Source organism: Streptomyces sp. NPDC093071 (assembly GCF_044754545.1).
Classification (GTDB): Bacteria; Actinomycetota; Actinomycetes; order Streptomycetales; family Streptomycetaceae; genus Streptomyces.
In genome coordinates, this window is the sequence record NZ_JBIVPH010000003.1 from 53,792 (window position 1) to 167,270 (window position 113,479).

General features: G+C 73.5%; 96 protein-coding genes, 2 pseudogenes and 1 riboswitch (2 of these 99 cut by a window edge). Of the genes and pseudogenes, 43 read left to right on the plus strand and 55 right to left on the minus strand.

What is annotated here, in order from left to right; translation table 11 throughout:
- A protein-coding gene (locus ACIQD7_RS11595; RefSeq protein WP_402441430.1) for an alpha/beta hydrolase crosses the window boundary here: on the minus strand, positions 1-429 show its 5' end (the start). Its footprint begins 699 nt before the window's first position; the window shows 429 of its 1,128 coding nt (coding positions 1-429); its start codon is at positions 427-429; the stop codon falls past the left edge of the window.
- Between the two features lie 381 nt (positions 430-810).
- Here ACIQD7_RS11595 and ACIQD7_RS11600 point away from each other — a divergent pair, with 381 nt between their 5' ends.
- The 7 genes from ACIQD7_RS11600 to ACIQD7_RS11630 all read left to right on the plus strand — a co-directional run bounded on the left by ACIQD7_RS11600 (position 811) and on the right by ACIQD7_RS11630 (position 9,464).
- Positions 811-2,085: an inorganic phosphate transporter gene (locus ACIQD7_RS11600; protein ID WP_121833703.1), complete on the plus strand. Its 1,275-nt coding sequence runs from the start codon at positions 811-813 to the stop codon at positions 2,083-2,085.
- A 12-nt stretch (positions 2,086-2,097) separates the two neighbouring features.
- Positions 2,098-2,319 (plus strand): hypothetical protein, encoded by a 222-nt coding sequence (locus ACIQD7_RS11605; protein WP_121833702.1) that lies wholly within the window; start codon positions 2,098-2,100, stop codon positions 2,317-2,319.
- Positions 2,320-2,430: 111 nt separating this feature from the next.
- A riboswitch (cobalamin riboswitch) is annotated at positions 2,431-2,572 on the plus strand.
- A gap of 33 nt (positions 2,573-2,605) precedes the next feature.
- Positions 2,606-3,577, plus strand: a complete 972-nt coding sequence (locus tag ACIQD7_RS11610; protein WP_121833701.1) for a cobalamin biosynthesis protein — start codon at positions 2,606-2,608, stop codon at positions 3,575-3,577.
- Positions 3,574-5,130, plus strand: a complete 1,557-nt coding sequence (locus ACIQD7_RS11615) for a cobyric acid synthase (RefSeq protein WP_402441431.1) — start codon at positions 3,574-3,576, stop codon at positions 5,128-5,130. Before ACIQD7_RS11610 ends, ACIQD7_RS11615 begins: the two co-directional genes overlap by 4 nt.
- A gap of 256 nt (positions 5,131-5,386) precedes the next feature.
- Positions 5,387-7,495, plus strand: coding sequence for a putative cobaltochelatase (locus ACIQD7_RS11620; protein WP_402441432.1), 2,109 nt, complete (start codon positions 5,387-5,389; stop codon positions 7,493-7,495).
- Complete coding sequence (cobO, locus tag ACIQD7_RS11625) at positions 7,495-8,103, plus strand: cob(I)yrinic acid a,c-diamide adenosyltransferase (RefSeq protein WP_121833949.1); 609 nt, start codon at positions 7,495-7,497, stop codon at positions 8,101-8,103. The genes ACIQD7_RS11620 and cobO overlap by 1 nt, the downstream gene beginning before the upstream one ends.
- Positions 8,097-9,464 carry a cobyrinate a,c-diamide synthase gene (locus ACIQD7_RS11630; protein ID WP_391167577.1) on the plus strand — a complete coding sequence of 456 codons (1,368 nt, stop codon included), beginning with the start codon at positions 8,097-8,099 and terminating at the stop codon, positions 9,462-9,464. The genes cobO and ACIQD7_RS11630 overlap by 7 nt, the downstream gene beginning before the upstream one ends.
- A gap of 2 nt (positions 9,465-9,466) precedes the next feature.
- On the opposite strand, the gene ACIQD7_RS11635 is transcribed toward ACIQD7_RS11630, so the two are convergent.
- The gene (locus ACIQD7_RS11635) at positions 9,467-10,195 is read right to left on the minus strand and encodes a ZIP family metal transporter (RefSeq protein ID WP_121833951.1); all 729 of its coding nucleotides are present in this window, start codon (positions 10,193-10,195) and stop codon (positions 9,467-9,469) included.
- A gap of 42 nt (positions 10,196-10,237) precedes the next feature.
- On the opposite strand from ACIQD7_RS11635, the gene cobC reads away from it, so the two are divergent.
- Positions 10,238-12,031: an Rv2231c family pyridoxal phosphate-dependent protein CobC gene (gene cobC / locus ACIQD7_RS11640; RefSeq protein WP_402442322.1), complete on the plus strand. Its 1,794-nt coding sequence runs from the start codon at positions 10,238-10,240 to the stop codon at positions 12,029-12,031.
- 172 nt (positions 12,032-12,203) lie between these two features.
- On the opposite strand, the gene ACIQD7_RS11645 is transcribed toward cobC, so the two are convergent.
- Both ACIQD7_RS11645 and ACIQD7_RS11650 read right to left on the minus strand, forming a co-directional pair.
- Positions 12,204-13,211: an SCO1860 family LAETG-anchored protein gene (locus tag ACIQD7_RS11645; protein ID WP_402441433.1), complete on the minus strand. Its 1,008-nt coding sequence runs from the start codon at positions 13,209-13,211 to the stop codon at positions 12,204-12,206.
- 319 nt (positions 13,212-13,530) lie between these two features.
- On the minus strand, positions 13,531-14,250 hold the full coding sequence (locus tag ACIQD7_RS11650; RefSeq protein WP_161372996.1) for a siderophore-interacting protein: 720 nt from the start codon (positions 14,248-14,250) through the stop codon (positions 13,531-13,533).
- Positions 14,251-14,341: 91 nt separating this feature from the next.
- Between ACIQD7_RS11650 and ACIQD7_RS11655 the strand changes: the two genes are divergently transcribed.
- Together ACIQD7_RS11655 and ACIQD7_RS11660 are read left to right on the plus strand one after the other, a co-directional pair.
- Positions 14,342-16,615, plus strand: coding sequence for a penicillin acylase family protein (locus ACIQD7_RS11655; protein ID WP_402441434.1), 2,274 nt, complete (start codon positions 14,342-14,344; stop codon positions 16,613-16,615).
- A complete protein-coding gene (locus ACIQD7_RS11660; RefSeq protein WP_402441435.1) occupies positions 16,612-17,172 on the plus strand; it encodes a GNAT family N-acetyltransferase in 561 nt (186 codons plus the stop codon). Before ACIQD7_RS11655 ends, ACIQD7_RS11660 begins: the two co-directional genes overlap by 4 nt.
- Positions 17,173-17,202: 30 nt before the next feature.
- Here ACIQD7_RS11660 and ACIQD7_RS11665 read toward each other — a convergent pair whose 3' ends face one another.
- Entirely contained in the window at positions 17,203-18,288 is a 1,086-nt protein-coding gene (locus ACIQD7_RS11665) for an amidohydrolase family protein (RefSeq protein ID WP_402441436.1), read from the minus strand.
- A gap of 86 nt (positions 18,289-18,374) precedes the next feature.
- Between ACIQD7_RS11665 and ACIQD7_RS11670 the strand changes: the two genes are divergently transcribed.
- Positions 18,375-19,475 carry a pyridoxal-phosphate-dependent aminotransferase family protein gene (locus ACIQD7_RS11670; protein ID WP_402442324.1) on the plus strand — a complete coding sequence of 367 codons (1,101 nt, stop codon included), beginning with the start codon at positions 18,375-18,377 and terminating at the stop codon, positions 19,473-19,475.
- Positions 19,476-19,554: 79 nt separating this feature from the next.
- On the opposite strand, the gene ACIQD7_RS11675 is transcribed toward ACIQD7_RS11670, so the two are convergent.
- Positions 19,555-20,619, minus strand: a complete 1,065-nt coding sequence (locus ACIQD7_RS11675; RefSeq protein WP_402441437.1) for an alkene reductase — start codon at positions 20,617-20,619, stop codon at positions 19,555-19,557.
- A 141-nt stretch (positions 20,620-20,760) separates the two neighbouring features.
- Between ACIQD7_RS11675 and ACIQD7_RS11680 the strand changes: the two genes are divergently transcribed.
- Complete coding sequence (locus ACIQD7_RS11680; RefSeq protein WP_402441438.1) at positions 20,761-21,270, plus strand: MarR family winged helix-turn-helix transcriptional regulator; 510 nt, start codon at positions 20,761-20,763, stop codon at positions 21,268-21,270.
- Positions 21,271-21,335: 65 nt separating this feature from the next.
- On the opposite strand, the gene ACIQD7_RS11685 is transcribed toward ACIQD7_RS11680, so the two are convergent.
- From ACIQD7_RS11685 to ACIQD7_RS11695, 3 genes are all read right to left on the minus strand, one after another.
- On the minus strand, positions 21,336-22,394 hold the full coding sequence (locus ACIQD7_RS11685; protein ID WP_402441439.1) for an aminotransferase class V-fold PLP-dependent enzyme: 1,059 nt from the start codon (positions 22,392-22,394) through the stop codon (positions 21,336-21,338).
- Between the two features lie 260 nt (positions 22,395-22,654).
- On the minus strand, positions 22,655-23,365 hold the full coding sequence (locus ACIQD7_RS11690; protein ID WP_121832548.1) for a DsbA family oxidoreductase: 711 nt from the start codon (positions 23,363-23,365) through the stop codon (positions 22,655-22,657).
- 73 nt (positions 23,366-23,438) lie between these two features.
- Entirely contained in the window at positions 23,439-24,452 is a 1,014-nt protein-coding gene (locus ACIQD7_RS11695; protein ID WP_121832547.1) for a GlxA family transcriptional regulator, read from the minus strand.
- A gap of 70 nt (positions 24,453-24,522) precedes the next feature.
- On the opposite strand from ACIQD7_RS11695, the gene ACIQD7_RS11700 reads away from it, so the two are divergent.
- Complete coding sequence (locus ACIQD7_RS11700; protein WP_402441440.1) at positions 24,523-25,881, plus strand: MFS transporter; 1,359 nt, start codon at positions 24,523-24,525, stop codon at positions 25,879-25,881.
- A 24-nt stretch (positions 25,882-25,905) separates the two neighbouring features.
- Here ACIQD7_RS11700 and ACIQD7_RS11705 read toward each other — a convergent pair whose 3' ends face one another.
- Complete coding sequence (locus tag ACIQD7_RS11705) at positions 25,906-26,820, minus strand: AraC family transcriptional regulator (protein WP_402441441.1); 915 nt, start codon at positions 26,818-26,820, stop codon at positions 25,906-25,908.
- A 111-nt stretch (positions 26,821-26,931) separates the two neighbouring features.
- Between ACIQD7_RS11705 and ACIQD7_RS11710 the strand changes: the two genes are divergently transcribed.
- Positions 26,932-27,957, plus strand: coding sequence for a zinc-dependent alcohol dehydrogenase family protein (locus ACIQD7_RS11710; RefSeq protein WP_402441442.1), 1,026 nt, complete (start codon positions 26,932-26,934; stop codon positions 27,955-27,957).
- Positions 27,958-28,005: 48 nt separating this feature from the next.
- On the opposite strand, the gene ACIQD7_RS11715 is transcribed toward ACIQD7_RS11710, so the two are convergent.
- Positions 28,006-29,505: an aldehyde dehydrogenase (NADP(+)) gene (locus ACIQD7_RS11715; protein ID WP_402441443.1), complete on the minus strand. Its 1,500-nt coding sequence runs from the start codon at positions 29,503-29,505 to the stop codon at positions 28,006-28,008.
- 125 nt (positions 29,506-29,630) lie between these two features.
- Between ACIQD7_RS11715 and ACIQD7_RS11720 the strand changes: the two genes are divergently transcribed.
- The gene (locus ACIQD7_RS11720; protein ID WP_402441444.1) at positions 29,631-30,401 is read left to right on the plus strand and encodes an IclR family transcriptional regulator; all 771 of its coding nucleotides are present in this window, start codon (positions 29,631-29,633) and stop codon (positions 30,399-30,401) included.
- An 87-nt stretch (positions 30,402-30,488) separates the two neighbouring features.
- A pseudogene (locus ACIQD7_RS11725) lies at positions 30,489-31,016 on the plus strand (LuxR C-terminal-related transcriptional regulator); the annotation flags it as partial.
- Positions 31,017-31,044: 28 nt separating this feature from the next.
- Here the strand turns inward: ACIQD7_RS11725 and ACIQD7_RS11730 are convergent.
- On the minus strand, positions 31,045-32,142 hold the full coding sequence (locus ACIQD7_RS11730; protein WP_402441445.1) for a hypothetical protein: 1,098 nt from the start codon (positions 32,140-32,142) through the stop codon (positions 31,045-31,047).
- A gap of 156 nt (positions 32,143-32,298) precedes the next feature.
- On the opposite strand from ACIQD7_RS11730, the gene ACIQD7_RS11735 reads away from it, so the two are divergent.
- From ACIQD7_RS11735 to ACIQD7_RS11760, 6 genes are all read left to right on the plus strand, one after another.
- Positions 32,299-33,750 (plus strand): peptidoglycan D,D-transpeptidase FtsI family protein, encoded by a 1,452-nt coding sequence (locus ACIQD7_RS11735; RefSeq protein ID WP_402441446.1) that lies wholly within the window; start codon positions 32,299-32,301, stop codon positions 33,748-33,750.
- A gap of 167 nt (positions 33,751-33,917) precedes the next feature.
- On the plus strand, positions 33,918-34,304 hold the full coding sequence (locus tag ACIQD7_RS11740; protein ID WP_402442325.1) for a hypothetical protein: 387 nt from the start codon (positions 33,918-33,920) through the stop codon (positions 34,302-34,304).
- Between the two features lie 127 nt (positions 34,305-34,431).
- A complete protein-coding gene (locus ACIQD7_RS11745; protein WP_402441447.1) occupies positions 34,432-36,498 on the plus strand; it encodes a SpoIIE family protein phosphatase in 2,067 nt (688 codons plus the stop codon).
- Complete coding sequence (locus ACIQD7_RS11750) at positions 36,495-39,311, plus strand: SpoIIE family protein phosphatase (RefSeq protein ID WP_402441448.1); 2,817 nt, start codon at positions 36,495-36,497, stop codon at positions 39,309-39,311. The genes ACIQD7_RS11745 and ACIQD7_RS11750 overlap by 4 nt, the downstream gene beginning before the upstream one ends.
- Positions 39,312-39,371: 60 nt before the next feature.
- Positions 39,372-40,076 carry a hypothetical protein gene (locus ACIQD7_RS11755; protein ID WP_402441449.1) on the plus strand — a complete coding sequence of 235 codons (705 nt, stop codon included), beginning with the start codon at positions 39,372-39,374 and terminating at the stop codon, positions 40,074-40,076.
- A 57-nt stretch (positions 40,077-40,133) separates the two neighbouring features.
- Positions 40,134-40,889: an SDR family oxidoreductase gene (locus ACIQD7_RS11760; protein WP_402441450.1), complete on the plus strand. Its 756-nt coding sequence runs from the start codon at positions 40,134-40,136 to the stop codon at positions 40,887-40,889.
- 326 nt (positions 40,890-41,215) lie between these two features.
- Here the strand turns inward: ACIQD7_RS11760 and ACIQD7_RS11765 are convergent, their stop codons facing one another.
- Positions 41,216-42,241, minus strand: coding sequence for an AraC family transcriptional regulator (locus ACIQD7_RS11765; protein WP_402441451.1), 1,026 nt, complete (start codon positions 42,239-42,241; stop codon positions 41,216-41,218).
- Between the two features lie 55 nt (positions 42,242-42,296).
- Between ACIQD7_RS11765 and ACIQD7_RS11770 the strand changes: the two genes are divergently transcribed.
- Positions 42,297-42,536 (plus strand): hypothetical protein, encoded by a 240-nt coding sequence (locus tag ACIQD7_RS11770; protein WP_121834040.1) that lies wholly within the window; start codon positions 42,297-42,299, stop codon positions 42,534-42,536.
- 36 nt (positions 42,537-42,572) lie between these two features.
- Positions 42,573-43,793 carry a TerD family protein gene (locus tag ACIQD7_RS11775; RefSeq protein ID WP_390755251.1) on the plus strand — a complete coding sequence of 407 codons (1,221 nt, stop codon included), beginning with the start codon at positions 42,573-42,575 and terminating at the stop codon, positions 43,791-43,793.
- Positions 43,794-44,073: 280 nt separating this feature from the next.
- Here the strand turns inward: ACIQD7_RS11775 and ACIQD7_RS11780 are convergent, their stop codons facing one another.
- The gene (locus tag ACIQD7_RS11780) at positions 44,074-45,537 is read right to left on the minus strand and encodes a hypothetical protein (protein ID WP_402441452.1); all 1,464 of its coding nucleotides are present in this window, start codon (positions 45,535-45,537) and stop codon (positions 44,074-44,076) included.
- Positions 45,538-45,829: 292 nt separating this feature from the next.
- Here ACIQD7_RS11780 and ACIQD7_RS11785 point away from each other — a divergent pair, with 292 nt between their 5' ends.
- Both ACIQD7_RS11785 and dapA read left to right on the plus strand, forming a co-directional pair.
- Entirely contained in the window at positions 45,830-47,665 is a 1,836-nt protein-coding gene (locus ACIQD7_RS11785; protein WP_402441453.1) for an endonuclease/exonuclease/phosphatase family protein, read from the plus strand.
- A gap of 133 nt (positions 47,666-47,798) precedes the next feature.
- On the plus strand, positions 47,799-48,692 hold the full coding sequence (gene dapA / locus ACIQD7_RS11790; protein WP_402441454.1) for a 4-hydroxy-tetrahydrodipicolinate synthase: 894 nt from the start codon (positions 47,799-47,801) through the stop codon (positions 48,690-48,692).
- On the opposite strand, the gene ACIQD7_RS11795 is transcribed toward dapA, so the two are convergent.
- On the minus strand, positions 48,671-48,880 hold the full coding sequence (locus tag ACIQD7_RS11795; RefSeq protein ID WP_402441455.1) for a hypothetical protein: 210 nt from the start codon (positions 48,878-48,880) through the stop codon (positions 48,671-48,673). The two genes, dapA and ACIQD7_RS11795, sit on opposite strands and share 22 nt — an antisense overlap.
- A 264-nt stretch (positions 48,881-49,144) precedes the next feature.
- On the opposite strand from ACIQD7_RS11795, the gene ACIQD7_RS11800 reads away from it, so the two are divergent.
- Positions 49,145-50,428: a PQQ-binding-like beta-propeller repeat protein gene (locus ACIQD7_RS11800; protein ID WP_402441456.1), complete on the plus strand. Its 1,284-nt coding sequence runs from the start codon at positions 49,145-49,147 to the stop codon at positions 50,426-50,428.
- 37 nt (positions 50,429-50,465) lie between these two features.
- Here the strand turns inward: ACIQD7_RS11800 and dapD are convergent, their stop codons facing one another.
- From dapD to ACIQD7_RS11815, 3 genes are read right to left on the minus strand one after another with little or no spacing between them, the layout of a single operon-like run.
- Positions 50,466-51,449, minus strand: coding sequence for a 2,3,4,5-tetrahydropyridine-2,6-dicarboxylate N-succinyltransferase (dapD, locus tag ACIQD7_RS11805; RefSeq protein ID WP_121830041.1), 984 nt, complete (start codon positions 51,447-51,449; stop codon positions 50,466-50,468).
- Positions 51,450-51,493: 44 nt separating this feature from the next.
- On the minus strand, positions 51,494-52,111 hold the full coding sequence (locus tag ACIQD7_RS11810) for a TetR/AcrR family transcriptional regulator (protein ID WP_402441457.1): 618 nt from the start codon (positions 52,109-52,111) through the stop codon (positions 51,494-51,496).
- Positions 52,111-52,431 (minus strand): DMT family transporter, encoded by a 321-nt coding sequence (locus ACIQD7_RS11815; protein WP_402441458.1) that lies wholly within the window; start codon positions 52,429-52,431, stop codon positions 52,111-52,113. Before ACIQD7_RS11815 ends, ACIQD7_RS11810 begins: the two co-directional genes overlap by 1 nt.
- Positions 52,432-52,515: 84 nt before the next feature.
- Between ACIQD7_RS11815 and ACIQD7_RS11820 the strand changes: the two genes are divergently transcribed.
- Complete coding sequence (locus ACIQD7_RS11820; protein ID WP_402441459.1) at positions 52,516-53,565, plus strand: oxidoreductase; 1,050 nt, start codon at positions 52,516-52,518, stop codon at positions 53,563-53,565.
- A 22-nt stretch (positions 53,566-53,587) separates the two neighbouring features.
- Here ACIQD7_RS11820 and ACIQD7_RS11825 read toward each other — a convergent pair whose 3' ends face one another.
- The 9 genes from ACIQD7_RS11825 to ACIQD7_RS11865 form a co-directional block, all read right to left on the minus strand.
- Complete coding sequence (locus ACIQD7_RS11825; RefSeq protein WP_121830037.1) at positions 53,588-53,953, minus strand: VOC family protein; 366 nt, start codon at positions 53,951-53,953, stop codon at positions 53,588-53,590.
- Positions 53,954-54,003: 50 nt separating this feature from the next.
- A complete protein-coding gene (locus ACIQD7_RS11830; RefSeq protein ID WP_055644196.1) occupies positions 54,004-54,342 on the minus strand; it encodes a metal-sulfur cluster assembly factor in 339 nt (112 codons plus the stop codon).
- Complete coding sequence (sufU, locus tag ACIQD7_RS11835; protein WP_062756636.1) at positions 54,339-54,812, minus strand: Fe-S cluster assembly sulfur transfer protein SufU; 474 nt, start codon at positions 54,810-54,812, stop codon at positions 54,339-54,341. The genes ACIQD7_RS11830 and sufU overlap by 4 nt, the downstream gene beginning before the upstream one ends.
- Positions 54,813-54,821: 9 nt before the next feature.
- On the minus strand, positions 54,822-56,090 hold the full coding sequence (locus ACIQD7_RS11840) for a cysteine desulfurase (protein WP_121830036.1): 1,269 nt from the start codon (positions 56,088-56,090) through the stop codon (positions 54,822-54,824).
- Positions 56,087-56,851, minus strand: coding sequence for a Fe-S cluster assembly ATPase SufC (gene sufC, locus ACIQD7_RS11845; RefSeq protein ID WP_015032758.1), 765 nt, complete (start codon positions 56,849-56,851; stop codon positions 56,087-56,089). The genes ACIQD7_RS11840 and sufC overlap by 4 nt, the downstream gene beginning before the upstream one ends.
- A 7-nt stretch (positions 56,852-56,858) precedes the next feature.
- Positions 56,859-57,176: a bifunctional 3-phenylpropionate/cinnamic acid dioxygenase ferredoxin subunit gene (locus ACIQD7_RS11850; RefSeq protein ID WP_030205123.1), complete on the minus strand. Its 318-nt coding sequence runs from the start codon at positions 57,174-57,176 to the stop codon at positions 56,859-56,861.
- A complete protein-coding gene (gene sufD / locus ACIQD7_RS11855) occupies positions 57,176-58,357 on the minus strand; it encodes a Fe-S cluster assembly protein SufD (RefSeq protein ID WP_121830035.1) in 1,182 nt (393 codons plus the stop codon). The genes ACIQD7_RS11850 and sufD overlap by 1 nt, the downstream gene beginning before the upstream one ends.
- 61 nt (positions 58,358-58,418) lie before the next feature.
- Positions 58,419-59,834, minus strand: coding sequence for a Fe-S cluster assembly protein SufB (gene sufB, locus ACIQD7_RS11860; protein WP_121830034.1), 1,416 nt, complete (start codon positions 59,832-59,834; stop codon positions 58,419-58,421).
- Entirely contained in the window at positions 59,831-60,556 is a 726-nt protein-coding gene (locus ACIQD7_RS11865; RefSeq protein ID WP_402441460.1) for a helix-turn-helix transcriptional regulator, read from the minus strand. The genes sufB and ACIQD7_RS11865 overlap by 4 nt, the downstream gene beginning before the upstream one ends.
- Before the next feature lie 180 nt (positions 60,557-60,736).
- On the opposite strand from ACIQD7_RS11865, the gene ACIQD7_RS11870 reads away from it, so the two are divergent.
- The 3 genes from ACIQD7_RS11870 (at position 60,737) to ACIQD7_RS11880 (ending at position 63,585) form a co-directional block, all read left to right on the plus strand.
- On the plus strand, positions 60,737-61,675 hold the full coding sequence (locus ACIQD7_RS11870; protein WP_161372172.1) for an ABC transporter ATP-binding protein: 939 nt from the start codon (positions 60,737-60,739) through the stop codon (positions 61,673-61,675).
- An 88-nt stretch (positions 61,676-61,763) separates the two neighbouring features.
- Complete coding sequence (locus tag ACIQD7_RS11875; RefSeq protein ID WP_402441461.1) at positions 61,764-62,552, plus strand: ABC transporter permease; 789 nt, start codon at positions 61,764-61,766, stop codon at positions 62,550-62,552.
- 64 nt (positions 62,553-62,616) lie between these two features.
- Positions 62,617-63,585 (plus strand): heme A synthase, encoded by a 969-nt coding sequence (locus ACIQD7_RS11880; protein WP_402441462.1) that lies wholly within the window; start codon positions 62,617-62,619, stop codon positions 63,583-63,585.
- An 84-nt stretch (positions 63,586-63,669) separates the two neighbouring features.
- On the opposite strand, the gene ACIQD7_RS11885 is transcribed toward ACIQD7_RS11880, so the two are convergent.
- The gene (locus ACIQD7_RS11885) at positions 63,670-64,014 is read right to left on the minus strand and encodes a hypothetical protein (protein ID WP_390755256.1); all 345 of its coding nucleotides are present in this window, start codon (positions 64,012-64,014) and stop codon (positions 63,670-63,672) included.
- Between the two features lie 98 nt (positions 64,015-64,112).
- Complete coding sequence (locus tag ACIQD7_RS11890) at positions 64,113-65,060, minus strand: heme o synthase (protein WP_062757152.1); 948 nt, start codon at positions 65,058-65,060, stop codon at positions 64,113-64,115.
- Positions 65,061-65,371: 311 nt separating this feature from the next.
- On the opposite strand from ACIQD7_RS11890, the gene tkt reads away from it, so the two are divergent.
- From tkt to pgl, 5 genes are read left to right on the plus strand one after another with little or no spacing between them, the layout of a single operon-like run.
- Positions 65,372-67,459, plus strand: coding sequence for a transketolase (gene tkt / locus ACIQD7_RS11895; RefSeq protein WP_402441463.1), 2,088 nt, complete (start codon positions 65,372-65,374; stop codon positions 67,457-67,459).
- A 36-nt stretch (positions 67,460-67,495) separates the two neighbouring features.
- The gene (gene tal / locus ACIQD7_RS11900; RefSeq protein WP_402441464.1) at positions 67,496-68,614 is read left to right on the plus strand and encodes a transaldolase; all 1,119 of its coding nucleotides are present in this window, start codon (positions 67,496-67,498) and stop codon (positions 68,612-68,614) included.
- Positions 68,615-68,618: 4 nt separating this feature from the next.
- On the plus strand, positions 68,619-70,151 hold the full coding sequence (zwf, locus tag ACIQD7_RS11905; RefSeq protein WP_121830026.1) for a glucose-6-phosphate dehydrogenase: 1,533 nt from the start codon (positions 68,619-68,621) through the stop codon (positions 70,149-70,151).
- Positions 70,148-71,218 carry a glucose-6-phosphate dehydrogenase assembly protein OpcA gene (gene opcA, locus ACIQD7_RS11910; protein ID WP_402441465.1) on the plus strand — a complete coding sequence of 357 codons (1,071 nt, stop codon included), beginning with the start codon at positions 70,148-70,150 and terminating at the stop codon, positions 71,216-71,218. The genes zwf and opcA overlap by 4 nt, the downstream gene beginning before the upstream one ends.
- Entirely contained in the window at positions 71,215-71,988 is a 774-nt protein-coding gene (pgl, locus tag ACIQD7_RS11915; RefSeq protein WP_402441466.1) for a 6-phosphogluconolactonase, read from the plus strand. Before opcA ends, pgl begins: the two co-directional genes overlap by 4 nt.
- Positions 71,989-72,028: 40 nt before the next feature.
- On the opposite strand, the gene ACIQD7_RS11920 is transcribed toward pgl, so the two are convergent.
- The 15 genes from ACIQD7_RS11920 to ACIQD7_RS11990 all read right to left on the minus strand — a co-directional run bounded on the left by ACIQD7_RS11920 (position 72,029) and on the right by ACIQD7_RS11990 (position 90,509).
- Positions 72,029-73,540 carry a PH domain-containing protein gene (locus ACIQD7_RS11920; RefSeq protein ID WP_402442327.1) on the minus strand — a complete coding sequence of 504 codons (1,512 nt, stop codon included), beginning with the start codon at positions 73,538-73,540 and terminating at the stop codon, positions 72,029-72,031.
- Positions 73,541-73,872: 332 nt separating this feature from the next.
- Entirely contained in the window at positions 73,873-74,373 is a 501-nt protein-coding gene (locus ACIQD7_RS11925) for a PH domain-containing protein (RefSeq protein ID WP_402441467.1), read from the minus strand.
- A 4-nt stretch (positions 74,374-74,377) separates the two neighbouring features.
- A complete protein-coding gene (gene pgi / locus ACIQD7_RS11930; protein ID WP_402441468.1) occupies positions 74,378-76,039 on the minus strand; it encodes a glucose-6-phosphate isomerase in 1,662 nt (553 codons plus the stop codon).
- A gap of 189 nt (positions 76,040-76,228) precedes the next feature.
- Entirely contained in the window at positions 76,229-76,564 is a 336-nt protein-coding gene (locus ACIQD7_RS11935; RefSeq protein WP_003976875.1) for an RNA polymerase-binding protein RbpA, read from the minus strand.
- A gap of 77 nt (positions 76,565-76,641) precedes the next feature.
- The gene (gene secG, locus ACIQD7_RS11940) at positions 76,642-76,872 is read right to left on the minus strand and encodes a preprotein translocase subunit SecG (RefSeq protein ID WP_030205174.1); all 231 of its coding nucleotides are present in this window, start codon (positions 76,870-76,872) and stop codon (positions 76,642-76,644) included.
- Positions 76,873-76,969: 97 nt separating this feature from the next.
- Entirely contained in the window at positions 76,970-77,746 is a 777-nt protein-coding gene (tpiA, locus tag ACIQD7_RS11945; RefSeq protein WP_121830021.1) for a triose-phosphate isomerase, read from the minus strand.
- 7 nt (positions 77,747-77,753) lie between these two features.
- Entirely contained in the window at positions 77,754-78,965 is a 1,212-nt protein-coding gene (locus ACIQD7_RS11950) for a phosphoglycerate kinase (protein WP_121830020.1), read from the minus strand.
- Between the two features lie 106 nt (positions 78,966-79,071).
- Positions 79,072-80,082, minus strand: coding sequence for a type I glyceraldehyde-3-phosphate dehydrogenase (gene gap, locus ACIQD7_RS11955; protein WP_062756618.1), 1,011 nt, complete (start codon positions 80,080-80,082; stop codon positions 79,072-79,074).
- Between the two features lie 240 nt (positions 80,083-80,322).
- On the minus strand, positions 80,323-83,271 hold the full coding sequence (locus ACIQD7_RS11960; RefSeq protein WP_402441469.1) for a M14 family zinc carboxypeptidase: 2,949 nt from the start codon (positions 83,269-83,271) through the stop codon (positions 80,323-80,325).
- A gap of 208 nt (positions 83,272-83,479) precedes the next feature.
- Positions 83,480-84,469: a DNA-binding protein WhiA gene (gene whiA, locus ACIQD7_RS11965; protein WP_121830017.1), complete on the minus strand. Its 990-nt coding sequence runs from the start codon at positions 84,467-84,469 to the stop codon at positions 83,480-83,482.
- Positions 84,460-85,485, minus strand: coding sequence for a uridine diphosphate-N-acetylglucosamine-binding protein YvcK (gene yvcK, locus ACIQD7_RS11970; RefSeq protein ID WP_121830016.1), 1,026 nt, complete (start codon positions 85,483-85,485; stop codon positions 84,460-84,462). The genes whiA and yvcK overlap by 10 nt, the downstream gene beginning before the upstream one ends.
- Positions 85,482-86,390, minus strand: coding sequence for an RNase adapter RapZ (gene rapZ / locus ACIQD7_RS11975; protein ID WP_402441470.1), 909 nt, complete (start codon positions 86,388-86,390; stop codon positions 85,482-85,484). The genes yvcK and rapZ overlap by 4 nt, the downstream gene beginning before the upstream one ends.
- On the minus strand, positions 86,387-88,573 hold the full coding sequence (uvrC, locus tag ACIQD7_RS11980) for an excinuclease ABC subunit UvrC (RefSeq protein WP_402441471.1): 2,187 nt from the start codon (positions 88,571-88,573) through the stop codon (positions 86,387-86,389). Before uvrC ends, rapZ begins: the two co-directional genes overlap by 4 nt.
- Positions 88,574-89,052: 479 nt before the next feature.
- A complete protein-coding gene (locus tag ACIQD7_RS11985) occupies positions 89,053-89,907 on the minus strand; it encodes a hypothetical protein (protein ID WP_402441472.1) in 855 nt (284 codons plus the stop codon).
- A gap of 14 nt (positions 89,908-89,921) precedes the next feature.
- Entirely contained in the window at positions 89,922-90,509 is a 588-nt protein-coding gene (locus ACIQD7_RS11990; protein ID WP_121833289.1) for a papain-like cysteine protease family protein, read from the minus strand.
- Between the two features lie 225 nt (positions 90,510-90,734).
- Here ACIQD7_RS11990 and ACIQD7_RS11995 point away from each other — a divergent pair, with 225 nt between their 5' ends.
- A complete protein-coding gene (locus ACIQD7_RS11995; protein WP_383402809.1) occupies positions 90,735-91,664 on the plus strand; it encodes a hypothetical protein in 930 nt (309 codons plus the stop codon).
- Positions 91,665-91,702: 38 nt separating this feature from the next.
- Here the strand turns inward: ACIQD7_RS11995 and ACIQD7_RS12000 are convergent, their stop codons facing one another.
- Both ACIQD7_RS12000 and uvrA read right to left on the minus strand, forming a co-directional pair.
- On the minus strand, positions 91,703-92,128 hold the full coding sequence (locus tag ACIQD7_RS12000; RefSeq protein WP_121833291.1) for a Rieske (2Fe-2S) protein: 426 nt from the start codon (positions 92,126-92,128) through the stop codon (positions 91,703-91,705).
- 242 nt (positions 92,129-92,370) lie between these two features.
- Positions 92,371-95,430: an excinuclease ABC subunit UvrA gene (gene uvrA, locus ACIQD7_RS12005; RefSeq protein WP_402441473.1), complete on the minus strand. Its 3,060-nt coding sequence runs from the start codon at positions 95,428-95,430 to the stop codon at positions 92,371-92,373.
- Positions 95,431-95,595: 165 nt separating this feature from the next.
- On the opposite strand from uvrA, the gene ACIQD7_RS12010 reads away from it, so the two are divergent.
- The 3 genes from ACIQD7_RS12010 (at position 95,596) to ACIQD7_RS12020 (ending at position 98,376) form a co-directional block, all read left to right on the plus strand.
- Complete coding sequence (locus tag ACIQD7_RS12010; protein WP_402441474.1) at positions 95,596-96,297, plus strand: maleylpyruvate isomerase family mycothiol-dependent enzyme; 702 nt, start codon at positions 95,596-95,598, stop codon at positions 96,295-96,297.
- A gap of 9 nt (positions 96,298-96,306) precedes the next feature.
- Positions 96,307-96,963, plus strand: coding sequence for an MBL fold metallo-hydrolase (locus tag ACIQD7_RS12015; RefSeq protein ID WP_402441475.1), 657 nt, complete (start codon positions 96,307-96,309; stop codon positions 96,961-96,963).
- A 132-nt stretch (positions 96,964-97,095) separates the two neighbouring features.
- Positions 97,096-98,376, plus strand: coding sequence for an MFS transporter (locus ACIQD7_RS12020; RefSeq protein WP_161371544.1), 1,281 nt, complete (start codon positions 97,096-97,098; stop codon positions 98,374-98,376).
- Between the two features lie 118 nt (positions 98,377-98,494).
- Here ACIQD7_RS12020 and ACIQD7_RS12025 read toward each other — a convergent pair whose 3' ends face one another.
- The 5 genes from ACIQD7_RS12025 to ACIQD7_RS12045 form a co-directional block, all read right to left on the minus strand.
- The gene (locus ACIQD7_RS12025; RefSeq protein ID WP_121833295.1) at positions 98,495-99,502 is read right to left on the minus strand and encodes a TerC/Alx family metal homeostasis membrane protein; all 1,008 of its coding nucleotides are present in this window, start codon (positions 99,500-99,502) and stop codon (positions 98,495-98,497) included.
- A gap of 232 nt (positions 99,503-99,734) precedes the next feature.
- A complete protein-coding gene (locus ACIQD7_RS12030) occupies positions 99,735-101,843 on the minus strand; it encodes a TerD family protein (protein WP_402441476.1) in 2,109 nt (702 codons plus the stop codon).
- A 165-nt stretch (positions 101,844-102,008) separates the two neighbouring features.
- Complete coding sequence (locus ACIQD7_RS12035) at positions 102,009-102,587, minus strand: TerD family protein (RefSeq protein WP_121833958.1); 579 nt, start codon at positions 102,585-102,587, stop codon at positions 102,009-102,011.
- Positions 102,588-102,726: 139 nt separating this feature from the next.
- Entirely contained in the window at positions 102,727-104,856 is a 2,130-nt protein-coding gene (gene uvrB, locus ACIQD7_RS12040) for an excinuclease ABC subunit UvrB (protein WP_121833957.1), read from the minus strand.
- A gap of 71 nt (positions 104,857-104,927) precedes the next feature.
- Positions 104,928-105,824: an MHYT domain-containing protein gene (locus tag ACIQD7_RS12045; RefSeq protein ID WP_402441477.1), complete on the minus strand. Its 897-nt coding sequence runs from the start codon at positions 105,822-105,824 to the stop codon at positions 104,928-104,930.
- Positions 105,825-106,055: 231 nt separating this feature from the next.
- Between ACIQD7_RS12045 and ACIQD7_RS12050 the strand changes: the two genes are divergently transcribed.
- Positions 106,056-106,592, plus strand: coding sequence for a methylated-DNA--[protein]-cysteine S-methyltransferase (locus ACIQD7_RS12050; protein WP_161371945.1), 537 nt, complete (start codon positions 106,056-106,058; stop codon positions 106,590-106,592).
- Between the two features lie 303 nt (positions 106,593-106,895).
- Complete coding sequence (locus tag ACIQD7_RS12055) at positions 106,896-108,194, plus strand: MFS transporter (protein WP_402441478.1); 1,299 nt, start codon at positions 106,896-106,898, stop codon at positions 108,192-108,194.
- A gap of 24 nt (positions 108,195-108,218) precedes the next feature.
- Here ACIQD7_RS12055 and ACIQD7_RS12060 read toward each other — a convergent pair whose 3' ends face one another.
- From ACIQD7_RS12060 to ACIQD7_RS12075, 4 genes are all read right to left on the minus strand, one after another.
- On the minus strand, positions 108,219-109,211 hold the full coding sequence (locus ACIQD7_RS12060) for a hypothetical protein (protein WP_402441479.1): 993 nt from the start codon (positions 109,209-109,211) through the stop codon (positions 108,219-108,221).
- The gene (locus ACIQD7_RS12065; protein WP_402441480.1) at positions 109,208-110,566 is read right to left on the minus strand and encodes an MFS transporter; all 1,359 of its coding nucleotides are present in this window, start codon (positions 110,564-110,566) and stop codon (positions 109,208-109,210) included. The genes ACIQD7_RS12060 and ACIQD7_RS12065 overlap by 4 nt, the downstream gene beginning before the upstream one ends.
- Positions 110,566-111,939 carry a discoidin domain-containing protein gene (locus ACIQD7_RS12070; RefSeq protein WP_402441481.1) on the minus strand — a complete coding sequence of 458 codons (1,374 nt, stop codon included), beginning with the start codon at positions 111,937-111,939 and terminating at the stop codon, positions 110,566-110,568. Before ACIQD7_RS12070 ends, ACIQD7_RS12065 begins: the two co-directional genes overlap by 1 nt.
- A gap of 374 nt (positions 111,940-112,313) precedes the next feature.
- Positions 112,314-112,670, minus strand: a complete 357-nt coding sequence (locus tag ACIQD7_RS12075) for a cupin domain-containing protein (RefSeq protein ID WP_030205248.1) — start codon at positions 112,668-112,670, stop codon at positions 112,314-112,316.
- Positions 112,671-112,934: 264 nt separating this feature from the next.
- Here ACIQD7_RS12075 and ACIQD7_RS12080 point away from each other — a divergent pair.
- Positions 112,935-113,479, plus strand: a pseudogene (locus ACIQD7_RS12080) (pseudouridine-5'-phosphate glycosidase); its annotated part runs 352 nt beyond the window's last position; the annotation flags it as partial.

Below are 113,479 nucleotides of genomic sequence, written 5' to 3' on the forward strand. Positions count from 1 at the left end.
GCCGAGCTCGCCGGGGATCTCGACGTCCTCGTGGTCGAGCCCGAGGGCGCTGGTGGGCGTCCCCCGGTGGAGCTGGGGGGTGAGCCGGACGCGGGCGCCGGGCCCGGGGGTGCCGAGCTCGACCCGCTCCAGGCGCCGGACGGCGGTGTCGGCGGTGTGCGGGGCCCGGTCGAGGACGGGGCCGAGGACGGCGTGCAGGCCGGGGCCCTCCATGCCGTACGTGCCGGGGCGCAGCGAGGCGAGGCTGCGGGTGAGGGTGATCCGGTCGGGGCCCGTGGCGTGCACGGTCAGTCTCGGATCGCCGGGCAGGGGTCGTATCGACGACGCCTTGAGGGCGAGGTCGCTGGCGTACCGGCCGGCCGCGACCGCGGCCGCGCCGACACCGAACAGAGTGGTGACGGCCGCTGCCGTCGCTGTAGCCGGGCGCACACCCCCAGTGTCCGCAGGACGGGGCCCGGATGCCACCGGAAGGAGCGGAGGGGCGCGTTCCGGTGTCCGGGGGCCACCCCGGGAGAGTGACGCGGCTCTCCTCGGCGGGGTCCCCCGGTCGGGTGGTCCGGTCCGGAGGGCGGAACGGGGCGGCGGGGGAGGAACCGGGGCGAGCCGCCGAGGCCTTGCGCGGGCCCGGATTACCCGGGGTCGCAGGGCGCCCGCATCGTGGACACCCCTCCCCCGGACCCCCTCGGGACGACTAAGCGGAATCTCTTGACACCGGATAGGGACACCACGCCGCCCGCCCCAGTTCATCTTCCGTTCACCCAGGTTGCCTACGTTCGACCAGCCACTGACGTCGAACGATTGCCTGGGTAAATGGAACACATCACGCTGCTGCTCGCCATTGTGGTCGTGACAGCTCTCGTGTTCGATTTCACGAACGGTTTCCACGACACCGCCAACGCGATGGCCACGACCATCTCGACCGGTGCGCTCAAGCCCAAGACGGCGGTGGCCATGTCCGCCGTGCTCAACCTCGTCGGCGCGTTCCTGTCCGTGGAGGTCGCCAAGACGATCTCCGGCGGGATCATCAACGAAGAGGGCATCCGGACAGAGGTGATCTTCGCCGCGCTGGTCGGCGCCATCCTGTGGAACCTGCTGACGTGGCTGCTCGGACTCCCGTCCAGCTCCTCCCACGCGCTCTTCGGCGGCCTCATCGGCGCCGCGGTCATGTCGGCCGGCTGGTCGGCCGTGAACGGCTCCACCATCGTCACCAAGGTCCTCATCCCGGCCGTCGCCGCGCCGCTCGTCGCGGGTCTCGCCGCGATGGCCGCGACCAAGCTGACGTACAAGATCAAGGCGAACCCCGAGGCGAAGGCCACGGCCAAGGGCTACCGCGCCGGCCAGATCGCCTCCGCCGGTCTCGTCTCCCTCGCCCACGGCACCAACGACGCCCAGAAGACGATGGGCATCATCACCCTCGCCCTGGTCACCCAGGGCGTCGTCGCCCCCGGCTCGAACCCGCCCCTCTGGGTCGTCGTCTCCGCCGGCGTCGCCATCGCGCTCGGCACCTACCTGGGCGGCTGGCGCATCATCCGCACCATGGGCAAGGGCCTCACCGACCTCCAGCCGCAGCAGGGCTTCGCCGCCCAGACCAGCGCCGCGACGGTCATCCTGGCCTCCTCGCACCTCGGCTTCTCCCTCTCCACCACCCAGTCCTGCTCGGGTGCCGTGATGGGCGCCGGCCTCGGCCGCAAGGGCGGTGTCGTCCGCTGGTCGACCGCGACCCGGATGTTCGTCGCCTGGGGCCTGACCCTGCCCGCCGCGGGCCTGGTCGGCGCCGGCGCCGAGTTCCTCACCAAGCAGGGCCCCTGGGGCATCGCCGCCGTCGCGGTCCTGCTCGTGGCCGGCTCGGCCGTCATCTGGGCGCTCTCCCGCCGCAAGCCGGTCGACCACCACAACGTCACGGCCGACGACCTCGACGCCTCCGACGCCGAGCCCGCGGGCGTGGTGACCACCGCCATCGCGGCCGTCACCCCGCCGCCGGCCGGCTCCGTCGCCGCCGTCACCGACGAGGACCTCAAGGCGACCATCCTCGCCCCGGCCCCCACCGACCCGACCGCTCCCCCGGCCCCGGCCGCGAAGGTCTAAGGAAAGAACCACATGAAGATCGACTGGGCAGCCCTCGGCTCCGTCTTCGGCGTCAGCCTCGTGGCCACCGTCGCCCTGGTGGGCCTCTTCACCCTCGGCATCGTCGGCCTCACCAAGCAGGAGGAGGCCGCCGCCCGGGGAGGCTCCGCCACCCTGGCCCGCACCGGCGCCTACACCTGCTTCGGCCTCTGCCTGGCCGCCGTGGCGTACGGCATCTACCTGATCGTCGCCTGACGGTCCCCGCTCCACCGGCCGGGCGGTCCGCACCTTCGGGTGCGGGCCGCCCGGCCCCTTTTCTGTGGTGCTCCGCACAGTGCGCCGCCGCAGGTCAAGGCTGGGTTGACGCCCGTTCTCGGGGCGTGGTGGACTGCCCGGGCCATTACGGCGGCAGCAGAGGAAGTCCGGTGCGAATCCGGCGCGGTCCCGCCACTGTGACCGGATCCGAGGGTCCGGGAGTCAGGAACTCTCGCCGCCGGTCACGTCGATCCAGGGCGCGGACCCTGAGTGAGGACACAGCGCCATGCCCGGCCGTCCCAGAGCCACCGGTGTCTTCGCGTACGGAGCGGCCGCGGGCCTCGCCCTCGACCTGCTCCTCGGCGACCCCCGCCGGGGGCACCCCGTCGCCGCGTTCGGCCGGACCGCCGCCGCCGTCGAGAAGCGCCTCCACCGCGACCACCGGGGCTGGGGCGCCCTGCACACCGCCGTCTGCGCCGGCTCCACCGTCGCCCTCGGCGCCCTCGCCGCCCGGGCCGTACGGGACCGGCCGGCCGCCGCCGTCGCGCTGACCGCCGCCTCCGTGTGGGCCGTCGTCGGCGGGACGACCCTGGGCCGGGAGGCCCGCGCGATCGGCGGGGCGCTCGCCGCCGGGGACCTGGAGGTGGCCCGGGAGCGGCTTCCCCACCTGTGCGGGCGCGACCCGCAGTCCCTGGACGGTCCGGCGATGGCCCGCGCGGTCGTCGAGTCGGTCGCCGAGAACACCTCGGACGCCGTGGTCGGCGCCCTGTTCTGGGGCGCGGTCGCGGGCGTGCCGGGACTCGTCGGCTTCCGGGCCGTCAACACCCTGGACGCGATGGTCGGCCACAAGTCGCCCCGGTACCGCCGCTTCGGCTGGGCCTCGGCCCGCCTCGACGACCTGGCCGGCTGGCCGGGCGCACGCCTGACGGCCGCGCTCGCCACCGTCGCCGGAGGGGATCCGCGCGGGGCCGTACGGGCCTGGCGGGCGGACGCGCCGAAGCACCCGAGCCCCAACGCGGGCCCGGTCGAGGCCGCCTTCGCGGGCGCGTTGGGCGTACGGCTCGGGGGCACCCTCTCGTACGGCGGGCGCGTCGAGCACCGGCCGGTGCTCAACGGGGAGGGGCGGGCCGTCGAGGTGGCGGACGTCGAACGGGCGGTGGCGCTCTCGCGCCGGGTGACCGCGCTGACCCTGGCCGCCTGCGTGGGCGGCCGTCTGATCGTCGGCGCCGTGCGGCGCGGGAAGCGGAGGAGCGCATGACGGGCGGGAGGGGCGGGGGGCTGCTGGTCGCCGGGACCACGTCCGACGCGGGCAAGAGCGTCGTGACGGCCGGGATCTGCCGGTGGCTGGTCCGCCGGGGCCTGAAGGTGGCGCCGTTCAAGGGGCAGAACATGTCCCTCAACTCCTTCGTCACGCGCGAGGGCGCCGAGATCGGGCGGGCCCAGGCCATGCAGGCGCAGGCCGCCCGGGTCGAGCCGACCGCGCTGATGAACCCGGTGCTGCTCAAGCCGGGCGGCGACCGGTCCAGCCAGGTCGTCCTGATGGGCAAGCCGGTGGGCGAGATGAGCGCCAAGGGGTTCTTCGGGGGGTCCGGGGGGTCGTCCCCCGGGAAGGCACTGCACGGAGGCAGGCAGAAGGAGCTGTTCGAGCCGGTCATGGCGTGCCTGGAGGAGCTGCGGAGCACGTACGACGCGGTGATCTGCGAGGGCGCCGGAAGCCCGGCCGAGATCAACCTGCGGCGCACCGACATCGTGAACATGGGCGTGGCGCGGGCCGCGCGGCTGCCCGTGGTGGTGGTCGGGGACATCGACCGGGGCGGGGTCTTCGCCCAGTTCTTCGGCACGACGGCGCTGCTGTCCCCCGAGGACCAGTCGCTCGTCGCCGGGTACCTGGTGAACAAGTTCCGGGGCGACGTGAGCCTGCTCGAACCCGGGCTCGACATGCTGTACGGCCTGACTGGGCGCCGGACCTTCGGCGTCCTGCCGTACGCGCACGGGCTCGGCATCGACGAGGAGGACGGCCTGCGGGTCTCCCTGCGGGGCACCGTCCGGGAGTCGGTCGTGGCGCCGCCGGTCGGCGCGGACGTGCTGCGGGTCGCCGTGTGCGCCGTCCCCCTGATGTCCAACTTCACGGACGTGGACGCGCTGGCGGCCGAGCCGGGCGTGGTCGTCCGGTTCGTGGACCGGCCCGAGGAGCTGGTCGACGCGGACCTGGTCGTCGTGCCGGGCACGCGCGGCACGGTGAAGGCGCTCGCCTGGCTGCGGGAGCGCGGGCTGGCGGACGCCCTGGCCCGGCGCGCGGCCGAGGGCCGCCCGGTCCTCGGCATCTGCGGCGGCTTCCAGGCCCTGGGCGAGCGGATCGAGGACGAGGTCGAGTCGAAGGCCGGGGTGGTCGACGGGCTCGGACTGCTTCCCGTACGGGTGCGGTTCGGGGTCGAGAAGACCCTGGCCCGGCCGGTGGGCGAGGCGCTCGGCGAGCGGGTCGAGGGGTACGAGATCCACCACGGCGTCGCGGACGTACGGGGCGGGGAAGCGTTCCTGGACGGCTGCCGGGTCGGCTCCGTGTGGGGCACCCACTGGCACGGCTCCCTGGAGAGCGACGGCTTCCGGCGTGCCTTCCTGCGGGAGGTCGCGGCGGCGGCCGGCCGCCGGTTCGTCCCGGCCCCGGACACCTCGTTCGGCGCCCTGCGCGAGGAACAGCTCGACCGGCTCGGCGACCTGATCGAGGAACACGCGGACACGGACGCGCTGCTGCGGCTCATCGAGGAGGGCGCCCCGGCGGGGCTGCCGTTCGTGCCGCCGGGGGCGCCGTGAGCGCGGGCGCGCGGCCCGGGGCCGCCGTGGGCGGGAGTGCCGCGAGGACGTGCGCGGGCCGTGCGCCGGACCCGGGGTGGCACCGGGCGGGCCACGGCCCCGATCCGGGGTGGGACTGTGCAGGCCACAACCCCGACCCGGGACGGGACTACGTACGGGCGGCGCCGGACCCGTGGCAGAGCCGTACGAAGAACGCGTCGGGCCCGTGGCCGGGCCGCCCGCGCCGGCGCGACGAATCCGAGGAGAGGACCACCCGATGAGCACCCGGTATCCGTTCACCGCCGTCGTCGGCATGGACGACCTGCGGCTCGCGCTGCTCCTGAACGCCGTCAGCCCGGCCGTGGGCGGTGTGCTGGTCCGGGGGGAGAAGGGGACCGCGAAGTCCACCGCCGTGCGGGCGCTCGCCGAGCTGCTGCCCGTCGTGCCGGTGGTCGCGGGCTGCCGGTTCAGCTGCGACCCGGCGTCCCCCGATCCGGGCTGCCCGGACGGGCCGCACGAGGCGGGGCCGGGGGCCGAGCGGCCCGCGCGGATGGTCGAACTCCCCGTCGGCGCCTCCGAGGACCGGCTCGTCGGGTCGCTCGACATCGAGAAGGCGCTCGCGGAGGGCGTGAAGGCGTTCGAGCCGGGGCTGCTCGCCGACGCCCACCGGGGCATCCTCTACGTCGACGAGGTCAACCTCCTCCACGACCACCTGATCGACCTGCTGCTCGACGCCGCCGCCATGGGCTTCTCGCACGTCGAGCGCGAGGGCGTCTCCGTGCGGCACGCCGCCCGGTTCCTGCTCGTCGGGACCATGAACCCCGAGGAGGGCGAGCTGCGGCCGCAGCTCCTCGACCGGTTCGGCCTGACCGTGGAGGTCGCCGCCTCCCGCGACCCCGAGCAGCGGGTGGAGGTCGTGCGGCGGCGGCTCGCCTTCGAGGACGACCCGGCCGCGTTCGCCGCGCGCTGGGCCGGCGAGGAGGCCGCGCTGCGCGGGCGGATCGTCGCCGCGCGCGCCCTCCTCCCGCAGGTGGTCCTCGGGGACGCCGAGCTGCTCCAGATCGCCGCGACCTGCGCCGCGTTCGAGGTGGACGGGATGCGAGCCGACATCGTCATGGCCCGCACGGCCACCGCGCTCGCCGCCTGGGCCGGACGGACCGGGGTCACCTCCGAGGACGTGCGGCAGGCCGCGCTCCTGGCCCTCCCCCACCGCCGCCGGCGCTCGCCCTTCGACGCTCCGGGGCTCGACGAGGACAAGCTCGACGAGACCCTCGAACAGTTCAAGGGCGAGGACCCGGAGCCCGACCCGGAGCCGGACGGCCCGGACGACGGCGGGCCGGGGGACGGCGGCCCGGGCGACGGAGGGCCCGGCGGGGGCGGTCCGGACGGCGGCGGGATCCCGCCGCAGGGCGACGGGCCCGCGCCCGAGGACGTACCGGCGCCGGAAGAGGCCCCCGTGCCCGAGCACGCACCGCAGAAGGCCGAAGCGGGTGCCGGTTCCGGCGAGCGGGCCGCCGTCAAGGCCGCCGAGCCCTTCCGTACGAAGGTGCTGAGCGTGCCCGGACTCGGCGAGGGCGCGGCCGGACGCCGCTCCCGGGCCCGCACCGAGCACGGCCGGACGACCGGCTCCGTACGGCCCCGGGGCGCGCTGACCAAGCTGCACCTGGCCGCGACCGTGCAGGCCGCCGCCCCGCACCAGAAGGCGCGCGGGCGGACCGGGCGGGGGCTCGTGGTCCGGCGCGACGACCTGCGGCAGGCGACCCGGGAGGGCCGCGAGGGCAACCTCGTGCTCTTCGCGGTCGACGCCTCGGGCTCGATGGCGGCCCGGCAGCGCATGAGCGCGGTCAAGGGCGCGGTGCTCTCGCTGCTCCTCGACGCCTACCAGCGGCGCGACAAGGTCGGTCTGGTCACCTTCCGGGGCCGGGACGCCGAGGTGGCGCTGCCGCCGACCTCGTCCGTGGACGCGGCGGCCGCCCGGCTCGAACAGCTTCCCACCGGGGGCCGCACTCCCCTGTCCGCCGGGCTGCTCAAGGCCCACGACGTGCTGCGGGTCGAGCGGCTGCGGGACCCCTCGCGCCGCCCCCTGCTCGTCGTCGTGACGGACGGGCGGGCGACCGGCGGGCGGGCGGGCGGGGACCCGGTGGCGCTCGCCGCCCGCGCGGCGCGGCTGCACGCCGCCGAGGGCACGGCGTCGGTCGTCGTGGACTGCGAGACGGGGCCGGTGCGGCTCGGTCTGGCCGGGCAGCTCGCGCGCGAACTCGGGGGCACGGCGGTGACGTTGGACGAGCTGCGCGCCGACTCGATCGCCGGCCTCGTCAGGGACGTACAGGCAGGACAGGCAGGACAGGCAAGGCACGCAGCACAGGCAACCAGGAGGGCCGCTTAATGCCGCAGGGACAGCCGACCGTCGTTCCCGACGACGGTCTGACCACCCGTCAGCGCCGCAACCGCGCGCTGGTGATGGTGCACACGGGCGTCGGCAAGGGGAAGTCGACCGCCGCCTTCGGCATGGCGCTGCGCGCCTGGAACCAGGGCTGGCCGATCGGGGTGTTCCAGTTCGTGAAGTCCGCCAAGTGGAAGGTCGGCGAGGAGAACGCCCTCAAGGCGCTCGGCGAGACCGGCAAGGGCGGCACGGTCACCTGGAACAAGATGGGCGAGGGCTGGTCCTGGATCCAGCGCGAGGTCGCCGAGGGCGAGCAGTCGCACGAGGACAAGGCCCGCGAGGGCTGGGAGCAGGTCAAGCGGGACCTCGCGGAGGAGAAGTACAAGTTCTACGTCCTCGACGAGTTCGCCTACCTCCTGCACTGGGGCTGGATCGACGTGCACGAGGTCGTGGAGGTGCTGCGCGACCGGCCCGGTCACCAGCACGTCGTCATCACCGGCCGCAACGCGCCGCGGGAGCTGGTGGACTTCGCGGACCTCGTCACCGACATGTCCAAGGTCAAGCACCCGATGGACGCCGGTCAGAAGGGCCAGCGGGGCATCGAGTGGTAGCACGTCTCGTCATCGCCGCGCCCTCCTCGGGCGCGGGCAAGACCACGGTCGCGACCGGCCTGATGGCCGCGTTCGCGGGCCGCGGCCTGGCCGTCTCCCCGCACAAGGTCGGTCCGGACTACATCGACCCCGGCTACCACGCGCTCGCGACGGGCCGCCCGGGGCGCAACCTCGACGCGTACATGTGCGGTACGGGGCTGGTGGCGCCGCTCTTCCTGCACGGGTCGCGCGGCTGCGACCTGGCCGTGGTCGAGGGGGTCATGGGCCTGTACGACGGGGCCGCCGACCAGGGCGAGCTGGCGTCCACCGCGCAGGTGGCGAAGCTGCTCAAGGCGCCGGTGGTGCTGGTCGTGGACGCGTCCTCGCAGTCGCGGTCGGTGGCCGCGCTGGTGCACGGGTTCGCGTCCTGGGACCCGGAGGTCCGGATCGGGGGCGTGATCCTCAACAAGGTCGCGACCGACCGGCACGAGCACCTGCTGCGGGAGGCGCTCGGGGAGTCCGGGGTGCCGGTCCTCGGCGTGCTGCGACGGGCGCCCGCCGTGGCGACGCCCTCGCGGCACCTGGGGCTCGTGCCGGTGGCCGAGCGGCAGGCCGCCGCCGTGGAGGCGGTGGCGGCGCAGGCCGAACAGGTTCTGGCCGGGTGCGACATGGAGGCGCTGCTCGCGCTCGCCCGGTCGGCGCCGGAGCTGCGCGCGGAGGCGTGGTCGCCGGAGGCCGTGGGGCCGGCCGTCGCCGGTGCGCGTCCCCGGATCGCGATGGCGGGCGGGGCCGCGTTCACGTTCTCGTACGCCGAGCACACCGAGCTGCTGACCGCCGCCGGGGCCGAGGTCGTCACCTTCGACCCGCTGCGGGACGAGGCGCTGCCCGAGGGGACCTCGGGGCTCGTGATCGGCGGCGGCTTCCCCGAGGTGTACGGGGGCGAGCTGTCCGCCAACGAGCCGCTGCGGAAGGCCGTGGCGGACCTCGCCGCCTCGGGGGCGCCGGTCGCGGCCGAGTGCGCCGGGCTGCTCTACCTGGCGCGGTCGCTGGACGGCGCGCCCATGTGCGGGGTGCTCGACGCGGACGCGCGGATGTCGGAGCGGCTGACGCTGGGGTACCGGGACGCGGTGGCCGTCGGCGACAGCGTCCTCGCGCCCGCCGGGGCGCGGATGCGGGGGCACGAGTTCCACCGCACCGTGATCGAGCCGGGCGCCGGGGAACGGCCCGCGTGGGGGCTGCGGCAGCCGGAGCGGCGCGTGGAGGGCTTCGTACGGGGAGGGGTGCACGCCAGTTACGTGCACACCCACTGGGCGGGCGCTCCCGAGGCGGCGGCGCGGTTCGTGGAGCGCTGCGCGGGCGCCGACGGCGGTCCGGTCGCGTGAGGTCAGCCGCCGGAGGCCCCGACCACCAGCCAGATGAAGCCGACGCCCGCCACCGTGCACAGCAGGGTGGAGCGGGCCGGGTGGTCGTGGTGGGCCTCCGGCAGGATCTCGGCGGCGGCGAGGTAGAGCAGGGCGCCGCCGAAGAAGCCGAGATAGCCGCCGAGAAGTTCCTCCGGAAGGGTGAACAGCAGAGTGGAGGCGGCACCGAGGACCGGGGCGACGGCGTCCGCGACGAGCATCGCGAGGGCCTTGCGGCGCGCGTTCCCGTAGAGGCTCGTGATCGTGTACGTGTTGAAGCCGTCGGCGAAGTCGTGGGTGATGACGGCGAGGGCGACGGTGGCGCCCATGCCGCCGCCGACCTGGAAGGCGGCGCCGAGCGCGATGCCGTCCATGAGGCTGTGGCCGACCATCGCGGCGGCGGCCGTCATGCCGACCTGCGGCACCCTCTCGCCGGCCGAGACCCCGTGCGCGGCCCGGCGTACGGCGAGCAGGCGCTCCACGACGTGGGCGAAGAGGAAGCCGCCGACGAAGAGCAGCAGGGCCTCCGGGACGCCGAACACCTCGTCCCCGGCGGCCTCCAGGGCCTCGGGCAGGAGGTCGAGTCCGACGACGCCGAGCATGAGCCCGCCGGCGAGTCCGAGGACGAGGTGACGCCGGTCGGTGACGCGCCCGGCGACCCATCCTCCGAAGAGCGTCATGAGGAACGCGCCGAGCGCGACGACCACAGCCATGGGGCTTTGCTATCGGATGGGGAGGCGTCCGCGCACCTCGGTGTGGGCGCCCGGTCGGGCGTTCCGGTGGACGAGGTGCTGGCCCTCGTGGACACGGTCCTGGCGGAGGCGGGGCTGGCGCGTACGGCCGTCCGGTCCGTCGCCACGCTGGACGCGCGGGCGGCGGAGCCGGGGATCGCGGGGGTGGCGGCGGTACTCGGCGTGCCGGTGCGGGGTTTCGCGGCCGGGGAGTTGGCGGCCGTGTCCGTACCGCACCCGTCCGCGCGGCCCCTGGCGGCGACGGGCACGGCCTCGGTGGCGGAGGCGGCGGCGCTGCTCGCGGCGGGCGGGGGGACGGGGGCGGGTGCGGGTGGCCGGGCGGGTGCGGGTGGCCGGGCCGGTGTCAGGGCGGGTGCGAGTGCGGGTGCCGGGGCGAGTGCGAGTGCCCGGTCCGGGGCCGGGGCCGGGGTGAGTGCGAGTGCCGAGGCGGATGCCGGGGCCGGGGCCGGGGCCGGTGCCGGGGCGAGTGCGGGCACGGGGGCAGGCGGGGTTGCCGGGGCGGGCGGAGGCGCCGGGGCGGGCGGGGGCGGAGTGGCGGAGGTCGTGGCACGCGCGCGGGGCGTGCTGCTCGTGCCGAAGCGGAAAACCCGGCGCGTAACGTGCGCTCTCGCCGCTTCCGTCCCGGTTCGGCCACGCGAAGACGCCCCGGGCGCGCGGTTGTTGCCCCGAACTCACGGGTACATCGCTGGCGAGCCTGGCTCACCCCCCACCATCCCCACCCCCCACACGACGGCGGCCATGGACATGCACACGCATACCGACGCCCACGACCTTCGCCACCACGGTGACGCCGAGGTCAGGGACGAGAAACTCATCGACCTGGCGGTCAACGTCCGGACGGACACCCCTCCGGACTGGCTGCGCAGACGCATCGCCGACTCCCTGACCGGTCTCGCCGCCTATCCCGACGGCCGGGTCGCGCGGGCGGCGGTCGCCGAGCGGCACGACCTGTCCCCGAACCGGGTGCTGCTCACGGCCGGCGCGGCGGAGGCCTTCGTGCTGCTCGCGCGGGCGCTGCCGGCGCGGCGGCCGGTGGTGGTGCACCCGCAGTTCACCGAGCCGGAGGCGGCGCTGCGCGACGCGGGGCACGCGGTGGACCGGGTGCTGCTGCGCGAGGAGGACGGCTTCCGGCTGGATCCGGCGGCGGTCCCGGAGGACGCGGACCTGGTGGTGATCGGGAACCCCACCAATCCGACCTCCGTGCTGCACCCGGCCGCCTCGATCGCCGCGCTCGCCCGGCCGGGGCGGACCCTGGTGGTGGACGAAGCCTTCATGGACGCGGTGCCGGGCGAGCGGGAGTCGCTCGCCGGGCGGACGGACCTGCCGGGCCTTGTGGTGCTGCGGAGCCTCACCAAGACCTGGGGCCTGGCCGGGCTGCGGATCGGGTACGTGCTCGCCGGGCCCGAGACGGTCGCGGCCCTGGAGCGGGCGCAGCCGCTGTGGCCGGTGTCGACGCCCGCCCTGGTGGCGGCGGAGGCCTGCATGTCGCGGGCGGCGCTCGCGGAGGCCGAGCACGCGGCGCACCGGATCGGGATGGAGCGGGCCCATCTGCTCGCCGGGCTGGCCGAGTTCGACGAGGTGCGGACGGTGGCGGGGGCCGAGGCGCCCTTCGTGCTCGTACGGATCGACGGGGCGGACGCGGTGCGGGAGCGGCTGCGGTCACTGGGCTTCGCGGCCCGCCGGGGCGACACGTTCCCGGGGCTCGACCGGAACTGGCTGCGGCTCGCGGTCCGGGACCGTGCGACGACGAACCGCTTCCTCCAGGCGCTGGACCAGGCGCTGTTGATGGGGGGCTGAGGGGCCCGCTCGCTCCCGGGAACGGGCGGGGGCCTTCAGGGTCGTCCGAGGCATTCGGGTTCTCCCGGGAACGGGCGAAGGCCCGGGGGAGGGCGGTGTCGTCACCGCCGCCCTCCCCGGGCCCCGCCGTTTCCTCTTTTCCCGCGCCCCCCGGCGCCTCCCCCTCGGGCCGTCAGCCGCGCGAGCGGGCCCGTGAGCGGGTCAGCGCGAGCGCGCCGCCGCCCGCCACGACGAGGGCGAGGGCCCCGGCCGCGATGTACGGGGTGCTGGAGCTGCCGCCGGTCTCGGCGAGGTTCTGGGTGGGGGTGGTGCCGTTGTTGGTGGTGAGGCCGCCGTCGTCGCTCGGCTCGGCGGAGGGCGCCTGGGTCGGCTGCTCGGAGGGCCGTTCGGTGGGCCGCTCCGTCGGCTTCGCGGTGGGCTTCTCCGTGGGCTTCGCGGTCGGCTTCTCCGTCGGCTCGGTGCCCTTCGGCGTCTCGCAGGTCGCCTCGGCCAGGGTGACGGTGCCGTCGACCTTGGCGACGCCCAGGTCCAGCGGGTTGACCTTCACCTTGAGTTCGAGGGCGGTCGCCGCGGCGGTGCGGGAGGTCGTGGAGGTGCGGGAGAGGTCGAGGGTGACCTCGCCGACGCCGGGCACGGTGACCTGGGTGCGGCCGCCTGCGGAGAGGGTGGTCTTCTTCCCGAGGACGGTCACGTGGCCGAGGACGTTGGACTCGGCGACCGGCCGCTTCCCCGCCTCGCACAGCGCCTTGGAGGTGACCTTCTCGACCTCGATCAGGGAGAGCAGCGGGAGGCCGGGGACGTGCACGCGCGCCTTGACGAGGTTTACGTGCCCCTCGGCCTTCTCCTCGTCCACCGTGGCCTCGGAGGTGGCGACGTCGGCCTTGAGGATGTCGACCGGCTCGCCGTTCTCGGCCCCCTGCACCTTCACGGAGAGCGCGGTCTCGTTCTCGCTCTGCGGCGCCTTGACCTCGTTGAGGGAGGCGCGGACCGGCACGTTCACGGTCTTGCCGAGGAGGGAGACGTCGAGGCCGGTCCGCAGGACGACGGCGGTGGCGCGTCCTTCGCCGCCCGTGGCGTGCGCCGCGGGGGCCGCGAGGAGCACGGGGCCGACGACCAGGGCGGCGACGGTCGCGGCGGCCGCGGAACGGCGTACGGGCAGGGAGAAGGTGTTGCTGTTCAAGGTGGTGGAACCCCCACAGGAGACATGGCGTCGCCGGCCGCTCACCACGGGGACGGTGGTTCGGCGCGGTCCCGGCGACTTGGGACACCGGAATCTTTACGCACGGAGAGTGAACCAACAGTCACCTGGAGCCAGTTCACTCCAAAGGGGGGTTTCCGTTTTCCTTTTCGATTCTTTTCGCTACAACCGTTCTCGCTCGCCCCACGTGTTTCGCACGAAAGGGCGGGTGCGGGGGCGGGCGAGAACGGCGGGCGGGGTGCGGGCAGGGGTGTGAACGACCGGTTCCGCTCCGGGGTAACGGATCGTCAACCCGGTGCGTTCAGCCCTCTCGCCAGTACCCGAGGGCGTGGACGCGCTCCTTGGGCAGCGCCAGCTCCTTGCGCGCGTATCCGCCGAGGGCGCGGGTGGTCGCGGTGTCGCAGGCGATCCAGACGTACGAGGCGGGGTCGGCGAGCGCGGGCAGCTCGGCCTTCACGCGGGCGACGAGCGCGGCGCCGCCCTTCTCGCGGGGCACCCGGCGCAGGTCGTGCCGCTCGGGGTCGACGCGGAACGGCAGCTCGTCGTCGGAGGCGTGCTGGGTCTCGAACCAGACGGTGGCCGGGAGGTCCGGGAAGGCGTCGAGCAGGGAGTTGACCGCGGGCAGGGAGGCCGCGTCGCCGACCACGAGCAGGCGCCCGGGCAGCGGGTCGGGGGCCTCGAAGCCGGTGCCCTGGAGGGTGGCCTCGACGGTGTCGCCGGCGGCGCAGTCCCGGGCCCAGCGGCTCGCGACCCCGTCGTGGAGCGCGAACTCCAGGCTGAACGTGCCGGCCTCCACGTCCGGGTCGACGAGGGTGTAGGCGCGCTGGTGCGGCTTGCCGCCGTTGTCGAACCAGACGCGGACCCACATCGTCGGGTGGACCCCGGCGGCGGCGAGGAGGCCGCCGTCCGTGAAGTGCACCCGCCGGTAGTCCTCGGTGACCTGCTCGGCGCCCGTCACGGTGAACGTGAAGTCCTTACCGCGCATCAGCTTGAGAACGGCGCCCTGCCAGCCGTGACCCACCGTGATCCCCTCCCCTTTGGTTACTGTAGATTAATTTAGGTCAGCCTAACCTAAGAATTTGCGGAAGAGCAGGGACGGGAGCGGTTTCTCCGTGAGCATCGAGGTCTACCGGGACGCCTGGGGCGTCCCGCATCTGCGGGCCGGGGACCCGGACGAACTCGCCTTCGCCCAGGGGCGGGTCACCGCCCGTGACCGCGCCTGGCAGCTGGAGGTGGAGCGGCACCGGGCCCGGGGGACCTCGGCCGCGTTCCTGGGCGCCGCCGAGCTCGGCTGGGACGTCTTCGCCCGGCGGGTCCGGCTCGCGGACACCGCCCGCCGCTGCTTCGCGCGCCTGGAGCGCACGGACGCGCCGACGGCCGCGTGGGTGCGCGCGTACGTGGACGGGGTCAACGACGGTCTGGCGGAGGGGGCCCGGCGCGCGCCCGAGTTCGCGGAGACCGGTCTCGCGCCTGGCCGCTGGGAGCCGTGGACGCCGCTCGCCGTCTGGCTCTCGACCCACATCCTCTTCGCGGGTTTCCCCACCAAGCTGTGGCGGGAGGAGGTCGCGCGGCGGCTCGGCGAGGAGTGGACGGAGCTGTTCGCGACGGACGGTCCGGGCACCGCGGGCTCCAACGGCTGGGTGGTCGCGGGCGAGCGGACCGCGAGCGGGGCGGCCCTGGTGGCCGGCGACCCGCACCGGTTCATCGAGGCGCCGGGCGTCTACCAGCAGATCCGGCTCGCCTGCCCCGCGTACGACGTGGTCGGCCTCGCCGTGCCGGGCGTCCCCGGCCTCGCCCACTTCGGCCACACCGGGTCGGTGGCCTGGGCCATCACCAACGCGATGGCGGACTACCAGGACGTCTACCGGGAACGGCTGCGACGGCTCCCCGGCGGGGCCGTGGAGGCCCTCGGCCCCGAGGGCTGGCGCCCGGCGACGACCCACACGGAGACGATCGAGGTCGCGGGCGGGGACCTGGTCGCGATCGAGGTGATCGAGACGGACCGGGGCCCGGTGATCGTGGGCGTGGAGGAGGAACCGGAGACGGGCGGCCCCGCCGACGGCACCCCGGAGACCGGAGCTCCGGCGAACGGCGCCCCGGAAGCCGGGACTCCGGTCGGCAACTCCCCGGCCGACGCCCGGACGGCGGGCGACAGCCCGGCGGCGGGTGCGCCGGTGGACGGGACGGGCGGCAGAGTACTGGAGGACGGGCCGGTCGGCAGCGTCCCGGACGGTCACGGCGGCGGTTGGGAGGTGCTCGCGCTGCGCTGTCCGCCCCGGGTCACCGAGGAGCTCGGGTTCGGGGTGTTGCCCGCGCTGCTGCGGGCGCGGACCGTGGGGGACGTGGACGCGGCCCTCGACGGCTGGGTCGAGCCGGTGAACGTGGTCCAGGCCGCCGACACGCGGGGCGGGCTGCTGCACCGGGTCGCCGGCCACGTCCCCGCACGGGACCGGGCCAACTCGCTGCGGATCGTGCCCGCCTGGGATCCGGCGCACGCCTGGGCGGACGCCCCCGCCCCGCTGCCCCGCGCCGAGGTCCGGGGCCACGCCGTGATGGCCAACGCCCGGGGCCTGGCCGCGCCGCTGGGCGTCGAGTTCGCGCCGCCGCACCGGGCGGACCGGATCGACGCGCTGCTCGGCGCCTCGGCCGACTGGACCCCGGAGACGACCACCGCCGTCCACCGGGACACCGACAACCCCTCGGCGGCCCGTCTCCTCGCGGCGGTCGGGCGCGCGGACGGGGACCTCTCCCCCGGCGCCTCGGCCGTACGGGAGCGGCTGCTCGCCTGGGACCGGCGGATGGACGCGGAGAGCACCGGCGCCGGTCTGTACGCGGCCGTCCGGGGCGCGGTCGTCCGCCGCCTCGCCGGGCACGAGGCCTTCGCGGCGCTGCGCGACCCCGCCCCGTACCCCGAACTGTTCCGGCCCTGGCTGGCCCTCGGGCCGCGCGTCGCCTTCGCCCTGGAGACCCTGCTCACGGCCGGTCCCGTGCCCGCCGGGGACGTCGACCGGATCGTGCGCGAAGCGCTGGAGGAGGTCGCGGCCGGGGAGCCGCCCGCCGCCTGGGGCGCCACCCACCGGCTCGCGCCCTGGCAGGCGCTGCCCGACCCCGACGACGACGCGCGGTGGCCGGGGCTCGCCGGGGACCACGACTGCGTGCTCTCCACGTCCAGCGTGCCCGGCTGGACCGACCGGAGCGCGCGCGCCTCGGCCGCCCGCTACGTCTGGGACCTGGCCGACCGCGAGCGCAGCGGCTGGGTCGTCCCGTTCGGCGCGTCCGGCGTGCCGGGCGACCCCCACCACCGGGACCAACTCCCGCTGTGGCTGCGGGGCGAGCTCGCCCCCGTCACCACCGACTGGCAGTACCTCACCAAGGAGCAGGAATGACCACCGCCGTGCACGTCCAGACCGTCGAGGGCTTCGGCACCGTCACCGTCAGGCCCGTCGACCCGGACCGGGACGCCCCGCTCCTGCACGGCTGGGTCAACGCGGAACGGTCCCGCTTCTGGGGCATGAACGGGACCACCGTCGAGCAGGTCCGGGATATCTACGCGCACCTGGACTCGCTCACCACCCACCACGGCTTCCTGGTCAGCAGGGACGACGAGCCCGTCGCCCTCCTCCAGACGTACGACCCCGAGGCCGACCGGGTGAGCGAGTGTTACGAGGTGCGGCCCGGGGACGTCGGCGTGCACTTCCTCATCGCGCCGAACGCGTCCCCGGAGCCCGGCTTCACCGGCGGCCTGATCACGGCGCTCGTCGCGTTCACGCTGAAGGACCGCACGCGGGTCGTGGTCGAGCCGGACGCCGCCAACGAGAAGGCCGTCGCCCGGATGGTGCGGGCCGGTTTCGAGCTGGGTCCGGAGGTCGTGCTGCCGGAGGTGGACCTGCCGGAGGTCTTCCTGCCGGAGAAGCGGGCCCGGCTCGCGTTCCTGTCCCGCTGACCGGACGACGGCCCGAGGGCGGCCGGCCGGTCAGCCCGCGATCCGCCCGTTGACGACGATCCGCCGCGGCGCCGCCAGGACCCGGACGTCCGCGCGCGGGTCCTCGCCGTAGACGACGAGGTCGGCGGGGGCGCCCTCCTCCAGGGCGGGGCGGCCCAGCCAGGCCCTGGCCCCCCAGGTGGTGGCGGAGAGGGCGTCGATCGGCGGGATGCCGGCCCGGGTCAGCTCCTCGACCTCCTCCGCGACCAGGCCGTGGGCGAGGGAGCCGCCCGCGTCGGTGCCGACGAAGACCGGGACGCCCGCGTCGTAGGCGGCGCGGACCGTGTCGTACCGCCGCGCGTGCAGCCGTCGCATGTGGGCCGACCAGCGGGGGAACTTCTCCTGGCCGCCGTCCGCGAGGTGCGGGAAGGTCGCGATGTTGACCAGGGTCGGAACGATGGCGACGCCCCGCTCCGCGAAGAGCGGAATGGTGTCCTCGGTCAGCCCGGTGGCGTGCTCGACGCAGTCGATCCCGGCCTCGACCAGGTCGCGGAGCGAGTCCTCCGCGAAGCAGTGGGCGGTGACCCGGGCGCCGAGCCGGTGCGCCTCCGCGATGGCCGCCGCCACCTCGGGGCGCGGCCAGCAGGCGGTGAGGTCGCCGGCCTCGCGGTCGATCCAGTCGCCGACGAGCTTGACCCAGCCGTCGCCCCTGCGGGCCTCCCGGCCGACGTACGCGACGAGGTCGGCGGGCTCGATCTCGTGGGCGTAGTTGCGGATGTAGCGGCGGGTGCGGGCGATGTGCCGCCCCGCGCGGATGATCTTCGGCAGGTCCTCGCGGTCGTCGATCCAGCGGGTGTCGGAGGGCGAACCCGCGTCGCGGATCAGCAGGGTCCCGGCGTCCCGGTCGGTGAGGGCCTGCTTCTCGGCGGTGTCCGCGTCGACGGGCCCGTGCCGGTCGAGGCCGACGTGGCAGTGGGCGTCGACGAGTCCGGGCAGCACCCAGCCCGTCACCTCCAGGGCCTCCCCCGGGGGCCGTTCGAAGGTGATCTGCCCGTCCACGCACCAGAGTTCGTCCCGTACGTCCTCCGGGCCGACGAGCACCCGCCCCCGGACGTGCAACACCTCGTGATCGCTCATGCCTGCACTGTACGAGGGCGCGCGGGAGGGGTGGGCGTACGCTGGCCACGCCCGTACCGCCGACCCGAGAAGGCACCACCGTGACCGTGACGCACCCGCTCCTGGACCTGGCCCCGCTGACCGCCGCGCACTTCGCGTCGATCGAGCGGCGGGTGGCCGCGCTGCTCTCCACGGAGCAGGACGTGGTGATCACCCAGGGCGAGGCGCTGCTGCCGCTCGAAGGGTGCATCCGGAGCGGGGCGCGGGCCGGTTCGACCGCGCTGAACGTGGTCACCGGCCCGTACGGGCAGACCTTCGGGAACTGGCTGCGGGACTGCGGGGCGACCGTGGTCGACCTGGAGGTTCCCTTCCACACGGCGGTGACGGCGGAGCAGGTGGAGCGGGCGCTCGCCGAGCACCCGGAGATCGACTTCGTGTCCCTGGTGCACGCGGAGGCGGCGACCGGCAACACCAACCCGGTCGCGGAGATCGGCGAGGTCGTACGGGCGCACGGCGCGCTGTTCTACCTGGACGCGGTGGCGTCGATCGGCGCGGAGCCGGTGCTGCCGGACGCGTGGGGCGTGGACATGTGCATCATCGGCGCGCAGAAGGCGATGGGCGGGCCGGCGGGCGTGTCCGCGGTGTCGGTGAGCGCGCGGGCCTGGGAGCGGTTCGCCGCCAACCCGGCCGCGCCGCGCCGCTCGTACCTCTCGCTCCTGGACTGGAAGGAGCGCTGGATCGACGGCGGTCGCAAGACGCTCCTGCACGCCCCGGCGCAACTGGAGATGCTGGCCCTGGAGGCCTGTGTGGAGCGGATCGAGGCGGAGGGCCTGGACGCGCTGATGGCGCGGCACGCCTCGGCGGCGGCCGCGACCCGCGCGGGTGCGCTGGCGCTGGGCGGCGGTCTGGAGCCGTACGTGTACGAGGCGGAGGACGCGGCCCCGGTGGCGACGACGCTGCGCACCCCGGAGGGCGTGAACGCGGCCGAGCTGGTGGCGAAGGCGCTGGCCGCCGATCCGTCGCTGCCGCTGATCGCGGGCGGCGGGGCGCTGTCCGGGGAGATGATCCGGGTGAACCACTACGGGGTGGACGCGACCCCGGGCGCCGTGCAGTCCTCGCTCGCGGCACTGGGCGCGGCGCTCGGGGAGACGGGCCGGGCGGTGGACCTGGAGGGCGCGCGCCGGGCGGTGACGGAGGCCTGGGCGTAACCCGTGGGGGTTGCCGCGCACGGGAGGGGGCGGGGTTCCGGCATCGGAACCCCGCCCCCTTCCCCGTACCCGGTGCGGACTACAGCGCCGGGTAGTCCGTGTAGCCGCGGTGGTCGCCGCCGAAGAAGGTGGCGGGGTCCGGGGTGTTGTACGGGCCGCCGGCCTTCAGGCGGGCGGGCAGGTCGGGGTTGGCGATGAAGAGGGCGCCGTAGGCGACGAGGTCGGCGGTGCCGTCCTCGATCAGGGCGAGGGCCTCGGGGCCGGTCGGGCCCTCGGTGGCCGGGTTGAGGACGAAGGTGCCGGAGAACGCCTTGCGCAGGACGAGGGTCAGCTCGCGGACCTCGGGCTTGGCCTCGGTGACGTGCAGGTACGCGATGCCGACCGGGTCGATCGCGGCGACGAGGGCCGGGTAGATCGCGTCGGTGTCGGTCTCGGCGATGTCGTTGTAGGTGTTGGCCGGGGAGACGCGCAGGCCGGTGCGCTCGGGGCCGATCTCGGCGGCGACGGCCTTGACGACCTCGACGGCGAAGCGGATGCGGTTCTCGACCGGGCCGCCCCACTCGTCGGTGCGGTGGTTGGAGCCGGTGGCGAGGAACTGCTGGATCAGATAGCCGTTGGCGCCGTGGATCTCGACGCCGTCGAAGCCGGCCTCGACGGCGTTGCGGGCGGCGGTGGCGAAGCCGGCGATCGTCTCCGTTATCTCCTCGGCGGTGAGCTCGCGCGGGGCGACGAAGTCGATGAGGGTGCCGGCGAAGATCTTTCCGGCCGGGGCCACGGCGGAGGGGCCGACGGGGTGGAGGCCGCCGCCGAGGACCTCGGGGTGGCTGATCCGGCCGGCATGCATCAGCTGGGCGAAGATCCGGCCGCCCTTGGCGTGGACGGCGTCGGTGACCTCGCGCCAGGCGGCGATCTGCTCGGCGGTGTGCAGGCCGGGGGTGTTGGGGTAGCCCTGGCCGATGGCGGTGGGCTGGACGCCTTCGGTGATGATGAGGCCGGTGGAGGCGCGCTGGGCGTAGTACTCCGCGACGAGCGCGGTGGGGGTGCGGCTCTCGCCCTCGGCCCGGCTGCGGGTCATGGGGGCCATGGCGATGCGGTTGGCGAGCCGGGTGCCCGCGAGGTCGATCGGGTCGAAGGCGGTGGTCATGGCGGTCCCTTCACACAAGGTATGTGGTCGACCAAGTATCGGATTTATGTGGTCGGCCAATCATCTGGTCCGGACGCCACTGTAACCCATTCCTTGGCCGGCCAAGGTAATCTTTGGGTGACGACGTCCCGAGGAGCCACCATGTCCGGAACCGACCCCGTCTGTACCGAGCCGCCGCCCGCCGCCACGCGCTGCGGGCCCGTCGGCCAGTCCCTGGCGCGGGTCGCCCGGATGCACCGGATCGCCATGGGGCGGCGGCTGCGGGAGCTCGGGCTCTACCCGGGCCAGGAGCTGATGATGATGCGTCTGTGGGACTGCGGTCCGGTCCGGCAGTCGGAGCTGATCCAGTCCCTGGGCCTGGACCCGTCGACGGTGACGAAGATGCTCCAGCGGCTCGAACAGTGCGGGCACGTCCGCCGGGGCCCGGACCCGGCGGACCGGCGCGCCGTCCTGGTCGAGGCGACGGAGAAGGGCCAGGCGCTGCGCGCGGGCGTCGAGGACGCCTGGCAGGACCTGGAGTCGCGCTCGCTCGACGGGCTCGGCGCGGCCGACCGCACGGAGCTGGCCCGGCTGCTCGGTCTCGTCGCGGAGAACCTGCGGGAGGAGACGGAGGAGGCGGGCGAGTGCCCGCCGGGGCCGGGGGTCTGCTGAGCCGGACCGGGAGGGCCCGTCCTCAGCCCGCGAGGTCTGCTGAACCGGACCGGGAGGCCCCGCCCTCAGCCCGCGAGGACGTCCAGGGCGCGGTCCACGTCCGCCGTCGTGTTGTACAGGTGGAAGGAGGCCCGCAGGTTGCCCGCGCGGGCCGAGAGCAGGACGCCGGCCCGCTCCAGGGCGTCCGCGCGGTCCCCGAGGCCCGGGACGGCGACGACCGTCGAGTCGTCCGCGACCGGCTCGTGCCCGAGGGAGCGGAGCCCGGCGCGGAAGCGGGCCGCCAGCCCCTTGTCGTGGGCCTCGATCCGCTCGATGCCGATCTCTTCGAGGAGGGCGAGCGAGCGGGCCGCCCCGTGGTACGAGAGGAAGGCCATCGGCTCGTCGAACCGGCGGGCGGAGCGGGCGAGTTCACGGACCGGCCCGTAGCTGTTGGCCCACCGCTCCTCGCCGTTGACCCAGTTGGCGTGGATGGCGAGGAGCGAGTCCTGCGCCTCCTCGGTGACGGTGAGGAAGGACGCCCCGCGCGGGCAGAGCAGGTACTTGTAGCCGCCGGCGACCGTGTAGTCCCACTCCCCCGCGCGCAGCGGCAGCCAGCCGGCGGCCTGGGTGGCGTCCAGGAGGGTGCGGGCGCCGTGGGCGGCGGCGGCCTCCCGTACGGCCGCGAGGTCGGCCGTCCGGCCGTCGGCCGACTGCACGGCGGAGAAGGCGACGAGGTCGGTCTCCGGGCGGACGGACGCGGCGAGCCGCTCCAGGGGCGCGAAGCGGACCTTGAGGTCGCCGCGGACCGTGAAGGGGGTGATGACGGAGGAGAAGTCGCCCTCGGGGAAGAGGACCTCGGACCCGGCGGGCAGCGACTGGGCGACCATGCCGCAGTGCACGGCGACCGAGCTGCCGACGGCGACGCGCTCGGGGGCGACCCCGACGAGCCGGGCGAAGGTCGCCCGGGCCTCGTCGACGATCTCGAAGCTCCCGGACCCGCCGGGACGCCCGTCGGCGGTCTCCCGCGCGAGGAGCGTGACGGCCTCGACGGTCCGGCGGGGCATCAGTCCGCAGGTGGAGGTGTTGAGGTAGGTCTTCTTGGGCGCGAATTCGGCGCCGCCGAGCGGCTGGTCGAGGGAATCCATGCCCCCACCCTGGATTCCCGTCGATCACCCGTCAATCGTGCCCGCACCCGGGGGAGCGTCCAAGCGCGGCTTATCGTCGCAGGTCGGAGGGGGTACGGGCCTTCGGCCGGCGACCGGGGTCACCGAAATCCGGCTGGCGGACCGGGGCGGGTCCGGGGCTCTGGTACGACGCTGCGGTCCGGGCCCCTGGTACGGCGCCACGGGTCCGGGCCTTTGGTACGGCCCCGGAGACCCGTTCGGCGTCCGGGCCCGGGCCCGGCTCAGGCCCCCGGGACCTCGCAGCCGTCCGGGCCGCAGGCCTCCGCGTCCGGGGCGGCGCCGAGCGGCTGGAGGGCGCGGCCCTGCCAGGCCTGTTCGAGGGCCTGGGTGAAGACCTCGGCGGGCTGGCCGCCGGAGACGCCGTAGCGGCGGTCGAGGACGAAGAACGGCACGCCGTTGGCGCCGAGTTCGGCGGCCTCGCGCTCGTCCTGCCGTACGTCGTCGGCGTAGGCGGCCTCGTCGGCGAGGACGGCCCGGACCTCGGTCTCGTCGAGACCGGCCTCCACGCCGAGCGCCACCAGGGTCTCGGCGTCGAAGACGGAGCGCTCCTCGGCGAAGTTGGCCCGGTAGGCGAGGTCGAGGAGTTCGCTCTGGCGGCCGCGCGCCTTGGCGAGGTGGAGCAGCCGGTGGATGTCGAAGGTGTTGCCGTGGTCACGGCCCTCGGTGCGGTAGCCGAGCCCCTCGGAGTGCGCGTTGGAGGCGACGTGCGCCTCCATGGCCCGGGCCTCGTCGAGGGTGCGGCCGTACTTCTTCGCCAGCATCTCCAGGACGGGCGCCGTGTCGCCCTTGGCCCGGCCGGGGTCGAGCTCGAAGGACCGGTGCACCACCTCGACGTCGTCACGGTGGGCGAAGGCCGCGAGGCCCTTCTCGAAGCGCGCCTTGCCGATGTAGCACCAGGGGCAGGCGATGTCGCTCCAGATCTCGACGCGCATGGGGGTTCTCTCCGGGGTGTGACGGGGGTGATGACGGGGTGTTCCGTGCGAGGAACGCTCCGACCTGCCCGTTTCATTCCTCCCGCCGCCCCGGTGTGAGGCGGGGCACCCGGCCGTCGCCGCTCCCCGGCAGGCGGCTGAACGTCGTGCGGTAGGCGCTCGGGGTGAGGCCGGTGCGGCGGAGGACGTGGGCGCGGAGGGAGTCCGACGTGCCGAGGCCGCAGGCGCGGGCCAGGGCGTCCATGGGGAGGGTGGTGGTCTCCAGGAGTTCCCTCGCCCGCTCGACGCGCTGGTGGAGCAGCCACTGGAGCGGGCTGACCCCGGTCTCGGCGTGGAAGCGGCGCGAGAGGGTGCGGACGGAGACCCCGGCGTGCCGGGCGAGGTCGGTGAGGCCGAGCGGTTCGTCGAGGTGCTCCATCGCCCACGCGCGCGTGTCGGCGAAGGAGACCCCGCGCTCGGGCGGCAGCGGGGTCCGGGTGAACTGGGCCTGGCCGCCGGGGCGCACGGGCGCGACGAGGGCGAGCCGGGCGACGGTGTTGGCGACGGCGGCGCCGTGGTCGGTGCGGATGACGTGCAGGCAGAGGTCGATGCCCGCCGCGTATCCGGAGGAGGTGAGGACGGGCCCGTCCTGGACGTAGAGGACGTCGTCCTGGAGGTCGACGGCCGGGTGCCGGGCGGCGAGCAGCGGCCGGTACGTCCAGTACGTCGTGGCCGCGCGGCCGTCGAGCAGTCCGGCCTCGGCGAGCGCGAAGGCGCCGGTGCAGATGGAGGCGATCCGCTTGCCCGCGTCGGCGGCGGCGCGCAGCGCGTCGAGGACGCGCGGGTCGGGGTCGGTGTACGAGCCGCTGCCCGCGAGGACCACCGTGTCGGCCCCGGCCACGGCGTCGAGCCCGTGCGGGACCATCAGGTCGAGGCCGCCGGTGGTGGCGACCGGCCCGGGGTCGGGGGCGCAGATGACCGTCTCGTACCCCGGTCCGCCGTCGATCTCGACCTTGCCGAACAGCATCTCCGGGATGGCGAGGTTGAACATCGAGACGGGCGGGGCGGCGATCACGGCGACGCGCCGGACGCGGGACGCGGTCGGCATGGCCAGAACCTCCGGTCGTATGGCATTCGGGCCACTACTGTACGGGGCGGTGGATCACGAAGCTGGGGGCATGTCCTCAACGGTCCGCGTCCCCGCGTCAGTCGTCCCCCGATCCGCCCCCTCCCCCGGTCCGGCCCTCGCCGCCGCGATGCTCGGTTTCGCCCTCATCACCCTCGACACCTCGGTCGTCAACGTCGCCCTGCCCGCCATCGGCGCCGACCTGCGGACCGGCATGACCGGTCTGCAGTGGGTCGTGGACGCGTACACGCTGGTCCTCGCCGCGCTGCTGCTGTCCAGCGGGGCGCTCGCGGACCGGGTCGGGGCGAGCCGGGCGTACGGCGCCGGGGTCGTCGTCTTCACGCTCGCCTCGGCCGCCTGCGGCCTCGCCCCCGGCCTCCCGGCGCTGCTCGCGGCCCGGGCGGTGCAGGGCGCGGCGGCGGCCGTGATGCTGCCGGCCTCCCTCGCGCTCGTACGGGAGGCGTACGGCGATCCGGGGCGGCGGGCCCGCGCGGTGTCGCTGTGGGCGGCGGGCGGGACGGTCGCGGTGGCGCTCGGCCCGGTCGTGGGCGGGGCGCTGACGACGGCCTGGAGCTGGCGCGGCGTCTTCTTCGTCAACCTGCCGCTCGGCCTCGCCGCCCTGGTCCCGCTCGCCCGGGTGGCGCGCTCGGCCCGCAGGCCCGCGCCGCTGGACCTGCCGGGGCAGCTGACGGCCACGGCGGCGCTCGGGGCGCTGACCTTCGCCGCCGTCGAGGGCGGTACGGCGGGGTGGTGGGCGCTGGGGGCCGCGGCCGTCCTCTTCGCCGCGTTCCTGGCGGTCGAGGCGCGGCGGCGCGATCCGGTGGTGCCGCTCGGCCTCTTCCGGAACACGACGGTGGCGGTGACGGTGGCGGCAGGCGCGGCGAACAGCGTGGCCTTCTACGGCATGGTCTTCGTGTTCGGGCTCTTCTTCCAGCAGGTCCTCGGACTCTCGGCGCTCGGCGCGGGGCTGATGTTCCTGCCGATGACGGGGCTGCTCGCCGGGGTGAACCTGCTGTCGGCGAAGGTGGCGGCGCGGTACGGGGCGCGGCTGCCGATCGTCGTGGGCCAAGTGGTCGCGGTGGCCGGGCTCCTCGGGCTGCTCGTCGTGGACGCGGAGACCCCGAGGGCGGCGCAGGCCCTGCTCCTGGTGCCGCTGGCCCTCGGGGCGGGCTTCTCGCTGCCGCCGCTGATCGCCGCGATGATGGAGGCCGTTCCGGCGGAGCGGGCGGGGACGGCGGCGGGGCTCCTGAACGCGGTCCGGCAGACGGCGGGCGGCCTCGCCGTCGCGGTCTTCGGCTCCCTGGCGGACCGGTCCGTGGCGTCGGCGCTGAGCACGAGCCTGCTGATCAGCGCCGGGTTCCTGACCCTGACGGCACTGGCCTCGCTGCGGCTTCCGCGCCGCCGGGCGTGAGGGGCGGCGCACCGGTGCGCGCCGCTACGCGCCCCTGCGGTACTGCCCCGGCGCCACCCCGTACTCCCGCTTGAAGGCCTTGGCGAAGGCGAACTCGGAGGAGTAGCCGGCGCGTTGGGCGACCGCGCGGAGCGGGAGGTCGTCGGAGCGCAGCAGGCGGCCCGCCGCCGTCATCCGCCACCAGGTGAGGTACGCGAGGGGCGGGCGGCCGACGAGGGCGGTGAACCGGCGGGCGAACGCGGCGCGGGAGAGGCCCCCGAGCGCGCCGAGCTCCTCGACCGTCCACGCCCTGGCCGGGTCCCGGTGGAGGGCGCGCAGGGCTCCGGCGACCGCCGGGTCCGCGAGGGCGGCGGACCAGCCGGTGGACCGGTCGGCGCGCTCGGTGAGCCACCAGGTGCGCAGCAGGTAGAGCAGGAGGGTGTCGAGGAGGGCGGGCACGACGGCGTCGGAGCCCGGCTGGGGTTCGGCGAGTTCGGCGCCGAGCAGGTCGACGGCGGCACGCAGCCGGGGGTGCGCGCCGATCCGGGCGGGGAGGTGCACGTACGGGGGCAGCTCGGTGAAGAGCGGGTGGGCGCGGGCCCGGCTGAGCTGGTAGGCGCCGCACAGCAGCAGGGTCTGCCCGGCGCCCGCGGGTCCCCGGTCGGGCGAGGTGGGCCAGGAGCCGTCGGGGTCGGGCAGGCTGTCGACGAGCGGGGTATCGGGCCGGTCGGCGATGCCGTGTCCGGTGCCGTGGGCGAGGAGGACGATGTCGCCGGGACCGAGGGGGACGGGGGCGCCGTCGTCCGGCGGGAGGAGCCAGGCGGTGCCCTGGAGGACGACGTGGAACCCGGCGCCCTCGTTCGCGGGGAAGCGGAACCCCCAGGGGGCGACGTGGACCGCGCGGGAGGAGTGGGGGCGGCCGGTGCGCATGGCGGCGACGGCGTCGCTCAGTACGTCCATCCCGGCACCGTACCGCCCGTGACCGTCCGGACGGGGTGGCGAGACGACCGGACATCACGGGGAGCCGGAGGGACATGGAGCGTCTCGCCGGGCCCTCCTACGGTCGGATCCATGACGACGACGCACCCGATGAACACGACGGGCACGACCACCAGGGCCGTCCTCTTCCACGAGCTGGGCGGCCCCGAGGTGCTGACGGTGGAGGAGGTGCCGCTGCCGGACCCCGGGCCCGGGGAGGTCCTCGTACGGGTCGAGGCGATCGGCCTCAACCGCGCCGAGGCGCTGTTCCGCGCGGGCACCTACTACTACCGGCCGACGCTGCCGGGTTCGCGGCTCGGCTACGAGGCGGCGGGGACCGTCGAGGCGGTGGGCGCGGGGGTCACCGCGTACGCCCCGGGCGATCCGGTGATGGCGGCGGCCAACTTCGACTTCGGGACGCACGGGGTGTACGCGGAGCGGGTGGTGCTGCCGGAGGAGTACGTGGTGGCCCGGCCGGCGGGTGCGGACGCGGTGACGGCGGCGGCGGTGTGGCTGACGCACTTCACCGCGTACGGCGGGATGGTGCTCACCGGCGGGCTGCGCCCCGGGGACCACGTGGTCGTCACCGGGGCGTCGAGCGGGGTGGGGACGGCGGCGCTCCGGACGGCGCTGCGGGTGGGGGCGGTGCCGATCGCCACCACGCGGGGTGGGGGCAAGCGCGCCCGGCTCCTGGAGCTGGGGGCCGCGCACGTGGTCGTCACGGACGAGGAGGACCTGGTCGGGGAGGTGCGGCGGATCACCGGGGGCGTGGGCGCGGACCTGGTCTTCGACGCGATCGGCGGGCCCGGGTTCGCCCGGCTCGGCGACGCGCTGCGGCCCGGCGGCACCGCCGTGCTGTACGGCTGGCTGGACCCCCGGCCGGCCGAGCTGTCCGCGAACTGGCCGCTGACCACGCACGCGTACGCCAACGGGGCGCTCGCCAGGACCGAGGAGGGCCGCCGTCTGGCGGCCGGGTTCATCGGCTCGGGGCTGCGCGACGGCTCCCTGGCGCCGGTGGTCGCCGAGGTCTTCGACGGCCTGGAGCGGATCGCCGACGCCCACCGGCTGATGGAGTCCGGCACGCACATCGGGAAGATCGTGGTGCGCGTGCGCCACTAGGGGTGCCGAAAGCCCCGCCTCCCCGGCGGCGGTCCGGGACCCGGCGGGTCAACGCCTGGGCAGCCCCAGCGGGTTGCCGTCGCGGAGTTCCGGTGGGAGGAGGTGGTCGGGGGTTGACTGGTAGGTGACCGGGCGGAGCCAGCGCTCGATCGCGGTCGCGCCGACCGAGGTGAAGGGGGAGGTGGTGGCCGGGTAGGGGCCGCCGTGGTGCTGGGCGGCGGCGACGGCGACGCCGGTGGGCCAGCCGTTGACGAGGACGCGTCCGGCCAGCGGGGTGAGGGCGGCGAGCAGCGGGGCCGCGTCGGGGTCCTCGGCCGCCTCGGTGGTGTGCAGGGTGGCCGTGAGGTTGCCCGGCAGCAGGTCCAGGACGGCGGTGGCCTCCTCGCGGGTGGAGTAGCGGGCGACGACGGTGACCGGGCCGAAGCACTCCTCCAGGAGGAGGTGGTGGCCGCCCGCGAGGAGCCGCTCGGCGTCGACGGCGAGGACGCCGGAGCTGACCGTGTGCGCGCCGCCCGCGCCCGGGGTGACGGGGGTGGCGACCCCGGGGAGCGCGGCGCGCTCGGCGACCCCGGCGACGAAGGCGTCCCGCATCCGGTGGTCGAGCATGACGGAGGGCTCGGTGTCGCTGACGCCGGCGGTGAGGGCGTCGAGGAAGCGGTCGCCCTCCCCGCCCCGGGGGGCGAGGACGAAGCCGGGCTTGGTGCAGAACTGGCCCGTGCCCAGGGTCATGGAGGCCGCGAGCCCGGCGCCGATCCCGGCGGCCCGCTCCTCGGCGGCGGCGGGGGTGATCACGACCGGGTTGAGGGAGCCGAGTTCGCCGTGGAAGGGGATCGGCACGGGCCGGGCGGCGGCCGCGTCGAAGAGCGCCCGGCCGCCGCGCACGGAGCCGGTGAAGCCGGCCGCCGCGACGAGCGGGTGGCGTACGAGCGCGACGCCCGCGTCGAAGCCGTGGACGAGGACGACGACGTCCTCGGGAAGACCGGCCTCGACGGCGGCCCGGCGCAGCAGGGAGGCGCAGAGCTCGGAGGTGGCCGGGTGGTCGGGGTGGGCCTTGACCACCACGGGGCAGCCGGCCGCGAGGGCGCTGGCGGTGTCGCCGCCGGGGACGGAGAAGGCGAGCGGGAAGTTGCCGGCCGCGTAGACGGCGACGACGCCGAGCGGGACCTTCCAGCGGCGCAGGTCGGGCCGGGGTGGGACGGCTCCGGGGTCGGGTAGGTCGATCCGGACGTCCAGGAAGGAGCCTTCCTCGACCACGTCGGCGAAGGACCGCAACTGGGCGGTGGTGCGGGCGAGTTCGCCGGTGAGCCGGACGGGCCCGAGGGCCGTCTCGGCGTCGGCGGCCTCCACGACGTGCTCGCGGGCCCCGTCGAGGAGGTCGGCGGCGGTACGCAGGAGGGCGGCCCGCGCGGCCCGGTCGGCGAGCGCCTCGCGGGTGCCGTGGGCGGCCCGGACGGCCCGGTCGACCTCCTCCGCCGTGGCCTCCACCGCGACCTGTTCGCGCGGCTTCCCCGTCCGGGGGTCCACGCTCCACACTGGTTCCGCCGCCACCGCCACGCCCCTGTTCGCTACCCTGAACACCGTTTCCGCACATGAACGCGTTTCCGGTGGACTCTATTGACGGCCCGGCCGTCTCCACAAGGGGCCGCCGGACGGCGGAGGAGGGGGCGAGGGGCATGGCGACTGCCGACGCGGGCGGAGCCCAGGTGAAGTCCGCGGTGCGGACCGTGGAGCTGCTCGAGTACTTCGCCGGGCGCGCCGGGATGCACTCGCTGGCCGCCGTCCAGGAGGCCGTCGGCTATCCCAAGTCGAGTCTGTACATGCTGCTCCGGACCCTGGTGGAGCTGGGCTGGGTGGAGACGGACGCGACCGGCACCCGGTACGGCATCGGGGTGCGGGCGCTGCTCGTCGGCACGGCGTACGTCGACGGCGACGAGGTGGTGGCCGCCTCCCGGACCGTCCTGGACCGGCTCGCGGACGCCACCGCCGAGACGATCCAGCTGGCGCGGCTCGACGGGGCCGACGTGGTCCACCTGGCGGTCCGTCCGTCCCCGCACCACCTGCGGCCGTCCACCCGGGTCGGGCGGCGGCTGCCCGCGCACTCGACCGCGCTCGGCAAGGCGCTGCTCGCCACCCACGACGACGCGCGGGTGCGCGAGCTGCTGCCGGAGACCCTGCCGGCGCCGACCGGGCACACGGTCACCGACCGCGAGGAGCTGATCGGTGAGCTGCGCGTGATCCGCGAGCGGGGCTTCGCGGTGGACCGCGAGGAGAACACGCCGGGGCTGTGCTGCTTCGGCGTCGCGATCCCCTACCGGACCCCGGCGCGGGACGCGGTCAGCTGCTCGGTGCCGGTGGCGCGGCTCACCCCGGACCGCGAGCGGTCGATCGGGGACGCGCTCCTCGACGCACGGGACCGGCTGGCCCTGATGACCCGCCGCCTCTGAGCGCCGGGAAGCCCCCCGTACGGGAGGAGGGCTCCTCCCCCGTGCGGCGGAGGCGGTTCACCGGCGGGGAGGAGGCGGCGCACGGGGCCCGTGCGGGCGGCGCGCCCGGACGTGGTCCTCATGGACGTGCGGATGCCGGAGGTCGACGGCATCCGGGCCACCGAGCGGATCCTCGCCGGGACGGCGGAGCCGCCCCGGATCGTGGTGGTGACCACCTTCGAGAACGACTCCTCCGTGTACGACGCGCTGCGCGCGGGCGCGGCCGGCTTCCTCCTGAGGCGGGCGGCGGTGGAGGAGCTGGTGGGCGCGGTCCGGCTGGTCGCGCGGAGCGACTCGCTGCTCTACCCGGAGGCGGTGCGCGGTCTGGCCGCCGAGCACGCCCGCCGCGGGCCTCGTCCGGCCCCGCCCTGGGCGGCGCGGCTCACCGAGCGGGAGGCGGAGGTGCTGCGGCTGGTGGCGACGGGCCTGACGAACGCGGAGATCGCCGTCCGGCTGGGCGTCGGCCCGGCCACGGCCAAGACGCACGTGGCGGCGGTCCTGTCCAAGCTGGACGCCCGCGACCGCACCCGGGCGGTGATCCTGGCGTACGAGTCGGAATTCGTGGGGACGGGGTGACGGGGCTCCCCGGGGGCCGGGGCCGCCGCTACGACCGGGTGGCCGTGCCGCAGCCCGTTCCGCCCCGGCCCTCGCCCAGCGGCTCCGTACGGGCGTAGGGGTCGACCGTCCCGCCGTCCGGGTCGGTGTCCACCGCTCCCCCGCCGAACTCCGGCCGGAAGTAGCCGGTGGGTGCGCCGCAGCCGCCGTTGGTCATGTGGAGCTTGTACGACAGGAGGGTGAGGGTCCCCTCCTCGGTGGTCACCTTCGCCGGGTCGTCCCAGCTCACCACGGTCTCCCGCCGCACGATCACGCGCACCACCTCGTCGCCGCCGCCGGCCGGGGCGGCCGGGTACACGTACGTCACGTCGGCGGTGACCTCCAGGGCCCCGAGCCGTCCCTCCCGGTAGGAGAGCCGGCCCCGGGTCCTGACCTCGTCCCCGACGAGGCGGGCCTGCGCCGGGTCGAAGCGGCTGAAGAGCAGCAGCGGGTCGTGGTCCTCGCCGGGGGTGCTCAGGGCGGTCGACACGAAGGTCCGGACGTCCTCCTGGTGCGGGTTCATCAGGGCGATGGCCCTCTCCGGGCGGGCGCCCCGCAGCACCGCCGGGTCCAGGCCGGCCGCGGCGAGGAAGTCGCGCGTGCGCGTGAGGGCCCGCGCCACCTCCGCCTTCGTCATCCGGCCGGTGGGCCGGGCGTCGGGCACGGTGATGCCGGCCGTGCCGCTCGCCCAGCGCGCCGCCGGGGAGCCCCGGAACGGGTCGTCGAGCGTCGCCCGCCCGGCCGCCTCCGCGGGAGGCGCCTCCGTGGGCCGCTCCGTCTCCTGCGCGAGGGGCGCGCCGACCCGGTCCCCGCCGCCGGACCAGCCGACGACGCCTCCCGGGTCCACCGCCACGAACAGCAGGGCGAGGGCGGCCGCGAAGCCCGCCACGTACCAGCCCTTACGGGAGCGGGACCGGGGCCGTACGGGCGCGGACGTCGGCGCGCGCCACGGCGCGGGTCCGGCGGGCTCCGCCCGCAGCCGGGCCGCCGTCTCGCGGGCCCGCGCGGACGGCTCCTTCGGCGCGTCCCCCGTGCCGTCGGCCGAGGTCCGGAGGAACTCCTCCCACGCCTCGTCCGGCACCGCCGAACCGTCCCGGTCCCCGCTCACTCCCGGCCCCTCCCCGTCCCCACGCGTTTACGGCCCCTCCCCGGGGGCCTCCGCATGATCGCACAGTCGACCGAACGGATCCGGACATGAAGGTTCGCTGAGAAACGGGGCACATCCGGAACGTCCGCCGCCGGTCCGTTCGTCCCGACAAGTGCGATGAACAAGACGATCAGGAACACCTCGGTCTTCGTGCTGCTCCTCGTGCTCGCCCTGCTCGGCCGGGCCACGTGGGTGCAGGCGTACGAGGCCCGGGCGCTCGCGGACGACCAGAAGAACCGGCGGAACACGATCGCGCAGTACGCGCAGCCGCTCGGGAACATCGTCGTGGCCGGCTCCCCGGTCACCGGCTCGGAGAGGAGCGGAGGGGGGACGGACCTGGAGTACCGGCGGACCTACACGGACGGCGAGCTGTACGCGGCCGTCACCGGCTACAGCTCGCAGGCGTACGGCGCCACCCAGTTGGAGGGCATCTACGCCGACGTCCTCGACGGCACCGACGACCGGCTGAAGAACCCGCTGGACGCGGTGACCCGCAAGCAGCAGGAGCCGGGCACGGTCCTCACCACGATCGACCCCGCCGTGCAGAAGGCCGCCTACCGGGCGCTCGGGAACAAGAAGGGCGCGGCCGTCGCCGTCGACCCGGCGAGCGGCCGGATCCTGGCCATGGCCTCCACGCCGTCCTACGACCCGTCGAGGATCTCCGGGACGAACGACGGGGCCGCCTGGCAGGAGCTGACCGGCGACGAGGACAAGCCGCTGGTCAACCGGGCGCTGCGGCAGCCGCTGCCGCCCGGCTCCACCTTCAAGCTGGTCGTCGCGGCGGCGGCCCTGGAGGACGGCCTGTACGGCTCGGTGGACACGGCGACGGAGAGCCCCGACCCGTACACGCTGCCGCACACCCGGACCGTGCTGCGCAACGAGAACGCGTCCGCGCCCTGCGAGAACGCCACGATCCGCACGGCGCTGCGGTACTCCTGCAACAACGTCTTCGGCAAGATGGCCGCCGACCTGGGGCAGGACAAGGTGCGGGCCATGGCGGAGAGGTTCGGCTTCAACGACGCCGGGCTGGACGTGCCGGTCCGGGCGTACGCGAGCGTGTACCCGTCGAAGATGGACCCGGCGCAGACGGCGCTCAGCGGCATCGGCCAGTTCGACGTGACGGCCACCCCGCTCCAGATGGCCATGGTGTCGGCGGCGATCGCCAACGACGGGCTCCTCGCGGCCCCGCACATGGTGTCGGAGGTCGTCGACTCCGACGGCGACGCGCTCACCTCGTTCGAGGACGGAGACACCCGGCGGATCGTCTCCTCCGCGACGGCCGGGCAGCTGCGCAGCGCGATGGTGACCGTGGTGGAGGAGGGCACCGGCACCAACGCGGCGGTCGCCGGGGCGGAGGTCGGCGGCAAGACGGGCACGGCCCAGCACGGCGAGAACAACAGCAAGACGCCGTACGCCTGGTTCACCTCGTACGCGAAGGACCCCTCGACCGGGAAGCAGGTCGCCGTCGCGGTGATGATCGAGGACTCGGGCGCGGCCCGCTCCGAGGTCAGCGGCAACGGTCTGGCGGCCCCGGTGGCCCAGAAGATGATGGCGGCGGCGCTGAAGTGACGGCGGTGGCGCCGAAGTGACGGCGGACGGGGCCCGATTGGCCGTCGGGCCCCGCCACGCGATATGCAGGGGCACGCTCGCATCCGAGCACGCATTCGATCCGTACCCCTGCTTCCCCCTCCCGGAGGACCGCCGTGCGTCTGCCCCGTTCCCTGTCCGGCTGGACCATGGCGGTCTTCGGCGTGCTCGCCGCCGCGCTCGGCACGGTGGGCCTGGTCGCCCCGGACGCCCTGCTCACGGTCATGGGCTTCGAGCCGGTGCCCGACGGCGGACGGGCGGACGGCGACCACACCCTGGTCTTCCTGACGGCCTCCTCGATGGCCGCGCTCAACATGGGCGTCTACTACGTCCTGGCCTCGCTCGCCGACTGGAAGCCGTTCTTCCGCTGGACGGTCCCCTTCCGCCTCCTCACCTGCGCGGTCTTCACCCTCGCCGTCGTCACCGGCCGCGCCCCGGCCGGCTTTCTGGGCGTGGGCCTGTGGGAGGGGCTCGGCGCGCTCGTGACGGGGGCGGCGCTGCGGTACGAGAAGCGGAAGGCCGGGGACGCCCCCTAGGGGGTGTCTTGTCGGTCGGGCCGGACCCCGCGAGCCCGGCCCGGTCGGCAAGACGCCCCCTAGGTGCGGGGTGGCCTCCGGGCGGGGAGCATGGAGGAAAAGCACGGGCGCGGCGGGAGGAGGCAGGGTGACGGCCGGTTCCTTCCCTGGGACGGCGGGGCGGGTCGGGGTGCCCCTGGGCGGCAAGGGTCTGCTCGACGTGCTCGGGGTCGCGGCCGTCGTCGTGGACGCGCGCGGCCGGATCGTGCTGTGGAGCCCGCAGGCGGAGAGCCTCTTCGGCTTCCGCGCCGAGGAGGCCCTCGGCCAGTACGTGGCCCGGCTGATCGTCGGCGAGGACCACCGCGAGGAGGCGATGCGGCTCTTCGGCGAGGTGCTCGCCGCCGGCACGACCTGGTCGGGCACCTTCCCCGTACGGCACAAGGACGGCTCCACCCGGCAGGTCGAGTTCCGCAACATGCGGCTCACCGACGACCTGGGCGGGCTCTACGCCCTGGGGATCGCCGCCGACCACTCCGTCGTCGAGCGGGTCGAGGCCGAGCTCGCCCTCTCCGACCGGCTCGTCTCCCAGTCCCCGATCGGCCTCGCGGTCTTCGACACCGCTCTGCGGTTCGTCCTGGTGAACCCGGCCCTGGAGCGGATCAACGGCATCCCCGCCGCGCTGCACACCGGGCGGCGGATCTCCGACATGCTGCCCGGGATCGACGCGCCGGGGGTGGAGGAGGTGCTGCGGACGGTCCTGGCGACGGGCGAGCCGCTGCTCGACCACTCCACGGTGGGCCGCACCCCGGCGGACCCGGACCGCGACCACGTCTGGTCGGTGTCGTGCTACCGCCTCGAAGGCGGCGAGGGCCGGGTCCTGGGCGTGGCGGCGTCGGTGATCGACGTGACCGAGCGGCACCGGGCGGACGCGGAGGCGGACCGGTCCCGGCGGCGGCTCGCGCTCATCGCGGACGCCTCGGCCCGGGTCGGCACCACCCTGGAGGTGGAGCGGACCGCCGACGAGCTGGCCTCGGTGGTGGTGCCGGCGCTCGCGGACGTCGCCGCCGTCGACGTCCTGGACTCCGTCCTGTCGCTGCGCAGACCGGGCACGCCGGACGAGGGGCCCGCGCTGTTCCGGGCGCTCGCGGTGAAGGCGGCGGGGAAGACGGAGGCGCTGCCGGCCGCCGACCCGCCGGGGTCGGTCGCGATGTACGGGGCGGACCGGCTGGTCACCCGGTGCGTGCACACGGGCCTGCCGGTCCTGGTGGAGCGGGTCGGGCCCGGGGACCTGTCCCGGATCGCGCGGAGCCCGGAGGCGGCGGAGATGCTGGCCAGGGCCGGGGTCCACTCATACCTGGCGGTGCCGCTGATCGCGCGCGGCGAGGTGCTCGGCGCGCTCGACCTCAAGCGGGACCGCAACGCGCTGCCGTTCGACGGGGACGACGTGCTGCTCGCGACGGAGCTGGCGGCCCGGGCGGCGGTGAGCATCGACAACGCGCGCTGGTACCAGAGCGTGCGGAACTCGGCGGTGACGCTCCAGCGCAGTCTGCTGCCGGGGGCGCCGCCGGCCCGGGCGGGCCTGGAGGTCGCGGCCCGCTACCAGCCGGCGCAGGCGTCGAGCGAGGTCGGCGGGGACTGGTACGACGTGATCCCGCTGCCCGACGACAAGACGGCGCTCGTCGTCGGGGACGTGATGGGCAGCGGGATCGACGCGGCGGCGACGATGGGCCGGCTGCGGACGGCGACCTGCGCGTTCGCGGACCTCGACCTGTCCCCGGCGCAGGTGCTGCGGCACCTGGACCGGATCACGGAGGGCCTGGAGCACTACATCGCGACCTGCCTCTTCGCCGTCCACGACCCGGCCAGGGAGCGGTGCCGGATCGCGAACGCCGGGCACCTGCCGCCCGTGCGGGTCCCGGTGGACGGTCCGGCCGAGCTGGTGCGGCTCTCGACCGGGGTGCCGCTGGGGGTGGGCGGCGGCACCTTCCGCACGGCCCGGGTGCCGTTCCGGCCCGGGGACCGCCTGGTGCTCTACACGGACGGTCTGATCGAGACCCGCGACGAGGCGATCGACGAGCGGCTCGCGCTGCTCGTGGGCCTCCTCGACGAGGCGCGCGGCCCCCTGGAGGAGACCTGCGACCTGCTCCTGAAGGCGCTGCGCCGGCCGGGGGCGCCGGACGACGTGGCGCTCCTGATCGCCCGGAGCACGGGATGACCTCGCGGAAGCGGCGGGACGGCCCGGACCCCGGCACCGGCACCGGCCGGAAGGGGGCGCGGCGCGGGAAGGGCCGGAAGCGCGAGACCGGGCTGCGGAGCGTCGCCGGGCAGGTCTTCGCCCTGGAGGCGCTGATCGCGCTCCTGGTGATCGTGGCGGCGGTGTTCGTCACGTTCTACCAGGAGCGGCGGGACACCGAGCGGGACGCCCGGGCCCGCTCGCTCGCGGTCGCGGAGGCGCTGGCGAACGCCCCGGGCATCGACGCGGCGCTGGCCTCGCCCGATCCGACGGCGCGGCTCCAGGACGAGGCGGAGGCGATCCGGCGGGCCACCCGGCTCGACTTCATCGCGATCCTGGGCCCGGACGGGATGCGGTACACCGACTCGCAGCCGGACCTGATCGGCCGCAGGGCGGTCGGCGACCTCTCGCGGGCGGCGGTGGACGGCGAGTCGTACACGGAGATCTTCGAGGGCGCGCCGAACGACGCGGTGCGGGCCGTGGTGCCCGTGGTGAACGACCGGGGCAAGATCGTCGGTCTGGTGACCAGCGGCATCGAGGTCGAGAACATCGCGCACTCCGTGCAGGACCGGCTGCCGCTGCTGGCCGGGGCGGCGGGCGGCGCGCTCCTGGTGGCGGTGGGCGGGGCGGCCCTGGTGAGCCGGCGGCTGCGGCGGCAGACGCACGGCCTGGGGCCGGCCGAGATGACCCGGATGAAGGAGCACCACGAGGCGGTGCTGCACGCCGTGCGGGAAGGGGTCCTGATCATCGACTCCGACCACCGGCTGCTGCTCGCCAACGACGAGGCCCGCCGGCTGCTCGGCCTGGGCGCGGAGGCCGAACAGCGGCATGTCTCGGAGCTGGGCCTGGACCCGCGCACGGTCGAGCTCCTGGAGTCGGGGGAGGCGGCGACCGACGAGGTGCACCGGGCGGGCGACCGGCTGCTCGCGGTGAGCGTGCGGCCCACGCTGCCGCACGGCTCCGAGTCCGGCTGCGTGATGACCATGCGGGACACCACCGAGCTGGCCGCGCTCTCCGGCCGGGCGGCGCTGGCCCGGGGCCGGCTCCAGCTGCTGTACGAGGCGGGGGTCAGGATCGGGACGACCCTGGAGGTCGTGCGGACGGCGGAGGAGCTGGCGGAGGTGGCGGTGCCGCGGTTCGCGGACTTCGCCACGGTGGAGCTCCTGGAGCCGGTGCTGCGCGGCGAGGAGCCCTCCGAGCTCGTGGAGACGGCGGCCGCGTCGGCGGAGATGCGGCGGACGGCGCTGAGCGGGGTGCGGCCGGACCGGCCGCTCCAGCCGGTCGGGGACACGGTCCGCTTCGACGTCCCCAGCACCCCGATGGCCATGGCCCTGGCCACCGGGCACGCGGTGGTGCAGCCGGAGCTGGCGGCGGCGGAGGGCTGGCGGGCGCAGGACCCGGAGGGGGCGGCGCAGGCCCTCGCGTACGGGATGCACTCGCTGCTCACGGTGCCGCTGCTGGCCCGCGGGGTGGTCCTCGGGATGGCGAACTTCTGGCGGGCGGACACGCAGGAGCCGTTCGGGGAGGAGGACCTGTCCTTCGCGGAGGAGCTGGCGGCGCGGGCGGCGGTCGCGATCGACAACGCGCGCCGGTTCACCCGGGAGCACGCGATGGCGGTGTCGCTCCAGCGGAGCCTGCTGCCCCGGGTGCTGCCGGAGCAGAGCGCGGTGGAGGTCGCCTACCGCTACCTCCCGGCGAAGGCCGGGGTGGGCGGCGACTGGTTCGACGTGATCCCGCTGCCGGGGGCGCGGGTGGCGCTGGTGGTGGGGGACGTGGTGGGGCACGGGCTGCACGCGGCGGCGGCCATGGGGCGGCTGCGGACGGCGGTGCACAACTTCTCGACCCTGGACGTGCCGCCGGACGAGCTCCTCGGCCACCTCGACGAGCTGACGGGCCGGATCGACCCCCGGGAGTCGGAGGGGACGGACGGGGAGGGGCGGCGGCGCGACGAGGGGATCACCGGCGCGACCTGTCTGTACGCGATCTACGATCCGGCGTCGGGGCTGTGCACGGTGGCGAGCGCGGGCCATCCGGGGCCCGCGCTGGTCTCCTCCGACGGCCGGGTGGAGTTCCCCGAGCTGTCGCCGGGGCTGCCGCTGGGGCTCGGTCTGGGCGAGGCGCCGTTCGCGTCGACGGAGCTGCTGCTGCCGGAGGGGAGCAAGCTGGTGCTCTTCACCGACGGCCTCCTGGAGGACCACGGGCGGGACTTCGACACGGGGCTCGGGATGCTGCGGTCCACGCTCGCCCGCCCGGACCGGAGCCCGGAGCAGGCCTGCGCGGACGTCCTGGCGACGCTCCTGCCGCCCTCGCCGCGCGACGACATCGCGCTCCTCGTGGCGCGGACCCGGCTGCTCGACCGGGAGCGGATCGCCGAGTGGGAGGTGGCGCGGGACCCGTCGGCGGTGTCGCCGGTGCGGAACGCGGCGGCGGCGAAGCTGTCGGAGTGGGGGCTGGACGGGCTCGCGTTCTCGGCGGAGCTGATCCTCAGCGAGCTGATCACGAACGCGGTGCGGTACGGCGCGGACCCGGTGCGCGTGCGGCTGCTCCACGACCGGGCGCTGATCTGCGAGGTCTCGGACGGCAGCAGCACCTCGCCGCACCTGCGGCACGCGGCGGCGACGGACGAGGGCGGGCGCGGGCTCTACCTGGTCGCGCAGTACGCGGAGCGCTGGGGCACCCGGTACGGGCGGCGCGGCAAGACGATCTGGGCCGAACTGCGGGCGGGCGCGGGCGACCCCGAGCCGGCGGAGGCGGCGATGCCGGACCTGGACGCCCTGGAGGACCTGGCCTGGTGAGGGCCTGACCTGGTGAGGACCCGGCCTGGTGCGGGCCCCGGGCTCCGCTAGGGTGCGCGGATGACGGACACGCGTACGTACGGCGGCTATCGGACGGGCGGGCTGTGGGCCGCGGTGCGGATCTCGTTCGCCGCGCTCCTGGTCGGCTCGGGCATCGCGCTGTTCCTGATGATGGAGTACGACGAGCGGTGCGCCCAGGGGCTGGTCCGGGGGCTCGGCGGGCTGCGGGGGACCCGGAACCAGGCGTTCCCCCCGGCCACGGTCTGCGAGTTCGAGCGGGGGGACGTGTCCTCGCTCGGGAACGCGTGGGTCCTCGGCGCGCTCCTCTGGGTCGCCCTGGCGGTCCTGGTCGTCTGCCTGTTCACGGCGCTGGTGGTGGAGTGGTTCGAACCGCGCCCCGGCGACCCGCTGGTGGAGCCGAGGAGCAGGGCCGAGCAGGTGAGCCGCACGGGGTCCGCCTTCTTCGTGACCGGGTCCCTCTTCCTCCTGCTGTACGCGCTGGCCGGCTGGGAGCTGTTCACCGGCCCGTCGTCGGCCTGTTCGGCGGGCGGGGGCTGGGGGTACCACCCGCCCAGGACGCTGGAGTACTCCTTCTTCCCGCCGCAGGCGACCTGCCAGTACGCGAGCGGCGCGACGGAACGCCTCACCTCCGGCTGGCTGTCCTCCCTGACGGCGCTGTCCGCCCTCCCCGCCCTCCTCGCGGGCGTCGGTTTCGCCCTCGCCCGGCGCCGCCGCCGGGAGGAGCACTCCCGGAAACCGCGTTGACGGCCCGTCAGGCGGCTTCCTAGCGTGTCCCGGGACCGACCGGAGGAGAGCCGCCGCATGTCCCGTCCCCTCGCCCTCGTGACCGGGGTCGGCCGTACCGTCGGCATCGGCGCGGCCGTCGCCCGCCGCCTCGCGGACTCGGGCTGGGACCTGGTCCTCACCCACTGGACCCCCTACGACCTGCGCATGGAGTGGGGCGTCGAGCCGGGCGCGACCGAGGCGATCGTCCGTGACCTCACCGCCCGGGGCGCGACCGCCGAGGCCGTCGAGGCCGACCTCGCCGACCCGGAGGCCCCCGCGTTCGTCCTCGACACCGCCGAGCGGCTCCTCGGCCGCCCGGTCACGGCCCTCGTCCTGTGCCACTGCGAGTCGGTCGACTCCGGTCTGCTCGACACCACGGTCGAGAGTTTCGACCGCCACTTCGCGGTCAACGCGCGCGCGTCCTGGCTGCTGATCCGCGAGTACGGCCGGCGGTTCACCGGGACCCCGGGCACCGGCCGCGTCGTCGCCCTGACCAGCGACCACACCGTGGGGAACCTCCCGTACGGGGCGAGCAAGGGCGCCCTGGACCGCATCACCCTGGCGGCCGCCCACGAACTCGCGCACCTCGGGGTCACCGCGAACGTCGTCAACCCCGGCCCCGTGGACACCGGCTGGATGTCCGGGGAGCTGCGGGAGGAGATCGTCCGGAAGACCCCGCTCGGCCGCCTCGGCACCCCCCGGGACGCGGCGCACCTGGTGGACTTCCTCTGCTCGCCCGAGGGCCAGTGGGTCAACGGGCAGCTGCTGACGGCCAACGGCGGCCTCGTCTGACCCGGAGGCGCGCCGCGGAAGTACGCAGGACCCGGCCGGACTGATACGGGGGAGCCGGCCGGGTCCGGGTGACCGTCCGCACGGGCGGACCGGACCCGCTCACCGTAGGCCCGGCCGAAGATCGTCGCGAGCCGCGGAACGCGGGGGCTGTCCGGAATGCGCGACGGATCGGGGCAACCGAAGCACGCCCCGGCCGGGGGACGCGCCCCCGGCGGCCCGACCCCGTCCGGCGGCTCCGGCCGGCGCCACGACCGCCGGTCCCGCCCGGGCCCGCCCGGCGGCTTTGGCGCGATACCGCCGTCGGGCGCCCCCGCGCCACACCCCCCTCAGCGTCCCGCCCGCAGCGTCCGGGACGGGGACTCGCCGTACTTCTCGCGGTAGCGCGCCGCGAACCGGCCCTGGTGGCCGAAGCCCCAGCGCCAGGCCACCTCGCTCACGCTCACCTCGTCCGGCGCGGCCGCCCGCAGCTCCTCGCGGACCCGGTCGAGGCGGACCTCCCGTACGTACGCCATCGGGGACATCCCCACGTACTCCCGGAAGGACTCCTGGAGGCGGCGGACGCTCACCCGGGCCAGGGCGGCGAGTTCGGTCGTGGTGAACGGGTGCTCGGGGCGCTCCCGCACCGCGTCCATCGCCCGCTTGACCGGGGCCGGGCGCCGGGCCTCCCCCGGATGGTCGAGCGCCTCGCGCCAGGGGTGCTCGGCGGCCAGGAGCAGTCCGTTGAGCAGCGCCTCCTGGAGGGGTCCCGCCACCAGTTCGTGCCGGGCGAGGCCCTCCCCGGCCAGCGCCCCGTACGCGACCTGGCGGGCGAAGCGCACCCAGCTCAGGCCGGGGCCGCGCGTGATGTCCAGGCGGGGCGCGAAGACGAGCGGGCCGCGCGGCGGCCGTCCCGTCAGCCGTTCGAGGCGCTCGCGCAGCGCGGCCGCCCCGATCTTCACCGCCAGGGTCCGGCAGTCGCCGCTCCAGCGGTCCAGGAAGGTGTCCCCCGCCGGGTCGAGCAGCAGCGCCTCGGAGGCCGTCGCGACGAGCGGCGGGCCGCCGCCCTGGCGCAACTCCATCGTCCCGGTCAGCGGGGCGTTCAGGTGGTAGGCGCCCAGCTCCCCGAAGCTCATCCGGACGTCGGCCCCGCAGCTGAGGTCACCGATGACCAGCGGCCCGAGGACGACGGTGTCGAACCGCGCCGCGAAGGGGCGCGAGCCGCGTTCGACCAGGTCCATGCGGCTCGTGTAGTACCGCGCGTCGAGTTCCTCGCGCGCCTCGTCCACGTCTCCCGTCCGGAACGAGCCCCCGCCCTCCGGTCTCTCCCGCCCCACCGCGTCCGCCCCCGTCCCCCCGGCCCCCACAGCACCCATGGGTCGAAAGAATATTCATATGACGGATCTGACCGGGAACGGCAGGATGCCCGTCATGCCACGACCTCACGGATTCACGTACGAGCAGCGGGGCGACGGCTCCGTCGTCCTCACCCACCAGGGCCGCGCCGCGGGCGTGCTGCGCGGCGGGCGCGCCGAGAAGTTCCTGGCGGAGGTGGAATCGGGCGACGCCCAGCTGGTCATGGCCCGCTGGACGGGCGCGTACCGCTTCGGCAACGAACGGCAGGCGCGCGACCACCCCCGTAATCAGGGTGGCCGAACCGGGCGAAGGTAAGGGAACGGCAAAGGGGCCCGGATCGTTAGCCCTGGCATGACCGCTATGACCCCCGGCTCGAACATCCCTCTCACCGCCACGCGCGTGGCGGTGGACGTCGCCGCCCCCGTGCGGCTCGACGTCTCGGGCCTGCTGCTCGGCGCCAACGGCAAGGTGCGCTCGGACGACGACTTCATCTTCTACAACCAGCCGGCCGGGCCCGGTGTCACCTACCGCTCCGGCGGCGGGACCGCGCCCGACGCGATCCTGGTCGACACCGGCGCCCTGCCGGCCGGCGTCGAGAGGATCGTCGTCACGGCGAGCCCGGACGCCGCGGGCCAGACGTTCCAGGGCGTCGAGCCCACGGCGACGATCCGCGACGCGGACGGCGGGGCCGTGCTCGCCACCTTCACCCCGCCGCGCCTGGCCACGGAGACGGCGCTCGTGGTCGTCGAGATCTACCTGCGCAACGGCGCGTGGAAGGCCCGCGCGGTGGGCCAGGGCTACGCGAACGGGCTCGCGGGCATCGCGACCGACTTCGGCGTCTCGGTGGACGAGGAGCCGGCCGCTCCCCCGGCCCCCGCCGCGCAGGCCGCGCCTCCGGCACCCCCGGCCCCGCCCGCGCCGCCCGTCGCCCCCGTGGACCCCCGGCTCGCGCCCCCGGCCCCCGCCGCTCCCCCGGCCGCGCCCGCCGCCACCGGCAAGATCAACCTCGACAAGGGCCGGGTCAACCTCCAGAAGAACCAGACGGTGTCCCTGGTCAAGGGCGGCCGTCCGCTGCTCTCGCAGGTCAAGATGGGCCTCGGCTGGGAGCCCGCCTACCGGGGCAAGGACATCGACCTGGACGCGTCCGTCATCGCGTACGGACCCCAGCGCAACCATCTGGACAGCTGCTACTTCGGCAAGCTGACCATCCTCAACGGCTCGGTCAAGCACTCCGGCGACAACCTCACCGGCGAGGGCGCGGGCGACGACGAGGTGATCGTCGTCGACCTGGGCCGGCTGCCCGCCGAGGTCTCCGGCCTCGTCTTCACGGTGAACTCCTTCTCCGGCCAGAAGTTCACCGAGGTCGCCAAGGCCTACTGCCGGCTGATCGACGCGGCGACGGGCGAGGAGCTGGTCCGCTTCGACCTGACCACCGCCGAGCCGCAGACCGGCGTGATGATGGCGAAGCTGATCAAGCAGTTCTCCGGCGAGTGGGAGATGACGGCGATGGGCGAGTTCGTGAAGTCGCGGACCGTCCGGGGCATGGTGAAGCCGGCCGCCCAGGCCCTCTGACCGACCGGACCGCAAGGGCTCCCGGGTCCTCCCGGGAGCCCTCTTCCGTACGGCGGGCGGACCGCACGGGCCGCCGGCGGCACCACCGCGAGCGGCGCCCGGACGGCACCGGGACACCGCCGAAGGCCGGACGGCACCCGGCACCCGGCACCCGGATGTCACCGGACGCCCGGGCGCTCCGGGCGCTCCGGGCGCTCCGGGCGCTCCGGGCTCCCGGTGGCGCAGCCTCACGCCGTACCCGTTCCCGTATCCGTCCGCGTACCGGAACCCTGCCGTGCCGTCAGGCGCCCGAGCGCGAGCGGGCCTTGAAGGCGGCCTTGCGGGCCTCCTTCGCCGCGCCCTTGTCCCGGTGCAGCCGGCCCATCGCCTCCAGGACCTCCGCCGTCGCCGGGTGCTCCACCCTCCAGGCCGCCTCGAAGAAGCCGCCGTGGCGCCCGGTGAGGCCCTCGATCAGCTCCTGGAGCTCCTCCAGGTCGCCCTCCGCGTCGAGCTGGGCCGCGATCGTGTCGATCGCCAGCCAGAAGATCATCGACTCCGGCGGCGCGGGTACGTCCGCCGCGCCCCGCTCCGCGAGCCAGACCCGCGCCAGGCCGCCGAGTTCCGCGTCGTCCAGGACCTCCCGCACGGCGGGCTCCGCCTCCGGGCCCACCAGGGAGAGCGTCTGCTGGCAGTGGAGGCGGCGGAGCGGGGAGCCCGCGTCGGAGCCCCGGGCGGCGTGCAGCAGCTCGCGGGCCGCGCCGAGGGCGTCGCGCCCGGCCAGCCAGACGGCGGTCTCCTCGCGGGCCGCCGCCTCCGGGTAGCCGGCGATCCCGTCGAGGAGGGCGTCGGCGCCCTTGTCGGCCAGGTCGCCGACGGCGGGCGCGTCGACGCCGGCCTCCAGCATCCGGGCCCGGACGCCGTAGAGGCCGAGCGGGGTGAGCCGGACCATGCCGTAGCGGGTGACGTCCTCGTCGTCGACGGAGACGGCCGGCTCCTCGCCCTCCTCGACCATCAGGGCCTCGTCCAGGGGCTGGTACTCCACGAGCCCGATCGGCTCCAGCAGCCGGAACTGCTCGTCCAGCCGCATCATGGCGTCGGAGACCTGCTCCAGGACGTCGTCGGTGGGCTCGCCCATGTCGTCGGGGACGACCATCGACGCGGCGAGCGCGGGCAGCGGCACCGGGCCCTCGCCGGCCCCGCCCTCGCTGACGGTCAGCAGGTAGAGGTTGCCGAGCACGCCCTCCAGGAACTCGGCCTCGGCCTCGGGGTCCCAGTCGAGGGCGTCGACGTCGATCTCGCCGTCCTCGCCGATGAGGTCGTCGAGGTCGTCGAGGACGGGGGCGACGGCGTCCGCGAAGACGGTGTCGAAGCCGTCCAGCCAGAGCGCGAGGACGTCCCGGGGCGAACCGCCGGTGAGCAGCGCCAGGTTCTCGCCGGGCCCGGCCCGGCCGGGGACGTCCTCCTCGCCGGCCCCGTCCGCCGGCTCGCCGTCCTCGACCTCCACGAGGCCGGTGTCGACCGCGAGCCGCCAGGCGTCGCCCGCCCGGAGCTCGCCCTCCTCGTCGGCGGTCAGGCCCAGGGCCCCGGCCGCCGCCGGGAGCTGCTCGTCGACGAGGTCGCCGCCCGCGTCGACCCGGGTGTCGGGCCCGGTCCAGCGGGCGAGCCGGGCCGCGTCGGCGAGGAGGGGGGCGGCCAGGGCGTCCCGCGCCAGCTCCGCGTCCGCACGCAGCCGAACGGGGGGAAGGGTGGGGTGGTCCGCTGACATTCTGGGGGTCTCCTCGGCGCGTACGGGGTGAGCGGGTGAACAGGGGGTCCGGGAAAAGCGGTCGGTGGGCGGGGGCTCGGGAGGGCGTTCGGCGAGCGGGCTCGGGAAAGCGGTCTCGGCGAGTGGTCCCGGAGAGCCGTCCCAGCGTAGACGCATCCGGGGGGAGGTCCGCCGGTTCACGGATTCGTCAGCCTTCGTACACCCGTCGACCCTTGACAAGTGGGGTGCCCTGCCAAGAGATTGACGCGCGTAGATCCATCTGCCGTTCCTCCAAGCACCCTCGGAGTCCCTGATGTCTTCCTCCATACCGAGAACCGCGGCCGTCGCCGCCGTCGTGTCCGCCGCCCTGGCCGCCGGACTGCTCGCCGGTTCGGCGAGCGCGTCCGCCGAGGACGGCGCCGGTGCCCGCATCCACGACATCCAGGGCACGACCCGCGTCTCGCCCCTGGTCGGGCAGCAGGTCACCGGTGTCACGGGCATCGTGACCGGCGTCCGCACCTACGGCTCGCGCGGCTTCTGGATCCAGGACCCCACCCCCGACGCGAACCCGGCCACCAGCGAGGGCCTGTTCGTCTTCACCAGCTCCGTCCCGACCGTCGCGGTCGGCGACGCGGTGAGCGTGAACGGCACGGTCACCGAGTACGTCCCCGGCGGCCTCGCCTCCGGCAACCAGTCGCTGACGCAGCTCTCCAAGCCGGTCGTCACCGTCGTCTCGCAGGGCAACCCGGTGCCGGCCCCCGTGACGATCTCGTCCTGGTCCGTTCCGGACGCGTACGCCCCGGCGGGCGACCCGGCCGCGGACGGCTCGATCAACGGCCTGACCCTGAAGCCCCGGACGTACGCCCTGGACTACTACGAGTCCCTGGAGGGCACCAACGTCCGGATCGGCACCTCGCGGGTGGTCGGCGCCACCGACCCGTACTCCGAGCTGTGGGTCACGGTGAAGCCGTGGGAGAACGCCAACCGGCGCGGCGGCACGGTCTACGGCTCGTACGAGGACCAGAACACCGGCCGGCTCCAGGTCCAGTCGCTGGTCCCGACCGCCCAGCAGCCGTTCCCCAAGGCGAACGTGGGCGACGTGCTCGCCGGCGCCACCGAGGGCCCGCTCGACTTCAACCAGTACGGCGGCTACACGCTGACCGCTCGCACCCTCGGCACGGTCGTGGACCGGGGCCTGAAGCGCGAGACCACGGACCGGCAGCACCGGAACGAGCTGGCCGTGGCGACGTACAACGTCGAGAACCTCGACCCGACCGACCCGCAGGAGAAGTTCGACGCGCTCGCGAAGGCGGTCGTGGAGAACCTCGCCTCGCCGGACGTCGTCGCCCTGGAGGAGATCCAGGACGACAACGGCGCCAAGAACGACGGCACGGTGAGCGCCGGTCAGACGGTGAAGAAGTTCACCGACGCGATCGTGGCGGCCGGCGGCCCGGCGTACGAGTGGCGCTCGGTCGACCCGGAGAACAACAAGGACGGCGGCGAGCCCGGCGGCAACATCCGTCAGGTCTTCCTCTTCAACCCGGCGCGGGTCTCCTTCACGGACCGCCCGGGCGGCGACGCCACCACCGCGACCGGCGTCACCGGCCGCAAGGGGCACGCGGCGCTGACCGTCTCCCCCGGCCGGATCGACCCGGCGAACACGGCCTGGGCGGACAGCCGCAAGCCGCTCGCGGGCGAGTTCGTCTTCCGGGGCCGTACGGTCTTCGTGATCGCCAACCACTTCGGCTCGAAGGGCGGGGACGAGTCGATCGTCTCCCACCACCAGCCGCCGAACCGTTCCTCCGAGGCGAAGCGCCTGCTCCAGGCCCAGGCCGTCAACGGCTTCGTGAAGCAGCTCCTCGCGGTCGAGAAGCAGGCCGACGTGCTGGTGGTCGGCGACATCAACGACTTCGAGTTCTCCGGCACCACGAAGGCGCTGACGGCCGGCGGCGCGCTGTACCCGGCGGTGAAGTCGCTGCCGCGCGGCGAGCGCTACTCGTACGTGTACCAGGGCAACAGCCAGGTCCTCGACCAGATCCTGACCAGCCCGGGGATCCGCCACTTCGCATACGACAGCGTCCACATCAACGCGGAGTTCGCCGACCAGGACAGCGACCACGACCCGCAGGTCCTGCGGTTCCGCCCGTAAGCCCGTAGGCCCCTCCACGCCCGCGCCGAGACTCGGCGCGGGCGTGCGCCGTCCCACCCTTCAGCAGTCCTTACCTTTCCGGCCAAGAAGATCTAAGTGGACCTTCACCGTCCGCCGCGCCCAGACTTCCCGCATGACCACCGCACCGCCTTTCGGCCGCGCGCTCTGCGCGATGATCACGCCCTTCACCCCCGCCGGCGCGCTCGACCCCGACGCGGCGGGCGCCCTCGCCGTCCGGCTCGTGGCGGAGGGCTGCGACGGGCTCGTCCTCAACGGCACCACCGGCGAGTCCCCGACCACCACCGACGCCGAGAAGACCGCGCTCGTCCGCGCCGTCCGGGAGGCCGTCGGCCCCGGCCCCTCGGTCCTCGCGGGCGTCGGCAGCGCCGACACCGCGCACACCTCCGGGCTGGCCCGGGCGGCGGAGGAGGCGGGCGCGGACGGGCTGCTCGTCGTCACCCCGTACTACAGCCGCCCTCCGCAGGCGGCCGTCGAGGCGCACTTCCTGAAGGTGGCGGACGCGACCGGCCTGCCGGTGATGGTCTACGACATCCCGGGCCGGACCGGCACCCGCGTCGAGCCCGCGACGATGCGGCGGCTCGCCGCGCACCCCCGGATCGTGGCGGTGAAGGACTGCTCGTACGACCTGCTCGGCGCGGCCCGGCTGATCGCGGAGACCGGGCTCGCGTACTACTCGGGCTGCGAGGAGCTGAACCTGCCGCTGTACGCGGTGGGCGGCGCCGGGTACGTCAGCACGGTGGCGAACGTGGCGCCCCGTCAGCTGCGGGCGGTCCTGGACGCCTTCGACGCGGGCGACACCGCCGGGGCGGCCCGGCTCAACGCCCGGCTGCTGCCGCTCGCCGAGCGGATGATGGCCTCGGGCCTGCCGGGCACGGTGACCGCCAAGGCCCTCCTCGGCGGTCCCCTGCGGGAGCCGCTGCTGCCCGCCGACCGGGAGACGGCCGACGGACTGCGCGCGCTCCACGAGGCGCTGCTGCGGCCGGATCAGGCGGAGTCCCCGCTGTAGGTGCGGCCGAGGATCGCGGCGTGTTCCAGGACGTCCTCCAGGGGGTCGTCGATCTGGCCGGTGGAGACCAGGGAGACGTTCGGGCCGTTGTGCGAGTGCAGGTGCGTCTCGTCCGCCGCCGCCGTTCCGGCGGACAGCAGGACCGCCACCGCCGCGCCCACCCCGGTGGCCATGGGCCTCGTCCTCATGTCGGCTCCTCGTCTCGTCTGCGTACGGGGCTCTCCGCCCCCGTACGGATAACGCAGCGTCACCGGATCGGTTGCCGTGCGCGTCACGCGCGCGTTGCCGTGTGACGGGATCTTCACGGTGCCGTCCGGAGTTTCACGGCCCTGTCCCCATCGCGTACCGCCCCGGGGCGGCGCCTGGTCCCCCGGTTAGCCTGGGCCCGCTCCGGGCGCCGGACGGCCGCCCGGCCGTGGAACGAACAGGACGAGGGAACGGGGAGCGGACACATGCCGATACGCGGGGGAAGCACGGCCGGGACGACGGCCGCCGGGGAGCACGGGCCGTCCCGCAGACGTCTGATCCGGCTGGCCGGGACCGGTCTCGGCCTGGCGGCGCTCGGCGTGGGCGCGTGGGGCTGCGGCCCGGTGGAGGAGCCGGCCGCCGACGCCACCGCGCCCGGCAGGAACGGGAAGAACCCGTCGGCCGGGGCGGCCGCTCCCGGGGACGCCTTCACCACCCCGCCGCCCGGCACCGCCCCGGGCCCGCTGTGGCAGGCCGACGCCATGGCCGGGGCGCTCGGCGCGATGGACGCGCTCGCCGTCGCCGGGGACGTGGTCATGGTCTCCGGCGATCCGCTGACGGGCCGCTCCCTCACCACCGGCAAGGAGCTCTGGTCCCGCGAGAAGGTCGCCGTACCGGGCGCGAAGCTGCTGGTCGCGGGCGGCACCCTGTACCTCGCCAGCGCCCGGTACGACGGGGACGTGGTCGGCCTCGACCCGGCCACCGGAAAGGAGACCTGGCGCAGCAGGCTCGGCGGGAAGAAGTACGCGCAGCCCCGCACGATCGCCGTCGACGAGCGGCGGGTCTACGTCCTCGCCGGGATCCTGGAGGCGGACTACAGCGTCGAGGAGAACGTGATCGCGGCCCTCGACATCGCCTCCGGCAAGGTGGTCTGGCAGGAGCGGCGCGACAAGGGCACCCAGGAGTTCGGCATCACCGCCGCCGTCTCCGGCCGCCACCTCGTCTACACGGACTTCCGGGAGAACGTGACGGTCCGCGACACCGCCACGGGCCGGCAGGTGTGGACGAAGAAGATCGGCCGCTCCAACAGCGAGCGGATCGCCGTCCACGGGGGCCTGGTGGTCGTCGCCGACGGCGGGCGGCTGCGCGCCTTCGCCCTGGCCGACGGCACGGAGCGCTGGTCGCTTGCGGCCGACGAGTCGTACACCCGCTTCCACAGCCCCGCCGTCCTGGACGGGGTGCTCTACGCCTCCGACTCCGCGCACGTGCTGCGGGCGGTGGACCCGGCGACGGGCAGGGAGCGCTGGCGCAACGCGGAGCTCCTGGAGGTCGCGTACCCCTGGCAGTTCGTCACGGCGGGCGGGAACCTCTACGCGGCGACGGAGCTCGACCCCAAGGGCGGGGTCCTCGCCTTCGACGCCCGGACCGGCAAGCTGCGCTGGACGTACAACGACGGCACGGGCGCGGTCGACAAGTGGTACGTGGCGGCCTCGGGCAAGCGCCTCGCGGCCCTGCACGGGAAGCGGCTGACCGCCCTGCCGGCCGTCTGACGACGGGGCGCGGGGGCGGTCAGCCGTGCACGGGGCCTCAGTTGTGGCTGTGCAGGACCTCGTTGAGGCCGCCCCAGACCGCGTTGTTCGGGCGGGCCTCGACGGCGCCGGTGACCGAGTTGCGGCGGAAGAGGATGTTCGAGGCGCCGGAGAGCTCGCGGGCCTTCACGATCTCGCCGTCGGGCATGGTGACCCGGGTGCCGGCCGTGACGTACAGGCCGGCCTCGACGACGCACTCGTCGCCGAGCGCGATGCCGACGCCCGCCTCGGCGCCGATCAGGCAGCGCTCGCCGATGGAGATGACGACGTTGCCGCCGCCGGAGAGGGTGCCCATGGTGGAGGCGCCGCCGCCGATGTCGGAGCCGTCGCCGACGACGACGCCGGCCGAGATGCGGCCCTCGACCATCGAGGTGCCGAGGGTGCCGGCGTTGAAGTTGACGAAGCCCTCGTGCATGACGGTGGTGCCGGCGGCGAGGTGGGCGCCGAGGCGGACGCGGTCGGCGTCGGCGATGCGAACCCCGGCGGGCGCCACGTAGTCGGTCATGCGGGGGAACTTGTCGATCGAGGTCACCTGGAGGTGCAGGCCCTCGGCGCGCGCGTTGAGCCGGACCTTCTCGACGTCGTCGACGGCGACCGGGCCGAGCGAGGTCCAGGCGACGTTGGCGAGCAGGCCGAAGACGCCGTCCAGGCTCTGGCCGTGCGGCTTGACCAGGCGGTGGCTGAGCAGGTGCAGGCGCAGGTACGCGTCGTGGGCGTCGAGCGGCTTCTCGTCGAGCGAGGCGATGACGGTGCGGACGGCGACCACCTCGACGCCCCGGCGGGCGTCCACGCCGAGGGCCTTGGCGGCGCCCTCGCCGAGGGCGTTGAGGGCCGCGTCGGGGTCGAGCCGCTCGGTGCCGGCGGGGCCGGGCGCGTCGGTCAGCTCGGGGGCGGGGAACCAGGTGTCGAGGACGGTGCCGTCGCCGGCGAGGGTGGCGAGGCCGGCGGCGACGGCGCCGGTGGTGCGAGGAGCAGTGGTCATGACGGAAAACCTAACCGGCGGGCCCCCGCCCGGGCCAACCGGTCTCAGGTGTCGGTCCGGCGCGCCGTCGGTTCGGACGAGCCCCGGCCGGGGGTTCTCGGTGCTTCGTCCGGGGCCCCGTGCCCCAGGATCCGGCCCAGCATCGCGCGCGCGTACTCCTCGTCGTACGCCCCGCCGGTGAGCAGGACCTGGAGGCAGACGCCGTCCATGAGGGCGACCAGGGCGCGGGCGGTGACGGGGTCGGTGCGGGGGGCCAGGGCGGCGGTGACGGCCCCGGTCCACTCGGCGGCGACCGGGCGCAGGGCGGGGCGGCGCAGGGCGGCGAGGTAGAGCTCGTACTCCAGCTCCACGCCGGTGCGTTCGCCGCCCAGCCACTCCCCCAGGAAGCGGGCGAGGACGGCGGCGAGGTCGGTGTCCGGGTCCAGGAGGGCGGCCCGCTCGCGCAGTTGCCGCCCGAAGTTCTCGTTGGCCGCGCGGAGCGCCGCGACGAGGAGTTCGTCGAGAGAGGCGAAGTGGTACGTGGTGGAGCCCAGCGGCACGTCCGCCTCGGCGGCCACCGTGCGGTGGCTCAGCCCGGCGATGCCGGACCGTCCGACGACCCGGAGGGCCGCGTCCACGATGCGCTCGCGGCGGCCGGGGTCGTGGCGGCGGGCCCGGGCCATCAGTGGGCGCCGCCGAGGTTGAGGACGGCGACCCCGGCGACGATGAGGAGGATCCCGGCGACCTTGGCGAGGCTCAGGGTCTCGCCGAGGAAGAGGACGCCGATGGCGGCGACGGCCGCGGTGCCGACGCCGGACCAGATGGCGTACGCGGTGCCGACCTGGAGCGTCTTGAGCGCCTGTGCCAGGAGCACGAAGGCGATCAGGTAGCCGACGCCGGTGACGAGCGAGGGCCAGAGCTTGCTGAAGCCGTCGCTGTACTTCATCGAGGTGGTGGCGAGGATCTCCGCCGCTATGGCGCCCGCCAGCAGTCCGTAACCCATGCGTACGAGCGTACACACCCTTGTGTACGGGCGTACGTACCGTCTCGTACGGGTGTGCGGTGCGACGACCGATACGGTGTCGCCATGACCTATCCCACGGGGCCCTACGGCTACGGCCACACTCCTCCACCTCCCCCGCCGAAGCCCGGCGTGATACCCCTGCGGCCGCTCGACCTCAGCGAGGTCCTGACGGCCGCCTTCAGCACCTTCGGGCGCCACTGGAAGCAGCTCGTGGGCGTCACGACCGTCGCCTACGGCTTCACCCTCCTGCTGGTCGCCGCCGCGTTCGGCGTCGGCTACCTGGCCGTCGCGGACCACGTGCCCGGCGTGTTCGACCTGCCGGAGGACGCGGAGCCGTCGTGGGAGGACGGCCTTCCGCTGCTGATCGCGTTCGGCTGCGTCTGGCTGTTCTCGGTGGTCGTCATGATGGTCGCGAGCGCCCTGGTGTCGGCGGCGGTGCCCGTGGTCCTCCAGGAGGCGGTCCTGGGCGGCCGCGTCGCGTTCGGGACCGTGTGGGGGCGCGCGTGGGCGCGGATGCCCGCGGTGCTCGGCACGATCCTGCTGACGTCGCTGACCATTTTGGTGCCGTTCCTGCTCGTCGGCGGCCTGTTCGTCGGCCTGATGGCCGTGCTGATCGCCAACGACTCCGGCCCCGCCGCGACGCTGCTGCTCCTCCCCGCGCTCCTGCTGATCGCCCCGCTCGGCACCTGGATCTGGGTGAAGCTCGCCTTCGCCCCGACGGTGGCGGTGATGGAGCGTCAGGGCGCCACGGCGTCCCTGCGGCGGTCCTGGCGCCTGGTGACCGGCTCGTGGTGGCGGACCTTCGGCGGTCTGCTGGTGGCCGCCGTGATCACGGGTGTCGTCAGCATGGTGTTCCAGCAGGTGCTGGGCGCGGTGGCGTCCGCGCCCCTCTCCCTCGACGGGGACCAGGCCCCGGACACGGCCGGGGAGTTCTTCTCCCTGCTCGCGCCGGCACTGATCGTCATGGTCGCCGGATCGCTGATCGCCCAGGTGTTCTCCGCGCTCTTCCCGCCGCTGGTGTCGGGGCTGCTCTACGTCGACCAGCGGATCCGCCGGGAGAACCTGGCGCCGGTGCTCGCCCGGGCGGCGGCGGAGCGGGCGCAGGACTCCTGACGGCCCGGCGGGAGCGGTCGCCTCAGTCCGTGAGCGACCGCTTCGGCCGCAGTACGCAGAATTCGTTGCCCTCGGGATCCGCGAGGGTCACCCAGGTCGCGTCCTCGCCCTGCCCGACGTCGATCCGGGTCGCCCCGAGGGCGAGGATCCGCTCCACCTCGGCGTCCCGGTCGTCGGGGGTGAGGTCGAGGTGCAGCCGGTTCTTGACCGTCTTGGACTCGGGCACGGGCAGGAAGCACATCCCGGGCAGAGCGTGCTCGTCGGCGCCGACGACGACCTCGTGCTCGTCCTCGTAGAGGACCTTCCAGTCCAGGACCGAGGCCCAGAAGCGGGCCTGGGCGGACGGGTCGTGGGAGTCGACGGCGAGGTGGTACATGCGAACGGCCATGCTCCCCAGTCTGTCAGGGGAGCACGGCCGTTCGTGCGAAGCGGGACCGCTCAGACGTTGAAGCCGAGCGCGCGCAGCTGCTCGCGCCCGTCGTCCGTGATCTTGTCCGGACCCCACGGCGGCATCCAGACCCAGTTGATCTTCAGCTCGCTGACGATGCCGTCCGTGGCGGACTTCGCCTGGTCCTCGATCACGTCGGTCAGCGGGCAGGCCGCCGACGTCAGGGTCATGTCCAGCGTCGCGACGTTGGAGTCGTCGATGTGGATGCCGTAGATCAGCCCCAGGTTGACGACGTCGATGCCCAGCTCGGGGTCGACGACGTCGTACAGCGCCTCGCGGACTTCTTCCTCGGAGGCCGGCTTCATGGTGGCCCCGGCGTTCTCGGTCATGCCGACTTCCTCTCGGACTTCTGGTCGTCGTCCCCCAGCGCCTGGGCGGTCGCGTCCTTCCAGGCCATCCAGCTCAGCAGGGCGCACTTCACCCGGGCGGGGTACTTGGAGACCCCGGCGAACGCGACCGCGTCCTCCAGGACCTCCTCCATCGCCTCGTCCGGCTCGATCTGGCCCTTGGACTGCATCAGCTCCAGGAAGGTGCCCTGGATCTTCTGCGCCTCGGCCAGCTCCTTGCCGACGAGCAGCTCGTTGAGGACGGACGCCGAGGCCTGGCTGATGGAACAGCCCTGGCCCTCGTACGACACGTCCTCGACGCGCGAGCCGTCGTACTTCACGCGGAGCGTGATCTCGTCGCCGCACGTCGGGTTGACGTGGTGCACCTCGGCGTCGCCGTCCCGGAGACCGCGCCCGTGCGGGTGCTTGTAGTGGTCCAGGATGACGTCCTGGTACATCGAATCCAGCTTCACGAGCGTCCCCTAGCCGAAGAAGTTCCGTACGTGCTCCAGTCCCTCGACCAGGGCGTCGACCTCGGCCGGAGTGGAGTACAGATAGAACGACGCCCGCGTGGTCGCGGGAATTCCGTAGCGGAGGCAGACCGGCCGCGCGCAGTGGTGGCCGACCCGGACCGCGATGCCCTGCTCGTCGAGGACCTGGCCCACGTCGTGCGGGTGGATGTCGCCGAGCGTGAAGGAGATCGCCGCGCCGCGGTCCTCGGCCGTGGTGGGGCCGATGATCCGCAGGTCCGGGACCTCCTGGAGGCGCCGGACGGCGTACTCGGTGATCGCGTGCTCGTGGCGCGCGATGTTCTCCATGCCGATCGCCGACAGGTAGTCCACGGCCGCGCCGAGGCCGACGGCCTGCGCGATCGGGGGCGTGCCCGCCTCGAACTTGTGCGGGGCCGGCGCGTACGTCGAGGAGTGCATCGAGACGGTCTCGATCATCTCGCCGCCGCCGAGGAAGGGCGGCAGGTCCTCCAGGAGCTCCTGCCGTCCCCACAGCACGCCGATGCCGGTCGGGCCGCACATCTTGTGGCCGGTGAAGGCCACGAAGTCGGCCTGGAGCGCCTGCACGTCCAGGACCATGTGCGGGGCCGCCTGGGAGGCGTCGATGCAGACGAGCGCACCGACCTCCTGGGCGCGGCGGATGATCGTCTCCACCGGGTTGACCGTGCCCAGCAGGTTCGAGACCAGCGTGAACGAGACGATCTTGGTCTTCTCGGTGATGACCTCCTCGATGTTCGAGAGGTCGAGACGGCCGTCGTCGGTGAGGCCGAACCACTTCAGCTTCGCGCCCGTGCGCTGCGAGAGCAGCTGCCACGGCACGATGTTGGAGTGGTGCTCCATCTCCGTGATGGCGATCTCGGTCTCGTGGTCCACGCGGTAGGGCTCGTCGGCCCAGCCCAGCATGTTGGCCACGAGGTTGAGCGACTCGGAGGCGTTCTTCGTGAAGATGACCTCGTCGCGGCTCGGCGCGTTGACGAAGGCCGCGACCTTGTCACGGGCGCCCTCGTAGAGCGCCGTCGCCTCCTCGGCCACCGTGTAGACGCCGCGGTGGACGTTGGCATTGTGGCGCTCGTAGTACGTGTTGAGCGCGTCGAGGACCTGGCGCGGCTTCTGCGAGGTCGCCGCGGAGTCGAGGTACACGATCTTCTTGCCGTCGTGGACCGTGCGGTCCAGGAGCGGGAAGTCCTTGCGGATCGCCTCGGTGTCGAGGAGGCCGGAGAGCCCCTGATGGGCAGAAGTCACGCGGACGCGCCACCCTTCACGTACTTGTCGTAGCCCTCGTTCTCCAGCACGTCGGCGAGCTCGGCGCCGCCGGACTCGGCGATGCGGCCGTTCGCGAACACGTGCACGAAGTCGGGCTTGATGTAGCGCAGGATGCGCGTGTAGTGGGTGATCAGCAGGGTGCCGACCTCACCGGTCTCGCGGACGCGGTTGACGCCCTCGGAGACGACGCGCAGGGCGTCGACGTCGAGGCCGGAGTCGGTCTCGTCGAGGATCGCGATCTTCGGCTTGAGGAGCTCCAGCTGGAGGATCTCGTGGCGCTTCTTCTCACCGCCGGAGAAGCCCTCGTTGACGTTGCGCTCGGCGAAGGCCGGGTCCATCTGGAGCTGCTCCATCGCGGACTTGACCTCCTTCACCCAGGTGCGCAGCTTGGGCGCCTCGCCGCGGACGGCGGTGGCGGAGGTGCGCAGGAAGTTGGAGACCGAGACGCCGGGGACCTCGACCGGGTACTGCATGGCCAGGAAGACGCCGGCGCGGGCGCGCTCGTCGACCGACATCTCCAGGACGTCCTCACCGTCGAGGGTGACGGTGCCGCCGGTGATCGTGTACTTCGGGTGGCCGGCCAGCGAGTACGCCAGGGTCGACTTGCCGGAGCCGTTGGGGCCCATGACGGCGTGGGTCTCGCCCTGCTTGATGGTCAGGTCGACGCCCTTGAGGATCTCGCGGGGGCCGTTCTCCGCCTCGACGGAGACGTGCAGGTCGTGGATTTCAAGCGTAGCCATGGGTGACTCAGGACTCCTGGGTGACGGAGACGAGCACATCGTCCCCTTCGATCTTTACGGGGTATACGGGGACGGGGCGCGTCGCGGGAAGGCCGGAGGGCTTGCCGGTGCGCAGGTCGAAGCTGGACCCGTGCAGCCAGCACTCGATGGCGCAGTCCTCGACCTCGCCCTCCGAGAGGGAGACGTTCGCGTGCGAGCAGATGTCGTTGATCGCGAACACCTCGCCCTCGGTGTGCACGACCGACACCGGCGTGCCGTCGACCTCGACCCGCTTCGGGGTGTCGGTCTCCAGCTCGCTCAGTGCGCAGACTCGGACGAAGGCCATCAGACGGAGGCCTCCAGCTCCGCCTCGATCTTGGCGAGCAGGCGCTCCTGGACGTCGGGCAGGCCGATCTGCTGGACCAGCTCGGCGAAGAAGCCGCGGACGACGAGGCGGCGGGCCTCGGTCTCCGGGATGCCCCGGGACATCAGGTAGAAGAGCTGCTCGTCGTCGAAGCGGCCGGTGGCCGAGGCGTGACCGGCGCCGGCGATCTCGCCGGTCTCGATCTCCAGGTTCGGCACGGAGTCGACCCGGGCGCCGTCCGTGAGGACCAGGTTCCGGTTCAGCTCGTACGTGTCGGTGCCCTCGGCGGCGGCCTGGATGAGCACGTCGCCGATCCAGACGGCGTGCGCGTCCTGGCCCTGCAGCGCGCCCTTGTAGGCCACGTTGGACTTGCAGTGCGGGGTGTTGTGGTCGACCAGGAGGCGGTGCTCCTGGTGCTGGCCCGCGTCGGTGAAGTACAGGCCGAAGAGCTCGGCCTCGCCGCCGGGGGCCGCGTACGCCACGCGCGGGTGGATGCGGACGACGTCGCCGCCGAAGGTGACGACGACCGACTTGAAGGAGGCGTCGCGGCCGACGAGCGCGTTGTGCTGGGCGACGTGGACGGCCTTCTCGTCCCAGTCCTGGACGGAGACGACGGTGAGCTTGGCGCCGTCGCCGAGGACGTAGTCGACGTTGGCGGCGAGGACAGCGTCGCCGGTGTGGTCGATGACCACGACGGCCTCGGCGAAGGCGCCGAGCTCGATCACCTGGTGGCCGAAGGCGACCCCGCCCCGGCCGTGCACGGCGATGCGGATCGGCTCGGCGAGGACGGCGTCCTTGGCGACGGTGACGACCGAGGCCTTCTCGAAGGAGGAGTACGCCTGGGCGGCGACCCGGTCGACGGGGGTGCCCGCCCGGCCGAGGCGCTCGTCGTCGCGGCCGACGGTCTCCACGGTGACGCCCTCGGGGGCCTCGATGTCGACCTTGACGCCCTCGCCGGTGGCGACGGCGGTGCCGTCGTGCAGCCCGCGCAGGCGCTCCAGCGGGGTGAACCGCCACTCCTCCTCGCGACCGTGCGGGACGGGGAAGTCCGCGACGTCGAAGGACGGGGGCGCGCTCATGCGCGTGGCGACGGTGGACTCGGCGGCCACCGCGATCGAGCCGGCAGTGGTCGAACCTGCCGGGATGTACTGAGCCTCAGCCATGGCTGTCGTCTTGCTCTCTTCCTGCGTACGGGGAAACGGTCGCTGCGTGCGGGCGGTGGCCTCAGCCGACCGCGCCCTCCATCTGCAGCTCGATCAGCCGGTTGAGCTCCAGGGCGTACTCCATCGGGAGCTCCTTGGCGATGGGCTCGACGAAGCCGCGGACGATCATCGCCATGGCCTCGAACTCGGTGAGGCCGCGGCTCATCAGGTAGAAGAGCTGGTCCTCGGAGACCTTGGAGACGGTGGCCTCGTGGCCCATGGAGACGTCGTCCTCGCGCACGTCCACGTAGGGGTACGTGTCGGAGCGGGAGATGGTGTCGACGAGCAGCGCGTCGCAGAGCACGTTGGACTTGGAGCCCGGGGCGCCCTCGCCGATCTCGATGAGGCCGCGGTAGGAGGTGCGGCCGCCGCCTCGCGCCACCGACTTGGAGACGATGTTGGAGGAGGTGTTCGGGGCCATGTGGACCATCTTGGCGCCGGCGTCCTGGTGCTGGCCCTCGCCCGCGAAGGCGATGGACAGGGTCTCGCCCTTGGCGTGCTCGCCCATCAGGTAGACGGCCGGGTACTTCATGGTGACCTTGGAGCCGATGTTGCCGTCGACCCACTCCATGGTGGCGCCCTCGTAGGCGACGGCGCGCTTGGTCACCAGGTTGTAGACGTTGTTCGACCAGTTCTGGATGGTCGTGTAGCGGCAGCGGCCGCCCTTCTTGACGATGATCTCCACGACGGCGCTGTGCAGCGAGTCCGAGGAGTAGATCGGGGCGGTGCAGCCCTCGACGTAGTGGACGTAGGCGTCCTCGTCGACGATGATCAGCGTCCGCTCGAACTGGCCCATGTTCTCCGTGTTGATGCGGAAGTAGGCCTGGAGCGGGATCTCGACGTGCACGCCCTTCGGCACGTAGATGAAGGAGCCGCCGGACCACACGGCCGTGTTCAGCGAGGCGAACTTGTTGTCGCCGACCGGGATGACGGTGCCGAAGTACTCCTTGAAGAGCTCCTCGTGCTCCTTCAGGGCGGTGTCGGTGTCGACGAAGATGACGCCCTGCTCCTCCAGGTCCTCGCGGATCTGGTGGTAGACGACCTCGGACTCGTACTGGGCGGCGACGCCGGCGACGAGGCGCTGCTTCTCCGCCTCGGGGATGCCGAGCTTGTCGTACGTGTTCTTGATGTCCTCCGGCAGGTCCTCCCAGGACTCGGCCTGCTTCTCGGTGGACCGCACGAAGTACTTGATGTTGTCGAAGTCGATGCCGGAGAGGTCGGAGCCCCAGGTCGGCATGGGCTTCTTGTCGAAGAGCCGCAGACCCTTGAGACGCAGCTTCAGCATCCACTCGGGCTCGTTCTTCTTCGAGGAGATGTCGCGGACGACGGCCTCGTTCAGACCGCGCTTGGCGGCGGCACCGGCCGCGTCGGAGTCGGCCCAGCCGTACTCGTACCGACCCAGGCCCTCGAGCTCGGGGTGGCTGATCTCGGTGGTCATGCGGGGTTCCTCCCGGCCGTGCTTGCGGATGCTGATTCGGTGGTCTGTGGTGCGCCGTGCGGGATGAACGTGGTGCAGACGCCGTCACCATGGGCGATGGTGGCCAGGCGCTGGACGTGCGTTCCCAGGAGACGGGAGAAGAATTCCGTCTCCGCCTCGCACAGCTGGGGGTACTGCTCGGCGACGTGGGCGACCGGGCAGTGGTGCTGGCAGAGCTGCTCGCCGACCGGCGCGTTCCGCGCAGTGGCAGCGTACCCGTCCGCCGTGAGGGCCTTGGCGAGCGCCTCGGTCCGCCGCGCGGGCTCGGCCGCCTCGACGGCCTCGCGGTACGCGCGGCCCTGGCTCTCGATCCGGTCCCGGGCGAAGGCGGCGACGGCCTCCTCGCCCCCGGCGTTGCGCTCGATCCAGCGGAGCGCCTCGGCGGCGAGCGAGTCGTACGACTGGTCGAAGGCGTCCCGGCCGCAGTCGGTCAGGGCGAAGACCTTCGCGGGACGGCCGCGGCCGCGGTTGCCGTAGACGCGCTTCTCGCGCGCCTCGACGACGTTCTCCGCGACCAGCGAGTCGAGGTGGCGGCGGACGGCCGCCTGGGTGAGGCGGAGCCGTTCGGCCAGATCGGCGACGGTCGACGGCCCGTGGTCGAGGATCGACCGCGCCACCCGGTTGCGCGTGGAGCGCTCCCGGGTCGCGAGTTCCTCCACCGGAGCCGCTCCCACGTTTTTCACAACACCATTGTTGCGTAATTAATCGGGGAGTGACAAGCGGCACCCGGCGCGCGGACGGTGCCGTGCGTCACTCAGGTAAGGCTTACCTGACCTGCGAGGATGATCATTCATGGGATGAATTCGACCACTCTTCCGGACCCGCGACCGAAGGACCCCCGGGCGCTCTCTAGACTTCCCGACATGCACGGGAAGCCCGCGAGTGAGTCCGTCGTCCAGGTCCGCGGCCTGGTCAAGCGGTACGGAGACAAGACCGCCGTCGACGGCCTCGACCTCGACGTACGGGCCGGCACCGTCACCGCCGTCCTCGGTCCCAACGGGGCCGGCAAGACCACCACGATCGAGATCTGCGAGGGCTACCGCCGGCCCGACGGCGGCACCGTCCGGGTCCTCGGCCTGGACCCGGTCGCCGACGCGGCCGCCCTGCGCCCCCGGATCGGCGTCATGCTCCAGTCCGGCGGCGTCTACTCCGGCGCCCGCGCCGGCGAGATGCTCCGGCACATGGCGAAGCTGCACGCCCACCCGCTGGACGTGGACGCCCTGATCGAGCGCCTCGGCCTCGGCTCCTGCGGCCGGACGACCTACCGGCGCCTCTCCGGCGGCCAGCAGCAGCGCCTCGCGCTCGCCATGGCCGTCGTCGGCCGCCCCGAGCTCGTCTTCCTCGACGAGCCCACCGCCGGGCTCGACCCGCAGGCCCGCCGCGCCACCTGGGACCTGGTCCGCGAGCTGCGCGCCGACGGGGTGACCACGGTCCTCACCACCCACTTCATGCAGGAGGCGGAGGAGCTGGCCGACGACGTCGCCATCGTCGACGCCGGCCGGATCGCCGCCCAGGGCAGCCCCGAGGAGCTGTGCCGCGGCGGCGCCGAGAACACCCTGCGCTTCACCGGCCGCCCCGGGCTCGACCTGGGCTCCCTGCTCAAGGCGCTCCCGGACGGCACGGCCGCGGCGGAGACCCTGCCGGGCACGTACCGGATCACCGGCGACGTCGACCCGCAGCTGCTCGCCACGGTCACCAGCTGGTGCGCCCAGCACGGCGTGATGCCGGAGGGCATCGCGGTCGAGCGCCACACCCTCGAAGACGTATTTCTGGAGCTCACGGGCAAGGAGCTGAGGTCATGAGGTCGGCCACCGCCGAGATCCACCGGGGGTCCGGGGGTCGCCCCCCGGGTCGGCACAGCCTGGAACTCACGGGCAAGGAGCTGAGGTCATGAGCACGGACACCCACCTCCCGGAGTCCACCGGCACCCACTCCCCCCGGCCCGGCGCGGCCCCCGTCGGGCGGATGATCGCCGCGCAGACCGCCCTGGAGACCAGGATGCTGCTGCGCAACGGCGAGCAGCTGCTCCTGACGGTGATCATCCCCTCGCTGCTCCTGGTGCTGTTCTCCACCGTCGACGTCGTCGACACCGGGGCCGGGAAGCCCGTCGACTTCCTCGCCCCCGGCGTCCTCGCGCTCGCCGTGATGTCCACCGCCTTCACCGGCCAGGCCATCGCGACCGGTTTCGAGCGCCGGTACGGGGTGCTCAAGCGCCTGGGGGCCTCACCGCTCCCCCGCTGGGCCCTGATGACCGCCAAGACGCTCTCCGTCCTGGTCACCGAGGTCCTCCAGATCGCGCTCCTCACGGCGATCGCCCTCGCGCTCGGCTGGTCCCCGCACGGCAACCCGCTCTCCGTGCTGCTGCTCCTGGTCCTCGGCACCGCCGCCTTCTCCGGCCTCGGCCTGCTGATGGCCGGCACGCTGCGGGCCGAGGCCACCCTGGCCGCCGCCAACCTGGTCTTCCTGCTGCTCCTGGTGGGCGGCGGGGTGATCGTGCCCCTGGAGAAGTTCGGCGCCGCGGGCGACGTGCTCGCCCTGCTGCCCATCTCGGCCCTCTCGGACGGCCTGCGGGACGTCCTCCAGGGCGGGGCGGCGATGCCGTGGGGCGACGCGCTGATCCTGGCGGTCTGGGCGGTCCTGGGGCTCGGCGCGGCGGCGAAGTTCTTCCGCTGGGAGTAACCGAGAGGTTCCGTTCGGCCACATACGCCCCCCTCGTGAAAGCGCGCACAAGCGCCGTCCTACGATGGGGCCCGTGCTGACCCCCCTCGCCCTCATCGCCCGGCGCTGGACCCCGTCCCCCCGGACGCTCCGGCGCGCCGCGCTCTCCGCCGTCATGATGAGCGTGCTCATCATCATCACCGGCGGCGCGGTCCGGCTGACCGGCTCCGGTCTCGGCTGCGACACCTGGCCCAAGTGCACGGACGACAGCCTCTTCGCCACGCCCGCGCAGGGCTTCCACGGCGCCGTCGAGTTCGGCAACCGGATGCTGACGTACGTCCTGTCGGCGGCCGTCGGCTGGGCCATCATCGCCGTCCGCTCGGTCAAGCCGCGGCGGCGCGGCCTCACCCGACTCGCCTGGGTCCAGTTCTGGATCGTGCTGAGCAACGCCGTCCTCGGCGGCATCACGGTGTGGATGGGCCTCAACCCGTGGACGGTCGCCGGCCACTTCCTCGCCGCGAACGCGCTGCTCACGGTCGCCGTCGTCACCTGGCACCGGACCGGCGAGGGCGACACCGCCCCCCGCCCGCGCGTGCCGGGCCCGGTCCGCAGGCTGTCCTGGGCGATCACGATCACCTCGGGCCTGCTGATCGCGCTCGGCACGACGGTGACCGGCTCCGGCAAGCACGCGGGCGACAGCAGCGACGTGCCGCGCATGCCGTGGGACTGGACGGTCGCCGCGCACGCGCACGCGATCGCGGCCTGGGTCGTCTGCGCGCTCGCCATCGCGATGTGGCTGGTCCTGCGCGTGGTGGACGCCCCGGACGACACCCGGGCCCGCGCCCGCGACCTGCTGATCGTGCTGGTCATGCAGGGGGCCGTGGGTTACGTCCAGTACTTCACCGGGGTCCCCGAGATCCTGGTCGCCGCCCACATGCTCGGCTCCTCGCTGATGTGGATCGCGGTCGTGCGGCTCGCCCTGAGCCTGCGCGAGCGCCCGCCGGCCACCCCGGCGATCCCGGCCCAGGCCGACCCGGAGCTCGCGAAGGCCTGAGGCCCGCCGGCCCCCGCCGCACGTGAAAGGGCCCACCGGTTCCCGCGAGCCGGTGGGCCCTTTCGCGTGTGCGCGTCCGCCGCTTCAGCGGTCGGAGGGGCCGCCGATCTGGATGCCCGCCATCCGGGACCACTCGTACGGACCGGTGACGACCTTCGCGGCGAACTCGCCGTCGAACTCCTTGTGGAGCGTCAGCCCGGCCTTCTCGGCGGCCTGCTCCGCGACCGCGTACGTCGGGGCCACCAGGTCGCCCCAGAGGCCGTCCGTGCCGACGAGGACGATCCGGGTGCCCGCCTGGCCGATGTGCTCCAGGTGCCCCTCGGAGCCGCCGTGCTCCTTGGAGAAGGCCTGGATCTGCTTGGCGAGCCGGGCGACCCTGCGCTCGTCCTTCTTCGTGCCTGCCGTCGTGTCTGCCGTCGTGTCTGCCATGGCAAGGATGCTACCGACGGGTAGATCGAACGGCGACGGCCGGGCCGCGTGGTGTTTCCCACGCGGCCCGGCCGTCGGCCGAGCGGTTCTGACGGAGGTCAGCGGAGGAAGGGGTCCACCGCGACCGCCACGAAGAGCAGCGAGACGTAGGTGATGGACCAGTGGAAGAGCCGCATCTCCTTGAGCTTGGCCCCCGTGGCGCCGTCCTTGGCGCGGTTCAGGAGCCCGTGCGCCTCCCAGAGCCACCAGCCGCCGGTGACCAGGGCCACCGCGGTGTAGAACCAGCCCGTGTAGCCCAGCGGGGTGAGCAGCAGCGAGACGGCGACCATGACCCAGCTGTAGGCCACGATCTGCTTGGCGACGACCTTGTTGGAGGCGATCACCGGGAGCATCGGGACGCCCACGCGCGCGTAGTCGTCCTTGACCTTCATCGACAGCGGCCAGTAGTGCGGCGGCGTCCAGAAGAAGATGACCATGAAGAGGATGACCGCGGCCCAGGACATCGAGTTCGTGACCGAGGACCAGCCGATCAGCACCGGCATACAGCCGGCGATGCCGCCCCAGACGATGTTCTGCGCGGTCCGCCGCTTGAGGATCATCGTGTAGACGACCACGTAGAAGAGGAGCGCGCCGAGCGACAGCCAGGCCGAGAGCCAGTTGACGAGGAGGCCGAACCACAGGGTGGAGACCACCGCGAGCGTGAGGCCGAAGACCAGGCCCTCGCGCGGCGACACCATGCCGGTGACCAGCGGACGCTGGGACGTGCGGTCCATCAGGGCGTCGATGTCCCGGTCGATGTACATGTTCAGCGCGTTCGCGCCGCCCGCCGACAGGTAGCCGCCGAAGCAGGTGGCGAGCACCAGCCAGAGGTTCGGCACGCCCTGCTCGGCGAGGAACATCACCGGGACGGTCGTGATGAGCAGCAGCTCGATGATCCGCGGCTTGGTCAGCGCCACGAATGCCTTGACGCGGGCCCCGAACGGCCGATGGCCCCCCGGGCTGGGAGTCAAGACGACCCCTGCGGGTCGGGACTCGACGGCCGTCACGCACACCCCTGACAGAGAAATCCCAGCAAGCTCCCCGGATGAAAGCGGGGTGAAGCTTGCGCGTACCACGCCACTCTAGACGTTGCCCAGACGCCGATCTTCGCGGGGGTGGGGTCGTGTTGAAGGGGTACGTCCCCAGGGGTGGACCCGTTCGGGAGGCGAAGTCCCACGGCCACCGGCAGTCTTGCCATGTGCGCTCATTTGAGGGGCATGAGCACGAAAAGAGGGCCGTCCGACGGGGGTAGGCTCGACACCGCCGGTACACCCTCAGTCACCGGCTTCAGACATGTGGAGAGGAGCCCTGACCCAGGGTGAGCACTAAGCCGACCACCACAGACCTCGAGTGGACCGAATTGGACCAGCGGGCCGTAGACACCGCCCGCATCCTGGCCGCGGACGCCGTACAGAAGGTCGGCAACGGCCATCCCGGTACGGCGATGAGCCTGGCGCCCGTCGCGTACACCCTCTTCCAGAAGGTGATGCGGCACGACCCGGCCGACCCCGAGTGGGTCGGGCGCGACCGGTTCGTCCTCTCCGCCGGCCACTCGTCCCTGACCCTCTACACCCAGCTCTACCTGGGTGGATTCGGTCTCGAACTGGACGACCTGAAGGCCTTCCGCACCTGGGGTTCGAAGACCCCCGGCCACCCGGAGTACGGCCACACCGCCGCCGTCGAGACGACCACGGGCCCGCTGGGCCAGGGCGTCGCCAACGCCGTGGGCATGGCGATGGCCGCCCGCTTCGAGCGCGGCCTGTTCGACCCGGAGGCACCGACCGGCACCTCGCCGTTCGACCACCGGATCTACGCGATCGCCGGTGACGGCTGCCTCCAGGAGGGCATCTCCGCCGAGGCGTCCTCGCTGGCCGGCCACCAGAAGCTCGGCAACCTGATCCTGCTGTGGGACGACAACCACATCTCGATCGAGGGCGACACCGAGACGGCCGTCTCCGAGGACACGCTCAAGCGGTACGAGGCGTACGGCTGGCACGTGCAGCGCGTCGAGCCGCAGGAGAACGGCGACCTGGACCCGGCCGGTCTGTACGCGGCGATCAAGGCCGCCGAGGCCGAGACCGAGCGCCCGTCGTTCATCGCGATGCGCTCGATCATCGCCTGGCCCGCCCCGAACGCGCAGAACACCGAGGCCGCCCACGGCTCGGCGCTCGGCGACGACGAGGTCGCGGCCACCAAGCGCGTCCTGGGCTTCGACCCGGAGCAGACCTTCGAGGTCTCCGACGAGGTCATCGCGCACACCCGCGCGCTCGGCGACCGGGGCCGCGAGGCCCGCGCGGAGTGGGAGAAGTCCCTCGCCGAGTGGCGCACGGCCAACCCGGAGCACGCGGCGCGCTTCGACCGCATCCAGGCCAACGAGCTGCCCGAGGGCTGGGCGGAGAAGCTGCCGGTCTTCGAGCCGGGCAAGGGCGTCGCCACCCGTGCCGCCTCGGGCCAGGTCCTCAAGGCGCTCGGCGCGGTCATTCCCGAGCTGTGGGGCGGCTCGGCCGACCTGGCCGGCTCGAACAACACGACGATCGACAAGGACTCGTCGTTCCTGCCCGAGGGCAACCCGCTGCCGGAGGCCGACAAGTACGGCCGCACGATCCACTTCGGCATCCGCGAGCACGCGATGGCCGCCGAGATGAACGGCATCGCGCTGCACGGCAACACGCGGATCTACGGCGGCACCTTCCTGGTGTTCTCCGACTACATGCGTAACGCGGTGCGCCTGTCGGCCCTGATGCACCTGCCCGTCACCTACGTCTGGACCCACGACTCGATCGGTCTGGGCGAGGACGGCCCCACCCACCAGCCGGTGGAGCACCTGGCCTCGCTGCGCGCGATCCCGGGCCTGAACCTGGTCCGTCCGGCCGACGCCAACGAGACGGCCCTGGCCTGGCGCGAGATCATGCGGCGCCACACCAAGGTCTACGGCAAGGGCGCCCCGCACGGTCTGGCGCTCACCCGCCAGGGCGTGCCGACGTACGCGCCGAACGAGGGCACGGTCAAGGGCGGCTACGTGCTGTTCGACGCCGAAGGCGGCGAGGCGGAGGTCGTGCTGATCGCGACCGGTTCCGAGGTGCACCTGGCCGTCGAGGCCCGTGAGCGGCTCCAGGCGGCCGGCACGCCCACCCGGGTGGTGTCGATGCCGTCGGTGGAGTGGTTCGAGGAGCAGGACCAGGCGTACAAGGACTCCGTCCTGCCGCCGTCGGTCCGCGCCCGGGTCGCGGTCGAGGCCGGCATCGGCCTCACCTGGCACAAGTACGTCGGCGACGCCGGCCGGATCGTCTCCCTGGAGCACTTCGGCGCCTCGGCGGACGCGAAGGTCCTCTTCCGCGAGTTCGGCTTCACGCCCGAGGCGATCGTCGCCGCCGCGCGGGAATCGATCGACGCCGCCGCGCGCTGACGCCCCTACGTACGACTTATTGGAGATGCAACTCTCATGACAGACGCACTCAAGCGCCTCTCCGACGAAGGCGTCGCGATCTGGCTGGACGACCTCTCGCGCCAGCGGATCACCTCCGGCAACCTGGCGGAGCTCATCGACCAGAGCCACGTGGTCGGTGTCACCACCAACCCGTCGATCTTCCAGAAGGCGATCTCCGAGGGCCACGGCTACGACCAGCAGGTCTCCGACCTCGCGGCCCGCCGGGTGACCGTCGAAGAGGCGATCCGGATGATCACGACGGCGGACGTCCGCGACGCCGCCGACATCCTGCGGCCGGTCTTCGACTCGACGGACGGCCAGGACGGCCGGGTCTCCATCGAGGTCGACCCCCGTCTGGCGCACGACACCAAGGCCACCGTCGCCGAGGCCAAGCAGCTGGCCTGGCTGGTGGACCGCCCCAACACGCTGATCAAGATCCCGGCCACCAAGGCGGGTCTGCCGGCGATCACCGAGGTCATCGGCCTCGGCATCAGCGTCAACGTGACGCTGATCTTCTCCCTGGAGCGCTACCGCCTGGTCATGGACGCCTACCTGGCGGGCCTGGAGAAGGCCCGCGAGCGCGGCCTGGACCTGGCCAAGATCCACTCGGTGGCCTCCTTCTTCGTCTCCCGCGTGGACACGGAGATCGACAAGCGCCTGGACGGCATCGGCACCGACGAGGCCAAGGCGCTCAAGGGCAAGGCCGCCCTCGCCAACGCGCGCCTGGCGTACGAGGCGTACGAGGAGGTCTTCTCCGGCGAGCGCTGGGAGGCCCTCGACAAGGCGCACGCCAACAAGCAGCGTCCGCTGTGGGCCTCGACCGGCGTCAAGGACCCGGCCTACAAGGACACGCTGTACGTGGTGGACCTGGTCGCCCCCGGCACGGTGAACACCATGCCCGAGGCCACCCTGGAGGCCACCGCCGACCACGGCGAGGTCACCGGCAACACCATCGAGGGCACCTACGACGACTCCCGGGCCGTCCTGGAGGCCGTCGCGAAGCTGGGCATCGGCTACGACGAGGTCGTCCAGCTCCTGGAGGACGAGGGCGTCCAGAAGTTCGAGGCGTCCTGGAACGACCTGCTCACGTCCACCGAGGCGGAGCTGAAGCGCCTCGCACCTTCGGAGGCGTAACACCTTGAGCGCAGTCCACGGAGCCAACCCGCTCCGTGACGCCGCAGACCGACGGCTCCCGCGCATCGCGGGGCCGTCGGGTCTGGTGATCTTCGGCGTCACGGGCGATTTGTCCCGAAAGAAGCTGATGCCCGCCGTCTACGACCTGGCCAACCGCGGCCTGCTGCCGCCGGGCTTCTCGCTCGTCGGCTTCGCCCGGCGCGAGTGGCAGGACGAGGACTTCGCGCAGGAGGTCTACGAGGCCGTCAAGCAGCACTCGCGCACCCCCTTCCGCGAGGAGGTGTGGCAGCAGCTGATCCAGGGAATGCGGTTCGTCCAGGGCGACTTCGACGACGACGAGGCCTTCGAGCAGCTGAAGACCACCGTCGAGGAGCTCGACAAGGCCCAGGGCACCGGCGGCAACTTCGCCTTCTACCTGTCGGTCCCGCCGAAGTTCTTCCCCAAGGTCGTCCAACAGCTCAAGAAGCACGGGCTCGCCGACCAGAGGGACGGGTCCTGGCGCCGCGCGGTCATCGAGAAGCCCTTCGGACACGACCTGGCCTCCGCCAAGGAGCTCAACGAGGTCGTCCACGAGGTCTTCCCGCCGCACGAGGTCTTCCGGATCGACCACTACCTCGGCAAGGAGACCGTCCAGAACATCCTGGCGCTCCGCTTCGCCAACACCCTCTTCGAGCCGATCTGGAACCGGTCGTACGTCGACCACGTGCAGATCACCATGGCCGAGGACATCGGCATCGGCGGCCGCGCCGGCTACTACGACGGCATCGGCGCCGCCCGTGACGTCATCCAGAACCACCTGCTCCAGCTGCTCGCGCTGACCGCGATGGAGGAGCCCGCCTCCTTCGACGCCGACGCGCTGGCCGCCGAGAAGACCAAGGTCCTCGGCGCGGTGAAGGTCCCCAGGGACCTGGGCGCCTCCACGGTCCGCGGCCAGTACGCGGCCGGGTGGCAGGGCGGCGAGAAGGCCGTCGGCTACCTCCAGGAAGACGGCATCGACCCGCAGTCGAAGACCGACACCTACGCGGCCGTGAAGCTGGAGATCGACAACCGCCGCTGGGCGGGCGTCCCCTTCTACCTGCGCACCGGCAAGCGCCTGGGCCGCCGCGTCACCGAGATCGCGGTCGTCTTCCAGCGCGCCCCGCACTCCCCCTTCGACCACACCGCGACCGAGGAGCTCGGCCGCAACGCCATCGTCATCCGGGTGCAGCCGGACGAGGGCGTGACGGTGCGGTTCGGCTCCAAGGTGCCCGGCACCCAGATGGAGATCCGGGACGTGTCGATGGACTTCGCGTACGGCGAGTCCTTCACCGAGTCCAGCCCGGAGGCGTACGAGCGGCTCATCCTCGACGTCCTGCTCGGCGACTCGAACCTCTTCCCGCGCGTGGAGGAGGTCGAGCTGTCCTGGAAGATCCTCGACCCGATCGAGAGGTTCTGGGACGAGCACGGCAAGCCCGCGCAGTACCAGTCCGGGACCTGGGGTCCGGTCGAGGCGGACGAGATGCTCGCACGAGACGGCAGGAGCTGGCGCCGGCCATGAAGACCGACCTGACGGACACCACGTCCTCCAAGATCAACAAGGCGCTGGTGCTCGGGCGGCGGGCGATCGGCGCGCCGGCCGTCGGCATGGTGCTCACCCTCGTCATCGTCACCGACGAGGAGAACGCCTACGACGCGCTGAAGGCGGCCAACGAGGCGTCCCGCGAGCACCCCTCGCGGACCCTCGTCGTCATCAAGAGGGTCTCGCGCTCGCCGCGGGACCGCGCCAAGGCACGGCTCGACGCCGAGGTCCGCCTCGGCGCCGACGCCAGCGCCGGCGAAACGGTGGTGCTCCGGCTGTACGGCGAGGTCGTCGACCACGCCCAGTCGGTGGTGCTGCCGCTGCTGCTCCCGGACGCCCCGGTCGTCGTCTGGTGGCCGGTGGACGCGCCGACCGACCCGGCGAAGGACCCGCTGGGCGCGCTCGCCCAGCGCCGGGTCACCGACACGTACGCCTCCGAGCAGCCCATCGAGGAGCTGACGGCGCGGGCGGAGACGTACACCCCCGGCGACACGGACCTGTCGTGGACCCGGATCACCCCGTGGCGTTCCATGCTGGCCGCCGCGCTCGACCAGGTCGTGTGCCAGGTGAGCGCCGCCGAGGTGGAGGGCGAGGAGTTCAACCCGAGCGTGGAACTGCTCGCGATGTGGGTCGCGGACCGGCTGAAGGTGCCCGTGCGGCGCTCGAAGTCGGCGGGCCCCGGCCTCACCTCCGTACGCCTGGAGACCGACTGCGGGCCGATCGTGCTCGACCGGCCGGACGGGTCGCTCGCCACGCTCTCCATCGAGGGCCAGCCGGACCGGGGGGTGGCGCTCAAGCGCCGCGACACGGCCGAGCTGATCGCCGAGGAGCTGCGCAGGCTCGACCCGGACGACACCTACGCGGCGGCGCTGAAGTTCGGCGTCGGACAGCTCGACGAGCGGGCGGCGGTCACCGCGCCCGAGCCCGAGGAGGAGGCCGGGGCCGCCGTGGTGGACACCGCGCCGGAGACCGCCCCCGCCGAGGAGAAGCCCGCCGCCAAGCCGGCGGCGAAGAAGGCCCCGGCCCGGAAGGCGGCGGCCAAGTGAGCGCCCCCCAGCTGGTCGTCCACCGCGACAAGGAGCTGATGGCGCAGGCCGCCGCGGCCCGGCTGATCACCCGGATCGTGGACGCCCAGGCCTCCCGGGGCTCCGCCTCGGTGGTGCTGACCGGCGGGCGCAACGGCAACGGGCTGCTCGCGGCGCTCGGTTCGGCGCCCGCGCGGGACGCGGTCGACTGGTCGCGGCTCGACCTGTGGTGGGGCGACGAGCGGTACCTGCCCGACGGGGACCCGGAGCGGAACGTCACCCAGGCCCGCGAAGCGCTGCTCGACCGGGTGCCGCTGGACCCCGCGCGGGTGCACGCGATGCCCGCCTCCGACGGGCCGTACGGCGACGACGTGGAGGCCGCTGCCGCCGCCTACGCGGAGGAGCTGGCCACCACCGTGGGCGGCGGCGGCGTGCCGGCGTTCGACGTGCTGATGCTGGGCGTCGGCCCGGACACGCACGTGGCCTCGCTCTTCCCGGAGCTGCCCGCCGTGCGCGAGACCGTGCGGACGGTGGTCGGGGTGCGCGGCGCGCCGAAGCCTCCGCCGGTCCGGATCTCGCTGACGCTCCCGGCGATCCGGGCGGCGCGGGAGGTCTGGCTGCTCGCGGCCGGTGAGGACAAGGCGAAGGCGGCGGCGCTCGCACTGTCGGGCGCGGGCGAGGTGCAGGCCCCGGCGGCCGGTGCCCGCGGCCTCTCGCGCACGCTGTGGCTGCTCGACGCGGCGGCGGCCTCGGAGCTGCCGCGGAGCCTGTACCCGCCGGCCACGGCCTGACCCGTACGGTCCCGGCCCTTACGGCCCCCGGAGGCCCGGTTCACCCCTCGGTGGACCGGGCCTCCGGCGTCTCCGGTGCGTCGGCGGGCTCCAGGAAGGGTGCGAGCAACCCCGGTACGGCCTCGGCGGCGAAGACCAGGCCCTGGCTCCGCCCGGCGTCGAGGATCTCGTACGCGCCCGATCCGGCCGCCGTCGTGGCGGTCAGGGTGACGAGGCCGGCCCGGCGCTGGAAGTACGACTGCTTGACGGTCCAGCCGATGACGCCGGAGCGCTGGAGGGCGACCGTGGTCCGCCGGACCGTACCCGAACGGGTGACCAGGTACGCCCCGCCGACGCCGTGTCCGAGGTTCCGGTGGGCGTCGCGGGCGAGGAGCAGCGCGAGCGGGGTGAGGACGACGGTCCAGCCGGCCGCCACGTACAGCAGGGCCGGGGTGAGCGCGAGGCCGAGGGCGGCGAGGAGCGCGGCGGGCGCCAGGACGCTCCACAGGGCCCAGCGGATCCGCCGGTTCCGGGCGGCCCGGGGGTGGGCGGCGAGCGGCGTCCCGGTGGGCGGCGCGGGTTCGCGCAGGACCTGGGCGGCGACCCGGTCGGCGAGCGGGCGGGGGACGGCCGGCAGCAGGTTCTTGAGGTCGCCGTGGTCGTCCCCGTCCTTCTGGGCGAGGCCGGTGGCGACGGCGTCGACGCGGGCCGCCCCGAAGAGGCGCACGCCGAGCGGTTCGACGATCTCGACGCCGCGCAGCCGCCGTTCCTCCAGGGAGACCGAGCGGGCGGTGAGGAGGCCCCGGGTGACGCGCAGGGTGCCGCCGGGCTCGCGCTCCAGGCGGTAGTTCCACCACATCTCGATCCAGAGGCCGAGGGCGCCGACGGCCCCGACGGCGACGGCGACGAGGACCAGCCAGAGGATCATCCAGGGGATCGCGACGGAGCTGAAGCGCTCCCCTATCCAGTCGATGACCTCGCCCTGGGCGCCGAACCACTCGCTGACCTGCATGACCGCTCCGGCGGCGGCGCCGCCGAGGGCGGGGGCGACGAAGGAGACGGGGGCGTAGCGGATCCAGCGCGGGTCGAGGGCGGCGAGGGTGCCGTCGTGGCGGGGGTCCTCGGACGCGGTGGCGCGGGTGAGGAGCGCGCGGCGGAGCCGTTCGCCCTCGGCGCGGGCGACCAGGTCGAGTTCGAGGGCGGCGTCGCCGCCGCTGTGCTCGCCGGTCCCGATGCGGACCTTGACCAGGCCGAGGAGGCGCTGGAGGGGATTGGCGGTGAGGTCGACGCTGCGGATGCGCTCGCGGGCCAGGGAGCGGCGCTTGAGGAGGAGCAGGCCGGTGTGGAGGTCGACCCGCTCGGGGCCGACCCGGTAGCGGGTGCGGCGCCAGCGGACGTAGTCGGCGCCGGTGCCGCCGAGGACCAGGAGCACGGCCCCTGCGAGGACCCAGGCGACGGTCTGCGAGAGCGGCCGGGAGCCGGCGAGGCCGAGGGCGACGGGGAGCCCGGTGCCACCGGCCACTCCGCACAGGAGGGCGGCGGTGGCGAGGAGGGTGCGCCGGTCGAGCCGCAGCCATCCCCCTTCGGGGCCGCCGGGGTGCGGTCGCCCGCCGCCCTCCGGGGCGCCGGGGCGCGGTTGTCTTCCGCCCTCCGGGGCGTTAGGTCGCTGCCCCTCGGCCTCGGATCGCGGTCGCTCTCCGTCCTCCGGGACGCCGGACCGTTGCCGCTCTCCGTCCTCCGGCGCGCCGAGTCGCGGTCTCCCTCGGTCCTCCGAGGCGCCGGGTCGCTGCCGCTCGCCCTCGGGCAGCGGTCGCTCTCCGCCCTCCGGGGCGCCAGGTCGCCGCCACTCGCCCTCCGGCGCGGCGAGCCGTCGCTCCTCCCCCGGCGCCCCGGCGGCCGGCTCGCTCACGTCGCGTCCCCGGGTGTGGCCTGGGTGACGGCGGTCAGACGTTCGGCCAGGTCGGCGGCCAGTTCGTGGTCGAGTCCCTCGATCCGGACCGCGCCCTCGGAGGAGGCGGTGGTGACGGTGACGGTGGCGAGCCGGAAGTACTGCTCCAGGGGGCCGCGCGAGGTGTCGACGGTCTGGATCCGGGACATCGGGGCGATCCGCCACTCCTGCCAGAGGGCCCCGGTGCGCACGTAGACGGCCTCGTCGGTGGCCTCCCAGCGGTGCACCCGGAACCACCAGGCGGGGAGGAGCGCGGTGCAGGCCAGGCCCGCGGCCGCCACGGCCCCGGCCGCGATCAGCAGCCAGGACCTGGCGGGTCCGATCAGCGCGCCGAGGACCGCGAGGACCGCCACCGGTACGGCGGTGGTGACCAGGAGCTGGGTCCGCCACCAGGTGACGGCCCGCCCGTCCACGGCGTTCCTCGGCGGCCTCAGCCGCACCGCGCCCTCCCCCCGCACGCCTCTACCGTCCGCGCAGCGAGCGGTAGGCGGCGACCAGCCCCGCGGTGGAGCCGTCGAGCTGCTCCGCGCCCTCTCCGGTCGTCAGGACCGGCTCGATCCGCTTGGCGAGGACCTTGCCGAGTTCGACGCCCCACTGGTCGAAGGAGTCGATGTTCCAGATCGCGCCCTGGACGAAGACCTTGTGCTCGTAGAGCGCGACCAGCTGTCCGAGGACGGACGGGGTGAGCGCGTCGGCGAGGATCGTGGTGGTGGGGTGGTCGCCCCGGAAGGTCTTGTGCGGGACGAGCTCCTCGGGGACGCCCTCGGCCCGTACCTCCTCGGGCGTCTTGCCGAAGGCGAGCGCCTGCGTCTGGGCGAAGAAGTTGGCCATGAGCAGGTCGTGCTGGGCGACGAGGCCGGGCTCCAGGTCGTCGACGGGCCGGGCGAAGCCGATGAAGTCGGCCGGGATCAGCTTGGTGCCCTGGTGGATCAACTGGTAGTACGCGTGCTGGCCGTTGGTGCCGGGGGTGCCCCAGACCACGGGTCCGGTCTGCCAGTCGACCCGGTTGCCCTCGCGGTCCACCGACTTGCCGTTGGACTCCATGTCGAGCTGCTGGAGGTAGGCGGTGAACTTCGACAGGTAGTGGGAGTACGGCAGGACGGCGTGCGACTGGGCGTCGAAGAAGTCGCCGTACCAGACGCCGAGGAGGCCGAGGAGCAGGGGCGCGTTCTCCTCGGGCGGGGCGGTGCGGAAGTGCTCGTCGACGAGGTGGAAGCCGTCGAGCATCTCGCGGAAGCGCTCCGGGCCGATGGCGATCATCAGGGAGAGGCCGATGGCGGAGTCGTAGGAGTAGCGGCCGCCGACCCAGTCCCAGAACTCGAACATGTTCGTGGTGTCGATGCCGAACTCCTCGACCTTCTCCGCGTTGGTCGAGAGGGCCACGAAGTGCCGGGCCACGGCCTCCTGGCCGGCGCCGAGGCCGGTCAGGAGCCAGTCGCGGGCGGAGGTGGCGTTGGTGATGGTCTCGATGGTGGTGAAGGTCTTCGACGCCACGACGAAGAGCGTCTCGGCGGGGTCGAGGTCGTGGAGGGCCTCGTGGAGGTCGGCGCCGTCGACGTTGGAGACGAAACGGAGCGTCAGGTCCCGCCGGGTGTAGGAGCGCAGGAACTCGTAGGCCATGGCGGGACCGAGGTCGGAGCCGCCGATGCCGATGTTGACGATGTTCTTGACCGGCTTGCCGGTGTGGCCGGTCCACTCGCCGGCGCGGACCTTCTCGGCGAAGTCGCCCATGCGGTCGAGGACGGCGTGGACGCCGGGGACGACGTTCTCGCCGTCGACCTCGACCACGGCGTCGCGGGGGGCGCGCAGCGCGGTGTGGAGGACCGCCCGGTCCTCGGTGGTGTTGATCTTCTCGCCGCGGAACATGGCGTCGCGCAGCTCGGCGACGCCGGTGGCGGCGGCCAGCTCCCGCAGCAGGGTCAGCGTCTCGCCGGTGACGAGGTGCTTGGAGTAGTCCAGGTAGAGGTCGCCGACCCTCAGGGTGAGGTCGGTGCCGCGCGTCGGGTCGGCGGCGAACAGCTCGCGCAGATGGGGTTCGCCCAGCTGCTCGCGGTGCTTGCCGAGGGCCGCCCACTCGGGCAGCCGGTTGAGCCTCGTACGTCCTTCGCCAGTCATCTCAGACATCGCCCTCTTCTTCTTCGTACGTATCTGCCCCGCTGCCCCTCCAACCTAATTGATCAGGGGGACCGGCGGCGCGACGACGAGCGCGAGGACGGACGCGGCGGGGACACGGGGGCCGGGACGACGGAAACGGGCCCGGCCCGCGAATCGAGTTCGCGGGCCGGGCCCGTTCGTCACGCCGTCACGCCGTGCTCAGATCTCGCCGCGCAGCTTGGCGAGGGCTTCGGCGAGGATCGCCTCGCCGTCCGCGTCGCTGCGCCGCTCGCGCACGTACGCGAGGTGGGTCTTGTACGGCTCCGTGCGCGGCGGGTCCGGCGGGTTGTCGCGGTCCTGGCCGGCCGGGAAGCCGCAGCGCGGGCAGTCCCAGGTCTCCGGGACCTGTGCGTCGCTGGCGAAGCTCGGCTGTGTCTCGTGCCCGTTCGAGCACCAGAAGGAGATGCGGAGGCGCGGCGCCGACTCGCCCCGCTCGGCCTCGCCCATCGGCCCCGCTCCGACCCGGCTTCCCCGAATCGCGTTGCCACTTGCCACGGTCGTAACTCCCTGCGTGATGGTGCCCGAAGGTGCCCCAGTCTACGTAAGGCCCAACGCGCGTCCAGTGATTGGAGTTACCCGTCCAACTTCATCAGCAGACCGAGCACCACAATGCAGGCGAACCAGAGCAGACCGACCACGACGGTGATGCGGTCCAGGTTGCGCTCGGCGACCGAGGAGCCGCCGACGGAGGACTGCATACCGCCACCGAACATGTCGGAGAGGCCGCCACCCTTCCCCTTGTGCATCAGCACGAGCAGCATCAGCAGCGCGCTGAAGACGATCAGGGCGATCGAGAACCCCATAACCACGGCTGGACCAACTTCCTCGGACTTATACGGACGGGGGCCGGGCGCCTGCCCGACCCCCGCAAGGGTACGACGTAACTCCGCTACCGCATACTCACTGGTCGCGGAAGCGGACGATCTTGACGAACTCGTCGGCGTCCAGGGCCGCGCCGCCCACCAGGGCGCCGTCGACGTCCGGCTGCGCCATGATCGCGGCGACGTTGCCGGACTTGACCGAGCCGCCGTACTGGATGCGGACCTTGTCGGCCAGCTCCTGGGAGTACAGCTCGGCGAGGCGGCCGCGGATCGCCCCGCAGACCTCCTGGGCGTCCTCGGGGGTGGCGACCTCGCCGGTGCCGATGGCCCACACCGGCTCGTACGCGATCACGACGGTCTCGGCCTGCTCGGCCGGGACGTCCTTCAGGCCGCCGTCGAGCTGGGCGAGGGTGTGCTCGACCTGCTGTCCGGCCTTGCGGACGTCGAGGCCCTCGCCGACGCAGAGGATCGGGGTGATGCCGTTCTTGAAGGCGGCCTTCACCTTGGCGTTGCAGACCTCGTCGTCCTCGGCGTGGTACTGGCGGCGCTCGGAGTGGCCGACGGCGACGAAGGAGGCCTTGAGCTTGGACAGCATCGGGCCGGAGATCTCGCCGGTGTAGGCGCCGGAGTCGTGCGCCGAGATGTCCTGGGCGCCGTACTTGATCTTCAGCTTGTCGCCGTCGATCAGGGTCTGGACGGACCGCAGGTCGGTGAAGGGGACCAGGACGGCGACCTCGACCGCGTCGTAGTCCTTGTCGGTCAGGGCGAAGGCGAGCTTCTGGACGTGGGCGATGGCCTCGAGGTGGTTGAGGTTCATCTTCCAGTTGCCCGCCATCAGCGGGGTGCGGGTGCTCATAAGGGGGTCAGTCCTCCAGTGCGGCGAGGCCGGGAAGCGTCTTGCCCTCGAGGTATTCGAGGGAGGCGCCGCCGCCGGTCGAGATGTGTCCGAACGCGTTCTCGTCGAAGCCCAGGATGCGGACCGCGGCGGCGGAGTCGCCGCCGCCGACCACGGTGAAGGCCGGGGAGTCGACGAGCGCCTGGGCGACGGCCTTGGTGCCCTCGGCGTAGTCGGGGTGCTCGAAGACGCCCATCGGGCCGTTCCAGAAGACGGTGGCCGCGTCGGCGAGCTTCGAGGCGTAGAGCTTACGGGTCTCGGGGCCGATGTCGAGGCCCTCCTCGTCCGCCGGGATGGCGTCCGCGGCGACCGTGGTGGGGTTCGCGGGGGCCTTGGTCTTCAGGTCCGGGAACTCGGGCGAGACCAGGACGTCGACGGGGAGCACGAACTCCACGCCGCGCTCCTTCGCGCGGGCCAGGTACTCCTGGACCACCGGGATCTGGTCCTCCTGGAGCAGCGAGATGCCGACCTCGTGGCCCTGGGCCTTGAGGAAGGTGTAGGCCATGCCGCCGCCGATGAGGATGCGGTCGGCCCTCTCCAGGAGGTGGTCGATCACGCCGAGCTTGTCGGAGACCTTGGCGCCGCCGAGGGCGACCGCGTACGGCCGCTTGACGTCGTCCGTCAGCTTCTTCAGGACGCCGACCTCGGTGGCGATGAGGTAGCCCGCGGCGTGCGGGAGGCGCGCCGGGAGGTCGTAGACCGAGGCGTGCTTGCGGTGCACGGCGCCGAAGCCGTCGCCGACGTAGAGGTCGGCGAGGGCGGCGAGGCTGTCCGCGAAGGCGCCGCGCTCGGCGTCGTCCTTGGAGGTCTCGCCCGGGTTGAAGCGGAGGTTCTCCAGGACGGCTACCTGCCCGTTCCCGAGGCCCGCGACGGTCTCCGTGGCGGAGTCGCCGACCGTGTCGGTCGCGAACGCCACGTCGGCGCCGAGCAGTTCGCCGAGGCGCGCGGCGGCCGGGGCGAGCGAGAACGCCGGGTCCGGGGCGCCCTTGGGGCGGCCCAGGTGCGAGGCGACCACGACGCGGGCGCCGGCGTCGGCGAGCGCCTTGACCGTGGGAACGACGGCGCGGATGCGTCCGTCGTCGGTGATGGTGGTGCCGTCGAGCGGCACGTTGAGGTCGGCGCGGACGAACACCCGCTTGCCTTCGACGCCCTCGTGGAGAAGCTCGTCGATCGTCTTCATCTGTTAACTGACTCCTTGGTACGCGGTGGAGCACACGAACAGGGCTCGCGCAGCGCGGCGTTGCGCTGCCCGAGCCCTGCTCACCATCGAAAGCCCGCCCTGAAGCTTAGAGCTGACCGCCGACGAAGACGGTGAGGTCGACGAGACGGTTGGAGTAGCCCCACTCGTTGTCGTACCAGCCGAGGATCTTGACCGACTTGCCGTCCTGGACCATCGTCAGGGAGGCGTCGAAGGTGCAGGACGCCGGGTCGCCCACGATGTCGGAGGAGACGATCGGGTCCTCGGTGTAGAAGAGCACGCCCTTGAGGTCGCCGTCCTCGGCGGCCTTCTTGAACGCGGCGTTGACCTCGTCCTTGGTGACCTCGCGGTCCAGGGTGACGACCAGGTCGGTGGCGGAGCCGGTCGGGACCGGGACGCGCATCGCGATGCCGTCGAGCTTGCCCTTGAGCTGCGGGAGGACCAGGGCGGTGGCCTTGGCGGCACCGGTCGTGGTCGGGATGATGTTCTCCGCGGCGGCGCGGGCGCGGCGCAGGTCCTTGTGCGGGAAGTCCAGGATGCGCTGGTCGTTGGTGTACGCGTGGACCGTGGTCATCAGGCCCTTGACGATGCCGAAGTTCTCGTCGAGGACCTTGGCCATCGGCGCCACGCAGTTGGTGGTGCAGGACGCGTTCGAGATGATGTCGTGCTTCGCCGCGTCGTACTTGTCCTGGTTGACGCCCATGACGATGGTGATGTCCTCGTCGCTGGCCGGAGCCGAGATGAGGACCTTCTTGGCGCCGCCGGCGAGGTGCTTCTCGGCGTCGGCCTTCTTGGTGAAGATGCCGGTCGACTCGATGACGATGTCGACGCCCAGCTCACCCCAGGGGATGTCGGCCGGGTTGCGCTCGGAGAGCACCTTGATGGTGTGGCCGTCGACGGTGATGGTGTCGGCGGTGTGGGTCACCTCGGCCTTGAGGCGGCCCAGGATGGTGTCGTACTTCAGCAGGTGGGCCGTGGTCGCGGTGTCACCCAGGTCGTTGACAGCCACGATCTCGATGTCGGCACCCTGCTCAAGGAGCGCGCGGAAGTAGTTCCGGCCGATGCGGCCAAAGCCGTTGATGCCTACGCGGATCGTCACGAACCGATCTCCTCGTTAGGTACGCCGGTGTTGTTCGACGCCGGCGAGATTTTTGTTTTTGGGATGTCCCCGACCGCTTACGACCCTACCTCCCCGGGGCCTCCGGAGTGACATCGGCCGCATCCGCACGAGCTCGGAACGTGAGGGAAAACGGTCGGCGGCCCGTACCTACCAGCGGGTAAGGGCCGCCTTGGGACGTTTGTCCCGACTACTCTCCGTTAAACGGTGGGGGTGCTCCCCTCAGCGGTGGAGGGCCTTGAGGGCGCGCCCCAGGAGCCGGGCCCGCTCCGCCGTGCCGGGCACGTGCTCCAGGCCGAAGCCGAGGAGGACGGTGTCCCGGGTGGTGACCGCCGCCTGCGAGTGGAAGAGGGCGGCGGAGCGCGTCCAGTCGGAGCCGTTGCCGGGGCTGCCGGCCGGGGCGCCGGGCGTGGACCAGGCGCCGAGGGAGGTCTCGAAGCCCTCGGCCTCGGTGGTGGTCCCGGTGACGAGCCGGACGTCGTCGACGAAGGCGCCCGTCTCGCCCGTGCCGGGGTCGGAGACGTACGAGAGGGAGAGCTCGACCTTCTTGCCCGCCCAGGCGCTCAGGTCGACGGAGGCCTGGCGCCAGCCGTTGGAGGGGCCGGTGAAGGCGTTCCAGGCGCCGGTGGTGCCGGTGGGCGCGCAGCCGTCCTCGCCGACGGTGAGGTAGTGGGCGAGGAAGGGGTGGCCCCGGACGTAGTAGCCCTCGCCGCAGTCGGCCGGGGGCTCGGCGGAGGTTCCGCCGAGGGTGTCGGGCAGGGTGGTCCAGTCGTCCTGTCCGACGGTGTGGGCCTCGACGACGAGGTTGTCGTAGCCGGGCTCGGTGTCGTGGCTGACCTGGAAGTCCAGCCGGGGCTTCGCACCCGCCGGGATGCCGGTGAGGTCGACGGTCCTGGCGAGCCGGGCCCAGGTGTCGTCGGCGTGCTTCACCGCCGCGAAGGAGGAGCCCTCGGCGGGCTCGAAGGGGGTGCGGACGCCCGGGTAGTCGCCGGCGGAGGCACTGCTCGCGAACTGCGGGAAGTCCTTCGGCTTCAGGGTGTCGGAGGTGACGGTGTACGCGCCCGCGTCGTCCAGCGGGTTTCCGGCGGCGGCCCCGAGGGTCGCCCCTACGCCTCCGAAGGCGCCCGCGCCGGCGAAGGCGGACGGGTTCTTGAGGCCGGCGCGGTGGTGGGCGCCGAGGTAGTACTGGGCGAAGTCGTTGGTCTCGGCGGCGCCGACCCGGGTGAGTCCGCCGGCCTTCTCCCCGGCGTTGACGAGCTTGCCGCCCTCGTTGAGGTAGGAGCGGACGGCGAGTTCGGCGCTCCCGGAGGGGCGCTCGGCGCCGGTGTACCAGACGACGGCGTCGAAGTGGGAGAGGACGCCGAGGGCGTCGGGGGCGCCCTGGACGGCGACGTCCCATACGGCGGCCTTCCGGCCGTTGTCGGCGAGCGCCTTCACGTAGGCGGCGGTGTGGCGTCCGGCGGTGGTGCCGCCCTCGTCGGCGAGGACGAGGACGTCGCCGCGCGCGCGTGCGGCCACCTCGTAGGTGAAGGGGGCGGAGGAGGTGGTCCGGCCGTCGCGGGTGCGCGCGGTGAACCAGACCTGGACGGAGTCGCCGGGCCGGGCGCCCCCGACCTCGCCCCGGTACTCGTCGAAGTAGACGTTGTCCTCGCCGCCGTAGGTCTCACCGCCCTTCCAGGCGCGGAGCTCCTCGCTGTGGACGCGGCCGCCGTTGATCCGGTACTTGAGGGTCTTGCCGCGCAGCGACTTGCGGGCGGTGACGGCGACCTCCTGCTCCCCGCCGCGGGCGTAGGAGGTGGCGAAGGTCTTCGGGGTGAAGTCGGGGGCCTCGATGCCGACCGGGGAGACGGGCCGGTCCGGGCGGGCGGAGGACTCGGCGACGGCGAGCGCGAAGGGCACGTTCTTGGCGAACTCGGCCTGGATCAGCTTCTCGTCGTCCGGGAAGGTGAAGACGGAGGCGCAGTCGGCCGGGTTCCAGGCGTCGTTCGGGTCGACCCGGGAGGCGGTGGCGCAGGTGGACATCTCCGGGGTGAACATCTGCATCCCGTTGACGTTGGCGGCGTGTCCGTCCGCCTCGCCGTTGGTGGTGTACAGCTCGGAGGAGACCTGCGGCCGGTAGCCGGGCACGGCGGAGTTCTCCGGGGTGCCGGCGAGCGCCCTGAGGGCCACGTCGTCGGGGGTGTCGGTGGCGACCTGCCAGCCGACGCCGTACAGCAGGAGCTGGGCGGCGGAGTGGTAGTTGATGCCGTACGCGAAGCCGATGCGCTTCTGGAAGGCGTCGATCGCCCTGGTCTCGGGCTCCGACATGGGGCCCTTGCCGCGGAAGGTCTCGTCGGCCGGGTCGGGGGACGAGCCCTCGTTGTCGTAGCCCCACTTGTAGGCGAAGTTGCGGTTGAGGTCGACGCCGTCGCCGGGGCCGGTCCTGCCGTCGCCGTCGTTGTCGCGGAGGTTCTTGCGCCACTGCCGGTTGGCGGGGTCGGCGTGGGTGTGGTCGTAGCCGTCCGGGTTGGCGGAGAGCACGAACCACAGCTCGGTGGTGTCGACGATCCGGGTGATCCGCTCGTCCTTGCCGTATCCGTCGAGGTAGTGGTGGAGCAGCCGCCGGGTCATCTCGGGGGTGATCCACTCGCGCGCGTGCTGGTTGGACATGTAGAGCGTGGCGGGCTTCGACCCGTCCTCGGTCCGCCGCGCGCCCTTGCTGACCTTGAGGGCGAGGATGTCCTGGCCCTTGAGGGTCTTGCCGATCGAGACGACCTTGGTGAGTCCGGGGTGGGCCCGGGCGGTGTCCAGGACCTCCTGCTTGAGGCCGTTCGGGCCGCCGTACGGGCGGAAGACGCCGTCCCCGGCGGCGGCGACCCGCTTCTCGGCCCCCGCGGTCAGCCGGTGCTCGGCGAGCTCCACGCCCTCCCCGCGCAGCCGCCCGGCCTGGTCGCCGGTGAGGAAGAGCTCGACCGTGGCGGCGCCCTCGGCGGGCACCCGCTCGGTCAGTTCGTGCGCGTCGGCGCCGGCTTCGAGGAGGAGCGGAACCTGCTCCTTGGTGACCTCGGCGCGCCATACGGAGAGGGCGTCGCCGCCGCGGTCGTCCGGCCGCGCTCCGGCGGCGGGTGCCGCCGCCGCTCCGGCGATCAGCAGTGAAGCCGCGGCGAGGATCGATCCCGCTCTGCGTCTCATGGGCTCCCCTTGGTGTCGGGTGTCGTCCGTCTCGAAGGTGAACGGGTCTCACGGAAGAACAGGTCTCACGGAAGAACAGACGACAGACTCATCGGCGCCCGGAGGGGCGTCAAGGGTGCCTCCCGGCGCGTCGCGCACACCGGAGAAAGAAACTGCCGGTGCGTCAGAAACGCACCGGCAGCGAAGAGTTGACCGAAAAGGACCGGCGTCAGCCGACCAGGCTGTCGTCCAGCTCCTCGGTCAGGTTGGACTCGGTCCCGGGGATGCCCAGGTCCTGCGCCCGCTTGTCGGCCATGGCGAGCAGCCGGCGGATCCGGCCGGCCACCGCGTCCTTGGTCAGCGGCGGGTCTGCGAGCGCGCCCAGCTCCTCCAGGGAGGCCTGCTTGTGCTCCATGCGGAGCCGGCCGGCGGCGGCGAGGTGCTCGGGCACCTCCTCGCCGAGGATCTCCAGGGCGCGCTGCACCCGGGCCCCGGCGGCGACCGCGGCGCGGGCCGAGCGGCGCAGGTTGGCGTCGTCGAAGTTGGCCAGGCGGTTGGCGGTGGCGCGGACCTCGCGCCGCATCCGCCGCTCCTCCCAGGCGAGCACCGACTCGTGCGCGCCGAGCCGGGTGAGCAGGGCGCCGATCGCGTCGCCGTCGCGGACGACGACCCGGTCCACGCCCCGCACCTCGCGGGCCTTCGCCGCGATGGAGAGCCGGCGGGCGGCGCCGACCAGGGCGAGGGCGGCCTCGGGGCCCGGGCAGGTGACCTCCAGGGAGGAGGACCGGCCGGGCTCGGTCAGCGAGCCGTGCGCGAGGAAGGCCCCGCGCCAGGCGGCCTCCGCGTCACAGGTGGCCCCGGAGACCACCTGCGGGGGGAGGCCCCGGATGGGGCGGCCCCGGCCGTCGACCAGACCCGTCTGGCGGGCCAGCTGGTCGCCTCCGGCCACCACCCGCACCACGAAGCGCGAGCCGCGCCGCAGCCCGCCGGGGGCCATCACGATCAGCTCGGAGCTGTGCCCGAAGATCTCCAGGACGTCCCGCTTGAGGCGGCGGGCCGCCATCGCGGTGTCGAGCTCCGCCTCGATCACGATGCGGCCGCTCACCAGGTGCAGCCCGCCCGCGAACCGCAGGATCGACGAGACCTCTGCCTTCCTGCAGCAGGTCCGGGTGACGGGAAGCCGGGAGATCTCGTCCTTCACCGCTGCCGTCATCGCCATGGGCCGATCCTTCCATGCATCCGAAAAATACGGTCGTACGCGGCGGCCAGCAGCTCCGGGTCGTGCTTCGCGGAGCCGTCGGGCCGGGCGACCGGCGCCAGCTCGACCGCGGCGCCGAACCGCTTGGCGGCGTCGGCGAGGGAGTCGCGGTCGGGCACGGCGGCCTCGTCGGCCAGCACCACGTCCAGGGCGAGTTTAGGGGCGTGTCGCCCCAAAACCTCCAAATGACGCTGCGGGGAGAAGCCGTCGGTTTCTCCGGGCTGCGGCGCGAGGTTCAGGGAGAGCACCTTCCGGGCCTTCGTCTCGACCAGGGCGTCGAGGAGATCGGGGACCAGGAGGTGCGGGATCACCGAGGAGAACCAGGAGCCGGGGCCCAGGACGACCCAGTCGGCGTCCAGGACCGCGGCGACCGCCTCGGGGACGGCCGGCGGGTCGTTCGGCACGAGGTGCACGGACTGCACCTCGCCGGGGGTGAGCGCCACGGTCGCCTGACCGGCCACGGTGTCCACGTCGTCCGGCCGCTCCGGGTCGTGGCCCTTGACCAGGGCCTGGAGCTCCAGGGGCACGGCGGACATGGGCAGCACCCGGCCCTGGGCGCCGAGCAGCAGACCGACCAGGTCCAGGGCCTGCACGGGGTCGCCGAGCTGCTCCCAGAGGGCGACGATCAGCAGGTTGCCGACGGCGTGCCCGTTGATCTCGCCCTTGGACTGGAAGCGGTGCTGGATGACCCGGGCCCAGGTCTGGCCCCAGTCGTCGTCGCCGCAGAGCGCGGCGAGCGCCTTGCGCAGGTCCCCCGGAGGGAGTACGCCCAGCTCCTCGCGGAGCCGGCCGCTGGAGCCGCCGTCGTCGGCGACGGTGACGACGGCGGTGAGGTCGCCGGTGATCCGGCGGAGCGCGGCGAGGGAGGCCGAGAGGCCCATGCCGCCGCCGAGCGCGACGACCTTGGGCTGGGCGCCGCGTCTGCGGAGCGTGCGCCGCACCGTGAGGGTGGAGGCACGCCGGCGGTACGGCTTCACTCGCGCCCCATGTCCCGGTGCACGACGACGGTCTCGACCCCTTCGGCGGCGAGGCGGGCGGCGAGGCGCTCGGCGGTGGCCACCGAGCGGTGCTTGCCGCCCGTGCAGCCGACGGCGATCGTCACGTACCGCTTGCCCTCGCGGCGGTAGCCCGCGGCGATCAGCTGGAGCAGCTCGGTGTAGCGGTCCAGGAACTCCTTGGCACCGGGCTGGTTGTAGACGTAGTTCGACACCTCCTCGTTGAGGCCGGTGAAGGGGCGCAGCTCGGGGACCCAGTGCGGGTTCGGCAGGAAGCGCATGTCCACGACGAGGTCGGCGTCGACGGGCAGGCCGTACTTGAAGCCGAAGGACATCACGGTGGCCCGCAGCTCGGGCTCCTCGTCGCCGGCGAACTGGGCGTCCATCTTGGCGCGCAGCTCGTGGACGTTGAGGCTGGAGGTGTCGATCACGAGGTCGGCGTCGCCGCGCAGCTCGCGCAGCAGGTCGCGCTCGGCGGCGATGCCGTCGGTGATGCGGCCGTCGCCCTGGAGCGGGTGGGGCCTGCGGACCGACTCGAAGCGCCGGACCAGGGCCTCGTCGGAGGACTCCAGGAAGACGATCCGGTGGGTGACCCCCTTGGCGTCCAGGTCGGCGAGGGACTCCCGCAGGTTGTCGAAGAACTGCCGGCCGCGGACGTCCACGACGACGGCGATCCGGGCGACGTTGCCCTGGGAGCGGGCGCCGAGCTCCACCATGGTGGGGATCAGCGCGGGCGGCAGGTTGTCCACGACGAACCAGCCGAGGTCCTCCAGACACTTCGCCGCGGTGGACCGGCCGGCCCCGGACATGCCGGAGATGATCACCAGCTCGGGAATGGCCGCCTCGGCGCCGTTGTCGCCGGGGGTCTCCTTGGTGCCCGTACTCACGTGTCCTGCTCCGTCTTCTCGGTGGTGCTCGTCGTGCCGTGCTTCTCGGTGGTGCTCGTCATGCCGTGCTTCTCGGTGGTGCTCGTCATGCCGTGCTTCTCGGTGGTGCTCGTCGTGCCGTGCGCGCGCGGCCGTGCCGTGACGTCCGCGCCGTCCTCCATGATCTCCCCCGCCGCCGTGTGCGCGGCGGGGACGGCCGGAGCCGCCGGGGCGGGAGCCACGTCGTCCTCCATGATCTCTCCCGTCGCGGTGTTCACGGCGGGAGCGGCCGGAGCCGCCAGGGCCAGGGCCGCGGCGACCGCCTCCGCGGTCTTCCGGCCCATGCCGGGAACCTCGCAGATCTGCTCGATTGTCGCCTGCCGGAGCCGCTTCACCGAGCCGAAGTGCTTGATCAGGGCCTGCTTCCGGGTCTCCCCGAGGCCGGGGACGGCGTCGAGGGGCCCGGTCCTGAGGCGTTTCGTCCGCTTGGACCGCTGGTAGCGGATGGCGAAGTCGTGAGCCGTGTCACGCACCCGCTGGAGAAGGTACAGGCCTTCGCTGGAGCGGGGCAGCACCACCGGGTCGTCGTCGCCGGGCAGCCAGACCTCCTCCAGGCGCTTGGCGAGGCCGCAGACGGCGATGTCGTCGATGCCGAGCTCGTCCAGGGCCCGCTGCGCGGCGGCGACCTGGGGCTGTCCGCCGTCGACCACGACGAGCTGCGGCGGGTACGCGAACCGCTTGGGCCGCCCGTCGTCCTCGGGGTCCTCGGCCGGGACCTCGCCGTCCCCCCACTCCCCCGTCCGCTCCTTCTCGGCGAGGTAGCGCTTGAAGCGGCGGCCGATCACCTCGTGCATGGAGCGGACGTCGTCCTGGCCCTCGAAGCCCTTGATCTGGAAGCGGCGGTACTCGCTCTTGCGGGGCAGCCCGTCCTCGAAGACGACCATGGAGGCCACGACGTCCTCGCCCTGGAGGTGCGAGATGTCGAAGCACTCGATCCGCAGCGGCGCGGAGTCCAGGTCGAGGGCCTCGGCGATCTCCTCCAGGGCCCGGGAGCGGGTGGTGAGGTCGCTGGCCCGCTTGGTCTTGTGGAGGACGAGCGCCTGCTGGGCGTTGCGCGCGACGGTCTCCATGAGGTCCTTCTTGTCGCCGCGCTGGGGCACGCGCAGCGAGACGAGGGAGCCTCGGCGGCCGGAGAGCCAGGCGGAGACGGCCTCGGGGTCCTCGGGGAGGGCCGGGACCAGGACCTCCTTGGGGACCGCCTCGCCGCTCTCCTCACCGTAGAGCTGCTGGAGGGCGTGCTCGACCAGCCCGGCGGTGTCGACGGCCTCGACCTTGTCGGTGACCCAGCCGCGCTGGCCGCGGACGCGTCCGCCGCGCACGTGGAAGATCTGGACGGCGGCCTCCAGCTCGTCCTCGGCGAGGGCGAACAGGTCGGCGTCAGTGGCGTCGGCGAGGACGACCGCGTTCTTCTCCATGGCCCGGCGCAGGGCGGCGACGTCGTCGCGGAGCCGGGCGGCCTTCTCGTACTCCATGTCCTCGGCCGCGATCGTCATCTGCTTTTCGAGCCGGCGGATGTACGTGCCGGTGCGGCCGGCCATGAAGTCGCTGAACTCCTCGGCGAGTTCGCGGTGCTCCTCGGGGGTGACCCGGCCGACGCAGGGCGCCGAGCACTTGCCGATGTAGCCGAGGAGGCAGGGGCGGCCGGCCGAGGCGGCGTTCCGGAAGACGCCCGCCGAGCAGGTGCGGACGGGGAAGACCCGCAGCATCAGGTCGACGGTCTCGCGGATCGCCCACGCGTGCGCGTACGGCCCGAAGTAGCGCACGCCTTTCTTCTTGTGGCCGCGCATGACCTGGACGCGGGGGAACTCCTCGTTCATGGTCACCGCGAGGTACGGGTAGCTCTTGTCGTCCCGGTACTTGACGTTGAACCGGGGGTCGAACTCCTTGATCCAGGAGTACTCCAGCTGGAGCGCCTCGACCTCGGTGGAGACGACGGTCCACTCGACGGAGGCGGCAGTGGTCACCATGGTGGCCGTGCGCGGGTGCAGGCTCGTGAGCGGCTGGAAGTAGTTGGCGAGCCGCTGGCGCAGGGACTTCGCCTTGCCCACGTAGATCACCCGGCGGTGCTCGTCGCGGAACTTGTAGACCCCCGGGGAGTCGGGGATCTGACCCGGCTTGGGGCGGTAGCTGGAGGGGTCTGCCATGCTCCCCACCCTACTGGCGAGGACCGACACTCCGACCGGGCACGCGCGTGCGTACGGCCCCGTACGGGCGGGGTGGGGACCCGCTCGTACGGGAGCCGTCGGGGCCGGGGCAGGGCGGGGCCGGGCCGAGGCTGGGGCTGGGCCCGGAGCGGGGATCGAGGCCGGGATCGGGCCTGGGACCGGGGCGATGCCCGGGGCCCCGGCCCGGGCCGCCAGACCGGGACGGGCCACCGGGCCAGGCCCGGGGCGGGCCTGGCCCGGAACCCGACGCCGGGGCGACAGCCGAGGTGGGCTTGGGCCCGGGCCGCCGGGACGGGGCGAGCCGCCCGGCCAAGATGGGACGGGACACCAGGCCAGGCCCAGGACCCGGAGCCGGGATCGGGCCCGGAGCCCGGGCGACGCCCGAGGCGGGCCCCGGGTCCGGGCCGCCGGGCCGTGACCGGACGGGTCGTCGGGCCAGGCCCGGGACCGGCCCCGGGTCAGGCCGCCGGGCCGCTCCGGGGCGCCCGGCGGCGGCGTATCGCGGTGCCGGCCGTCAGGGCGAGGGCCAGGGCGGCGCCCACGCCGGCCACGGTGGCGGCGGACCCCCCGGAGGCGTCCGTACGGGACGTCTGGGCGGCCTGGGGCGCGGGAGCCGCCGGCGCGGCGGCTTCCTGTCCCGGGGCCTCCTGCGGCCCGTACCCGCCCGCCGCGCCCTTCTTCGCGTAGGCGGAGCCGGGGAGCTTGTCGCCGTACGCCCGGGCGACCCGCTCCCGGTACGCGGCGAGGTTCGTCCCGTTCTTCCCGACGGCCCGCACCGCGTCCTCGTCCAGCGGGAGCACCTTCGCCCCCTTCTGGACGTACCAGGCGTCGATCTGCGGCTCGCGGAAGACGAGGCCGCCGGGCAGCAGGCGCCCGCCCCGCTCCGCGTACCGGATCTCGTCGTCGCCGGTGGCGATGTTCACCACCTGCCAGCCGTCCGCGCCCTCGACGGTCCACAGGGAGGCCTTCCGGCCGTCCGGGGCGACGGCCAGGCTGGCGCGGAACTCGACGCGGGCGACCGGCGCCCCGGCCTTCCCGGCGACGAAGTCCGGAGAGAGGATCCGGACGGGCACGGAGGCGCCCTCGATCCGCGGGGCGCCCGCCGCACGGGCGGCCGTCGCCGGAGCCCCGGCCCCGTCACTGGCGAAGAACCGGGACAGGGTGTCCAGGGTCCCCGGTGCGGAGGCGGCCCGCTCGGGGGTGGAGGCCGACGGCAGGCCCTCGGCGGCGGCCGCCGGGAGGGTTCCGAGGGCGACGAGGGCGGCGGCGGTCAGGAGACCGGCGGCGGTGGCACGCGCGCGTGTCGTGGTCACGGTGAGCACGGTGGTCACGCCCCGATCCGGTAGAGCGAGTGGGTCCAGGAGAACGAGTTGTTGTTGACGTACCAGGCGTGCGAGGCCCAGTTGTAGCGGTCGCTGGAGGGCCAGGGGTCGCCCCAGTAGACCCAGCTGCTCGCGTCGTCGTAGCCGTAGAGCACGTGCATGTGCCCGCCGCCGCTCGACCACTGGATGCGGGTCTCGATGGGCCGGTCGGCGTTGATCTCGGTCTGCACGGTGGGGTAGCGCAGCCAGCCGGTGACGTACGAGCCGGGGCGGACGCCGGCCCAGCTCAGGCCGGTCTGGACGTTGCCGAGGGTGGCCTGGTTGTTGGGGCAGTCGTAGCCCTGCTGGCGGTTGAAGGCGGCGTTGCAGAACTGGTTCTGGCTGTAGCCGCGGCCGAACCAGGTGGCGATGGTGTTGCCGGCCGCCGCCCAGCACCAGTTGGTCTTCTGCTGGGCCTGCATGGTGATGTTCAGGCGCTTGGCGGCGAGGGCGGAGGCGTCCTCACCGGCCGGCGCGGCGGACGCCGAGGTGGTGGGGACGAGGAAGAGGGCGGCTGCGGCGAGTGCCGCGAGGTTCAGTTTCCTTCTGCGCATCGCGTTCCTCCCGGGTGGGGTGGGGGTGTGGAGGAGCGCGTCCGGACGCTGGTCAGGAGCATCTGCCGTTGTCCGGTCCGGGTCAACACGCTTCAATGCGGGATGACATCGGACTGTGAACGGTGTGACCCGGGTGTGAACGGACGCCCCCGGCCCACCTGCCCGCTCGTCCCCGGCGGTGCGACGGTCCGCTCCCCCACCGTGAACGTTCACCGAGGAGTCCTCGTGAGCCACACCGAGGCCGATCTTGCGCAGCTGCTGCACACCGGTCCCTTCCATCTGGCGCTGCGCACCGCGCTCGCCGTGCGCGGGCTGCCGCTCCAGCGGGTCCAGCACCATCTGGCGCACCGGGGCGTCAGGGTCGGGGTGACGAGCCTGAGCTACTGGCAGCAGGGCGCCCGTCGGCCGCAGCGGCCGGAGTCCCTGAAGGCCGTACGGGCCCTGGAGGAGGTGCTCCAGCTCCCGGGGAACTCGCTCCTCCGGCTCCTGTCGGGGGACGCGGCCGCCCGGTCCGAGGTGGAGCGCCCGGCGGGCCGCTCGTACCGGTCGCTGGTGGAGGCGTCCGGCTCGGTCGAGGAGCTGCTCGCGGAGCTCGAATGCCCGACGGACGGGGGGCTGCACACGGTGGGACACCACGAGCGGGTGCGGATCGGGGCGGGGCGGGAGCTGGTGGGGCGCGAGTCCCAGCACGTGGTGCGGGCGCACCGGGACGGGGTGGACCGCTATCTGGCGATCCACCACGGGGACCCGGGCTGCGATCCGTCGCGGGTGGTGGTGCGGGCGGTGGAGAACTGCCGGACCGGGCGGGTGCGGTGGCACGCGGGGACGGGGGTGCTGGTCGCGGAGCTGCTCTTCGACGCACGGCTGCGGGCCGGGGACACGTACCTCTTCTCGTACGGCTTCGAGGACGGTACGGCGGGGGCGAGCGGGGAGTACGTGCGCGGGTTCAGCTTCGCGGGCGGGCAGTACGTGCTCCAGGTGCGCTTCGACGAGGCGGCGCTTCCGGTGCGGTGCCGGAGGTTCGCGCAGACCTCGGCGGGGGCGCCGCGGGGCGGCCGTGCGGAGCTGACCCTGAGCGGCCGGCACCGCACGGTGCACCTGGTGGAGCAGGGGGTGCGTCCGGGGATCCTGGGGATCGACTGGGACTGGTCCTGAACCGCCCGGCCGTCCGCCGGTTCCGTCAGGCCGTTCCGTCAGGCCTCGGGCCCGGCGACGAGCTCGCCGCCCTCGACGCGGATCGGGACCGCGGGGAGCGGGACGGTGGCCGGGCCCCGGAGCGCCTTGCCGGTCGTCACGTCGAAGCGGCTGCCGTGGCAGGGGCAGTTGCCCTCGTTCGCCTCGACCTTGTCGAGGACGCAGCCCGCGTGGGTGCACTGGGCGCTGAAGGCCTTGTACTGGCCCTCGGCGGGGCAGCTCACCACGAGGCGCTGCTCGCGGTAGAGCTTGGAGCCGCCGACCGGGACCTCGTCGGGGGAGCCGAGGGAGACCGGGGCGGTCGGGGTCGGGACCTCGGCGTGGCCGAGCTTGGACTCGGTGGAGCAGGCGGCGACCCCCAGCCCGGCGGCACCGGCGAGGGCGGCGCCTTTCAGTACGGTGCGACGGCTGGACTGGCCGGACATGAGCGCTCCACGGTGAGATCGGGGACAAGACACCCCAGCGGTGACCGAACCGACGATACCGGCGTCTCCCGGGCCTGAGCGGCGGGGGCCCTGCGGGGGCTCCGCCGATGGGCCGGTGCGGGAGGAAGCCCGTGCACGGGGCACGCCGAAGCCCCCGGCACGGAGTCCGCCGGTGGGGCGGGGTCCGTGCGCGGGGGCGTGTCGGGGGGCAGGGCCCGGGGCGGGGCCCTGCCGGGGGCGGGTCAGGCCTTGCGGGCGCGGGTCGCCGTCTTCTTGGCGGCGGCCTTGGTCGCGGTCGCCTTGGTCGCGGCCGTCTTGGTGGCGGCTGTCTTGGTGGCGGCCGTCTTGGTGGCGGCCGTCTTCTTCGCCGAGGCGGCCTTCTTCGCCGCCGCCGCCGTCTTCTTCGTCGCCGTCCTCTTCGTGCCGCGCGCCGCCGGGATCGCCGCATCGCTGATCCGGTCGGCGCCGAGGACCTCGCGGAGGAACTTGCCGGTGTGGCTCGCCGGGACCGAGGCGACCTCCTCCGGCGTGCCCTCGGCGACGACCACGCCACCGCCGCTGCCGCCCTCAGGCCCCATGTCGACGACCCAGTCCGCGGTCTTGATGACGTCGAGGTTGTGCTCGATGACGATCACCGAGTTCCCCTTGTCGACCAGCCCGGAGAGGACCTTGATCAGCTTCGAGATGTCCTCGAAGTGCAGACCGGTGGTCGGCTCGTCCAGGACGTAGACCGTGCGGCCCGTGGAGCGCTTCTGGAGCTCGGAGGCGAGCTTGACGCGCTGCGCCTCGCCGCCGGAGAGCGTCGGCGCCGACTGCCCGAGGCGGACGTAGCCGAGGCCGACCTCGGTCAGGGTGCGCAGGTGACGGGCGATGGTCGGGACGGCCTCGAAGAAGTCGAGGGCCTCCTCGATCGGCATGTTCAGGACTTCGGCGATGGACTTGCCCTTGTAGTGGACCTCCAGGGTCTCCCGGTTGTACCGGTCGCCGTGGCAGACCTCGCACGGGACGTAGACGTCCGGGAGGAAGTTCATCTCGATCTTGATCGTGCCGTCGCCGGAGCAGTTCTCGCAGCGGCCGCCCTTGACGTTGAAGGAGAAGCGGCCGGGCAGGTAGCCCCGGACCTTGGCCTCCATCGTCTCGGCGAAGAGCCTGCGGACGTGGTCGAAGACGCCGGTGTAGGTCGCCGGGTTCGACCGCGGGGTGCGGCCGATCGGGGACTGGTCGACGTGCACGACCTTGTCGACGAGCTCGTCGCCGTCCACGCGCGTGTGCCGCCCGGGCACCGACTTGGCGCCGTTCAGCTCGCGCGCCAGGTGGGTGTAGAGGATGTCGTTGACCAGGGTCGACTTGCCGGAGCCCGAGACGCCGGTGACGGCGGTGAGGACGCCGAGCGGGAAGGAGACGTCGATGTCCCGCAGGTTGTTCTCGCGGGCCCCGTGCACGGTGAGCCGCCGCTCGGGGTCCACCGGCCGGCGGACGTCCGGGGTGACGATCGACCTGCGGCCGGACAGGTACTGCCCGGTCATCGACTCCTCGTTGGCGAGGAGCTCCTTCAGGGAGCCGGAGTGGACGACCTTGCCGCCGTGCTCGCCGGCGCCGGGGCCGATGTCCACGACCCAGTCGGCGACCTTGATGGTGTCCTCGTCGTGCTCGACGACGATGAGCGTGTTGCCCATGTCCCGGAGCCGCACCAGGGTCTCGATCAGCCGGTGGTTGTCGCGCTGGTGGAGGCCGATGGAGGGCTCGTCGAGCACGTAGAGCACGCCGACCAGGCCGGAGCCGATCTGGGTGGCGAGCCGGATGCGCTGGGCCTCGCCGCCGGAGAGCGTCCCCGCGGCCCGGTTGAGCGAGAGGTAGTCGAGGCCGACGTCGACGAGGAAGCGCAGCCGCTCGTTGACCTCCTTGAGGACCCGCTCGGCGATCTTCTTGTCGCGGGCGCTGAGGGTGAGCCGGGAGAGGAACTCGGCGCAGTCGCTGATGGACATCGCGGAGACCTCGGCGATGGACTTGTCCATGACCGTGACCGCGAGGACGATCGGCTTCAGCCGGGTCCCCTCGCAGGTGGGACAGGGCACCTCGCGCATGTAGCCCTCGAAGCGCTCGCGGCTGGAGTCGCTCTCGGCCTCGGTGTGGCGCCGCTTGACGAAGGGGACGGCACCCTCGAAGGCCGGGGTGGTGTACGCCCGCTCCCGCCCGTACCGGTTCCGGTAGCGGACCTCGACCTGCGTCTTGTGGCCGTACATCAGCGCCTTCTTGGCGCGCTGCGGCAGCCCCGCGTACGGGATGTCGGTGCGGAAGCCGAGGGCCTGGGAGAGGCCGCCGATGAGCCGGCCGAAGTACTCCTTGGTGTGGCCGTGCGACCAGGGGTGGATGGCGCCCTCGTCGAGGGACTTGTCCTCGTCGGGGACGATCAGCTCCGGGTCGACCTCCATGCGGGTGCCGATGCCGGTGCAGTCCGGGCAGGCGCCGAAGGGCGAGTTGAAGGAGAAGGAGCGCGGCTCCAGCTCCTCGAAGGAGAGGTCGTCGTACGGGCAGTAGAGGTGCTCCGAGTACATCCGCTCGCGCTCGGGGTCGTCCTCGGGGAGGTCGACGAAGTCGAGCACGACCATGCCGCCGGAGAGTCCGAGCGCGGTCTCGACGGAGTCGGTGAGCCGGCGCTTGGCGCTGTCCTTGACGGTGAGGCGGTCGATGACCACCTCGATGGTGTGCTTCTCCTGCTTCTTGAGCGTCGGCGGCTCGCTGAGCTGCACGGTCGTGCCGTCGACCCGGGCGCGGCTGTAGCCCTTGGTCTGGAGGTCGGCGAAGAGGTCGACGAACTCGCCCTTGCGCTCGCGCACGAGCGGGGAGAGCACCTGGAAGCGGCTGCCCTCGGGGAGCTCCAGGACCTTGTCGACGATGGCCTGCGGCGACTGGCGCGAGATGGGACGGTGGCACTCGGGACAGTGCGGCTTGCCGATGCGCGCGAAGAGCAGGCGGAGGTAGTCGTAGACCTCCGTGATGGTGCCGACCGTCGAGCGCGGGTTGCGCGAGGTCGACTTCTGGTCGATGGAGACGGCGGGCGACAGACCTTCGATGAAGTCGACGTCCGGCTTGTCCATCTGGCCGAGGAACTGCCGGGCGTACGAGGAGAGCGACTCGACGTACCGGCGCTGCCCCTCGGCGAAGATCGTGTCGAACGCGAGGGAGGACTTGCCCGACCCCGAGAGCCCGGTGAAGACGATGAGGGAGTCACGCGGGAGATCGAGGGAGACGTTCTTGAGGTTGTGCTCGCGAGCGCCACGGACGATGAGACGGTCGGCCACGCCGGTCCGCACCTTTCTTGAGAGAGCGGATGTGCCTACACACCAACAACCGGGGACGCCGGATGCTTCCATCGAGCGTATAGCACGTACATTCGATTTCTGGTCTTCCGGAGACCGCTTCACCCGAACGAGTGGTCCGGGCCGGTCGGCGCTAGGGTCGGCGCCATGATCGATCACGAGCGTGACCTTGTTTCCCTGCAAGAGGCGACCGATCGGCTCCTGGACGCCGCCGCCTCTTGGGACAACGCCGCGACGGCCGAGCCGTCACGGCTTCCGGGCTGGACCCGCGGCCATGTCCTCGCCCACCTCGCCCGCAACGCCGACGCCCTGGTGAACGTCTTCGAGGGCCGCCCCATGTACACGGACGCCGCGACCCGCGAGGCCGACATCGAGCGCGACGCGTACCGCCCGCTCGCCGAGCAGCTCGCCGACGTGCGCGAGAGCGCGGAGCGGCTGCGGGCGGTGTGCGAGAAGCCCGCCGACTGGAGTCGGACGGTCGAGCTGCGCAACGGCGTCACCGACAGCGCCTCCCGGGTCCCCTTCCGCCGCTGGGTGGAGGTGGAACTGCACCACGTCGACCTGGGCGCCGGATACGGCCTGGACGACCTGCCGGAGGAGTTCGTCCTGCGGGAGGTCGAGTTCCTGGCCGACCGGTGGTCGGGACGCCCGGAGGTGCCCCCGGTGACCCTCCGGCTCGGTCACGACGGGACGGGGCCCGTCTGGCGCACCGGAGGGACCGAGGGTACTCCCGTCGTCCTCGCGGGCACCGGACCCGAACTGCTCGGCTGGCTGTCCGGCCGCGGCGACGAGGGCGCCCACCTCGTCGTCCTCTCCGGCGACGGCCTCCCGGACCTCCCCCCGCTATAGGCTGAGCGCATGACGTACAGCGGAGTGGTGAAGGTCGGCGGCCCTGCGGACGTGCACGAGCTGGCGGACCTGATGATCTCGAAGGTCGCGGTCGGCCCGATGGACAACAACGCCTATCTGCTGCGCTGTCGGGCGACCGGCGAGCAGCTGCTGATCGACGCGGCGAACGAGGCCGGCACCCTGCTCACGCTGATCGGTGACGACGGCATCGGCGCCGTCGTCACCACCCACCGGCACGGCGACCACTGGCAGGCCCTGGCCGAGGTGGTCGCCGCGACCGGTGCCCGTACCTACGCGGGCGCGTACGACGCGGAGGGCATCCCGGTCGCGACCGACGTGCCCGTCGAGGACGGCGACACGATCCGGGTGGGCCGGGTCGAGCTGACCGCCCGCAGGCTCGTCGGCCACACCCCGGGCTCGATCGCCCTCGTCTACGACGACCCGCACGGCCACCCCCACGTCTTCACCGGCGACTGCCTCTTCCCCGGCGGCGTGGGCAACACCCGCCAGGACCCGGAGGCCTTCGCGAGCCTGCTCCACGACGTGGAGACCAAGCTCTTCGAGGCCCTCCCGGACGAGTCCTGGGTCTATCCGGGCCACGGCAAGGACACCACGCTCGGTGACGAGCGCCCCCACCTCGCGGAGTGGCGCGAGCGGGGCTGGTGATCCGAGGGCGGACGGAGGGCGCGCGCCCCACCAGCGGCGCGCTCCCGCACGCCCCCGTAGCGGGGGTGATCGGCGGGTAGATCGCGGGACATGTACCGCCGTCACTCTCCGTCGCCTTCCCCCGGCCCCTCGATGGGCCGGATCGCCGCCGCCTCGCTCGTCGGCACCGCCATCGAGTTCTTCGACTTCTACGTCTACGGGACCGCCGCCGCCCTCGTCCTGGGCCCGCTCTTCTTCCCGACCTTCTCCCCGCTCGCCGGGACCCTGGCCGCCTTCGGCACCTTCGCCGTCGGCTTCGTGGCCCGGCCGCTCGGCTCGGTCCTCTTCGGCCACGTCGGCGACCGGTACGGCCGGCGCCCGGTCCTCTTCGCCTCGCTGCTCCTGACCGGCTGCGCCACGGTCGCGGTCGGCTGCCTCCCCACGTACGCGACGCTCGGCATCGCCGCCCCCGTGCTGCTGCTCCTCCTCCGCTTCCTCCAGGGGCTCGGTCTGGGCGGCGAGTGGGGCGGGGCGGTGCTGCTCACCGCCGAGCACGCCCCGGAGCACCGGCGCGCGCTGTGGGCGAGCTTCCCGCAGATCGGCCCGGCGGTCGGCTTCCTCCTGGCGAACGGGGTGATGCTGGGGCTCACGGCCGGGCTGAGCGACGCGGAGTTCCGCTCCTGGGGCTGGCGGGTGCCGTTCTGGGCGGCGGGGCTGCTCGCGGCGGGCGGGCTGCTGCTGCGCTCCTCGCTCGCGGAGACCCCGCAGTTCGAGGAGCTGTCCGCGTCCGGGCGGCGCGCGGGCGCCCCGCTGGCCGAGGTCGTCCGGAACCACTGGCGGCTCGTGCTGCTGACGGCGGGGGCCCTGGCGGTCGGGTACGCCGTCTTCTACGCGGTCTCCACCTGGGCCCTGGCCTACGGCACCGGGCGGCTCGGCCTGAGCGGTCCGGTGATGCTGGGCTGCGTGATGGCGGCGGTGGCGGTGATGGGGGCGGCCACCCCGTTCGTGGCGCTCCTCGCCGACCGCTGGGGCCGCCGGACGCTCTGTCTGGCCGGGTGCGCGGGTTGCGCGCTCTGGATGTTCCCGATGGTGGCGCTGCTGCACACCGCGCGGCCGCCGCTGATGTTCCTCGGCTTCGTGGGCGCGCTGCTGGCCTTCATCACGATGTTCGCGGTGGTCGCCGCGTACCTGCCGGAGCTGTACGAGCCCCGGGTCCGCTGTACGGGCGCGGCCGTCGGCTACAACCTCGCGGGTGTCCTCGGCGGCGCCCTGACCCCGCTCGCGGCCACCGCGCTCTCCGAGGGCGGTTCGGGTCCGCCGTGGGGCGTGGCGGCGTATCTGACCCTGGTGGCCCTGGTCAGCCTGGGCTGCTTCGCGCTCCTCCCGGAGACCCTGCCGGCGCGCACGGCGGTGAAGGAGCCCGCGACCGTCTAGGAGGCGCGTCCGGGAGGGGGCCCTGTCCGGGAGGAGGCTTTGTCCGGAAGAGGGTCCGGAAACGGCGAAGGCCGACCGGGGAGGGGGTCCCGGGCCGGCCGTCGCCGTGTGTGCCGCGTCAGGCGCCGATGCTGTCCTTCTCGGTGCCGTCGGCGTCGGCCACGCTCTGGGCGGCCTCCCGCTCGGCCTGTCGCTTGGAGGCGATCAGGCTGGTGATCGTGGTGATGATCAGAACACCGCAGATGACCGCGAGGGAGACCGGAATGGAGATCTCCGGGACGTGCACCCCGGACTCGTGCAGGGCGTGCAGCACCAGCTTGACGCCGATGAAGCCGAGGATCACCGACAGGCCGTAGCTGAGGTGGACCAGCTTCTTGAGCAGGCCGCCGATCAGGAAGTACAGCTGTCGCAGACCCATGAGGGCGAAGGCGTTGGCGGTGAAGACGATGTACGGGTCCTGGGTGAGGCCGAAGATCGCCGGGATGGAGTCGAGGGCGAAGAGGATGTCGGTGGTGCCGATGGCGAGCATGACCACCATCAGCGGGGTCAGCACCCGCTTGCCGTTGACCCGGATGAAGAGCTTGGTGCCGTGGTACCGGTCGGCGACGCCGAACTTCTTCTCGACGCTCTTGAGGAGGCGGTTCTCCTCGAACTCGTCCTCCTCCTCGTCGGCGCGCGCCTCCTGGATGAGCTTCCAGGCGGTGTAGATCAGGAACGCGCCGAAGATGTAGAAGACCCAGGAGAAGCTCGCGATGATCGCGGCACCGGCGGCGATGAAGATCGCGCGGAGCACCAGGGCGATCAGGACGCCGATCAGCAGCACGCGCTGCTGGAGGTGCGAGGGGACCGAGAACTTCGCCATGATCAGGACGAAGACGAAGAGGTTGTCGACGCTGAGCGACTTCTCGGTGATGTATCCGGCGAAGAACTCGCCGGAGGACTGGGCGCTGCCGAAGAACAGCAGGCCGAGTCCGAAGAGCACGGCGAGGACGATCCAGACGATCGTCCAGATGCCGGCTTCCTTGACCGACACGTCATGGGGCTTGCGCCCGATGAAGAAGTCGGCACCGATCAGGGCACCCAGACCGAGAATGGTCAGGACCCACAGGGTCGTCGAAACGTCCATTGCGCCTCCGGCGTCGTACGGCTACTGATCAGCGTCGTCGCTGCCGGAGGTCTCTTCCACCCGGGCGACGGACGAGCCGCCGCCGGGCCGACGCCCCGGGATCGGATCACTGGGATCCCTCCGTACTGACGGGCACGCCGCGCTTGGGGAGTACTCCCCTCCGCGCGAAGAACACTACCCGAAATACCAAGAGAAGGTAAAGGGGAGGCTAAAGGATCATCAAGACGCCAGGTCAGAACCGCTTCCTCCGGCGGGCTTCCGCCACTTGGGCGAGGACCTGCCGCAGGACCCGGCTGCCGGGCGGGAGCACCGGCGGCTCGTACGACCAGGCGTGCCCCACCCACGGGTCGGCGAGGTGGTCGTCGGGGACGGGCGTGAGGCGCAGCAGCGAGCGCCACAGCGGGTCGAGCAGCGGCCCGTACGCGGCCGCGTCCGCCCGGTCCGCCACCATCAGCAGGTGGACGCCGACCGAGGGGCCCTCGTCGGCGAGGTACCGGAGCCGGGTGACCGCCCGGTCGTCGAAGCCGTGCGGGAAGTCGTGCACGATCAGCAGCTGCCGGGCCGTGTCCAGGCCGGGCGGCAGCGCGTCGGCCGCGCCGCCCCGCAGCGCCATCTGGAGCAGGTCGACCCGCTCGGTGAGCTGCTCCAGGACCGCGGAGACGCCGGCCGCGCCCCGGGCCGGCGGGGCGGCCAGGACGTCCGACTCCACGAGCGGGGCGAGGGACGCGGCGCCCGCCCCGGCCGCGTCGAGGACGTGGACGGCGAAGCCGCCCGCCGGGTGCGCCGCGAGCAGCCGGGCCGCGTGCGCGACCGCGCTGTCCAGGGCGAGCCGCCGCAGCTCGGTCTCGTCGAGGAGGCCGGCCGCCTCCGAGTGGCCGCGCCCGCTGTCCACCCACAGCCCCCGCTCCAGCGGCAGCCGGACGAGCATGGGGATCCGCAGCTCGGTGCGCTCGGGCAGGTGGAGGTCGCCGAGCCGGACGGCCATCGGCTCCTCGGCCGGGACCCGGTAGGCGTGCCAGACGGGGTTGTCCCAGCGGGCGTAGGCGGCAGGCAGGGCCGGTTCGACCACCTCGGACTCGGCAGCGAGCTGGGCGAGGTCCCGGTCGAGGACCGCGCGGGCCCGGTCCACCAGCTCGTCGTGCCGGGCGCGGGCGGCCGCGCGGGCCGCGTCGTTCGCGCCCCCGTTCCTGGCGCGGTAGTCGGAGAGCGTCTGGTCGAGCTCCCGGTCGAGCCGGGACTCCGCGAAGTCGCAGGCGCTGCGGTAGGCGGCGGCGGTACGGGCCAGGTCCTCGAACATCCCCCACACCTGGTTGTACAGGCGCTCGTCCATGGACCAGCCGGAGGCGTCCCCGGCGACCGGCGCGGGCGGCGCCTGGGGCGGGGTCCGCGGCGGCTCCGGCGCGGCGGCGGGCCTGCGGCGGGGGTGGGAGTAGTCGATGGGGCCGCCCGGCGCCCGCGCGCCCGTGTCCGTGCCCGACGGCGGGGTCACCGGCACGGTCGGCGTCGGATCGGAGACGGCCTGCGGAAGCGGCGGGGGCGGAGGTGTGGGGTCCGGGGTCGCCGGGGCGGCGGGAGCCGGGACGACCGGGGTGGCCAGGGGCGTGGGGCGGTCCGATCCGGCCGGGACCGCCGGGGCCGGGGCGGCCGGGAGGCTGGGGTCCCCGGCCGCCGGAGGGATCGGGGCCGTCGGGGCCGTAGGAGCCGTGGGAGCCGTGGGAGCCGTGGGAGCCGTGGGCAGGGGTACCCGTTCCGGCTCGGGGGCGCGCGGTCGCGGGGCGGTCGCCGCGGGGGCGGCCTCCGGAGCGGCGGCCGCCAGGATCGCCGCGGCCGCGTCGGCGGGGCGCTCCAGGCCCTGGTCGCCGAGGAGGTCGGCGAGCCCGCCCTCGTACCCCTGGCCCATCGCGCGGACCTTCCAGGCGCCCTGGCGGCGGTAGAGCTCCAAGGCGACGACGGCGGACTCGCGGTCGAGTCCGGTGATGGTGTAGGTGGCGATCTCGGTGCCGTCGGGTCCGGCGACGGCGACGAAGGGGGCGGCGACGGCCCCGAAGCGGGCGGCTCCGCCGTGCCCGGTCAGCGCGAGGAGGACCGAGATCCGGTGGACGGTCCCGGGCATCGCGCCCAGGTCGACGGAGAGGCGCTGGTCGGCGGCGGGTGCCCCGGGGACGTCGACGCCGGGAAGCGAGGGCGCGCCGGGGTGGGCGATCCACTCCGCGCCGGGGACCCTGCCCCCCTCGTCGCCGAGGGTGGCTCCGGCGAGGACCGGATGACCGGCCGACACCCGGATCTCAAGGCGGGTGTCGGGCAGGGGGTGGTTCTGTCCCCGGACCAGCTCGGCCGTCATCGACTCTGTCCCCTCGGTGCTTCCCCGGTGCGGATTCGCGTGTCCCGGTGCGGTTCAAACGGGTCGTTCATGGGCCGTCCGGATCAGGGCGCCGAACGGATCATGCGGGACAGCTCCCGGCGGCGGCTGCCTCCGGGAGCTGTGGGTGCGTGGTGCGCGGGCCGCCTACAGGTGCGGCAGGATCGCCGGCATCAGGTCCTGGAAGGTGCGGCCGTTGGCCGGGTTGCCCAGGGCGGTCATCTGCCAGCCGGAGCCGGCCCGGTGCACCTTCGCCATGATCTGCGCGGTGTAGCGGCCGCCGCCGTCGAGGGTGTAGCGCGCCAGCTCCTGCCCGTTCGTCTCGTCGACGAGCCGGCAGAAGGCGTTCTGCACCTCCTGGAACGTCTGGCCGGTGAAGGAGTTCACCGTGAAGACGATCTGGTCGATGTGGACCGGGACCCGCTCCAGGTCCACGAGGATCGCCTCGTCGTCGCCGCCCTGCCCCGCGCCGCCCACCAGGTTGTCGCCGGTGTGCTTGACCGAGCCGTCGTCGCTGACCAGGTGCCGGAAGAAGACCACGTCGACCGGCTGCTTGTCAGCGAAGAGCACGGCCGAGGCGTCCAGGTCGATCTCGCGGGTGCGCGAGCCGAACAGACCGCGGCGCGGCGCCGCCTGCCAGCCGAGCCCCATCCGCACCTGGGTGAGGCTGCCCCCGCCCTTCTTCTCCAGGCTGATGGCCTGACCCTTGGTCATGTTCACGGTCACGCGCGTGCCCCTCTCGTTGCGTTCCCCGCGCCCGCTGTCCGGTGCGTGCGGTTGTCCAGCACCCTACGCAGGGTCACCGACACCGCGGAGGGGCGGTCCGGTTTTGTGTCGGTCTTGCAACACACCGGACCGCCTCCGGTCAGGCGAGGCCCGCCTCCTTCATCTGGCGCAACTCCTTCTTCAGCTCTCCCACCTCGTCGCGGAGCCGGGCGGCCACCTCGAACTGGAGCTCGGCGGCGGCGGCACGCATCCGGTCCGTCATCTCCTCGATGATCGCGGCCAGTTCGCTGGCGGGCCGGTCCCCGAGCTCCACGGTGGAGCCCGCCCTGCCCTTGCCCTTAACGCCGTGCGCGGCGAGCGCGGGGACGGGGGCCTTGGCGCCCTTGCCCTCCTTGCCCTGGCGGTAGCCGGTGCCGAGCAGCTCCTCGGTGTCGACCTCCTCGCGCGCGATGGTCGCCACGATGTCGTTGATCTTCTTGCGGAGCGGCTGCGGGTCGATGCCGCGCTCGGTGTTGTACGCGATCTGCTTCTCGCGGCGCCGGTTGGTCTCGTCGATGGCCTGCTCCATCGCCGGGGTGATCCGGTCCGCGTACATGTGGACCTGGCCCGACACGTTCCGCGCGGCGCGGCCGATGGTCTGGATCAGGGAGGTCCCGGAACGCAGGAAGCCCTGCTTGTCGGCGTCGAGGATGGCGACCAGGGACACCTCGGGGAGGTCGAGGCCCTCCCGGAGGAGGTTGATGCCGACGAGGACGTCGTACTCGCCGGCGCGCAGCTCGCGCAGCAGCTCGATGCGGCGCAGGGTGTCGACGTCGCTGTGCAGGTAGCGCACCTGGATGCCGAGCTCCAGGAAGTAGTCGGTGAGGTCCTCGGCCATCTTCTTGGTGAGGGTGGTGACGAGGACCCGCTCATCCCGCTCGGTGCGCAGCCGGATCTCGTGGACCAGGTCGTCGATCTGGCCCTCGGTGGGCTTGACGACGACCTCGGGGTCGACGAGGCCGGTGGGGCGGATGATCTGCTCGACGAAGCCGTCGCCGCGCGAGAGCTCGTACGTCCCGGGGGTCGCGGAGAGGTAGACGGTCTGGCCGATCCGCTCCTGGAACTCCTCCCACTTCAGCGGACGGTTGTCGAGGGCCGAGGGGAGCCGGAAGCCGTGGTCGACCAGGGTCCGCTTGCGGGAGGCGTCGCCCTCGTACATGGCGCCGATCTGCGGCACGGTGACGTGCGACTCGTCGATGACGAGCAGGAAGTCCTCGGGGAAGTAGTCGAGGAGGGTGTTGGGCGCGGAGCCGGGCTCGCGTCCGTCGAAGTGCATCGAGTAGTTCTCGATGCCGGAGCAGGAGCCGATCTGGCGCATCATCTCGATGTCGTACGTGGTCCTCATGCGCAGCCGCTGGGACTCCAGGTGCTTGCCCTGCTTGTCCAGCTCGGCGAGGCGGCCCTCCAGCTCGCGCTCGATGTCGTTGACGGCCCGCTCCATGCGCTCGGGCCCCGCGACGTAGTGGCTGGCGGGGAAGACGTACAGCTGCTCGTCCTCGCTGATGACCTCGCCGGTGAGCGGGTGGAGGGTGGAGAGGGCCTCGATCTCGTCGCCGAACATCTCGATGCGGACGGCGAGCTCCTCGTACACCGGGAAGATCTCGATGGTGTCGCCGCGGACCCGGAAGGTGCCGCGGGTGAACGCCAGGTCGTTCCGGGTGTACTGGATGTCGACGAAGCGGCGGAGCAGCTGGTCGCGGTCGATCTCCTCGCCGACCTTGAGCGGGACCATCCGGTCCACGTACTCCTGGGGCGTGCCGAGGCCGTAGATGCAGGAGACGGAGGCGACGACGACCACGTCCCTGCGGGTGAGCAGGGAGTTCGTCGCGGAGTGGCGGAGCCGCTCCACCTCCTCGTTGATGGAGGAGTCCTTCTCGATGTAGGTGTCCGACTGCGGGACGTACGCCTCGGGCTGGTAGTAGTCGTAGTACGAGACGAAGTACTCGACGGCGTTGTTCGGCAGGAGCTCGCGGAACTCGTTCGCCAGCTGGGCGGCCAGCGTCTTGTTCGGCGCCATCACCAGGGTGGGGCGCTGGAGCTTCTCGATCATCCACGCGGTGGTCGCCGACTTGCCGGTGCCGGTGGCACCGAGGAGCACGACGTCCTTCTCGCCCGCGCGGACGCGCCGCTCGAGGTCGGCGATGGCGGTCGGCTGGTCGCCGCTGGGCTGGTAGGAGCTGACGACCTCGAAGGGCGCCACCGTACGTTCGATCTTGGAAACGGGCCGCATGGAACCACCGTACGACCCGGCACCGACACTCGGGCGGCGATCGGCTCACCGCCCGGCCGGCGGGCGTCCCCTCACCAGTCCTGGGAGCGGTGCACGCCGTGGACCGCGGCGGCCCTGCGGGTGGCGCGGCGGGCGGACCGTCCGGCGGGCTCGCCGTAGTGGGTCGGCACGTGGCGCGGGGCGGGCACGCCGGGGCGGTGCACGATCCGGGCCGGGGCCTGCCGCCACTCGGGGTCGCCCATCACGAGCAGCGGGTCGAACATGACGACGACGGCGGCCAGGATGAGGAAGACCGCGGGGCCGATCAGCATCGGCAGGAGGAGCGAGGCGGCGGGGGCGGTGGCGGCTCCCGGGGCCCCGGCGCCGTTCAGGTGGACGGTGACGGCCGCCATGGCGGTGTAGTGCATACCACTGACGGCGACGCCCATCACCAGGCTCGCACCGAGGCTGGCCAGAAATCCATGCACGGAAACGGCCGCCCAGAGGGCCGTGGTGGCGGCCACGACGGCGATGACGACGGAGAGGGCGACGGTCGCCGTGTCGTACTCGACGCGGCCGTGGAGGCGCATCCCGGCCATGCCCAGGTAGTGCATGGTGGCGATCCCGAGACCGGTGATGGTGCCGCCGGTGACCAGGGTCAGGGCGGTCGCCCCGCGGTATCCGACGATGAGGATGCCGATGCCGACCATGAGGACGGCGACGCCCAGGCTGGCGAAGGTGATGGGCCGGTCGTAGTCGACCGGCGCCTGCTGGACCGAGAAGCCCATCATGGCGATGAAGTGCATGGTCCAGATGCCGGTGCCGATCGAGGTGGCGCCGAGGACGAGCCAGCCCGCCTTGAAGCTGTCGCGGTGGCGGAGGGATCTGGTGGTGCACCTCAGACCGAGGGCGCCGCCGAGGCAGGCCATGAGAAAGGAGGCCACCGGCGTGACGAGCCCGTAGCTGAATCCGTCGACCGTGCCCTGCATGATCGTGTGCCCTCCACCCCTGGTGCGACGTCGGCCGAAAACAGTCGGTTCCGTCGGCTCCTACTCCCCCGGGGCGAGATTATGGCGCGCGGACGTCACGGCGACCATGCGACCGGGGATTTTCCCTTCGCGAGGCCGGAGCGAGACCGGGCCGTGATCTCGGTGCCGGTTCCGGGGGCCTTCCTCCCGGTCGCGGCCGGGTTGTCGGTGGGGGGTCGTAGCGTGGTCGGCATGGACATCGAAGCGGTGGAGTGGGCGGTCGTGGAGAGCGGCATCGGGCCGCTCTTCCTCGCCGCGACCGGGCGGGGGCTCGTACGGGTCGGGTTCCACGCGGAGGCGGCGCGGCGGGAGGGCGTCCCCGACCGGCTGGCGGCCCGGCTCGGCGCGGAGCCGGTGGAGTGCGCCTCGGGGCTGCTCGCGGAGCCGATACGCCGGCTCGGCCGGTACTTCGCGGGCGACCCGGACGAGCTCGCCCTGCCTCTGGACTGGAGCCTGACGGCCGGGTTCAACCGGCAGGTGCTGCGCGAGCTGGCGACCGGCGTGCCGTACGGGACGGTCGTCGGGTACGGGGAGCTGGCGAGGCGCGTGGGGCAGCCGGGGGCCGCGCAGGCGGTGGGGGCGGCGATGGGCTCCAATCCGCTGCCGGTGGTGGTGCCGTGCCACCGGGTGGTGGAGAGCGACGGCGGGCTCGGCGGCTTCGGGGGCGGCCTGGAGACCAAGCGACAGCTGCTGGCTCTGGAGGGGGTGCTGCCGGCGCCGCTGTTCTGAGGGCTGTGCGTGGGGGGACGGGGGCGTGCCCGTCGGAGAGGGTGTGCCCGTCGGAGATCGGGGTGTTCCCGTCGGAGACCGGGAGGGGTGCCCGCCGGAGACAGGGGGTTGTTCCCGTCGGAGATCGGGGTGTTCCCGTCGGAGACCGGGAGGGGTGCCCGCCGGAGACAGGGGGTTGTTCCCGTCGGAGACCGGGAGCGGGCCCGTCGGAGACCGGGAGGGGGTCCGCCGGAGACAGGGGGTTGTTCCCGTCAGTCGGCGGAGGCGTTCCCATCAGGTGGGACGGCTGGCACACTCTCGTAAGTGACCCACACCCCCGGCGCCCCTGACGCCACCCTGCCCGGCCACATACCCGCCCCCGTCACTGCCGCCGAGCTGCCGGCGCTGCGCCGGCGCGTCCAGGCCGTGCTGATCGCCACCCAGATCCTCGGCGGCCTCGGCATCGCCATCGGGGTCGCGCTCGCCGCCGTCCTGGCCACGGAGGTCGGCGGCACCGAGGCCCTCGCCGGTCTGGCGTCGACGGCGACGGTGGCCGGTCCCGCGCTGCTCGCCATGCCGCTGGCCGCCCTGATGGCCTCGCAGGGACGCCGGTCGGGACTGGTCCTCGCGTATCTCCTCGGGGCGGTGGGCGCCGGTGTGGTGGTGCTCGGGGCGGTCGTCGGGAGCTTCCCGCTGCTGCTCGTCGGGCTCGTGGGCTTCGGCGCCGGCTCCTCGGCCAATCTGGCGGCCCGCTTCGCCGCCGCCGATCTGGCCGAGCCGGACCACCGGGCCCGGGCCATCTCCACGGTGGTGTGGGCGACCACGATCGGCGCGGTGCTCGGGCCGAACATCGCGTCGCCCGCCGGGAAGAGCGTCGCGGGCCTGGGCATACCGGCCACGGCGGGCCCCTTCGTCTGGGCCGCCGGGGTCTTCGTGCTCGCCGCGGCCGTGGTCGCCCTGCTGCTGCGCCCCGATCCGCTGCTCACCGCCCGCGCGCTGACCGACGCGGACCCGGGCGGGCCGGCGGCCGTCGAGGGCCGTTCCCTGCGGGCCGGGATGCGGGCGGTGCGGGAGTCCCCGCGGGCCCGCCTCGCCCTGGTCACCGTCGCGGGTTCGCACACCGCCATGGTGTCGATCATGTCGATGACCCCGGTGGCGCTCACCCACCACGGCGCGGACATCCAGCTGATCGGCCTCGTCATCAGCGGCCACATCGCGGGCATGTACGCCTTCTCGCCGCTGATGGGCTGGCTCTCGGACCGGCTGGGGCGCCTCTCCGTGATCGGGCTCGCGGTCGGGCTGATCGGCACGGCGGCGCTCGTCGCGGGCACGGCCGGGGCGAGCCACGGCCGGGTGGCCCTGGGCCTCTTCGTCCTCGGCCTGGGCTGGTCGGCGGGGCTCGTGTCGGGTTCGGCGCTGCTCACGGACTCGGTGCCGCAGGCCGCCCGGGCCGCCGTCCAGGGGCTCTCCGACTTCATCATGAACACCGCCGCCGGGGTCGGCGGCCTCGCGGCGGGCCTGATCGTCTCGCAGGCGGGCTACGGGCCGCTGAACGCGATCGCCGCCTGTCTGCTGCTTCCGATGGCGGCGCTCGCCCTGCGGAGCGTCCTGCGGAAGGCCTGAGCCGGGCCCCAGGAGGACGTTCCGTCAGCGCGGTGCCGCCGGGGACGAGGCTCCGGCCGCGAGCCGGCGCGGGGTGCCCGTGCCGTCGGCCGGGACGGACCAGACCGCTCCCCCGTATCCGTACGCGAGGGTCCGCGCGTCCGTCCACAGCGCCTGGTCGTCGACACCGCGCCGCTCGGCGACGGGGTGCTCGCGGCCGGTGCGCAGGTCGTACACGTAGAGCCGCCAGGGGTCGCGCGGGCCGTCGGAAACCCGCTTCTTGAAGGCGAGCCGGGTGCCGTCCGGGGAGAGCGAGGGGCATTCGACGTTCTCCCGCAGGGCGCGGGCCGACCACTTCTCCACGTCCCCCTCGACGAGGTGGGTGCGGCCGTTCGTGGAGACGGTGGCGTAGAAGCGGTTGTCGTCGGCGGCGAAGCCGACGCCCCAGTAGTTGACGTCGGGCGCGTGGTAGCGGCGTCCTCCGAGGGTGAGCGGGATCAGCTCCATGTTCTTCACCAGGTAGCCGGTGCGCAGGTCGAGGATCGAGGTCCGGGTGGAGAAGGACGAGCGCGCGTAGGAGTCGCCGGTCGCGAACATCGTCCAGGACAGCATGTTCCCGGAGGCGGAGACCCGGGCCCGGCTGGGGATGCCCGGCAGGGCGATGCGCCGGATCTCGCGCAGTTTCCGGTCGAGCACGATGGCGTACGAGCGGGCCGGGACGCCCGGCCGCCGCTGGAGGCAGAGGGCGGTGGGACCGGCCGCGTGGAAGCGGTCGCAGGACGGGCCGCCGACCGTCCGGCCGCCGGGCGCGGACGGGTCCACGCGCGCGACGCGCCCGCTCGCGGTGTCCCGGGCGTAGAGCGCGCCGGAGCCGCCGACGAGGACGAAGCCGGGGTCGGCGGTGTCGGCGGCGCCGGTCCGGCCGGAGGCGGCCCGCAGGGTGTAGGCGGTGGCTCCGCCGCCGAGCAGGACGAGGGCGAGGACGATGATCCACACACGCGTGCGCGTGGACGGGCCGCCGGTGGTCGGGGCGTTCATGGTGCGGTCCTCTCGGGAGTGCGCGGGGAGCCGGTCGGCAGCAGGCGGGCGGCGCAGCACAGGGCGGCCGCGAGGGCGAGCAGCGCCGCCACGAGCGCCGTCTCCTGTCCGCTCGCGGTCCAGAGGGCGCCGAACGCGACGGCGGCGCCGACCCGGGCGAGGGCCTGCACGGTCTGGACGAGGGCGAGGCCGCCGGCCTGCCGTCCCTCGGCGAGGAACGGGCCGGTCAGGGCCATCAGGACGCCGTCGGTGGCGGCGTAGAAGATCCCGAGCAGGACGAGCACGCCGACGAGGGCGGCCGCATCGGGCACGGGGGCCAGGAGCAGGCCGTAGGCGAGGAGCAGGGCTCCGTGGCCGTACAGGAACGGCCCGCGGCGTCCGGCGCGGTCGGCGAGCCGGCCGGCCGGGACGGCGAGCAGCAGGTAGACGGCGGCCGCGCCGAGCGGCAGGAAGGGGAACCAGGTGGCGTCGAAGGCGAGGCGCCGCTGGAGCAGCAGGTAGAGGAAGGCGTCGCCGATGGTGGCGGCGCCGAGGAGACCGGCGCAGAGCACGATCCGGCGGTACGCGGGCGTGCGGAGCGCGGCGAAGAATCCTCCACGCGCGCGTGGGGGCGCCGACGGCTTTCCCGAAGCCTTTCCCGGAGCCTTTCCCGAAGCCTTTCCCGGAGCCTTTCCCGGAGCCGGAACCTGTCCGCGCGAGGACGCGGGCGGCGCTCCCGGTCCCGGCGCGCTCCCCCGGCCGGGGACGAGCAGCACCCACAGCAGCACGCCGAAGGCCCCGACGCAGAAGCTGACGGCGAAGACCGCCTCGTACGCCTCGGTCGTCGCCCACAGCAGGGCGACGGCGGCCAGGGGCCCGAGGAGGGCGCCGGTGGTGTCCATGGCGCGGTGCGTGCCGAAGGCACGGCCCAGGTCCTCGGGCGGGCTGTGCAGGGTGATGAGCGCGTCCCGAGGCGCGGTGCGGACACCCTTGCCGAGCCGGTCGGCGACGATCGAGGAGGCGAGCGGGCCGGTCGCGCCGCCCGCGAGGAGGAGGCCGAGCCGGGAACAGGCGGAGAGGGCGTAGCCGAGTCCGGCGATCTGCTTGTGGCGGCCGCCCCGGTCGGCGGTGGCGCCGCCGAGGAGCCGCACGAGCGCGGTGGCGCCGGTGGAGAGGCCGTCGAGGAGGCCGAACTGGAGCGGGGAGAGGCCGAGTCCGAGGACCAGGTAGAGCGGCAGGACGGCCGTCACCATCTCCGAGGAGACGTCGGTGACCAGGCTGACCGCGCCGAGCGCGAGGACGGTGCCGGGGACGCGCCGCCGGGCCCCGGAGGGCCGGGGCGGCGCGTCGCGGCGACCTGTGGTCGCGAGGTACATCAGTGGCAGGTGTAGGTCGGGCCGGAGTCCTTCACCTTGTCGTCGGTGCCGACGTACTGCCAGGTGAAGGTGGTGTCGGTGAGGTCCAGCTTGAGGACGCCGTACGGGCCGCTGATCCGCTTCTGGCTGTTGGGCTGGACCGTCTCGATGTCGTAGGGCTCGGCACCGCCCATGCCGCCGACGATCTCGACGATGCCGTTCGCGGTGGCCTTCCCGTTGGGGTCCTGCGGGGCGAAGCGCTCGTAGTGGTGGTCGTGCCCGTTGAGCACGAGGTCGGCCCTCGCGTCGTACAGGATCTTCCAGACGGGCTTGGAGACGGGGTCGTTGCCGTGGCCGCCGGAGGAGTACAGCGGGTGGTGGAAGTAGGCGGCGACGCAGCCCTTGGTGTTCCGCGCGAGGTCGTCCTTGAGCCACTGGATCTGCGCGGCGTCGTCGAAGGAGTTGGAGTCGAGGGCGACGAAGTGCCAGTTGCCGTGGTCGTAGCTGTAGTACGGCTTGCCCTGCGGGTAGGCGATCGAGCCGAAGTACGCCTTGTAGCCCGCGAGCGAACCGGCCGGGTCGTAGGTCTCGTGGTTGCCGGGCACGGGCCGGGTCCTGGCCTTGAAGGCGCCCCACGTCTTGTCGTAGTAGGCGCGGAAGTCGGAGATCATCGCGTCGTCGTACTGGTTGTCGCCCATCGTCAGGTAGAACGACGGGGCGATCCGCTGGGCGAGCGCGGCGGTCTTGGGGTGGGCGCAGGAGCTGCTGGAGGCGGTGCACCGCGCGGCGATGTCACCGGCCGCGACGACGGTGAAGGCGCCGGTGGGCGGGGGCGTGGAGCCGGTGGTGCCGTAGACCTCGACGGTGTACAGCGAGTAGCCGTACGAGGTGCCGCGGGCGGTCCCGTAGACCCGGAGGTGGCGGCCGGTGCCGGTCAGGCCGGTCCAGTCGTCCGTGCCGCCGTTGCCCGCGGTCTCCGTGGCGAGGCGGGTCCAGGTGGCGCCGTCGGCGGAGATCTCGACCCGGTAGGCCTTGGCGTAGGCGGCCTCCCAGACGAGTTTGACGCGGGAGACGGTGGCCGAGGGGCCGAGGTCGACCCGGATCCACTGGGGGTCGGAGCCCTCGGCGCTGGCCCAGCGGGTGGTGGAGACGCCGTCGAAGGCCTTCTCGGGGCCGAAGGTGCCGTCCTCGACGGAGGAGGAGGTGGCGGGCCGACCCTGGGAGATCACCGCGTCGGCGGCGGCTCCGGCCCGGTCCGGGAGGGCGAGGAGGAGGCCGCCGACGAGCATCAGGACGGCGGTGAGGACGAGGGTGAGACGAGGGGTGGGGGTCGGGGTGGGCGTGAGGGTGGAGGTGGGGGTGCGGCGCGGTGGGACGGAGGCGTACAGGCGCATACCTGGGCTCCCTGACCTGAGGGGTGGCGAGAGCTGGACACGGGTGCGTGGACACCACGGTCTCGCCGCGCGGCACGAACCGGCCTCCGCGCCGGGTGTGCGGGCACGGCGACCGGCCGGGGGGCGCTGCGGGCGCCGCGCGGCGGGGGGTGGTGCTCGGCGGCCAGGTCAGAGCTCTCGCTGAGCGCGTCACGCCCTCGGAGAGGGACGCCGCGCCAAGCCGCCGACCGGGATGCTAGCGGATAGGAAGGTTTCCTACCAGACTTCTGGCGGCGGCTCGCGGGCGTGCCTCGGCAGGCCGCGAAAAGGCCCGGCAAGGCCTCTGGGGTCTCGGAGGATTCCGAGACTTCGGAGACCTCGGAGGCTCGGAGGCTTCAGAGACTGATGTGGTACGCCTTGCGCAGGGTCTCGTGGACGGTCCAGGTGGTCCGGTCGCCCTCGCGCAGCACGCAGGCGTCGCCGGGGCCGATCTCCAGGGTGTCCCCGCCCTCGACGGCGACGGTCGCCCGCCCGGAGACCACCACGAACAGCTCGTTCGCCTCGGTGTCGGTGACGACGCCGGGCGTGATCTGCCAGATGCCGCGCACCTGCTTGCCGTCGGCGGACTCCCACAGCACCTTGCCCGTCACCTCGGGCGTGCCGGAGACGATCTGGGCGGGGTCGAGGGGCTCTGCTTCGAGCTCCGCGTCGGGGATGTGGACGGCGAAGGAGGGCAGGTCGTGTGTCGTCATGGGCGGTGACTGTAGCGGGGATCCGGGGGCCACCCGAGACCGGGACCGCCTCTATGACACGGCCCCCACCAGCGACGATGCCCGCTTCCGCCGGGGGCGACGGAATCCGTACCGGCGCTCCGGGGCGGCGCCGCAAGGGCGCCGCGACCGCTCGGGGCGGTCGCCGGGGGCGGTCCGTGACGGATTCCGCAGGGGGTGCGGAAGGAATTGGCAGGAGGTCGCCACCGAGGTTTGCGGGGCTCGTGGGCGCGCCAGGAATGGGACATGTCCACACAGGTGTCCGAAGAGGTACGGGAAGCGCTCCACGAGGGCCGTCCCGTCGTCGCGCTGGAATCGACGCTCATCGCCCACGGCCTGCCGCGCCCGCGCAACCTCGCGGTGGCCCGCGATCTGGAGCGGCTGGTACGGGCCGGGGGCGCCGTCCCCGCCACGATCGCCGTGGTGGACGGCACGGCCAGGGTGGGCCTGGACGAGACGTCGCTGATACGGATCGCCGAGGACCCGACGGTGCGGAAGCTGGGCCACCGCGACCTGGCCCCGGCCCTGGCGACGGGGGCGACCGGCGCGACGACGGTCTCGGCGACGGCCTGGCTGGCGGACGCGGCGGGCGTCCGGGTGTTCGCGACGGGCGGCCTCGGCGGTGTGCACCGCGCGTGGAGCGAGACGCAGGACGAGTCCGCCGACCTGCGGCTGCTCGCCCGCGTCGCCACCACCGTCGTCTGCGCCGGGGTCAAGTCGATCCTCGACGTGCCCGCGACGCTCCAGCGCCTGGAGACGCTGGGGGTGACGGTCGTCGGCTACGGCACGGA

What these genes read in the sequence shown, in the direction of transcription:
- ACIQD7_RS11600 (WP_121833703.1), top strand. Translation starts at nt 811, where the DNA reads ATGGAACACATCACGCTGCTGCTCGCCATTGTGGTCGTGACAGCTCTC.
- ACIQD7_RS11605 (WP_121833702.1), top strand. Translation starts at nt 2,098, where the DNA reads ATGAAGATCGACTGGGCAGCCCTCGGCTCCGTCTTCGGCGTCAGCCTC.
- ACIQD7_RS11610 (WP_121833701.1), top strand. Translation starts at nt 2,606, where the DNA reads ATGCCCGGCCGTCCCAGAGCCACCGGTGTCTTCGCGTACGGAGCGGCC.
- ACIQD7_RS11615 (WP_402441431.1), top strand. Translation starts at nt 3,574, where the DNA reads ATGACGGGCGGGAGGGGCGGGGGGCTGCTGGTCGCCGGGACCACGTCC.
- ACIQD7_RS11620 (WP_402441432.1), top strand. Translation starts at nt 5,387, where the DNA reads ATGAGCACCCGGTATCCGTTCACCGCCGTCGTCGGCATGGACGACCTG.
- cobO (WP_121833949.1), top strand. Translation starts at nt 7,495, where the DNA reads ATGCCGCAGGGACAGCCGACCGTCGTTCCCGACGACGGTCTGACCACC.
- ACIQD7_RS11635 (WP_121833951.1), bottom strand. Translation starts at nt 10,195, where the DNA reads ATGGCTGTGGTCGTCGCGCTCGGCGCGTTCCTCATGACGCTCTTCGGA.
- ACIQD7_RS11660 (WP_402441435.1), top strand. Translation starts at nt 16,612, where the DNA reads ATGACCACCGCCGTGCACGTCCAGACCGTCGAGGGCTTCGGCACCGTC.
- ACIQD7_RS11665 (WP_402441436.1), bottom strand. Translation starts at nt 18,288, where the DNA reads ATGAGCGATCACGAGGTGTTGCACGTCCGGGGGCGGGTGCTCGTCGGC.
- ACIQD7_RS11675 (WP_402441437.1), bottom strand. Translation starts at nt 20,619, where the DNA reads ATGACCACCGCCTTCGACCCGATCGACCTCGCGGGCACCCGGCTCGCC.
- ACIQD7_RS11680 (WP_402441438.1), top strand. Translation starts at nt 20,761, where the DNA reads ATGTCCGGAACCGACCCCGTCTGTACCGAGCCGCCGCCCGCCGCCACG.
- ACIQD7_RS11685 (WP_402441439.1), bottom strand. Translation starts at nt 22,394, where the DNA reads ATGGATTCCCTCGACCAGCCGCTCGGCGGCGCCGAATTCGCGCCCAAG.
- ACIQD7_RS11690 (WP_121832548.1), bottom strand. Translation starts at nt 23,365, where the DNA reads ATGCGCGTCGAGATCTGGAGCGACATCGCCTGCCCCTGGTGCTACATC.
- ACIQD7_RS11695 (WP_121832547.1), bottom strand. Translation starts at nt 24,452, where the DNA reads ATGCCGACCGCGTCCCGCGTCCGGCGCGTCGCCGTGATCGCCGCCCCG.
- ACIQD7_RS11700 (WP_402441440.1), top strand. Translation starts at nt 24,523, where the DNA reads ATGTCCTCAACGGTCCGCGTCCCCGCGTCAGTCGTCCCCCGATCCGCC.
- ACIQD7_RS11705 (WP_402441441.1), bottom strand. Translation starts at nt 26,820, where the DNA reads ATGGACGTACTGAGCGACGCCGTCGCCGCCATGCGCACCGGCCGCCCC.
- ACIQD7_RS11710 (WP_402441442.1), top strand. Translation starts at nt 26,932, where the DNA reads ATGACGACGACGCACCCGATGAACACGACGGGCACGACCACCAGGGCC.
- ACIQD7_RS11720 (WP_402441444.1), top strand. Translation starts at nt 29,631, where the DNA reads ATGGCGACTGCCGACGCGGGCGGAGCCCAGGTGAAGTCCGCGGTGCGG.
- ACIQD7_RS11735 (WP_402441446.1), top strand. Translation starts at nt 32,299, where the DNA reads ATGAACAAGACGATCAGGAACACCTCGGTCTTCGTGCTGCTCCTCGTG.
- ACIQD7_RS11740 (WP_402442325.1), top strand. Translation starts at nt 33,918, where the DNA reads ATGGCGGTCTTCGGCGTGCTCGCCGCCGCGCTCGGCACGGTGGGCCTG.
- ACIQD7_RS11750 (WP_402441448.1), top strand. Translation starts at nt 36,495, where the DNA reads ATGACCTCGCGGAAGCGGCGGGACGGCCCGGACCCCGGCACCGGCACC.
- ACIQD7_RS11755 (WP_402441449.1), top strand. Translation starts at nt 39,372, where the DNA reads ATGACGGACACGCGTACGTACGGCGGCTATCGGACGGGCGGGCTGTGG.
- ACIQD7_RS11760 (WP_402441450.1), top strand. Translation starts at nt 40,134, where the DNA reads ATGTCCCGTCCCCTCGCCCTCGTGACCGGGGTCGGCCGTACCGTCGGC.
- ACIQD7_RS11765 (WP_402441451.1), bottom strand. Translation starts at nt 42,241, where the DNA reads ATGGGTGCTGTGGGGGCCGGGGGGACGGGGGCGGACGCGGTGGGGCGG.
- ACIQD7_RS11770 (WP_121834040.1), top strand. Translation starts at nt 42,297, where the DNA reads ATGCCACGACCTCACGGATTCACGTACGAGCAGCGGGGCGACGGCTCC.
- ACIQD7_RS11775 (WP_390755251.1), top strand. Translation starts at nt 42,573, where the DNA reads ATGACCGCTATGACCCCCGGCTCGAACATCCCTCTCACCGCCACGCGC.
- ACIQD7_RS11780 (WP_402441452.1), bottom strand. Translation starts at nt 45,537, where the DNA reads ATGTCAGCGGACCACCCCACCCTTCCCCCCGTTCGGCTGCGTGCGGAC.
- ACIQD7_RS11785 (WP_402441453.1), top strand. Translation starts at nt 45,830, where the DNA reads ATGTCTTCCTCCATACCGAGAACCGCGGCCGTCGCCGCCGTCGTGTCC.
- dapA (WP_402441454.1), top strand. Translation starts at nt 47,799, where the DNA reads ATGACCACCGCACCGCCTTTCGGCCGCGCGCTCTGCGCGATGATCACG.
- ACIQD7_RS11795 (WP_402441455.1), bottom strand. Translation starts at nt 48,880, where the DNA reads ATGAGGACGAGGCCCATGGCCACCGGGGTGGGCGCGGCGGTGGCGGTC.
- ACIQD7_RS11800 (WP_402441456.1), top strand. Translation starts at nt 49,145, where the DNA reads ATGCCGATACGCGGGGGAAGCACGGCCGGGACGACGGCCGCCGGGGAG.
- dapD (WP_121830041.1), bottom strand. Translation starts at nt 51,449, where the DNA reads ATGACCACTGCTCCTCGCACCACCGGCGCCGTCGCCGCCGGCCTCGCC.
- ACIQD7_RS11810 (WP_402441457.1), bottom strand. Translation starts at nt 52,111, where the DNA reads ATGGCCCGGGCCCGCCGCCACGACCCCGGCCGCCGCGAGCGCATCGTG.
- ACIQD7_RS11815 (WP_402441458.1), bottom strand. Translation starts at nt 52,431, where the DNA reads ATGGGTTACGGACTGCTGGCGGGCGCCATAGCGGCGGAGATCCTCGCC.
- ACIQD7_RS11820 (WP_402441459.1), top strand. Translation starts at nt 52,516, where the DNA reads ATGACCTATCCCACGGGGCCCTACGGCTACGGCCACACTCCTCCACCT.
- ACIQD7_RS11825 (WP_121830037.1), bottom strand. Translation starts at nt 53,953, where the DNA reads ATGGCCGTTCGCATGTACCACCTCGCCGTCGACTCCCACGACCCGTCC.
- ACIQD7_RS11830 (WP_055644196.1), bottom strand. Translation starts at nt 54,342, where the DNA reads ATGACCGAGAACGCCGGGGCCACCATGAAGCCGGCCTCCGAGGAAGAA.
- sufC (WP_015032758.1), bottom strand. Translation starts at nt 56,851, where the DNA reads ATGGCTACGCTTGAAATCCACGACCTGCACGTCTCCGTCGAGGCGGAG.
- ACIQD7_RS11850 (WP_030205123.1), bottom strand. Translation starts at nt 57,176, where the DNA reads ATGGCCTTCGTCCGAGTCTGCGCACTGAGCGAGCTGGAGACCGACACC.
- sufD (WP_121830035.1), bottom strand. Translation starts at nt 58,357, where the DNA reads ATGGCTGAGGCTCAGTACATCCCGGCAGGTTCGACCACTGCCGGCTCG.
- sufB (WP_121830034.1), bottom strand. Translation starts at nt 59,834, where the DNA reads ATGACCACCGAGATCAGCCACCCCGAGCTCGAGGGCCTGGGTCGGTAC.
- ACIQD7_RS11870 (WP_161372172.1), top strand. Translation starts at nt 60,737, where the DNA reads ATGCACGGGAAGCCCGCGAGTGAGTCCGTCGTCCAGGTCCGCGGCCTG.
- ACIQD7_RS11875 (WP_402441461.1), top strand. Translation starts at nt 61,764, where the DNA reads ATGAGCACGGACACCCACCTCCCGGAGTCCACCGGCACCCACTCCCCC.
- ACIQD7_RS11880 (WP_402441462.1), top strand. Translation starts at nt 62,617, where the DNA reads ATGGGGCCCGTGCTGACCCCCCTCGCCCTCATCGCCCGGCGCTGGACC.
- ACIQD7_RS11885 (WP_390755256.1), bottom strand. Translation starts at nt 64,014, where the DNA reads ATGGCAGACACGACGGCAGACACGACGGCAGGCACGAAGAAGGACGAG.
- tal (WP_402441464.1), top strand. Translation starts at nt 67,496, where the DNA reads ATGACAGACGCACTCAAGCGCCTCTCCGACGAAGGCGTCGCGATCTGG.
- opcA (WP_402441465.1), top strand. Translation starts at nt 70,148, where the DNA reads ATGAAGACCGACCTGACGGACACCACGTCCTCCAAGATCAACAAGGCG.
- pgi (WP_402441468.1), bottom strand. Translation starts at nt 76,039, where the DNA reads ATGTCTGAGATGACTGGCGAAGGACGTACGAGGCTCAACCGGCTGCCC.
- secG (WP_030205174.1), bottom strand. Translation starts at nt 76,872, where the DNA reads ATGGGGTTCTCGATCGCCCTGATCGTCTTCAGCGCGCTGCTGATGCTG.
- tpiA (WP_121830021.1), bottom strand. Translation starts at nt 77,746, where the DNA reads ATGAGCACCCGCACCCCGCTGATGGCGGGCAACTGGAAGATGAACCTC.
- ACIQD7_RS11950 (WP_121830020.1), bottom strand. Translation starts at nt 78,965, where the DNA reads ATGAAGACGATCGACGAGCTTCTCCACGAGGGCGTCGAAGGCAAGCGG.
- ACIQD7_RS11960 (WP_402441469.1), bottom strand. Translation starts at nt 83,271, where the DNA reads ATGAGACGCAGAGCGGGATCGATCCTCGCCGCGGCTTCACTGCTGATC.
- whiA (WP_121830017.1), bottom strand. Translation starts at nt 84,469, where the DNA reads ATGGCGATGACGGCAGCGGTGAAGGACGAGATCTCCCGGCTTCCCGTC.
- uvrC (WP_402441471.1), bottom strand. Translation starts at nt 88,573, where the DNA reads ATGGCAGACCCCTCCAGCTACCGCCCCAAGCCGGGTCAGATCCCCGAC.
- ACIQD7_RS11990 (WP_121833289.1), bottom strand. Translation starts at nt 90,509, where the DNA reads ATGCGCAGAAGGAAACTGAACCTCGCGGCACTCGCCGCAGCCGCCCTC.
- ACIQD7_RS12000 (WP_121833291.1), bottom strand. Translation starts at nt 92,128, where the DNA reads ATGTCCGGCCAGTCCAGCCGTCGCACCGTACTGAAAGGCGCCGCCCTC.
- ACIQD7_RS12010 (WP_402441474.1), top strand. Translation starts at nt 95,596, where the DNA reads ATGATCGATCACGAGCGTGACCTTGTTTCCCTGCAAGAGGCGACCGAT.
- ACIQD7_RS12015 (WP_402441475.1), top strand. Translation starts at nt 96,307, where the DNA reads ATGACGTACAGCGGAGTGGTGAAGGTCGGCGGCCCTGCGGACGTGCAC.
- ACIQD7_RS12020 (WP_161371544.1), top strand. Translation starts at nt 97,096, where the DNA reads ATGGGCCGGATCGCCGCCGCCTCGCTCGTCGGCACCGCCATCGAGTTC.
- ACIQD7_RS12025 (WP_121833295.1), bottom strand. Translation starts at nt 99,502, where the DNA reads ATGGACGTTTCGACGACCCTGTGGGTCCTGACCATTCTCGGTCTGGGT.
- ACIQD7_RS12030 (WP_402441476.1), bottom strand. Translation starts at nt 101,843, where the DNA reads ATGACGGCCGAGCTGGTCCGGGGACAGAACCACCCCCTGCCCGACACC.
- uvrB (WP_121833957.1), bottom strand. Translation starts at nt 104,856, where the DNA reads ATGCGGCCCGTTTCCAAGATCGAACGTACGGTGGCGCCCTTCGAGGTC.
- ACIQD7_RS12045 (WP_402441477.1), bottom strand. Translation starts at nt 105,824, where the DNA reads ATGCAGGGCACGGTCGACGGATTCAGCTACGGGCTCGTCACGCCGGTG.
- ACIQD7_RS12050 (WP_161371945.1), top strand. Translation starts at nt 106,056, where the DNA reads ATGGACATCGAAGCGGTGGAGTGGGCGGTCGTGGAGAGCGGCATCGGG.
- ACIQD7_RS12060 (WP_402441479.1), bottom strand. Translation starts at nt 109,211, where the DNA reads ATGAACGCCCCGACCACCGGCGGCCCGTCCACGCGCACGCGTGTGTGG.
- ACIQD7_RS12065 (WP_402441480.1), bottom strand. Translation starts at nt 110,566, where the DNA reads ATGTACCTCGCGACCACAGGTCGCCGCGACGCGCCGCCCCGGCCCTCC.
- ACIQD7_RS12070 (WP_402441481.1), bottom strand. Translation starts at nt 111,939, where the DNA reads ATGCGCCTGTACGCCTCCGTCCCACCGCGCCGCACCCCCACCTCCACC.
- ACIQD7_RS12075 (WP_030205248.1), bottom strand. Translation starts at nt 112,670, where the DNA reads ATGACGACACACGACCTGCCCTCCTTCGCCGTCCACATCCCCGACGCG.